The 93,270-nt window shown below is 65.1% G+C and carries 84 protein-coding genes and 1 tRNA gene (1 of these 85 only partly in view); 51 read left to right on the top strand and 34 right to left on the bottom strand.

Annotated features, from left to right (window positions below):
• From QMB55_RS04070 to QMB55_RS04060, 3 genes are all read left to right on the top strand, one after another.
• Positions 1-684 (top strand): Ldh family oxidoreductase (locus tag QMB55_RS04070; protein ID WP_497587390.1); only part of this gene is annotated, 684 nt, incomplete at its 5' end.
• 67 nt (positions 685-751) lie between these two features.
• Positions 752-1,438, top strand: a complete 687-nt coding sequence (locus tag QMB55_RS04065) for a bifunctional 4-hydroxy-2-oxoglutarate aldolase/2-dehydro-3-deoxy-phosphogluconate aldolase (RefSeq protein WP_497587389.1) — start codon at positions 752-754, stop codon at positions 1,436-1,438.
• A 29-nt stretch (positions 1,439-1,467) separates the two neighbouring features.
• Entirely contained in the window at positions 1,468-2,568 is a 1,101-nt protein-coding gene (locus QMB55_RS04060; protein ID WP_497587388.1) for a PfkB family carbohydrate kinase, read from the top strand.
• Between the two features lie 69 nt (positions 2,569-2,637).
• Here the strand turns inward: QMB55_RS04060 and QMB55_RS04055 are convergent, their stop codons facing one another.
• The 3 genes from QMB55_RS04055 to QMB55_RS04045 all read right to left on the bottom strand — a co-directional run bounded on the left by QMB55_RS04055 (position 2,638) and on the right by QMB55_RS04045 (position 6,565).
• Positions 2,638-3,402, bottom strand: coding sequence for a substrate-binding periplasmic protein (locus tag QMB55_RS04055; protein ID WP_497587387.1), 765 nt, complete (start codon positions 3,400-3,402; stop codon positions 2,638-2,640).
• 98 nt (positions 3,403-3,500) lie between these two features.
• The gene (locus QMB55_RS04050) at positions 3,501-5,468 is read right to left on the bottom strand and encodes a fructose-1,6-bisphosphatase (protein ID WP_497587386.1); all 1,968 of its coding nucleotides are present in this window, start codon (positions 5,466-5,468) and stop codon (positions 3,501-3,503) included.
• Between the two features lie 182 nt (positions 5,469-5,650).
• The gene (locus QMB55_RS04045) at positions 5,651-6,565 is read right to left on the bottom strand and encodes a LysR family transcriptional regulator ArgP (RefSeq protein ID WP_497587385.1); all 915 of its coding nucleotides are present in this window, start codon (positions 6,563-6,565) and stop codon (positions 5,651-5,653) included.
• 184 nt (positions 6,566-6,749) lie between these two features.
• Between QMB55_RS04045 and ald the strand changes: the two genes are divergently transcribed.
• From ald to QMB55_RS04000, 9 genes are all read left to right on the top strand, one after another.
• A complete protein-coding gene (gene ald / locus QMB55_RS04040) occupies positions 6,750-7,865 on the top strand; it encodes an alanine dehydrogenase (protein WP_497587384.1) in 1,116 nt (371 codons plus the stop codon).
• A 273-nt stretch (positions 7,866-8,138) separates the two neighbouring features.
• Positions 8,139-8,666, top strand: a complete 528-nt coding sequence (locus tag QMB55_RS04035) for a hypothetical protein (RefSeq protein WP_497587383.1) — start codon at positions 8,139-8,141, stop codon at positions 8,664-8,666.
• Between the two features lie 378 nt (positions 8,667-9,044).
• The gene (locus QMB55_RS04030; protein ID WP_497587382.1) at positions 9,045-10,199 is read left to right on the top strand and encodes an iron-containing alcohol dehydrogenase; all 1,155 of its coding nucleotides are present in this window, start codon (positions 9,045-9,047) and stop codon (positions 10,197-10,199) included.
• Positions 10,200-10,289: 90 nt separating this feature from the next.
• On the top strand, positions 10,290-10,751 hold the full coding sequence (locus tag QMB55_RS04025) for a ribonuclease E inhibitor RraB (RefSeq protein ID WP_497587381.1): 462 nt from the start codon (positions 10,290-10,292) through the stop codon (positions 10,749-10,751).
• A 51-nt stretch (positions 10,752-10,802) separates the two neighbouring features.
• The gene (locus QMB55_RS04020; RefSeq protein ID WP_497587380.1) at positions 10,803-11,291 is read left to right on the top strand and encodes a GNAT family N-acetyltransferase; all 489 of its coding nucleotides are present in this window, start codon (positions 10,803-10,805) and stop codon (positions 11,289-11,291) included.
• A 45-nt stretch (positions 11,292-11,336) separates the two neighbouring features.
• Positions 11,337-11,894 (top strand): GFA family protein, encoded by a 558-nt coding sequence (locus tag QMB55_RS04015; RefSeq protein WP_497587379.1) that lies wholly within the window; start codon positions 11,337-11,339, stop codon positions 11,892-11,894.
• Positions 11,895-12,231: 337 nt separating this feature from the next.
• Complete coding sequence (locus tag QMB55_RS04010; protein ID WP_497587378.1) at positions 12,232-12,567, top strand: hypothetical protein; 336 nt, start codon at positions 12,232-12,234, stop codon at positions 12,565-12,567.
• 229 nt (positions 12,568-12,796) lie between these two features.
• Positions 12,797-13,360 (top strand): MerR family transcriptional regulator, encoded by a 564-nt coding sequence (locus QMB55_RS04005; RefSeq protein WP_497587377.1) that lies wholly within the window; start codon positions 12,797-12,799, stop codon positions 13,358-13,360.
• Complete coding sequence (locus tag QMB55_RS04000; protein WP_497587376.1) at positions 13,353-13,805, top strand: hypothetical protein; 453 nt, start codon at positions 13,353-13,355, stop codon at positions 13,803-13,805. The genes QMB55_RS04005 and QMB55_RS04000 overlap by 8 nt, the downstream gene beginning before the upstream one ends.
• 242 nt (positions 13,806-14,047) lie before the next feature.
• Here QMB55_RS04000 and QMB55_RS03995 read toward each other — a convergent pair whose 3' ends face one another.
• Positions 14,048-14,212 (bottom strand): hypothetical protein, encoded by a 165-nt coding sequence (locus QMB55_RS03995; protein ID WP_497587375.1) that lies wholly within the window; start codon positions 14,210-14,212, stop codon positions 14,048-14,050.
• Positions 14,213-14,298: 86 nt separating this feature from the next.
• Between QMB55_RS03995 and QMB55_RS03990 the strand changes: the two genes are divergently transcribed.
• The 4 genes from QMB55_RS03990 to QMB55_RS03975 all read left to right on the top strand — a co-directional run bounded on the left by QMB55_RS03990 (position 14,299) and on the right by QMB55_RS03975 (position 20,217).
• Positions 14,299-15,849: an acyl-CoA carboxylase subunit beta gene (locus QMB55_RS03990; RefSeq protein WP_497587374.1), complete on the top strand. Its 1,551-nt coding sequence runs from the start codon at positions 14,299-14,301 to the stop codon at positions 15,847-15,849.
• 27 nt (positions 15,850-15,876) lie between these two features.
• The gene (locus tag QMB55_RS03985; RefSeq protein WP_497587373.1) at positions 15,877-16,092 is read left to right on the top strand and encodes a hypothetical protein; all 216 of its coding nucleotides are present in this window, start codon (positions 15,877-15,879) and stop codon (positions 16,090-16,092) included.
• Between the two features lie 87 nt (positions 16,093-16,179).
• Entirely contained in the window at positions 16,180-18,174 is a 1,995-nt protein-coding gene (locus QMB55_RS03980; RefSeq protein ID WP_497587372.1) for a pyruvate carboxylase subunit B, read from the top strand.
• 159 nt (positions 18,175-18,333) lie between these two features.
• Entirely contained in the window at positions 18,334-20,217 is a 1,884-nt protein-coding gene (locus tag QMB55_RS03975; protein ID WP_497587371.1) for a potassium transporter Kup, read from the top strand.
• Positions 20,218-20,423: 206 nt separating this feature from the next.
• Here QMB55_RS03975 and QMB55_RS03970 read toward each other — a convergent pair whose 3' ends face one another.
• Complete coding sequence (locus QMB55_RS03970; protein ID WP_497587370.1) at positions 20,424-20,570, bottom strand: hypothetical protein; 147 nt, start codon at positions 20,568-20,570, stop codon at positions 20,424-20,426.
• Positions 20,571-20,698: 128 nt separating this feature from the next.
• Here QMB55_RS03970 and QMB55_RS03965 point away from each other — a divergent pair, with 128 nt between their 5' ends.
• The 9 genes from QMB55_RS03965 (at position 20,699) to QMB55_RS03925 (ending at position 32,832) form a co-directional block, all read left to right on the top strand.
• Positions 20,699-22,111: an MFS transporter gene (locus tag QMB55_RS03965; protein ID WP_497587368.1), complete on the top strand. Its 1,413-nt coding sequence runs from the start codon at positions 20,699-20,701 to the stop codon at positions 22,109-22,111.
• Between the two features lie 90 nt (positions 22,112-22,201).
• Positions 22,202-23,650 (top strand): pyruvate kinase, encoded by a 1,449-nt coding sequence (gene pyk / locus QMB55_RS03960; protein ID WP_497587367.1) that lies wholly within the window; start codon positions 22,202-22,204, stop codon positions 23,648-23,650.
• Positions 23,651-23,781: 131 nt separating this feature from the next.
• Positions 23,782-25,092, top strand: a complete 1,311-nt coding sequence (locus QMB55_RS03955; protein WP_497587366.1) for an ABC transporter substrate-binding protein — start codon at positions 23,782-23,784, stop codon at positions 25,090-25,092.
• Between the two features lie 11 nt (positions 25,093-25,103).
• Positions 25,104-26,840, top strand: coding sequence for an ABC transporter permease (locus QMB55_RS03950; protein WP_497587365.1), 1,737 nt, complete (start codon positions 25,104-25,106; stop codon positions 26,838-26,840).
• Between the two features lie 8 nt (positions 26,841-26,848).
• Positions 26,849-27,991, top strand: a complete 1,143-nt coding sequence (locus QMB55_RS03945; RefSeq protein WP_497587364.1) for an ABC transporter ATP-binding protein — start codon at positions 26,849-26,851, stop codon at positions 27,989-27,991.
• Between the two features lie 7 nt (positions 27,992-27,998).
• Positions 27,999-28,892, top strand: coding sequence for a LysR family transcriptional regulator (locus tag QMB55_RS03940; protein WP_497587363.1), 894 nt, complete (start codon positions 27,999-28,001; stop codon positions 28,890-28,892).
• A 728-nt stretch (positions 28,893-29,620) separates the two neighbouring features.
• The gene (locus QMB55_RS03935) at positions 29,621-30,628 is read left to right on the top strand and encodes an ABC transporter substrate-binding protein (RefSeq protein ID WP_497587362.1); all 1,008 of its coding nucleotides are present in this window, start codon (positions 29,621-29,623) and stop codon (positions 30,626-30,628) included.
• Between the two features lie 208 nt (positions 30,629-30,836).
• Positions 30,837-31,724 carry an ABC transporter permease gene (locus QMB55_RS03930; protein WP_497587361.1) on the top strand — a complete coding sequence of 296 codons (888 nt, stop codon included), beginning with the start codon at positions 30,837-30,839 and terminating at the stop codon, positions 31,722-31,724.
• Positions 31,717-32,832, top strand: coding sequence for a quaternary amine ABC transporter ATP-binding protein (locus tag QMB55_RS03925; RefSeq protein WP_497587360.1), 1,116 nt, complete (start codon positions 31,717-31,719; stop codon positions 32,830-32,832). Before QMB55_RS03930 ends, QMB55_RS03925 begins: the two co-directional genes overlap by 8 nt.
• A 92-nt stretch (positions 32,833-32,924) precedes the next feature.
• Here QMB55_RS03925 and QMB55_RS03920 read toward each other — a convergent pair whose 3' ends face one another.
• The gene (locus tag QMB55_RS03920; protein ID WP_497587359.1) at positions 32,925-34,145 is read right to left on the bottom strand and encodes an alpha-hydroxy acid oxidase; all 1,221 of its coding nucleotides are present in this window, start codon (positions 34,143-34,145) and stop codon (positions 32,925-32,927) included.
• A gap of 264 nt (positions 34,146-34,409) precedes the next feature.
• Between QMB55_RS03920 and QMB55_RS03915 the strand changes: the two genes are divergently transcribed.
• Entirely contained in the window at positions 34,410-35,306 is an 897-nt protein-coding gene (locus tag QMB55_RS03915; RefSeq protein ID WP_497587357.1) for a LysR family transcriptional regulator, read from the top strand.
• A gap of 73 nt (positions 35,307-35,379) precedes the next feature.
• Here the strand turns inward: QMB55_RS03915 and QMB55_RS03910 are convergent, their stop codons facing one another.
• The 12 genes from QMB55_RS03910 to QMB55_RS03855 all read right to left on the bottom strand — a co-directional run bounded on the left by QMB55_RS03910 (position 35,380) and on the right by QMB55_RS03855 (position 45,743).
• A complete protein-coding gene (locus tag QMB55_RS03910) occupies positions 35,380-36,285 on the bottom strand; it encodes an ankyrin repeat domain-containing protein (RefSeq protein ID WP_497587356.1) in 906 nt (301 codons plus the stop codon).
• Between the two features lie 309 nt (positions 36,286-36,594).
• Positions 36,595-37,218 carry a DUF799 domain-containing protein gene (locus QMB55_RS03905; RefSeq protein WP_497587355.1) on the bottom strand — a complete coding sequence of 208 codons (624 nt, stop codon included), beginning with the start codon at positions 37,216-37,218 and terminating at the stop codon, positions 36,595-36,597.
• Positions 37,215-37,598 carry a DUF4810 domain-containing protein gene (locus QMB55_RS03900; RefSeq protein WP_497587354.1) on the bottom strand — a complete coding sequence of 128 codons (384 nt, stop codon included), beginning with the start codon at positions 37,596-37,598 and terminating at the stop codon, positions 37,215-37,217. The genes QMB55_RS03905 and QMB55_RS03900 overlap by 4 nt, the downstream gene beginning before the upstream one ends.
• Before the next feature lie 9 nt (positions 37,599-37,607).
• Positions 37,608-37,931, bottom strand: a complete 324-nt coding sequence (locus tag QMB55_RS03895; RefSeq protein WP_497587353.1) for a hypothetical protein — start codon at positions 37,929-37,931, stop codon at positions 37,608-37,610.
• Positions 37,928-38,911 carry a CsgG/HfaB family protein gene (locus tag QMB55_RS03890; protein ID WP_497587352.1) on the bottom strand — a complete coding sequence of 328 codons (984 nt, stop codon included), beginning with the start codon at positions 38,909-38,911 and terminating at the stop codon, positions 37,928-37,930. The genes QMB55_RS03895 and QMB55_RS03890 overlap by 4 nt, the downstream gene beginning before the upstream one ends.
• 192 nt (positions 38,912-39,103) lie before the next feature.
• Positions 39,104-40,351, bottom strand: a complete 1,248-nt coding sequence (locus QMB55_RS03885; protein ID WP_497587351.1) for an EAL and HDOD domain-containing protein — start codon at positions 40,349-40,351, stop codon at positions 39,104-39,106.
• Positions 40,352-40,377: 26 nt separating this feature from the next.
• On the bottom strand, positions 40,378-41,655 hold the full coding sequence (locus QMB55_RS03880; RefSeq protein WP_497587350.1) for an EAL and HDOD domain-containing protein: 1,278 nt from the start codon (positions 41,653-41,655) through the stop codon (positions 40,378-40,380).
• Between the two features lie 15 nt (positions 41,656-41,670).
• Positions 41,671-42,933: an EAL and HDOD domain-containing protein gene (locus QMB55_RS03875; RefSeq protein ID WP_497587349.1), complete on the bottom strand. Its 1,263-nt coding sequence runs from the start codon at positions 42,931-42,933 to the stop codon at positions 41,671-41,673.
• A gap of 69 nt (positions 42,934-43,002) precedes the next feature.
• On the bottom strand, positions 43,003-44,019 hold the full coding sequence (locus QMB55_RS03870; protein ID WP_497587348.1) for a hydrolase: 1,017 nt from the start codon (positions 44,017-44,019) through the stop codon (positions 43,003-43,005).
• Between the two features lie 10 nt (positions 44,020-44,029).
• Positions 44,030-44,458, bottom strand: coding sequence for a YybH family protein (locus tag QMB55_RS03865; RefSeq protein ID WP_497587347.1), 429 nt, complete (start codon positions 44,456-44,458; stop codon positions 44,030-44,032).
• Positions 44,455-45,534, bottom strand: coding sequence for a lipopolysaccharide heptosyltransferase II (waaF, locus tag QMB55_RS03860; protein WP_497587346.1), 1,080 nt, complete (start codon positions 45,532-45,534; stop codon positions 44,455-44,457). Before waaF ends, QMB55_RS03865 begins: the two co-directional genes overlap by 4 nt.
• A 23-nt stretch (positions 45,535-45,557) precedes the next feature.
• The gene (locus QMB55_RS03855; protein ID WP_497587345.1) at positions 45,558-45,743 is read right to left on the bottom strand and encodes a zinc-finger domain-containing protein; all 186 of its coding nucleotides are present in this window, start codon (positions 45,741-45,743) and stop codon (positions 45,558-45,560) included.
• A gap of 351 nt (positions 45,744-46,094) precedes the next feature.
• Between QMB55_RS03855 and QMB55_RS03850 the strand changes: the two genes are divergently transcribed.
• The 8 genes from QMB55_RS03850 (at position 46,095) to QMB55_RS03815 (ending at position 53,738) form a co-directional block, all read left to right on the top strand.
• Positions 46,095-46,574, top strand: coding sequence for an NUDIX hydrolase (locus QMB55_RS03850; protein ID WP_497587344.1), 480 nt, complete (start codon positions 46,095-46,097; stop codon positions 46,572-46,574).
• A complete protein-coding gene (locus QMB55_RS03845) occupies positions 46,571-47,239 on the top strand; it encodes a hypothetical protein (protein WP_497587343.1) in 669 nt (222 codons plus the stop codon). The genes QMB55_RS03850 and QMB55_RS03845 overlap by 4 nt, the downstream gene beginning before the upstream one ends.
• On the top strand, positions 47,226-48,332 hold the full coding sequence (mnmA, locus tag QMB55_RS03840; protein WP_497587342.1) for a tRNA 2-thiouridine(34) synthase MnmA: 1,107 nt from the start codon (positions 47,226-47,228) through the stop codon (positions 48,330-48,332). Before QMB55_RS03845 ends, mnmA begins: the two co-directional genes overlap by 14 nt.
• Positions 48,333-48,476: 144 nt before the next feature.
• Positions 48,477-49,415 carry a lysylphosphatidylglycerol synthase transmembrane domain-containing protein gene (locus QMB55_RS03835; RefSeq protein ID WP_497587341.1) on the top strand — a complete coding sequence of 313 codons (939 nt, stop codon included), beginning with the start codon at positions 48,477-48,479 and terminating at the stop codon, positions 49,413-49,415.
• On the top strand, positions 49,412-50,701 hold the full coding sequence (locus tag QMB55_RS03830; RefSeq protein ID WP_497587340.1) for an FAD-binding oxidoreductase: 1,290 nt from the start codon (positions 49,412-49,414) through the stop codon (positions 50,699-50,701). Before QMB55_RS03835 ends, QMB55_RS03830 begins: the two co-directional genes overlap by 4 nt.
• Before the next feature lie 106 nt (positions 50,702-50,807).
• Positions 50,808-51,545 carry an SDR family oxidoreductase gene (locus QMB55_RS03825; RefSeq protein WP_497587339.1) on the top strand — a complete coding sequence of 246 codons (738 nt, stop codon included), beginning with the start codon at positions 50,808-50,810 and terminating at the stop codon, positions 51,543-51,545.
• Positions 51,546-51,579: 34 nt separating this feature from the next.
• A complete protein-coding gene (locus QMB55_RS03820; protein ID WP_497587338.1) occupies positions 51,580-52,818 on the top strand; it encodes an AGE family epimerase/isomerase in 1,239 nt (412 codons plus the stop codon).
• Positions 52,815-53,738 carry a carbohydrate kinase family protein gene (locus QMB55_RS03815; protein WP_497587337.1) on the top strand — a complete coding sequence of 308 codons (924 nt, stop codon included), beginning with the start codon at positions 52,815-52,817 and terminating at the stop codon, positions 53,736-53,738. Before QMB55_RS03820 ends, QMB55_RS03815 begins: the two co-directional genes overlap by 4 nt.
• 84 nt (positions 53,739-53,822) lie before the next feature.
• Here QMB55_RS03815 and QMB55_RS03810 read toward each other — a convergent pair whose 3' ends face one another.
• Entirely contained in the window at positions 53,823-55,124 is a 1,302-nt protein-coding gene (locus QMB55_RS03810; protein WP_497587336.1) for a dicarboxylate/amino acid:cation symporter, read from the bottom strand.
• A gap of 315 nt (positions 55,125-55,439) precedes the next feature.
• The gene (locus QMB55_RS03805) at positions 55,440-56,048 is read right to left on the bottom strand and encodes a glutathione S-transferase (protein WP_497587335.1); all 609 of its coding nucleotides are present in this window, start codon (positions 56,046-56,048) and stop codon (positions 55,440-55,442) included.
• 163 nt (positions 56,049-56,211) lie between these two features.
• Between QMB55_RS03805 and purB the strand changes: the two genes are divergently transcribed.
• The 3 genes from purB to QMB55_RS03790 all read left to right on the top strand — a co-directional run bounded on the left by purB (position 56,212) and on the right by QMB55_RS03790 (position 58,553).
• The gene (gene purB, locus QMB55_RS03800; RefSeq protein WP_497587334.1) at positions 56,212-57,579 is read left to right on the top strand and encodes an adenylosuccinate lyase; all 1,368 of its coding nucleotides are present in this window, start codon (positions 56,212-56,214) and stop codon (positions 57,577-57,579) included.
• Between the two features lie 9 nt (positions 57,580-57,588).
• Positions 57,589-57,909 carry a DUF2322 family protein gene (locus tag QMB55_RS03795; RefSeq protein ID WP_497587333.1) on the top strand — a complete coding sequence of 107 codons (321 nt, stop codon included), beginning with the start codon at positions 57,589-57,591 and terminating at the stop codon, positions 57,907-57,909.
• 188 nt (positions 57,910-58,097) lie between these two features.
• Positions 58,098-58,553, top strand: coding sequence for a c-type cytochrome (locus QMB55_RS03790; protein ID WP_497587332.1), 456 nt, complete (start codon positions 58,098-58,100; stop codon positions 58,551-58,553).
• A 93-nt stretch (positions 58,554-58,646) separates the two neighbouring features.
• On the opposite strand, the gene QMB55_RS03785 is transcribed toward QMB55_RS03790, so the two are convergent.
• From QMB55_RS03785 to queA, 7 genes are all read right to left on the bottom strand, one after another.
• Positions 58,647-59,999, bottom strand: a complete 1,353-nt coding sequence (locus QMB55_RS03785) for an anaerobic C4-dicarboxylate transporter (RefSeq protein ID WP_497587331.1) — start codon at positions 59,997-59,999, stop codon at positions 58,647-58,649.
• A 214-nt stretch (positions 60,000-60,213) separates the two neighbouring features.
• Positions 60,214-60,909 (bottom strand): cytochrome b/b6 domain-containing protein, encoded by a 696-nt coding sequence (locus QMB55_RS03780; RefSeq protein ID WP_497587330.1) that lies wholly within the window; start codon positions 60,907-60,909, stop codon positions 60,214-60,216.
• A gap of 113 nt (positions 60,910-61,022) precedes the next feature.
• Positions 61,023-61,967, bottom strand: a complete 945-nt coding sequence (secF, locus tag QMB55_RS03775) for a protein translocase subunit SecF (protein ID WP_497587329.1) — start codon at positions 61,965-61,967, stop codon at positions 61,023-61,025.
• Between the two features lie 12 nt (positions 61,968-61,979).
• Positions 61,980-63,854 (bottom strand): protein translocase subunit SecD, encoded by a 1,875-nt coding sequence (gene secD / locus QMB55_RS03770; RefSeq protein ID WP_497587328.1) that lies wholly within the window; start codon positions 63,852-63,854, stop codon positions 61,980-61,982.
• Positions 63,855-63,975: 121 nt separating this feature from the next.
• Positions 63,976-64,308, bottom strand: coding sequence for a preprotein translocase subunit YajC (yajC, locus tag QMB55_RS03765; RefSeq protein WP_497587327.1), 333 nt, complete (start codon positions 64,306-64,308; stop codon positions 63,976-63,978).
• Between the two features lie 55 nt (positions 64,309-64,363).
• A complete protein-coding gene (gene tgt / locus QMB55_RS03760) occupies positions 64,364-65,485 on the bottom strand; it encodes a tRNA guanosine(34) transglycosylase Tgt (RefSeq protein WP_497587326.1) in 1,122 nt (373 codons plus the stop codon).
• 139 nt (positions 65,486-65,624) lie between these two features.
• The gene (gene queA, locus QMB55_RS03755) at positions 65,625-66,668 is read right to left on the bottom strand and encodes a tRNA preQ1(34) S-adenosylmethionine ribosyltransferase-isomerase QueA (RefSeq protein WP_497587325.1); all 1,044 of its coding nucleotides are present in this window, start codon (positions 66,666-66,668) and stop codon (positions 65,625-65,627) included.
• Positions 66,669-66,763: 95 nt separating this feature from the next.
• Between queA and QMB55_RS03750 the strand changes: the two genes are divergently transcribed.
• Both QMB55_RS03750 and QMB55_RS03745 read left to right on the top strand, forming a co-directional pair.
• Positions 66,764-66,848: transfer RNA gene (locus tag QMB55_RS03750), tRNA-Leu, on the top strand.
• Between the two features lie 377 nt (positions 66,849-67,225).
• Positions 67,226-70,681: an ATP-binding protein gene (locus QMB55_RS03745; RefSeq protein ID WP_497587324.1), complete on the top strand. Its 3,456-nt coding sequence runs from the start codon at positions 67,226-67,228 to the stop codon at positions 70,679-70,681.
• A gap of 36 nt (positions 70,682-70,717) precedes the next feature.
• Here QMB55_RS03745 and QMB55_RS03740 read toward each other — a convergent pair whose 3' ends face one another.
• Positions 70,718-71,251 (bottom strand): thermonuclease family protein, encoded by a 534-nt coding sequence (locus QMB55_RS03740; RefSeq protein ID WP_497587323.1) that lies wholly within the window; start codon positions 71,249-71,251, stop codon positions 70,718-70,720.
• 289 nt (positions 71,252-71,540) lie between these two features.
• Here QMB55_RS03740 and QMB55_RS03735 point away from each other — a divergent pair, with 289 nt between their 5' ends.
• The 9 genes from QMB55_RS03735 to QMB55_RS03695 all read left to right on the top strand — a co-directional run bounded on the left by QMB55_RS03735 (position 71,541) and on the right by QMB55_RS03695 (position 83,733).
• On the top strand, positions 71,541-72,851 hold the full coding sequence (locus QMB55_RS03735) for an amidohydrolase (protein WP_497587322.1): 1,311 nt from the start codon (positions 71,541-71,543) through the stop codon (positions 72,849-72,851).
• Between the two features lie 418 nt (positions 72,852-73,269).
• Positions 73,270-74,193: a sulfide/dihydroorotate dehydrogenase-like FAD/NAD-binding protein gene (locus tag QMB55_RS03730; protein WP_497587321.1), complete on the top strand. Its 924-nt coding sequence runs from the start codon at positions 73,270-73,272 to the stop codon at positions 74,191-74,193.
• A gap of 43 nt (positions 74,194-74,236) precedes the next feature.
• Positions 74,237-75,730, top strand: a complete 1,494-nt coding sequence (gene gltA / locus QMB55_RS03725) for an NADPH-dependent glutamate synthase (protein WP_497587320.1) — start codon at positions 74,237-74,239, stop codon at positions 75,728-75,730.
• Between the two features lie 51 nt (positions 75,731-75,781).
• Positions 75,782-77,689 carry a 2-oxoacid:acceptor oxidoreductase subunit alpha gene (locus QMB55_RS03720; protein ID WP_497587319.1) on the top strand — a complete coding sequence of 636 codons (1,908 nt, stop codon included), beginning with the start codon at positions 75,782-75,784 and terminating at the stop codon, positions 77,687-77,689.
• A gap of 12 nt (positions 77,690-77,701) precedes the next feature.
• A complete protein-coding gene (locus QMB55_RS03715; RefSeq protein ID WP_497587318.1) occupies positions 77,702-78,655 on the top strand; it encodes a thiamine pyrophosphate-dependent enzyme in 954 nt (317 codons plus the stop codon).
• A gap of 120 nt (positions 78,656-78,775) precedes the next feature.
• Positions 78,776-80,974 (top strand): ferredoxin, encoded by a 2,199-nt coding sequence (locus QMB55_RS03710; protein WP_497587317.1) that lies wholly within the window; start codon positions 78,776-78,778, stop codon positions 80,972-80,974.
• Between the two features lie 171 nt (positions 80,975-81,145).
• The gene (locus tag QMB55_RS03705) at positions 81,146-82,282 is read left to right on the top strand and encodes a hypothetical protein (RefSeq protein WP_497587316.1); all 1,137 of its coding nucleotides are present in this window, start codon (positions 81,146-81,148) and stop codon (positions 82,280-82,282) included.
• 73 nt (positions 82,283-82,355) lie between these two features.
• A complete protein-coding gene (locus tag QMB55_RS03700; RefSeq protein WP_497587315.1) occupies positions 82,356-83,207 on the top strand; it encodes an acid phosphatase in 852 nt (283 codons plus the stop codon).
• A gap of 151 nt (positions 83,208-83,358) precedes the next feature.
• Positions 83,359-83,733, top strand: coding sequence for a YajD family HNH nuclease (locus QMB55_RS03695; protein WP_497587314.1), 375 nt, complete (start codon positions 83,359-83,361; stop codon positions 83,731-83,733).
• A gap of 444 nt (positions 83,734-84,177) precedes the next feature.
• Here the strand turns inward: QMB55_RS03695 and QMB55_RS03690 are convergent, their stop codons facing one another.
• From QMB55_RS03690 to QMB55_RS03665, 6 genes are all read right to left on the bottom strand, one after another.
• The gene (locus QMB55_RS03690; RefSeq protein WP_497587313.1) at positions 84,178-84,369 is read right to left on the bottom strand and encodes a hypothetical protein; all 192 of its coding nucleotides are present in this window, start codon (positions 84,367-84,369) and stop codon (positions 84,178-84,180) included.
• Positions 84,370-84,378: 9 nt separating this feature from the next.
• Complete coding sequence (locus QMB55_RS03685; protein WP_497587312.1) at positions 84,379-85,803, bottom strand: methyl-accepting chemotaxis protein; 1,425 nt, start codon at positions 85,801-85,803, stop codon at positions 84,379-84,381.
• 144 nt (positions 85,804-85,947) lie between these two features.
• Entirely contained in the window at positions 85,948-86,721 is a 774-nt protein-coding gene (locus QMB55_RS03680; protein ID WP_497587311.1) for an EAL domain-containing protein, read from the bottom strand.
• A gap of 247 nt (positions 86,722-86,968) precedes the next feature.
• Positions 86,969-87,652, bottom strand: a complete 684-nt coding sequence (locus QMB55_RS03675; RefSeq protein WP_497587310.1) for an alpha/beta hydrolase — start codon at positions 87,650-87,652, stop codon at positions 86,969-86,971.
• A 301-nt stretch (positions 87,653-87,953) separates the two neighbouring features.
• Positions 87,954-89,483 (bottom strand): amino acid permease, encoded by a 1,530-nt coding sequence (locus QMB55_RS03670; protein ID WP_497587309.1) that lies wholly within the window; start codon positions 89,481-89,483, stop codon positions 87,954-87,956.
• A gap of 332 nt (positions 89,484-89,815) precedes the next feature.
• A complete protein-coding gene (locus QMB55_RS03665; protein ID WP_497587308.1) occupies positions 89,816-91,012 on the bottom strand; it encodes an RtcB family protein in 1,197 nt (398 codons plus the stop codon).
• A gap of 148 nt (positions 91,013-91,160) precedes the next feature.
• Between QMB55_RS03665 and QMB55_RS03660 the strand changes: the two genes are divergently transcribed.
• The 3 genes from QMB55_RS03660 to QMB55_RS03650 all read left to right on the top strand — a co-directional run.
• Positions 91,161-91,502: an HU family DNA-binding protein gene (locus tag QMB55_RS03660; protein ID WP_497587307.1), complete on the top strand. Its 342-nt coding sequence runs from the start codon at positions 91,161-91,163 to the stop codon at positions 91,500-91,502.
• A 184-nt stretch (positions 91,503-91,686) separates the two neighbouring features.
• A complete protein-coding gene (locus tag QMB55_RS03655; RefSeq protein ID WP_497587306.1) occupies positions 91,687-92,382 on the top strand; it encodes a Crp/Fnr family transcriptional regulator in 696 nt (231 codons plus the stop codon).
• A 14-nt stretch (positions 92,383-92,396) separates the two neighbouring features.
• A protein-coding gene (locus tag QMB55_RS03650; protein ID WP_497587305.1) for a tyrosine phenol-lyase crosses the window boundary here: on the top strand, positions 92,397-93,270 show its 5' portion. It continues 551 nt past the right edge of the window; the window shows 874 of its 1,425 coding nt (coding positions 1-874); its start codon is at positions 92,397-92,399; the stop codon falls past the right edge of the window.

Genomic DNA, 93,270 nt, shown 5'->3' with positions numbered 1-93,270 from the left:
GCGCTGGCCAACACCAACCACTGGCTGCGCGGCGGCAGCTACGGCTGGCAGGCGGCGGAGGCCGGCTGCGTCGGCCTGTGCTGGACCAACACCATGCCCAACATGCCCGCCTGGGGCGGGCGCGATCCGCGGCTCGGCAACAATCCGCTGGTCATCGCCGTGCCCAACGGCGCGGCACCGGTGGTCGTTGATGCGGCGCTGGCGCAGTTCTCCTACGGACGCATGGAAACCGCTGCCCTGAATGGCGAGTCCTTGCCGGTGCCGGGCGGTTTCGACGCCGAGGGCCGGTTGTCGACCGACCCGGCGGCGATCACCGCCAGCGGTCGCGTGCTGCCGATCGGCTACTGGAAGGGCTCGGCGCTGTCGCTGGTGCTCGATCTCGTCGCCGCGGTGCTCTCCGGTGGGCTGACGACCAAGGGGGTGGGCGATCTGGGTGACGAATACGGCTTGTCGCAAGTGTTCATCGCCTTCGATGCCAAGAAAATCGCGGGAGAGGCGCTGATCGAACGCGTGGTCGGCGAAATGCTCGCCTATGTCGCCGACTCCAAACCGGTTGATTCGACGCGCCCGGTGCGTTACCCCGGGGCGCGGGTGCTCGAATGCCGTGCCGAGCATCTGGCCAACGGCATTCCGGTTGACGCGACGGTATGGGCGCGCATCCAGACCTTGGAACAGGGACGTTGATTGATTCCGCCGCAGTCCGCGGCGACCGCAATGTATGACATCGAAACAAAAAGGGAGTCTTCAGAAAATGGCTAACCACGACCGCTTGTTCGTACTGCAGGCGATGATCTCGCAGGGCGTTATCCCGGTGTTCTATCATCCGGATGTCGACGTGTGTAAAAACGTCATCCAGGCGTGCGCCAATGCCGGCGCCAAGTGCGTGGAATTCACCAACCGCGGCGATTTCGCGGCGCATGTCTTCCATGACCTCGCCCGCCACTTCGCCAGCGCCGACCGGTCGGTCGTGCTCGGCGTCGGCTCGATCGTCGACGCGCCGACCGCCGCCCTGTACATCGCCAGTGGTGCCCGCTTCGTGGTCGGCCCCTTGCTCAACGCCGAGGTCGGGCGCCTGTGCAACCGTCGCGGCGTTCCCTACAGCCCCGGTTGCGGCTCGGCGACGGAGATCGGCGACGCGCAGGAACTCGGCTGCGAGATCGTCAAAGTCTTCCCCGGCTCGTCGGTCGGTGGCCCGGAATTCGTCAAGAACGTCATGGGCCCCATGCCCTGGACGCGGATCATGCCCACCGGCGGCGTCGAGCCGACCGAGGAGTCGCTGCGCAAATGGTTTGGCGCCGGCATCGTTGCCTGTGGCATCGGTTCGAACATGATCACCAAGCCGCTGCTCGAGGCCCGCGATTACAAGGGCATCGAGAACAACGTGCGTGCGGTGGTCGAACTCGTCAAGAACGTGCGTGCCGAGCTGGCCGCCAAATAAGCCGCTGCCCCTAATGCTGGAGAATCCAAATGTCTGAACTGATCATCAAACCGGCCAGCGAAACCCGCTGGGATTGCGCTTCCTTCGGCGAAGTCATGCTCCGCTTCGACCCCGGCTTCGGCCGCGTGCGCAACGCCCGTTCCTTCCAGGTCTGGGAAGGCGGCGGTGAGTACAACGTCGCGCGTGCCATGCGCAAGTGCTGGGGCAAGCGCGCCGCCGTGGTCACCGCGCTGCCGAAGAACGACCTCGGCTGGCTGGTCGAGGACCTGATCATGCAGGGCGGCGTCGACATGTCGCACGTCATCTGGCGCGACTTCGACGGCCTGGGCAAGAACACCCGCGTTGGCCTCAACTTTACCGAGAAGGGCTTCGGCATCCGTCCGGCGCTCGGTTGCTCCGACCGCGGCCACTCGGCCGCGTCGCAGATCCGCCCGGGCGAAGTGAACTGGGAAAAACTGTTCGGTGAAGAGGGCGTGCGCTGGTTCCACACCGGCGGCATTTTCGCCGCGCTGGCTTCGAACACCGCCGAAGCAGTGATCGAAGCCGTCGAAGTGGCCAAGAAATACGGCACTGTCGTCGCCTATGACCTCAACTACCGCGCCTCGCTGTGGAAGAGCCAGGGCGGCAAGGAGGCGGCGCAGCGCGTGAACCGCGAGATCGCCAAGTACGTCGACGTGATGATCGGCAACGAGGAAGACTTCACCGCCTGCCTGGGCTTCGAGGTCGAGGGCGCCGACGAGCACCTGACCAACATCGAGACCGCCAGCTTCGAGAAGATGATTCGCGCCGCGGTCGCCGAGTTCCCCAACTTCAAGGTCGCGGCGACGACGCTGCGCAAGGCGACGACGGCGACCTTCAACGACTGGTCGGCGCTGCTCTACTACCAGGGCCAGCTCTATCAGTCGATGAAACGCGACAACCTGGAAATCTACGACCGCGTTGGCGGCGGCGACGGCTTTGCTTCCGGCGTTGCCTACGGCTTCCTTGAGGGCAAGGGTCCGCAGGCCGCCGTCGAATACGGCGCGGCGCATGGCGCGCTGGCGATGACCACTCCGGGCGACACCTCGATGGTGCGCGTCGAAGAGGTCGAGGCGGCGATGAAGGGCAAAGGCGCGCGCGTCATCCGCTGAGCGTTCTACGGTTTCATGGCACGGCCGGTCGGCGCGTAAGCGTCGGACGGCCGTTTTTTTTCGCCGCATTCAGTTGCGCAGGTAGTGCTCGACGAGGCGCGTGTAGGTGCCGTCGCGGTGCAGCGCTTCGAGGGCTTGGCGCAGGGCTTCGACCAACTGGTCGCGATCGGGCAGCGTCGCTGCGCGGGAAACGACGAGAAAGGCCGGGCGTGCCTCGGTGAGCCTTTTCGGCAGCACTTCCAGCTCAGCGGCCTGCGGCCATTGCCGCAGCACGTAGCGGGTGCTCACCATGTTGCCGGCGTAGGCGTCGATGCGGCCGGCGAGCAGCTTGCGCAGGTTCTGCTCGATGCTGCCGACTTCCTCGGCGATGACCAGCCGGCTGCGGATGGCGTAGTCGAGCTCATCCTGAATGACGAAGCCGCGGCTGATGCCGATGCGCTTGCCAGCGAGGTCGTCGATGGTGGCGAAGGGAAAGCTGCGGTCGCGGTGCACGAACAAGCCGCTTTGGCTGAGATGTACCGGGCCGGTGAATAGGGCGAAGCGTTCGCGCAGGGGGGTACGGAAGAGCGGCATGGCGAGCGGCAGTTCGCCGCTTTCAATGCGCGCCAGAACGCGCTTCCAGGGCAGGGGGACGATTTCGACCTCGAGTTGCAGGCGCTGGGCGGCGAGGCGCAGCATGTCGACGTCGATGCCCACGGCCTGGCCTTCGCGCACGAAGCTGTAGGGTGGCAGGCTCTCGTCGGTGCCGACCTTGAGCGGCGCGGCCATCGCCCAGGCGGCAAAGAGCCCGGCGGCCAGTGCCCAGGCCAGGCGGAAAAGCGCGGAAGCACGCATCGGCGGCGGTCTCGGGGAGGTCTCTTGCACAGTGTATGCAATGAAAACGAAAACGGCCTCCTGCAGGAGGCCGTCGTCGGTGTTGGCGCGCTTGGCGTTCAGCGCACCGAGTGCTCCTTGATCTCGCCCTCGCGGTAGGCGTGGAGCAGGGCCGTGAGGTCGTCGATCAGTTCCTGGATTTCCTTGCCGCGGTCGGTGTCGCAGACGCGGCGGCGGCTCGGGTAGGTGTGGATGATCTCGGTACGGGTGTCCATGTCGGCTTCCTCAGACACCGCCTTCTGCGTCGACTCGAAGGGCTGGTGTGCCGCGAGCAGCATGCCGCGCGAGTTGGTGATCAGCGTGTAGCCGGCGATCCCCGTCTGCTTCTGGTAGGCGCGCGAGAAGCCGCCGTCGATGACGATCATCTTGCCGCCGGCCTTGATCGGCTTCTCCCCCTTGGCGACCTTGACTGGAACGTGGCCGTTGATGATGCGGCCTTCGTCCGGATCGACGCCGAATTCGGCGAGGATCTTGCGCGCCGTCGTTTCGTCGTCGCGCAGGTCGTAGTAGGGGTTGCGCTTCTCGGCATGAGTGGCCTTGTCGGCGATGAAGTAGCGCTCGAAGGTGGCCATCTTCTCCTTGCCGAACAGCGGCGACTGCGGCGCGCACCACAGGAACCACATGGCGTCCATGCCGTAGCGCTTGTGCTCGGGGTGCTCGGTGTCGAAGTAGCCCTGGCGCGCGATGCGGTCGGCGCGGTCGAGGTAGGCCTTGCCGGCGTACGGCTTGCCGTCGACGTGGAAGGCGCGGAACTCGCCGTCCTCGTTCATGGCGATGCAGCCGTGGTAGAGCAGGTTGTTGTCATGCACGAGGTAGATGCTGCCCTTGGCAAAGAGGAAGCGCACGTGCTGCTGCAGCTTCTTGCTGTTGACGAAGGCGTCGACCAGGCGGTCGACCACCAGCTGCTCCTCGGGGGTGAGTACGTCCGGGTTCTGCGGGTCGATGGTCGGGAAGACCATGTCGAGCATCGGGTAGTCGGTGCCGCCGACGTTGACCGTGCCGCGCGCGTAGTCGATCTTGTCGAGCAGCAGCCGGTCGTCCATCTGGAAGTCCGGGCGGCGCTTGATGATCTGGCTTTCGATCTTGAACTGGATCACCGCCATCGCTTTTTGCATCAGCGCCATCAGGCGGATTTCCTGGGCGGTGAAGTTGTCGTCGGGCGAGACCTTGGGCGTGAACAGTTCGCACGGGTCGTCCTTGTAGGTTTCGAGGACGAAGGTGGCGAGCGGCAGGAGGCTGATGCCGTAGCCGTTCTCGATGGTCTCCATGTTGCCGTAGCGCACGGCGGTGCGGATGACGTTGGCGATGCAGGCCTCGCTGCCGGCGGCGGCACCCATCCACAGGATGTCGTGGTTGCCCCACTGGATGTCGACCTGATGGTGTTCCATCAGCTGGTCGAGGATGATGTGCGCGCCCGGGCCGCGGTCGTAGATGTCGCCGATGATGTGCAGGCGCTCGACGGCGAGGCGCTGGATCAGTTCGGCGAGGGTGACGATGAAGGTCTGCGCGCTGCCGGTCGACACGATGGTGTCGATCTGGCTCTGGTAGTACGCCGCCTTGTGCTCGACGCCTTCCTGGTCGTAGAGCAGCTCCTCGATGGTCTCGGCGACGCTCGCCGGTAAGAGGCGGCGCACCGTGTCGCGCCGGTACTTGGCGCTCAGGCGGCGGGTGAACTTGACGAGGCGCACCAGCGTCAGGCGGCTCCATTCGTCCTTGTCCGGCACCGACTGGAGCATCAGCGGCACTTTCAATTCCGGGTAGTAGATCAGCGTCGCCAGCTTGCGCCGCTCGCCCTTGGACATCGAGTTGCCGAACATCTCGTCGATCTTGCGCACGATCGAGCCGGCACCGTTGCGCACCACGTGGGCGAAGGCTTCATGTTCGCCGTGCACGTCGGAGAGAAAGTGCTCGGTGCCCTTGGGCAATTGAATCTGGGCGGAGAGGTTGATGATCGCCGTCGAAGCCGACTGAATGGTGGGGTATTTCTCGGAAAGCAGTTGGAGGTACTTGAGCGAGTGTTTTTGCATGATGGTCTGGAGGCACCGGTGAGGATGGATTCGGAGGGGAAGACCGCGGGTCGAAACGCTCGAAAGACTTGTATACAAAGCGCTTGGTTCCGAATCGAGCGGGGGCAAGTATCGCTTTCGGACTACTAAAGGTCAAATTGCTGAATATGCACAGCTTTTTTTGACGAAAAAGGGCCGGGAAATCAAGTGCGGCGCAGCGCCGTGTCGGCGGCGGCGATCACCGCGCGCGTCAGGCGGTCGAGCAAGGGTGAGTCGAGGTTCCAGCAGTGCCAGTAGAGCGCGACCGGGAGGCGCGTTTCGGGCGCAAGGTCGATCAATTGGCCGCTCTCCAGCCACGGGCGCACCAACTGCTCGGGCAGCACGCTGGCGCCCCAGTCGGCGAGCAGGGCGCGCAACTGGCCCTGCGGGCTGGGAACGAAACACTGCTGCAAGGCCACCTGGCGCAAATTCAGGGCTTTGCAGACGAACTCGCCCTGCAGGTCGTCCTTGCGGTTGAAGGCGACGAAGGGCAGGTCGCGCAGGTGGCGCGGGCTGTAGCCCTGCGGGCAGAGGCGGGCAACGGCGGCCGGGCTGGCCGCGGCGACGTAATCCATGCTCCCGAGCGCCACCACCTTGCAGCCGCGCAAGGGCTTGCCGAGCGTGGTCACGCAGCCGAGCACCTGGCCTTCGCGAAGCCAGTCCTGGGTGAAGTCCTGGTCGTCGGCGATGATTTCGAGCTGCAGCCCGTCGCGCACCGCTGCGTCGAACGCCGGCAAGGCCCAGGTGGCAATGCTGTCGGCATTGACGGCGATGGCCGCGCGTTCGTCCTCGAAACGTTGGCCGGCGGTTGCCGGGCCGAGGCGCTGCAGTTCCTGGCCGAGGTCGGCGCGCAGCAGGCGCAGTTGCAGCGCGTGCTTGAACAGGAGGCGCCCCGCGGGGGTGGCGCGCAACGGTCGGTCGCGGGCGATCAGCACCGTGCCGGCCAGGCCTTCGAGCGTACGCAGGCGCTGCGACACCGCCGACTGGGTGATCGACAGGCGCCGTGCGGCGCGCTCGAAACCGCCTTCCTCGACCAGCGCGGTCAGGCATTCGAGCAGTTCGGGGGCGAAGAGCTTCATGGTCGTCCGGGGCTGGGATGGCGCGTGGAAAAAGGGGGCTGAAGGGTGTGTGAAAAATATTAGCAAAACTTATCAATTCTGAAAGGAATTGATAAGACTGTATTTCGACCGGCTTCTCGCGGAGACTGTCAGCAGAACAAGAACATGACGTCCGCTGTCGTTTTATCCATCCAAGAGGCCAGGAATGAAAATCGGTGTCCCGAAAGAAATCAAAAACCATGAATATCGCGTCGGTTTGACGCCCGCCAGCGTGCGCGAACTGACGCTCCGTGGTCACAAAGTGCTGGTCCAGACCAGCGCCGGCGCGGGCATCGGCCTTTCCGACGAGGAATACCTCGCCGCAGGCGCCGAACTCGCCCCCGACGCAGCGAGCGTTTTCGCCGCCTGCGACATGATCGTCAAGGTCAAGGAACCGCAGCCGCAGGAATGCGCGATGCTGCGTCCAGGCCAGATCCTCTACACCTACCTTCATCTCGCGCCCGATCCCGAGCAAACGGCGGCGCTGATCAAGTCCGGCGCCATCTGCATCGCCTACGAAACCATCACCGGCGCGGGCGGCGGTCTGCCGCTGCTGGCACCGATGAGCGAAGTCGCCGGGCGCATGGCCGTGCAGGCCGGCGCCGCGCACCTGGAAAAATCCAAGGGCGGTCGCGGCGTCCTGCTCGGCGGCGTGCCGGGCGTGCCCGCCGCGCACGTGGTCATCATCGGCGCCGGCATGGTCGGCACCAACGCGCTGCAAATGGCCGTCGGTCTGGGCGCCCGCGTCACCGTCATCGACAAGTCGGTCGACCGCCTGCGCCAGCTCGACCTCATTTTCGGCAACCGCATCAGCACCGTCTATTCGACCGCGCACAACATCGAGGAAGCCGTGCTCGACGCCGATCTCGTCATCGGTGGCGTGCTCATCCCTGGTGCGGCTGCGCCCAAGCTCGTCACGGCCAGCATGGTTTCGCGCATGAAGAAGGGCGCCGTCGTCGTCGACGTCGCCATCGACCAAGGCGGCTGCTGCGAGACCTCGCACCCGACCACCCACGCCGAGCCGACCTACGTGGTCGACGGCGTCGTCCACTACTGTGTCGCCAACATGCCCGGCGCCGTGGCCCGCACCTCGACCTTCGCCCTCAACAACGCCACCATCGGCCACGCCGTTGCCCTCGCCGACAAGGGCTGGAAGCAGGCGCTGCGCGACGACGCGCACCTGCGCATGGGCCTCAACGTCGCCGAAGGCAAGGTCACCTACGAAGCGGTGGCGCGCGACCTCGGCTACGACTACGTACGCCCGGAGACGCTCATCCAGTAAGTTCCAAAGCCTCCCCCGGCTTTCTTGCGGCGACAGGGAATGCAGGGCCCTGGCGCCGTTTTTTTGTCTACGCGAGGCGTCTCAGTGATGTCGTGGCCCCGAGCGAGGGAGGCGGTGGACAGCGGCTAGTTCAGTCCGTAATCTTTAATGCTGAATGCGTATGTCGTGGCGCATGTGACAATTAACTCCACGGAGTCTCGGCCCTATGCAGCCAAAGGTGCGCGTCCTGGATACCGACTGGGTAGATTCCTATCTTCAAACGGGCCTCTACAAATGAATAAGTTGAAATTGCAGCTCATGCATCGGGAAGCGTTGCGGCGACTCGCTGATGCCGAGATACTGTCCAAAGCGATGCCGCCCGAAGAGAACTCGGATTCCGCTTATTTACTTAAGCTGTTGGGCTTGGAGCTTTTGCTCAAAATCGTATTTGAGGCTGAACTCAACAAGCCTGGTGGAGGGCACGCGTATGAGAAGTTGTTCGGAGAACTGCCACCAAGTCTTCAAACAAAATTGCTTGCCTTGGCGGGAGAGCGAGTTGGGCCTTCCGCTTTAGTCGAGAATCATGAGTTGGTTCTTCAAAAATGGGGAAAGAACTTCGTTGATTTGCGCTACCCATGGGAGAGTTACGAAGGGTTGTCCGAAGAACAATATTTAACCCTTGGCGAGAAATGGATGAGCAAAGATGCTCCGTTAGAAGAGGCTAAATTTCGGTATTACCCACAGGAGCTGCTTGGATTTTTATCAGCATTGCGTCTTGTTGCTTCTGAGATCGTTAACTCCTCGGACAACGCGATCACCTAGCGACAACCTCTAATCGGATGAAGAGCACTCTTCTTTCCCCGCCCTAAAGGAGAGCCGGCCATCCTGCAACGCAGAGCGTCCTCGCCGGCTTATCAAAGACCACCTCATTCGCTGACGGAAAGATGATGTTCGGAAATGTGGTTTGTCAGGCGAATGGCATGGGCGAATAATCGGCTTGAGGCGCGGTGACGCGCCACCGCATTCGAGATGCGTCGGATTGGCTCTGCCACGGCGCGCCCTGAGGGCAAGGCGCCGAACCGCCAGATGCGAACGCTCGCCGACGGCCTGGCCACTCCGCACGACATTTCAGACCGCGCAGTTCAGCCGCGCGCTTCAACCGAATTCGTCTTGTTCTTAATGTCATCGTCAGGAGGCTCCATGAGTTACTCGAATTTCTCCGTCCCCAGGCACATCGTCTACGGCGAGAACGCGCTGGAGAAACTGGGCACCTTGGTCGGCAAACGCGCGGCCATCGTCACCGGCGGCAGCTCGATGAAGAAGCACGGATTCCTCGATCGCGCCGCCGCACTCTTGCAGCAGGCCGGGATGCAGACCATCGTCATCGACGGCGTCGAGCCCAATCCATCGGTCGCCACCGTCCAGCGTGGCGCGCAGGAGATGCTGGCCTTCGGCCCCGACTGGATTGTGGCCATCGGCGGCGGCTCGGCGCTCGACGCGGCCAAGGTGATGTGGTGCTTCTACGAGCATCCGCAGCTCAGCTTCGAGGACATCATTCCCGTCGGGGCGATGCCGCCGCTGCGCAGCAAGGCGCGCTTCGTGGCCATTCCGTCGACCAGCGGCACGGCCTCCGAGATCACCGCGTTCTCGGTGATCACCGACACCGAGAAGCACATCAAGTACCCGATCGTCGCGCTCGACATGGTGCCCGACCTCGCCATCCTCGACCCGGCGCTACCGGCGAAGATGCCGCCGAACGTGACGGCCAACACCGGCATGGACGTGATGGCCCACGCCGTCGAAGCCGTGGCCTCGATCGCCGCCACGTCCTTCACCGATCCCTACGCCATCGAGGCGATCCGGCTCGTCTTCGAGCACCTCACCACCGCCTACGAAAAGCCCGACGACAAGGCCGCGCGCGCCCACATGCACAACGCTTCGGCGCTGGCCGGAATGGCCTTCACCAACGCTTCGCTGGGCCTCGTGCATTCGCTGGCGCACAAGATCGGCGGCGAGTTCGGCGTCACCCACGGCCTCGCCAACGCCATCCTGCTGCCCTACATCATCGACTTCAACCGGCGTTCGAGCGACAAATACGCCTTGGTCGAAAAGCTGCTGGGCATCGCCGATCTGGCGCAAGCGGTCCGCGACCTCAACCGCCGCCTGGGCATCCCGGCAACCTTCAAGGCCTGCGACGAAGTCGACTTCAACGAAGCGAAGTTCAAGGCCGTGCTCGAACGCATGAGCGCCAACGCCCACGCCGACCCCTGCACGCTGACCAACCCCGGCCAGCCGACGGTGGCCGACGTGCAGCGCATCTACGTCGCCGCCTACTACGGCGAGTCCTTGAAGTAAGCCTGTCGCGCATCGCCCGAGCCCCCGCCATGCGGGGGCTTTTTTGTGTTTGCTTGGCCCGTGCGCGGCGACTCTTGCTAGGATGGCGACATGAAGCCGGAACCTTCCTTGGCCGCGCGGCTCGAGGGCAGGCGTGGCGCTCGTGTAGGGCGTTCCGGCTCAATCCCTTGCCCTGTATTGAAGCTCAGCGTGAATATGCCAACGTCCCCTGATGTGATTGCCGCCTTGGAAGGCAGCGCCGACCCGGATGCCAAAGTATTGATCCAGATGGCAAGCCTTGGCGCCGATCTAGGCAAGCCGCACGAACCCGAGTTTGTTTTTGAGGCCGACACCCTGGCCTGCGCCATGACCATCGGTGATCGCGTGCGTGCGCTCGGTTTCGAGGTTGAGCTTTACGCCCCGAACGATGAAAATCCCGATCATCTGGTCGTGGCCAAGCGTTGCATGCTGCTTGAGCTGGATACCTTGGTCCGGCTCAGCGCCCGGTTCGAGGCGCTCGCTGACGCGCATGGCGCACGCTACGATGGCTGGGGCGCCGAGGTCGTGGAGTAAACTTGGGCTCTGCCGGTTGCCCTGCGTCGTCCATCCCATTGTCGAGCGTCCATGTCTTTTCCATCTCCTTCTCCCGAGGCTTGGCCGCGTTTTCGCCTGGCCGTTGCCGATGATCTCGAGGCCATCGTGCGCATGCTGGCCGACGACCCGCTCGGTGCGACGCGCGAACGCGCCGAGTCTCCGCTGCCCACGGCGTACCGGCAGGCGTTCGAAGCCATCGATCGCGATCCGAACCACGAGTTGATCGTCGCCGAGGACGAAAACGGGGCCGCCATCGCCGTCCTCCAGCTCATCTTCACGCCGCACCTCACGCATCAGGGCGGTTGGCGTGCCACGGTCGAAGGCGTGCGCGTCGAGGCCCGCCATCGCGGCACGGGCCTCGGGCGCCGGCTCTTCGCCTGGGCCATCGAGCGCGCCAAGGCGCGGGGCTGCCACCAGTTTCAGTTGACCACCGACAAGCAGCGCCCGGAGGCGAAGCGCTTTTACGAGCAGCTCGGTTTCGTCGCCACGCACGAGGGCATGAAGCTCAAGCTCGGCTGACGGAGGCTGCGCGATGGCGTTTTTGTGAGTTCTGAAAGGAAATTTTTGGATACGAACGATGGGTTGGCTGCGACGCCACACTGCTTCCACGGCGCCTGCCTGTGTGGCGCCGTGCGTTTTGAATTCGACGGGCCCTTGCCGAAGTTCTACCGTTGCCATTGCTCGCTGTGCCGACGGCAGAGCGGGACGGCGGGCAACGCCGCGACGCTGATCGCGGCCGAGCGTTTCCGCTGGTTGTCCGGGCGACGCGAGATCGGCTCGTGGACGAAGGCGAGCGGCTTTCGGTCCGATTTCTGCCGCGCCTGCGGCTCGCCGGTGCCCAACCCCCTGCGCGGGCAGCCCTACCTGTGGGTGCCGGCCGGGCTGCTCGACGGCGAGGCGGCGCTCGAGGCGCTCGAGTTTGTCGTCGACCTGCATCTGGCCTCGAAAGCCGGTTGGGAAGAAACGCCCAAAGGGCGCGCGCATTTCGCGGCCATGCCGCCGCTGGATGATCTCCTCGCTCGCCTGCACGCCAGCCCGCCGACCGCACAACGCGATCCGTCTTCCGCGTGGGGCGCGGCGTTCAGCGCTCGCCTCGGCGAGGCAGCCGTCCCGGAAGACTGATCCCGGCTGCCCTGGCGCCGGGCTGCAGACCGCGTTCAGCGGTCGTTTCAGGGGCATGCCCGTGCTGGTGCGCCGTTAGGACGCGCGTCCTGATTGCGACGGTGTCCCCACGACTTCGGGAGGCGCTGGACGGTGTTTGCCTGCGCAATGAGGGTGATGCCTGTGCATGATGTGCTGGGCCGGTCGAACACCGGAGCGGCAAGGTTTGCCGCTGTCTCGTGTGGGGCTGCCGTGGGTGGGTGGCTGTTATCGATTGGTGAATCGATTCTGTATAGTAGAATCGACTTGCGGGCCAGGACCGGCGCGCAGATCGGATAACAGACCGGAGGAGATGCACATGAGCCATACCAAGAACGCCCGTGCGTTGGGCCTTGCCGTGTTGGGAACCGTGCTGCTGGCGGGGTGCGCCGGAATCGCCGAAAAGACCAATACCCTGAGCGACGAAAAGGTGCTGTCGCAATCGGCCGGTGCGCTCGGCTACGCGCCGAACGAGCTGAAGCTTGTCAGCCGACGCACCGAGGGCACGAACACCTATGCGCAACTCGTCGGAATCAAGGACAAGAAGGAGTACACCTGCATCATCAACGGCGGGAATGCCTTGAGTTTCGGGATGACCAATCCGCCGACCTGCGGGCGCAAGGGCGAGCCTGTGAACAACCGGCCGTTCCGTTAAGCCTGCAGAACGACCGCCCGGAGCCTTGCGTGCTCCGGGCGATGGCTGTGGATGGATCCTCCGGGCCGCCATCCTGGAAGGCAGACCCTTTCTGCCCTGGCGCCGGGCTGCAGGCCGCATCCGGCAGTCGTTTCAGGGCGCGGTTGTCGATGGCATGGGCGGGCAGGTAGGATGGGCGCGGGCCGGCGGGCGAGGGCGCGCGCAGGGGCCGCGTTAGTCTTTGTCGATCATGGCCATGTACACCGTCGGACGGCTTGCCAAGAGGTTCGGGCTTTGCCGCAGCACCCTCCTGTATTACAACGCGATCGGGCTCCTCAAGCCTTCGGCGAGGAGTTCGGCCAACTACCGCCTGTATTCCGAAGCCGATGCGCGCCTGCTGGAGCGGATCAAGGTCTACCGCGAAGCCGGCTTGCCGCTCGAGGCCATCGGCGCCTTGCTGCAGGACGAGGGCGGCGCGGGGAACGATGCGATCCCGGCGCTGCTCGAACGGCAACTGCACACCTTGAGCCGGGAGATCGCCCGCCTGCGCGAGCAGCAGCGTTGCCTCGGGGCCTTGCTGCAGGACGAAGGCGGCGCGCAGGCTGTGCGCGGCAGCCGGGCGCTGGGCAAGGCGCAGTGGGTGGCGCTGCTGGCGTCTTCGGGCATGAGCGATGCCGACATGGATGCCTGGCATGCGGCCTTCGAAGGGCGTTTCCCCGAGGCGCATCAGGATTTTCTCGAATCGCTGGGGATTACGCCGCAGGAGATCGCGGCGATCCGCAAACGCTCCGCATGCGGAGGAAAGGATGTTTGAGTTGCAGTCAGGTGTTGTTGTTTTGCGTCGGCGTTCGCCCCGTCGGGCCGGGATCGTCGCGGCCTTCTTGGCTTTGCTTACAGCCGCGCCGGTCGCGGCGGCGGAGCTTGAAGCCGCCGAGATGGAGCGCCTCGGGCGCCTTTCCGGCGAAGTCTTGCTTCACGCCTCAGTGCTCAAGCGGCTTGAGCTGAACTGTCCGGGCGAAGGCGGGAGCAAGCGCGCCCAGGACCCGGGTGCGGAGCTCGAGCGCGACGTGCAGAAAATGCCCGAGGATTTTCAGGCAGCGTTTTCCCTGCAGCTCGGGGCGACGCACAAGCTCGGCGATTTCATCGTCCGCGACCTGCTCAAGAAATCCGGCGGCTGTGCCACCGATGCCGTGCGGCAGGCGCGGACCCAGGCCGAGGACGGGCTCGTCAAGGCGCTGCGCAACTGGCGCGCACGCTGAGCCGCGTGCCTCTGCCCCCGTGATTCAGCCTTGCCGCGCGCTTTGCGCGGCCGGCGCTGCGCCTCTGTGCGATGACGGCGCGGTAAAGGCTGGCGTTACGGCGCGGGTTCGGGGCGGGGCTTGGCCTGCAGGTGACTGGCGTTTCCGGAATGCGGGACGCGCTTCCATTGTTTATTCCGAAAACGAATCAACTTGTGCGAAACAATTGCTTGTTGGGGTATTCATCACGAATAAGAATGCAATCAATCGAGTTGTGCGAATGTGTAGTCGGCTGACGAAGTGATGGGGCGGATCAGAAAAAGCAATTGGCGCGGCGTGTGCAGGCGCGGCACGCTGGCAGACGAAGCTGCCGCCCGCAGGCGTTGCGCGAGCAGGCCCAGGATGTAGCCGGATAGAGTCGCAGGCAATCTACCTGACCTGAAGCTCGCATCAACGCCGTCGGTCCTCCGACAGCCGGTGCGGTTTTCAGGTTTTTTATTGTCAGGTAGATACCATGGAAACAGAGAAGCAACTGGAGTTGTTGATGCAGCGGCGGGCTGAAGCCCGCCTCGGTGGCGGGCAGGAGCGGATCGACAAACAGCATGCGGCGGGGCGGTTGACCGCGCGCGAGCGCATCGACCTCTTGCTCGATCCGGACTCGTTCGAAGAGTTCGACATGTTCAAGACCCACCGCTGCCATGAGTTCGGGATGCAGGACACGGTCTATCCGGGCGACGGCGTGGTCACCGGCCACGGGACGATCGACGGGCGTACCGTCTATGTCTTCGCGCAGGACTTCACCGTGCTCGGCGGCTCGCTGTCCGAAACCTTCGCCGAGAAGATCTGCAAGATCATGGATCTGGCGATGAAGAACGGCGCCCCGGTGATCGGCCTCAACGATTCGGGCGGCGCCCGCATCCAGGAAGGCATCGAAAGCCTGGCCGGGTATTCCGACATTTTTCTGCGCAACGTGATGGCCTCGGGCGTGGTGCCGCAGATCTCGGCGATCTTCGGGCCCTGCGCCGGCGGCGCGGTGTATTCGCCAGCGCTGACCGACTTCGTGGTCATGGAACGGCACAATTCCTATATGTTCCTCACCGGGCCGAAGGTCGTGAAGTCGGTGACCCACGAGGACGTGACGGTTGAGCAGCTCGGCGGTGCCGACATGCATTCGTCGCAAAGCGGGATCTGCGACTACGCTTCGAGCTCGACGGCCGATGCGATCCACTACATCAAGCGCCTGCTGTCCTTTGTGCCGCAGAACAACTTCGAGGCGGCGCCGGCGATTCCCTGCGCCGACCCGGCCAACCGGGCTTCGGACGTGCTCGCCAAGATCATCCCGAACAACCCGAATGCCGCCTACGACATGAAGGACGTGATCCTCGAGACGGTGGATAACGGCGAGTTCCTGGAAGTGAAGGAGCAGTTCGCGCCCAACCTGATCGTCGGCTTCGCGCGCTACAACGGCGTCAGCGTCGGCATCGTCGCCAACCAGCCGGCCTACCTCTCGGGCGTGCTGGACATCGACTCGTCGATCAAGGGCGCGCGTTTCGTGCGCTTCTGCGACTGCTTCAACATCCCCATCGTCACCTTCGTCGACGTCCCGGGCTTCTTGCCGGGGACGGCGCAGGAGTACGGCGGTGTCATCCGCAATGGCGCCAAGATGCTCTATGCCTATGCCGAGGCGACCGTGCCCAAGGTCACGGTGATCACCCGCAAGGCCTACGGCGGCGCGTACTGCGTGATGTCCTCGAAGCACCTGCGCGGCGACATCAACTACGCCTGGCCGACCGCCGAGATCGCGGTGATGGGCGCCAAGGGCGCGGCCGAAGTGCTCTACGGCCGGCAGGCGCGTGAGTCGGACAACCCCGCGGCCTTCCTCAACCAGAAGGAAGAGGAGTACCACGACACCGTGGCCAACCCGTACGTGGCGGCACAGCGCGGCTACATCGACGACATCATCGTGCCGTCGCTGACCCGCTCGCGCATCATCCGGGCGCTCGGCTTGCTGCAGAACAAGCGCGATACCAACCCGATGAAGAAACACGGGAACATCCCGCTGTGAGCGGCCACGCGACGAACGAGGATGACCATGTCTAGCCAAGAGAAAAAGCTCGCTGCGGCGCTGGCCGCCGTGCGGCTCTACCTGCAGCAGGATGAGGACGCGGCCGCCGCCGCGGCGGCCCAGGACGCTGCCGTGTCGGTGGCACCCGTCGTGCCGCCGGCCGAGCCCGGGCAGTGGGCCGTTTCGGGACGGGTGGAGATGATGGCGGGGCGGCGCATGATGCAACTGCGCGCCTTCCGCTGATCCCGCCGACCCGGCCCGAGGACCGAATCGACCCGAATTTGAACATTTGCAATCAATCTAGCCTTAGCCTTTGTGGAGCTGAAGAAAATGAGTAAATCGCAAGCCAAGACGGCGCTCAACTACGCCAGCGACCGCCCCAAAGCCAGCAATCCCGTGAAGGTCATGGACCTGTCGCTGCGCGACGGGCACCAGTCGATCTTCGCCACCCGCGGGCGCACCGAGGACATGATCCCGGTCGCCGAGATGCTCGACGAGGTCGGTTTCTGGGCGCTCGAAACCTGGGGCGGCGCGACCTTCGACACCATGCACCGCTTCCTCAACGAAGACCCGTGGGAGCGCCTGCGCACGCTCAAGCGCTACGCCAAGAAAACGCCGTTCTCGATGCTCTTGCGCGCGCAGAACCTCGTCGGCTACCGCAACTACGCCGACGACGTGGCCACCGCCTTCGTCGACCGCGCGGCGGAAAACGGCGTCGATGTTTTCCGCACCTTCGACGCGCTCAACGACTACCGCAACTTCGAGACGGTGGTGCGCCAGATCAAGAAGAGCGGCAAGCACTTCCAGGGCTGCATGTGCTACACCCTGACCGAGCCGCGCCTCGGCGGCGACGTGTACAACCTCGAGTATTACGTCGCCAAGGCCAAGGAACTCGTGGCCATGGGCGCCGATTCCATCTGCATCAAGGACATGGCCGGCCTGATCGCGCCCTACGACGCCTATGATCTCGTCAAGGCGCTCAAGGCGGCCGTGACGATCCCCATCCACCTGCACAGCCACTTCACTTCGGGCATGGCCTCGATGAGCCACCTCAAGGCTATCGAAGCGGGCGTCGATATCGTCGATACTTGCATGACGCCCTATGCCTACCGGACTTCGCACCCGGCCATCGAGCCGCTGGTGATGACCCTGATCGGCACCGACCGCGACACCGGCTTCGACATCCTCAAGCTGGCGGAAATCAACGACGTCCTCGAAAAGCAGGTGATGCCGAAGTACAAGCACCTGCTCGACGACTCCAAGGTCTCGATCATCGACATCAACGTTCTGCTACACCAGACCCCGGGCGGCATGCTCTCCAACCTCGTCAGCCAACTGCGCGAGATGGACGCGCTGGACAAGATCGACGAGGTTTACAAGGAGCTGCCGCGCGTGCGCAAGGAGCTCGGCCAGATCCCGCTCGTCACCCCGACCAGCCAGATCGTCGGCGTGCAGACGGTCAACAACGTGTTGCACGACACGCCGGACGAGCGCTACAAGATGATCACCGGGCAGGTGAAGGACCTCTGCTACGGCCTCTACGGCAAGACCGCCGTGCCGATCGATCCGGACGTGCAGAAGAAGGCGCTCAAGGGCTATCCGCGCGGCGAAGATCCGATCACCTGCCGTCCGGCCGTGGTGCTGGAACCGGAACTGGAGAAGGCCAAGGCCGAGATCGGCGACCTCGCGGTCGACATGGATGATCTCTTGATCTACGCGCAGTTCCCGGTCACCGGCAAGAAATTCCTCGAATGGAAGTACGGCCGCGCCGAAGTGCCGGAAAGCGTCAAGCCGATCACCCTCGAGCAAGTGAAGAAGCAGGACGAGATCGTCAAGAAAGCCAAGGCCGGCCAGCTCGTCGAGAAGAAGACCGGCGCGCCCGAGAAGTCGGGTAACGTGCGCAGCTTCAACGTCTTCGTCGATAACGAATTCTTCAACGTCGAAGTCGACCCGACCGGCGACTACGTGCCGGTGGCCGTCCCCGTGGCGGCTCCGGTGGCCGCGGCTCCCGTCGCGCGGCCGGCCGCGGCCGCCGCCAAGCCCGCGGCTGTGGCGCCGGCGCAACAGGCCAAGCCGGCCGCACCGGCCGCCAGCGAAGCCGCAGACGGCAGCGGAACGCCGCTCAAGGCACCGATGCCCGGCCTGATCATCCGTTACCTGAAGCAGGTCGGCGATGCGGTCAAGAAGGGCGAAGGCGTCGTCGTGCTCGAGGCGATGAAGATGGAAAACGCCTTGGTGGCGCCGTGCGACGGCGTGGTCAAGGCGGTCAAGTTCGCCAGCGGCGACAACGTTGCCAAGGGGGCCACGCTGGTTCTGATCGAATAAATCTCCGTTGTATGTACTGAGCCCGGCCCGGGTTTTATTCCGGGAGTTGCGGCCCTGGGGTGTGGAGAGGTATGCTCCGCACCCCTTTTTTTGTTGCGCGTGATGGAGTACGGTCGCGCAATCCGCGCCTCGCGCTTCTTCACCCTCTTGAGTTCCCGCATGCATTCGACCGAAACCCGCAGCCTGCCCCAGCAGGCCGCACTGGCGCTGGCTGCGCTGGGCGTCGTCTATGGCGACATCGGCACCAGTCCGTTGTACACGATGAAGGAAGTCTTCGCCGGCAACCATCCGATTCCGCTCACTCCGGAGAATGTGCTCGGCATCCTGTCGCTGATCGTGTGGTCGCTGATCGTCGTGGTCTCGATCAAGTACGTGGTCTTCGTGATGCGCGCGGACAACCGCGGCGAAGGCGGGATCATGGCCTTGATCGCGCTGGCCCTGCACGATGCGCGCGGCAATCCGCGCCGCGAACGCGCCATCCTGATCGCCGGTCTGCTCGGCGCCGGCATGTTCTACGGCGACGGCATGGTGACGCCGGCGATCTCGGTGCTCTCCGCGCTCGAAGGGCTTGACGTGGCGACGCCGGCCTTCCGTCCCTTCATCATTCCGTTGACGCTGATCGTCCTCTTCGTCCTGTTCTTTTTCCAGAAGCGCGGCACGGCCAAGGTCGGCGCGCTCTTCGGGCCGGTGATGCTGCTCTGGTTCGGCACCCTGGCGTGTCTCGGTCTGTTCAGCATTGCCGGCAATCCGGCGGTGTTTGAGGCGCTCAACCCGTTCTACGGGCTCAACTTCCTGATCGAGAACCGGACCATCGCCATCGTCGCCATGGGCGCCGTCGTGCTCTCGGTCACCGGCGCCGAGGCACTCTACGCCGACATGGGACACTTCGGCAGCCGCCCGATCCGTCAGGCCTGGTTCAGCTTCGTCCTGCCCGCGCTGATCCTCAACTATTTCGGTCAGGGCGCGCTGCTGCTCGCGGACCCGGCCGCGGCGGCCAACCCCTTCTACCACCTGGCGCCCGACTGGCTGCTCTATCCGCTCGTCGCACTGTCGACGCTGGCCACCGTGATTGCCTCGCAGGCCGTGATTTCGGGCGCCTTCTCGGTGTCGCGCCAGGCCATGCAGCTCGGTTTCGTGCCGCGCTTCACGGTGCAATACACCTCGGAGAAAGCGCAGGGACAGGTCTACCTGCCGGGCGTCAACTGGGGGCTGTTCATCGCCGTGGTCATCCTCGTGCTCGGTTTCCGCTCGACCAACAACCTGGCCGGCGCCTACGGCATCGCGGTGACCGGCGACATGGTCATCACCTCGATCCTCGCCATCTTCGTCGCCACGATGCGCTGGGGTTGGGGGCTCGGCAAGGCGCTGGCGCTGTTCTCGCTTTTCCTGGTGGTCGAACTGACCTTCCTGTACGCCAACCTGCTGAAGATTCCCGATGGCGGCTGGTTCCCGCTCGCTGCGGGCAGCCTGATCTTCCTCCTGATGAGCACCTGGAAGCAGGGGCGGCGTCTGCTCACCGAGCGCACCAGCGGCGATTCGATCGACCTCAAGGCCTTCATCGATGCGCTGCTCGTCTCGATGCCGGCGCGGGTGCATGGCACCGCGGTGTTCATGACTTCGCGCAACGACCGCGTGCCCAACGCCATGCTGCACAACCTGATGCACAACAAGGTGCTGCACGAGCAGGTGCTGATCGTTTCGGTCTCGGTCTTCGACGTGCCCTTCGTGCCCGAGATCGACCGTGTCGAAGTGGAGAAGCTGCCCGGCGGCTTCTTCCGGGTGACGGTGCAGTACGGCTTCAAGGACGAACCCGATTTGCCGCAGGCGCTGGCCCAGTGCGCCAACTTCGGCGTTCACCTCGAGCCCCTGGAAACCTCGTTCTTCCTCGGGCGCGCGACCCTGGTGCCGCGCGTGGGCTCGGCCATGGCCTTCTGGCGCGAGAAGCTGTTCATCTTCATGTACCGCAACTCGGGCAGCGCCACGAGCTTCTACAAGATTCCGACCAACCGCGTCGTCGAGCTCGGAACGCAGATCGTCCTGTAAGCCCGGCCTGCGTCCGCGTTCGCGCGGGCGCTGCCGACGGCCTGCGGGCCCAACGCCGTGTCGCCTTGCGCGCACGGCGTTTTTTTGCCTTTTTTGCGGCCTCAGGCGGCGGCAAGCCATCGCCAAGACGTCATTGCTATGACGAAGGGCATAGTCGCCATCGCCCTTGTAGCCGGCGTTTGCGCCATTTAAAGCCTATGTTCTTGTCATTGTGCGTCGACGTGCCCGGCGCCGGAGGGGTGAAAGCGGGCTTTGCTTTTTTCCGCCGAAAATGCATTTGATTGCGCGAAACCCTTGCCGGGCAAAGGTTTCTGCCGACCAAAATCGACGTTATCGGCGGCATCAAAAATCATGATTTGCCCGCCTTATTGGCCCTCCCTAGAGTCGCGCCAAGTCTTTCGCGGCGACCTAAAAAAGAGGGCGCTTCAACGCCAAGCCCCAACCCGCGGAAGGATTTTTCTTGATCTAGAGGAGTGTTCAAATGCTGGGTTTCCTTCTTTCCAAGCCGGGTGCCAAGACGGTGCCTGAGGGCGAAGTCGAATCGCGCTACTACGCGATGCGGATGCAGGCGCTGTTCGGCGTGTTCATCGGCTACGTCGGTTATTACCTCGTCCGTTCCAACTTCACGCTGTCGACGCCTTACCTGATGAAGGCGCTGCAACTGACCAAGACCGACATCGGTCTCCTGTCGAGCGCCATGCTGATCACCTACGGCATCAGCAAGGGCCTGATGAGCAGCCTCGCCGACAAGTGCAACCCCAAGTACTACATGGCCTTCGGTCTGCTGCTCTCGAGCATCGTCAACTTCATGCTCGGCTTCAGCACCGCCTACTGGATGTTCGTTGCCCTGGTGGTCGTCAACGGCCTGGTGCAGGGCATGGGCGTCGGCCCGTCGTTCATCACCATCGCCAACTGGTTCCCGCGCATGCAGCGCGGCCGTACCGGCGCGATCTGGAACATCTCGCACAACATCGGTGGCGGCCTGGTGGCCCCGATCGCCACGGGCGCCTTCGCCATGTTCGGCGCCGAGCACTGGCAGATCGCCAGCTACACCGTTCCGGCCGTCCTGGCGCTGATCATCGCCGCCATCGTGGTCTTCGGCGGTCTGGGCACGCCCTACAACGAAGGCATGCCGCCGCTGGAAAAGATCCTCAAGGACGAGCAGAAGAACGCCCTGGTGTCGACCAAGGCCGATCACGCTCCGGACAACATGACCCCGTTCCAGATCTTTGTGCAGTACGCGCTGAAGAGCAAGCACGTGTGGTACGTCTCGATGTTCGACGCCTTCGTCTATCTCGTCCGCTTCGGCGTCATCACCTGGCTGCCGATCTACCTGCTGCAGGTCAAGGGCTTCACCAAGGGCCAGATGGGCATGGCCTTCGCCATCTTCGAATGGGCCGCGATTCCCGCCACCCTGGTCGCTGGCGTCCTCACCGACAAGTACCTGAAGGGTCGTCGCATGCCGGTCGCCATCGGCTGCCTGATGGTCATCCTCGGCGCCCTGTTCTTCTACTGGAGCAGCAACGACCTGATCGTCGTCACGGCCGCCGCCGGTGCCATCGGTGCCTTCATCTACGTGCCGCAGTTCCTGGCCTCGGTGGTGACCATGGAAGTCGTTCCTTCCTTCGCCGTCGGTTCGGCCGTCGGTCTGCGCGGCTTCATGAGCTACATCGTCGGCACGACCATGGGCACCGCCCTGATCGGCAAGCTGGTTGACCTCTACGGCTGGTCGGCGGGCTTCTACACCCTGCTCACCGGCGCCGTGCTGGCCATCGTCTTCGGTGTCCTGTCGCACCTCGGCTCGCTCGAACTCGAAGCCAAGAAGCAGGCCGATCTGGCCAAGGCCGACACGCTGGACGCTGGCGACGTTGCCACCGCTGGGGCGCGCGCCTAAAAGTTGCCTCCTGTAGCCCGGCGTGTTGGCAGGTCATGCGCCCTTGCCGGTACGCCGGGCTCTTTTTTTACCGAATTCGATAGAGCTTCCATGATGCGTCATACCAAAATCGTTGCCACCCTCGGCCCGTCGTCCTCCGATCCCCTTGTCCTCGAGCGCATGCTGCTCGCCGGGGTTGACGTCGTGCGCCTGAACTTCTCGCACGGTAAGCCCGAAGATCACCTGGCCCGTGCCCAGGCCGTGCGCGAAGCTGCGCTGAAAGTCGGCCGTCCGGTCGGCATCCTGGCCGACCTGCAGGGGCCGAAAATCCGCGTCGGCAAGTTCGCCCGCGGCCGCATCGAGCTTGCTCCCGGGGCCCCCTTCATCCTCGACGCCAACTGCGACATTGGCGACGAGACGCGCGTCGGCCTTGACTACAAGGAACTGCCGCGTGACGTCGAGGCAGGGGCCGTGCTTCTGCTCGACGATGGCCGCATCATCCTCGACGTCGAGTGCGTCGACGGCGAAGAGATCCACACCATCGTCCGTCACGGCGGCGAACTCTCGAACAACAAGGGCATCAACCGGCAGGGCGGTGGCCTCTCGGCCCCGGCGCTGACCGCCAAGGACATGGCCGACATCCGCACCGCGGTGAGCCTGCAGGCCGATTACATCGCCGTCTCTTTCCCCAAGGGCGCCGAAGACATGTACATGGCCCGTCAGCTGATCCGCGCCATCGGTGGTCACGCGCTGACCATCGCCAAGATTGAGCGCGTCGAAGCCGTGGCTGCGCTGGAAGAGATCGTCGAAGCCTCGGACGGCCTGATGGTGGCGCGCGGCGACCTCGCCGTCGAAGTCGGCGATGCTGCTGTGCCGGCGCTGCAAAAGCGCATGATCGCCCTGGCGCGCGAAAAGAACCGCCTGGTGATCACCGCCACGCAGATGATGGAATCGATGATCAACTCGCCGGTGCCGACCCGCGCCGAAGTCTCCGACGTTGCCAACGCGGTGCTCGACGGCAGCGATGCGGTGATGCTCTCGGCCGAGAGCGCCGCCGGCAAGTACCCGGTCGAAACCGTCGAGGCGATGGCCCGCATCTGTCTGGCCGCCGAGGAGTCGGCCGAAGTGACGCTCGACCGCGACGTGCTCAATCGCGTTTTCTCGCGCATCGACGAATCGGTGGCCATGGCCGCGGTGTGGACCGCGCACCACATGCAGGGGCGTGCAGTGACCGCGTACACCGAGTCGGGTTCGATCCCGCTGTGGATGAGCCGCCTCAACTGCGGCCTGCCGATCTACGCGCTGACCACCGCGACCGAAGTCATGACCAAGATGTGCCTGTACCGTGGCGTGCATCCGCTGCTGATCCCGGAAGTGCCGAGCGACCTCGATAACCTGCTCAGCGCGGGCGAAGAGGTGATGCTCTCGGCCGGCGTCGTCGCCAAGGGCGACATCGTCGTGCTTACCGCCGGCGAGCAGGTGAACATGCCGGGGGCCACCAACACCCTGAAGATCGTGCGGGTCGGCGAGCGTAACGCGCAACCCGCGCTGCGCCACTAAGCCGCAGCCTCCGGTCCGGCCCCGCCTTCGCGCACTCACGTAGTAGCGTAGAATTCAGGGCTGGGCTGGAGCTGCGGAGCAATGGAACAAGGAACGACGATGAACGAAGTTGGCGTGCGCGGGGCGGTGCGATGAGCCTGGCGCTGCGCGTGCTGGCGACCCTCGCAGCCTTGCTGTGGGCGGCCGTCGTGCGCAGCGAGGTGATCACCGTGGCCTCGCCGTTTCCGAAAGAATTGCTGATGGTCTACAAACGGGCCATCGAAGAACAGTACCCTGGCCTGCGCGTGCAATACGTGCATTTTCCTGCCACCAACGCCGTCTCCTTCCTCCAGGACCGGGCGCCCGGCACCCGCCCCGACGTGTTCTGGGGCTCGGCCCCCGATACCTTCCTCTCGCTGCGCCGCAACGGCCTGCTCGAACAGCTCGGCGACCTCGGCGACCGTGGAATTCCCGAGCGCATCGGTCGTCTGCAGGTCAACGACAGCGAGGGCTATTTCAAGGGGCAGGCGTTGTCGGGCTACGGCATCATGTGGAACACCCGCTACCTCGCGGCGCGCGGCATCGCCGCGCCGCGCGACTGGCGCGACCTCACCCGCCCCGAATACTTCGGTCATGTGGTGATGTCCTCGCCGTCGCGCTCAAGCACCAACCACCTGATGATCGAAGCCATTCTCCAGGGCGAGGGCTGGCGCGAGGGCTGGGCGCAGATTCTGCGCATCGCCGGCAACTGCGGGTTGATCGCTGACCGCAGTTCGGGGGTGCCCAACAACGTGACCAGCGGCCGCTTCGGCGCCGGGCTGGTGGTCGATTTTCTCGGCCTTACGGCGCGTTACGGCGGCCTGCCGGTGGACTTCACCTATGCCCGGCCGAGCGTCGTTTCGGTGGCCAACATCGCGCTTGTCCGTGGCGCGCGCAATCCCGCCGGCGGCAAGCGCTTCATCGAGTTCGCCCTGTCCGCGGCCGGGCAGGAGCTGCTCCTGCGGCCCGAGATCAGCCGCCTGCCGGTGCTGGCCTCGGTGTACGGCGGGCCGCAACTGCCGAAGAACTACCCGCGCATCAAGGACGTCGTCGAGCGCAGCGTCGGCGACTACGACCCCGACCTCTCCGAAATGCGCTATCAGGTCGTCGGCGCCATTTTCGACCAGCTCGTCACCTACCGCCACGACAACCTCGTCGAGGTCAGCCGCCTGCTGCATGCCGCCGAGAAGCTGCTCGCCAGCCGTCCCGACCGCAAGGCGTCGGCCTTGCTCGAAGAGGCGCGCGAACTTGCCTTCCGTCCGCCGGTCGGTGAACAGGAGGCGCTGCTCGCACACCGGAACGGCAATGCCCGTGCCGACATTGCCCAACTGGCCGCGTACGAGGCCGCCTGGGGCCAGCAGGCCGAAGCCAATTACGCCAAGGCGCGCCGGCTGGCCGAGCAGGCGCTGGCGAGAGTCCGCTGAAGGAGGCGAGCATGGAGCGGGCCAGGCGCATCTTCACCCTCCTGACGCCGGGCAAGTCCTGGGAGCGCGGCTTGATTGCCGCGTTGGCGCTTCTGCTCCTGACGTATCTGCTGCTCTTTCTCTTCCTGCCGGTTGCCTCCTTGCTGGTACAGGGGTTACGCGGCAGCGAAGGCGGCCTCGGGCTCGAATTTGTCGGGCTTTTCCTTGCCAACCCGCTGTACGCCGAAGGGCTGCTCAACAGCCTGCTCGCCGGCGCCGGCGCGGCGCTGCTTGCCGGTGCGCTGGCGTTGCCGATCGCCGGGGTGCTCTGGCGCTGCAACGTGCGTCCGTCGCCCTTCCTTGAGTTGTGCGGCTTCCTGCCGCTGTTCGTGCCGCCTTTCGTCCTCGCCGCCTCGCTGCAGGCCGTGCTCGGGCGCGGCGGTGGCCTCGGCTTCCTGCTCAAGGACGTGCTCGACATGGACCCGGCGCAGGCGGGGCTGCTCAGCCTGATCGTCGTCGAAGCCCTGCATTACTTCCCCTTCGTGCTCATGGCGCTGATGCTCACCACCGGAGATTCGAGCCGCCAGGCGCGCGAAGCGGCCGAGCTCGGTACCCGCTGGGGGCGGCTCGTGCGCCGTGTCTTCTTGCCGCTGGCTATGCCCGGACTGGCCTTCGGCATGGCGCTGACCTTCCTCAAGGTGCTCGACGACCTGGCGACGCCGCTCGCCCTCGGCATCACCAACATGCTGGCGCCGCAGGCCTATTACCGCGTCGCTTCCTACGGTGCGCAGGACCCGCTGGCCTCGCTGATCGCCATCCTCCTGTTTGCCGTCTCGGCGCTGTGCTGGTTCGCCGCGCTGGGCCTCGTGCGGCAGCACGCCACCTTCTTCAACTCCGGCCGGGCGCGGCCGTCGCACGGGGACGCAGGCACCGCGCGCCTCGGCAAGCTCATTCTCGGCGGGCTCTTCGTGCTCTACGCCGCGTGCTACGCCGGTTTGCTGTTGTCCTCGCTGGCTGGCCTGTGGAGCCACAGCGCGCTGCCCGAGCAGTACGTTCTGACGCATTACCAGAAAGTGCTCCGCGACGAGCTGGGCAGCTTCTACAACACCCTCGTGTATTGCGGCATCGCGGCGCTGATCGACCTCGTCGTCGGCCTGGTGCTGGCCTCGGCCATCGCCCGTGCCAGCCCGGTCTGGAAGCGCCGTCTGACCTGGCTGGTGGCCGGCCTGCTGAGCGTGCCCGGGGTTGCGTTGGCGATCGCTTACCTGCAGTTCTTCCGCGACGTGCATGTGCCCTTCATGAACCAGCCGCTCGACGCTACCGGCTTCCTGTTGACCATGGCCTTTTCGGTGCGCGGCTTGCCCTTTGCTTTGCGTGCCTGCGAGATTGCCCGGCAAAGCGTCCCGGTCAGCCACGTCGAAGCGGCACGCACGCTCGGTGCAAGCTGGCGCGGGGTGCTGCTGCGCGTGGTTCTGCCGATGATGGCCTTCGGCCTGACCGTCGCCTTCATCCTCTGCTTCGGCATTTCGGCCGTCGACCTGTCCTCGGTGATGCTGCTCGTGCCGAGCGAGAACAGCGCGCCGCTGGCGTATAACATTTACCTGCACCTCCTGTCGCGCACCGGGCTCGGCACCGGAGCGGCGCTGGCCATCCTCGCCTTCGGCCTGGCGGCACTGGCGCTCTTCGTCCTGGCGGTGGTGGCGCGGCGCCGCGCGGACGGCGGGGCGGGCGTTCGCCGCATCCTGTTTACGGGCAGTGCCCAGACCTGAGTATGAGCATGGACAGAGTCACCATCGAAGCGGTCAACCTCGAATTCGCCTACGAGCTCAAACCCGTCTTGCGTGATGTGAGCCTGCGCGTCGAGCCGGGCGAGTTGTACACCGTCCTTGGTCCCTCCGGCTCGGGCAAGAGCACCTTGCTGCGCCTGCTTGCCGGGCTCGAGCGGCCTTCGCGCGGCAACCTGCGCATCAACGACGTTGAAGTGCGCGACAACCCGCCGGCCGGGCGTGCCGTCGGCATGGTCTTCCAGAATTTCGCGCTGTGGCCGCACATGAGCGTCTTCGACAACGTCGCTTTTGCGCTCGACGAGCGGAGGATGCCGGAAGATGACGTGCGGCAACGCGTCGAGGCCATGCTCGAACTGCTTGAGATCGCACACAAACGCGACGCGCGTCCCGAACAGCTCTCGCTCGGCCAGCAGCAACGCGTGGCGCTGGCGCGGGCGCTGGTCACCGAGCCGCGCATGCTGCTGCTCGACGACCCGTTCTCCAACCTCGAGTCCGAGCTGCGCATCCAGATGCGCCGCGACCTGCGCCGCCTGCAGCGCCGGCTGGGCATCACCACCATCCTGGTCACCCACGACCAGGATGATGCGCTGGCGATTTCCGACCGCGTCGCGCTGCTGGCCGACGGCATCATCCAGCAGGTCGGCACGCCGGCGGCGATCTACGATTTTCCGGCGACGATCGCCGTGGCGCGCTTCGTCGGCGTCACCAACTTCCTTGCCGGTTATTTGCGGCGCCTCGACGAGAGCACCATCGAGTTCGACTCGCCCTTCATCGGCCGCCATGTCTGGCCGGCGACCCGCCAGGCCAAGGCCGACGGGCCGGCGGTGCTGTCTGTGCGCCCGCACGCGCTGCGCATCATGCCGATCGACAGCTTCCGCGACGGGCGTTACGCCTGGCTCGAAGGGCGCCTCCTGGCGAGCGAATTCCTCGGCGAAAGTGTGCGCTACCAGGTCGAGGTCGGCGGTATCCAGCTGAGCGTCAACCAGCCGCACTTCACCGGCGCGCCGGTTTCGCCCTACGGCACGCCGGTGATCGTCGGTTTCGAGCCGGCGCAGGCGCGGCTCTTCGCCGACCCCGGCGCCGACCTGTTGCCGGTCGAGTTTGCTCCGGTGAGTTCCGTGACTTCGGCCTGAGCCCGCCATGGACATCCTCAAGCTGCGTTCCTTCGTCATGGTTGCCCGCCTCGGGCACCTGACCCGCGCGGCTGAGAAGCTGTTCCTCACCCAGCCGGCGGTGACCGCGCACATCAAGGCCATTGAGCAGGAGATCGGCCTGGCGCTCTTCGACCGGGCGCCGGGCAAGATCACCCTGACCCGCTCCGGCGAGATCCTGCTGGCGGAGGCCGAGCACGTCCTCACCGTGTTCGAGGGATTTTCCAGCAAGGCGCGTCAGATCAAGGGCGAGATCGCCGGCAACCTGCTCATCGCCAGCATCGATGATGCCGATTTTACCCGCCTGGGCAGTCTGCTCGCCAGCCTGCGCGACGCCTTGCCGCTGCTCCAGGCCAAGACCCGGCTGGTGCTCGCCGACGACGTTCTCGACGGCTTGGTGAATGGCACCTTCGACGCCGGTTTCTACATCGGCACCGTCGAGCATCCCGAACTGGCCGCCTTGCGCCTGCGCACGTTGACCTACTGTACCGTCGCTCCGGTCGCCTTTGCAGGCCGCATCGCCGGTGCCGGCTGGCGCGACGTGGCGGCCTTGCCGTGGATCGCCGCGCCGCGCCGTTCTCACGTCGCGCGCCTGTTGCGCGAGTTGTTCGCCCAGCAGGGCGTGGTTCCCAACGAGGCCGTCGAGTGCGAGCAGTTGCCGTCGATGCTCGACCTCGTCCGTTCCGGTTTGGGCCTGGGGCTGGTGCGCGAGGAGCTGGCGCTCGACGCTGCCGAGCGCGGCGAAGTCGTCATCTGGCCGCACGGCCGGATCGACGCCAGCCTGTCTTTTGTCCATCGTCTCTCGCGCGAGAACGACCCGGCCGTCGTCGGCATGCTCTCGGTCGTCCAGGAGCACTGGCAGCTCGTCCGTCGCGGCGGCTGAGCGTCTGGGTTTCGGAGCTTCGGTCCGCACGCGACCGATGCGGGACTGTAAAACGCTTTGCCGTGCCGTTCTCGGTGTGGCTTGAGTGTCGTTTCGCTGCAGCGGCATGCGCCGCCTTTTCCTCCTGTGTGTGATTCCGCGTCGGCGCCTGTGCGGAGGCTTGGCTTTTCAGCGGCCGGAAGCGTTGCGTGCTGGGCGCGGACGGTGTGGCGCAGCATTGCAGCTTGGGCCTCAGGGTGGACAAATGTCCTGCTTTAAAGTACATTTAATACAAATGTAAATAATTTGGGGTTTTGCGGTCTAGGAGGTCTTGGTTCTAAGACTCTCCGATAAGCGCTTTATTTCAAGATTGCCTCTGTCATTATTTATGGGTTTGACAGGGTTTGTGCGGCGATCTTGGCCCACGGCAGGTTTTGCCTGGGCTGGTTTATGGCGTCGGCAAAATATTTAGAATAAATGTAGATTTGCCGTCGTAACCTGCGCGGTCAGGCACTGGCCCGCACGTGTCCACGCGGAATGCCGCTGGCGCGATTGTGTTCCAAGGGGGGTGGCGCGTCGGGCGATTCCGTCTGTGTGCCGTCTCTTCCGGAACGTCGCTCCGCTACGCGGCCTTCCTTGCGGTGCGGTTGTCGGGCTTGGCGCGGCATCCGTTTTTTAGCGCGAAACGATTCCAGGGGGATTCCTCCTGCGTGTTTCGCGATCTCGAAAATTGGAAAGGAGAGTGCCGAATGACCTGCAAACAAAACCGAATTGGCATGACGCTGGGCGTGCTCGCGCTGAGTCTGGCAGCAACCCAAGCGGCGGCAGCCGAGTGTGGGCGGGTGAGCATCGCCAACATGAACTGGCAGTCGGCCGAAGTGCTGGCCGAGGTCGACAAGATCATCCTCGAGAAGGGCTACGGCTGCGAAGTCGAGTTGGTGCCCGGCGATACGATGCCGACCATGTCTTCGATGACCGAAAAAGGCCAGCCGGACGTGGCGCCCGAACTTTGGCCCCTGGCGGTCTATGTGCCGCTGACGGCGGCGATCAACGAAGGGAAACTCCACTACGGTGCTGATTCGCTGATCGACGGGGGAATCGATGGTTGGTGGATCCCGAAGTATGTGGCCGATGCCAACCCGGAAATCAAGACGATCGACGATGCACTGGCGCGTCCCGACCTCTTTCCCTTTGCCGATGACAAGTCGAAGGGGGCCGTTCATACCTGTCCGTCGGGGTGGAACTGCCAGATCTCGACGAATAACGCCTTCAAGGCCTGGGGGGCGGCGCAGAAAAACTTCGCGCTGGTCGAGACCGGCTCGGCGGCCGGCCTCGACGGCTCGATCGCCAAGGCCTATGAGCGCCGCCAGGGCTGGCTCGGGTACTACTGGGCGCCGACGGCCATCCTCGGCAAGTATGAGATGGTGAAGCTCGAGACCGGCGTGCCCTACGATGCCGAGGCGTGGATGAATTGCAACACCCGTGCGGATTGCGAAAATCCGAAGAAGAATGACTGGCCGCGCTCCATCGTCAAGACCGTGGTGACCGATCGCTTCAAGCGCGCCGAGCCGGAGGCCTTTGCCTACCTGAGCGTGCGCGGTTGGAACAACGAGACCGTCAGTGCGCTCCTCGCCTGGATGCAGGACAACCAGGCCACCGGTGAGGACGGTGCGCATCACTTCCTGAAGACATCGCCCGAAGTCTGGACGTCCTGGGTTAGCCCGGAAATCGCCGAGCGCGTCAAAGCCGGCCTCTAAGCTCCGGCGGCCCGTTCCTGGGCCGCATTCCCTGCATCCGCCGCACGCCGTTTCCGACGCTTCGCGCGGAGGCCTTTTCGCCTTCGGCGTTCGAGGCGGTGGGCGAGTGCGTCGGTGACGGATTTTCCGAACGCTCTGGCGCGGTCCGCCCGCACTGGCGGCATGGGTCGCGGGGGCGACCGTCCAGAGCCTTGAAAGGAGACATTCGATGTCTTTATGGAACGATTTTCCGGCCATGGAGGCCGAAACCCTGCGTCAGCTCAAACGCGCCGTCGATTCAGGCTTCCGCGAGTTCACGCGGGATTCCGGCGCGGGGATCGAACAGTTCTTCGCGCCCTTGGGGGATTTCCTCCTCTTCTGCGAACGCCTGTTGACCCAGTCGCCGTGGCCTGTGGTCATGGCGGCGGTACTCGCGCTGATCTGGCTGTCGTCGCGCTCGCGGCGCATCGTCTGCGGCGCGTTGGTGACGCTGCTGCTGATCGGCTATCTCGGCATGTGGCAGGACACCATGCGCACCTTGTCGATGATCTTCGTCAGCACCTTGCTGGCTGTCCTGCTGGGGTTGCCGGTGGGCATCGCGATGAGCCGTTCCGACCGCCTGCAGCGCTGGATCAGCCCGGCGCTCGACGTGATGCAGACGATGCCGAGCTTCGTGTACCTGATTCCGGTGGTGATGCTGCTGGGCATCGGCCGCGTGCCGGGGATGATCGCGGTGGTGATCTACGCCATTCCGCCGGTGATCCGCTTCACCAACCTCGGCATCCGGCTGGTCGACAAGGACCTGCTCGAAGCCGCCGACGCCTTCGGCGCCAACCCGCTGCAAAGGCTGTTGCAGGTGCAGCTGCCCTTGGCCTTGCCGACCATCATGGGTGGCATCAACCAGACCATCATGATGGCGCTGTCGATGGTCGTCATCGCCTCGATGATCGGCGTTCCCGGTCTCGGTCAGCCGGTGCTCAAGGCCATTGCCAATCAGTACTTCACCATGGGCATGCTCAACGGTCTGGCCATCGTCGGCATCGCCATCGTCTTCGACCGCGCTTCGCAAGCCTACGGCCGGCGCAAGCAACGTCATCTGGAGGTGCAACATGGATAAGCACAGCGAAAATCAGGTCGGGATCACCATCCGCAAGCTTTACAAAATCTTCGGCCCGACGCCCGAGCGCCATCTCGATGCGGTCATGAACGGTATGGATAAAGCAACCCTGCGCGATACGCAGGGGCACGTTCTGGGCTTGCGCGACATCAACCTCGAGATCCGTCCGGGTGAGATTCAGGTCGTCATGGGGCTCTCGGGCTCAGGCAAGAGCACGCTGATCCGGCACATCAACCGGCTGATCGAACCGACTGCGGGCGAGATCCTGATCGGCGGCAAGAACGTCCTCGAGATGGGCGCGCGCGAACTGCGCCGCTTCCGCAGCCATTCGACGGCCATGGTGTTCCAGAAATTCGCCCTCTTTCCGCACTACACCGTGCTCGAGAACGCCGAGTACGGCCTGCGCGTGCAGGGCGTTTCGGGCAAGAAGCGGCACCAGGCGGCGCGCCAGTGGATCGAGCGGGTGGGGCTTGCCGGCTACGAGCAGAGTTACCCCAACCAGCTTTCCGGCGGCATGCAGCAGCGCGTCGGCCTCGCCCGCGCGCTGGCCAACGATGCGCCGATCCTGCTCATGGACGAGGCCTTCTCGGCGCTCGATCCGATGATCCGCACCGACATGCAGTCGGTGCTGCTCGACCTGCAGCAGGAGCTGGCCAAGACCATCGTCTTCATCACCCACGACCTCGACGAAGCGCTGCGCCTCGGTGACCGCATCGCCATCCTGCGCGACGGCGAGATCATCCAGCAGGGGACGGGGCAGGAGATCGTCCTCAAGCCCGCCGACGAGTACATCTCGAGCTTCGTGCGCAACGTCAATCGCGGTCGGGTGATCCGTTGCCGCGCGCTGGTGGCGCCGGGCAGCATCGGGGTTCCGGTCGAAGGGCCATCGCTCGATGCCAACACGGTGCTGGAGGATGCGGCGCGCGTCCTCAGCACGGAAAACCTGGAGCAGGCCAACCTCGTCAGCCGGCGCGGGCGCCATCTGGGCACCGTTTCGCTCTCCGCCATCATTGCCGCGATGGTGCCGCAGCAGCAGGAAGGCGAAGCGGCGTCCGCGCCAACGCCCGTGGTCGCGGACGCATCGCCGCGTCTGCCCGATGCGGCGTGACGGCCCCCTTGGACAGCGGGTGGAAAATTGCGCCGCCACTGCCCGGGCGCGACGCCGACGGCGCGCTTGAAATGGTGGCGCAGGCCTAGGCGTTACTGTCCGCTGAGCAGTCGGTCGCGTGTCATTTCGGCGCAGGTGTTCACGCCGAGCATCGCCAGGTTGCGGTCGATCTCGTCCTTGAGCAGCTCGATGCCGTGCGCGACGCCGGCCTCGCCGGCGATCGACGCGGCGTAGCTGAACGGGCGGCCGACCAGCACGGCCTTGGCGCCGAGGGCCAGCGCTTTGAGCACGTCGGTGCCGCGGCGCACGCCGCCGTCGAGCAGCAGCGGCAGCTCCGGCACCGCGGCGGCGATCGCCGGTAGCGCGTGCAGCGGCGCGATCGCGCCATCGAGTTGGCGCCCGCCGTGGTTGGAGACGACGAGGCCGTCGGCGCCGCAGTCGCGGGCGAGGATTGCGTCGGCCGGGTCGAGGATGCCCTTGACGACGAGCGGCCCTTTCCACTGCGCGCGGATGCGTTCGAGGTGCGTCCAGTTGAGGTGGTCGCGGGCAGAAAAATCGCGGAGCACCGACGGAGAGATGATCGGTGCCCCGCGCTCGAAAAAGGAATTCTCGAAATGCGGGATGCCATGCGCGAGCAGGGTGCGGGCGAAAGTGCCGAGCAGCCAGCGCGGACGGGTGAGGCCGTCCCAGGCCAGGCGCAGGCTCGGGCGCAGGGGGGTGGAGAAACCATTGCGCACGTTGTTCTCGCGGTTGCCGGCCACCGCGAGATCGACGGTCACCACCAGCACCCGGTAGCCGGCGTCGGCGACGCGCCCGATGAGCGCGTCGATGCGCTTCGGAGCGCCCGGCACGTAGGCCTGGAACCAGCTGCGCGGCGCGGCCTGGGCAACGTCCTCCATGCGGATCAGCGACGAGCCGGCGAGAACCATCGGGATGTTGGCGGCCTGTGCGGCGCGCGCCAGGACGAGGTCGCCGCGGTAGGCGGTGAGTGCGCACAGCCCCATCGGCGCGATGGCAAAGGGGGCGTCCCAGGTTTCGCCGAAGAGTTCGACCGCCTGCGTGCGCTTGGAGACGTCGACCAGCACGCGCGGGCGGAAGGCGTAGTCGGCAAAGGCATCGCGGTTGGCCGCGAGCGAGGCGTTGCGTTCGGCGGCGCCGGCCACGTAGCCGAACAGCGGACGGGGCAGGAAGGCGCGGGCGGCGGGCTCGAAATCGTCGAGTGACAGGATGCCCGCCAGCCGGCGTGGCCCCTGGTGGGCGCCCGGATTGAGGTAGCTGCCGGCTTTGGCGAAGGTGCTGTCTTGCGCAGTCATGAAAGGCTCCGTGCAAACCGTTGATGCGCCTACTCTAAGCACCAATTAACTGCGAAGAAAGCGAAAAATTTTGTAGTAAGACAATACGAAAAAAGAGAATATGTTGACGGCAAGCTGAGCAAGTACGGCGCTTCTGCAAGTCTGCGCCCATCACCCGGAGCGATTTTCTCCGTGTGCTTGGTGTTCTCAGTGCTTAAAGCTTTTCGCCTTGTTTTTTGCCTTGCCTGCCGTGTCCGCCGCGCTTAAATGTCCTGACTGCCAAGCATGACCCTCAAACAGCTCGAAGCCTTTTACTGGGCCGCAACCTGCCGCAACTTCGCGGTGGCTGCGCAGCGCGTCAATCTCTCGCTCTCATCGCTCTCCAAGCGCATCGCCGAACTGGAAGCTTCGCTCGGGCAGGCGCTCTTCGACCGCGCCGGGCATCGCGCGGTATTGACCGAAGCCGGGCAGCGGCTGGTGCCGCAGGCGCATAGCCTGCTTGCCGCGGCCGAGGCACTGCGCGCCGGCATGGCGCCGGCGCCCGCTGAACTTCGCGGGCGCTGCCGCTTCGGCGTCGGCGAACTGAGCGCGCTGACCTGGCTGCCGCGTTTCGTCAAGACGCTCGGCACGCGCCACCCGGGCCTCGTCGTCGAGCCGGTGGTCAGTGTCGGCGCCGCGCTGGAGCGTCAATTGGCGCAGGGCGACCTCGACGTCGCCGTGATCGCCGGGCGCTCCTCGCACAGCGGCATCGCCTCGCAGCCGGTGGCCGAAGCCGCCTTCGTCTGGTGCGCCGCGCCCGAGGTGCTGCCCGCCGGCGCGCGGCTCGACGCCGCCGTGTTCGCGCGCTGGCCGCTGGTCAGCCAGCCGGCGGGCGCCGGCACCACCCGCCTGATCGACGATTGGTTACGCGCCCAGCGCGTGCCGGAGGTGCGGCGCATCGACTGCAATGCCTGGGGCGCCGTCGCCGGCATGCTGGTCGAGGGGCTGGGCGTTGGCATCCTGCCCGAGCCGTGGGCACGCGCGCTCGCCGCCGAGGGGCGCCTCGTCCTGCCCGCCGCTCGACCCGCACTCGCCGGCCTGCCTTACGCCCTGCACTGGCGGCGCGACGACACCCGCCCGCTGATCGCCGCGCTGCAGGCCGACGTGGCGACCGCGGTGGATTTTGCGGCGGCACGGTATTGAGGTTTTGCCTGTCGCGCAGCGGCGATGGGGGGTAGGGGCGCTGAGTGCGAGTCGCTTGAAGCGTTGGCCGGCCTCAGGGCTTCTTCCGCTCCGGAAAGTCTTCAACGCTCTTGCGCCCCATGATGAGGTCTTCGATGCCTTCCGGCGGAACGATGCGGTCGCGCTCGATGGCGGCGCGCAAGCGCTCGGTGGCCGGAAAGACGAGGCCGCGCTCGCGCAGCATGCTGATCAGCGTTTCCTTCCAGCGCTGCTGTTTACCCTCACGCGGCACATAACGAACCTCCGCACCACGTGCGAGTCCTGCCAAATCATGGTTATAGCCGTGCTCGAGCAGCCAGACGGCAATGTCGAAGCGACCTCTTCCGCCGATTGCATAATGTGGCGCTGAACCGCCGCGATCATGGGTGTTGATGTCGGCGCCGGCGGCAATCAGCGCCTTGATGTTATCCAACAAGCCCGCTTCGGCGGCCTTAAGCAGGGGGCGGTTGGGCTCCCGCTCACCCTTGCTGGCATTCACGTCGCCGCCGTGGCGGAGGGCCAGGCGCAGGAAATCCGGGCGCCCGCTGCCGGCGGCCATCACCGTTGCTGACCAGCCGCGCTCAATGATTGAGCCGTGCTCCTTGCGTCCATCGCCGTTGGCATCCCCGCGCCCCGACCCCTTCCCGCCCAGATTCGGGTCGGCGCCGGCCTTGAGCAGCGCTTCGAAGCCCTCCACGCTATCGGCGCAGATGGCCCACAACAGCGGCGGCACGGCGCCGTCTTCAAGCCAGTTGGCCAAGGCCGGGGTGTGCGCGATCAGGGACGCAACGGCGGTGGCGTCGCCGCGCGCGGCCGCGCGGACCACCGCCACGGCCTGCGGGTTCTGGTAGGCCTCGCCCAGCTTACGCCCGGCGCATTGAGTGGTGAACAGGCCGGCTTCGGCCGTAGACGTCTGTACGCTCAGGAGGACGGCGACGGCAAGAAGGGCGGAGAGGCGCATCGGGCAGTGTCCAGGTAGAGGCAAGGAAATCGGAACCTGCCGCAGGGTATTGTTGCTCTCTTTTTCTTGCCTGCTTCCCGTTCCGAGTCGGCGCCATCGTACGCCTTGTCATTGGCATCGATAATCGGCCGGAGGCCGTGTTGCGGTAGTTGTGGTTGTGACCTGGAAGGGGCATCGGGATGTGCCTTTCAGGGGGCAATTTATACCGTGTCGCAGTTAGCTATCGAGCAGTACGTCGATCTGGGCAATTATGAAGGCCGATTTCTATTTGCCGGAAATTAAAACCCCCTGACAGAGCAGGGGGGCAGTTTATTTCTTTGCAGTTGCTTTGTATGGCCCATCCGGGATTGCCCCATGGCCATAGAACGCTTGTCCGTTCGCTTGCCGGGTCAGCGGCATATAGTTGGGTGCAGCCCGGGCGATGGCGGCATTGACCATGGCTCCGATCAGGCCGCCTTGCGAATTATTTGGGCTATAGACCAAGCGCTGTCTATCCGTCCAAAGGGTTGCGCCATCCCGTCCAACAATCCGGTAATCGAACTCAACTGTGACCGTGGTCGACAGAACGACATATTGGGCATCCCAGCGGTTGATCGTGACATACAACACCGCGTCAGCGTCAAACAGCTTGGCCAGTTCCTGCGGCGACATTTGATGAACCCGCTCGGGTTCGTAGTAGCCTTCCTGTTCAAGGACGAATTTGCTGGTGTTGATGGGGAAAACGTAATAGCCCTTTTCTGCGACTGGGACCGGGAGTGTCGTAAGTACGTAGTTCTGGGCGTCAACGTCGAGCGATTTGTTGACGACGGGAACGACCAGAACCGATCTTGGCGCAGCGCTGGTGAAGGCGCTCAGGTCTTTCTTGGGCGGGGTGACGCATCCGGAGAGCCATACGCAGGAGGCGACCAGGAGAGTCCAGTAGCGGGTTCTCATTTCACGCCTCCTTCCTGCACATTTGCAGCCGTCTGGGGTTTGTTTCGCTGACGCTCGATGGACTGAATCAGTGCCGCCATCAACCCTTGGCTTTCGGGCCAGGCGGATCGCTCCTTTTCATAAAGTGCGCGGGCGTCGTCGAGTTTTCCAGATTGGTAGTAAAGCGTGCCCAACTCGGCATAAATTCCCGGCGGAACTTTCTGCTTGGAGGCTTCGAGTTCGCTGATCAAGGACTGCAAACCTTCCATCAGGCGCTCCGAGCGAGCCGGATCTTTGTAGGCGGCATAGAGGTCGTTTTCATACGAGCCCCATTGGTATTGCCGCGTCGTTACACAGCCCGAAAGCAATGCAACACAGAGCAGTGTCAGTAGTGTCCGCATTATTTCTCCCTAGCGGATGATCAGCGCGCGGACGACGCCGTCGGCGAGATAGAGGCGTTCGTCGAGCCATACCGTGCTGCCGGAAATCACCTGAACCCGGTGCGTCCCAGGAAAAATACGCAATACGGCCTTGCCTTCGAGGTAGGCTTCGACCTGCCCCATATCGAGTCCATCGACGTTCACTCGAGCTGTATTTGCAGCCGGGTTTTCAATCCGGAACGTGAGTGCCGGGCGCAGATCGACGACATTTGATTTTTCGGTCGGCATTTGGGTGCATGCCGTGGTCAGGAGAAATCCCACCAACACAAGAAGCAGATTGAGTAAGCGTTTCACTGCTTGCCTCCTTCAAAACGCACCACCAGTTGATCGCTCTTGTGTCCGTTTAGGCTGCCGGAAACCAGACTGGCTTGCGCGCCTTCGTTGAGTTCGCTGTCGCCAAAGGTTGCATCGATTCGGATCTGTGCTACTTCGCGTCCGGGTAGAGCGATGAGCGCGCCAGTTTGCGGCGACTTAATGCGTTCCCCCTGCGTTTGGACCGAAAAAATCATCCCAGGCTGGATGCCTTGGCTTTTTCCGCCGCCGATGAATACTTGACGTCCGTCAGCTTTGAGAATGTAGGTTTGCCATGGGCGACGAGCCATCTCGGTGGTCAAGCGATTCACCGCTTCAGAAACGGCTTGTCGGATCGCTGAGTCGTTCAGTGTTCCGTCGTAACCGGCACGAGAGCCAAAGCCGAATGTTGAAGCAGTTTCAGTGGAGGATTCTCCTGCGCCCGAAGTGGCGAAAAAGGCCTGTCCGGTTTTTACGTCAACCACCCGGATGTCTACCTTGGCAAAGGCGACTTGTTTCTTGCTGTCTGAAACAAAACCCGTCGCACCAACAACCTTACGTCCGAATTCCGTCAGAGAGCCGATAATTAGAGCATCAACCCCGATCAAATCCTGTTTGACGCCCGTGAGAGCCCCTTCAGCCTGAATGCGTGAGATGTCTGGACGCTCAAGAACGATGTAGGCATTGGTTTCAGTTAATGCCTTGCTCATCAAGTCGGTGACTTGCTTGCCGAGGGGATCACCATGGCTGTCACGAAGCAAGGAGCGGCCGTAGTTCGTTTCGTTTGTGATGCGGCCGAGGGCAATTTTGTGTTTGAGCGTTGGTGCTGCAGGGGGTTGTGCCTGCAAAGCTTGTTGCGCCTGCCGCTGTACTGTGGCGCTTTGTGGAGCATTTTGTTGTGTGATGTGTGGCGCTTGGGTTGCACAGCCGCTGAGCGCAAGAATTGAAAAAATGCTGAATAATTTATGTTTTGTATATGCCATGGTCCTCTCCAAAAAACCAATTGCATTTTACATATTCATGGCGTGTTGTGGAGAGAGTAATTGGATACCTTGCTCTCCCGTGCTATGACTACGAAGTGATCAGCACAAGATGCGGTTGAAGTTTTTGTGTGAAGAGCGGTAGATGGGGTAGTGACGGTTTTCTGTGTGGGCGGAATGATTTGCCCAGATAATTCAATTAGCCTCGCCGTTCACCCAGCGCAGTGCGTCCGCCAGGCTGGCGTTGAGCAGACCCAGTGTCAGTTGGGCGGCGGGGTGGGCGGCGAGGAGGGTGGCGCAGGCGTGTGCGTCTTCGGCGTCGTAGGCCTCGATCAGGGCGAGCAGGTGGCCGAGCGGGCCGGCGCGGGTGTCGAGGGCGGCGACGATTTCGGCTTCGAGGTCGATCTGGGCGATGATTTCGGGCATCGGCAGGCCGAGCGCGGCGGGCATCATCGACATCAAGCCGGCGATGAAGGCCTGGTCGGCGAGCGGGCGCTGACGCGGGTGGCTGCGTTCGGCGAGGATTTCCATCATCCGCCCGCGCAGGGCGGCGACTTGCAGCAGCGGTTGGCGTTGGGCGTCGGGCGCCTGGCCGGCCGGGGTCATGAGCAGCAGTTGCAGCCAGCGCATGAGCTGGCGCCGGCCGAGCAGGGTGATGGCCTGGCGCAGCGAGGTGATGCGCCGGCCGAGCCCGAAGCCGACCGAGTTGACGATGCGCAGCAGGTTCACGGCGAGCGCCGGCTCGTGCTTGATGCGCTCTTCGAGGCGCGCGGTGTCGACGTCGCGCGCGGCGAGGTTGATGACCTGGATCAGCCCGGCTTGGGTGGGGGAGAGACGGCGACCGCTGACGGTTTCGGCTTGCGCGAAGTGATTGCCCTGGAAGAGGTGAAAACCAAGGGCGCGGCAGCGGGAAAAATCGGCCGGGGTGTCGACGCCGACGGCTTGCAGCTTGAGTGGCAGGTGCAGGAGTGGGCCGGCGAGTTGTTGCAGCGCGTCGCCGTCGCGGCCGCGAATGTCGATCTGGATGATGTCGACCAGGGCCAGCAGCGGCCGGCTGCGCTCGTCGAGGCCGCGGTAGTCGGCCAGCGCCAGCGCGTAATGGCGTTCGCGCAGGGCGCGGCAGCGTTCGAGCGTGGGCGCGTCGGGGGCGAGGTCGGGGTCGAGGACGAGTTCGAGCACCACGCCGTCGGGCGGGAGCGCTTCGATGACGTCGTCGTGAATGAAGCCGGGGTCGGCGTGCAGGTAGGCGAGCTTTTGGCCGAGGGCGCTGCGGATGCCGAGCTCGGCGTAGGCAGCGCAGACCAGGGCTGCGACGCGGGTGTTTTCGGGCAGCGCTGGCGGGCTCCCTTCGGCGAGGGCGAGGCTGTAGCCGACGAGTTCACTCTTGGCGTCGAGGATGGCCTGGCGGCGCAGGAGAACGTGGTCGAGGGCGGAGACGCTCATGGTGGCGGCGCGGGCGAAGCTCCGGGTCAGTCCTTGGTCCGGTCGAGGTTGTTGGCCCAGGCCAGCGCGTGCTCGAGGCACAGGCTCACGGTGCGCTCGCCCAGTTCGGGATGGGCGCGGCGGGCAGCGAGGAGGGCGTCGCTCGGCGGCGCGTCGGCGACGTTTTCGCTGGCCGTGGCCAGTTCAAGCAGCGCGCCGAAGGGGCCTTGCCGGTCGACCAGCGCTTCGCGCACGCGCGCAGTCACCGGCAACTGGCCGAGGATGTCGTCCATGCTCACTCCGAGCAGCGCCGGGATCAGCGACATGATGCCGACCATGAAGGCTTGCTCGGCAAAGTCGCGTTGTCCGGGGCGGGCCCGTTCGGCGAGCAGTTCCATCATCCGGCCGCGCGTCGCGGCCAGGGCGAAGAGCGGGTTGCCGCTGCCGTTGCTGTCGCCGCGCTGCGGGCTGGTGTAGATGAGCAGTTGCAGCCAGCGCATGAGCTGGCGTCGGCCGAGCAAGGTGATGGCGTGGCGCAGCGAGGTGATGTGCGTCGACAGGCCTGAGCTGACGGAGTTGGTGAGCCGCAGCAGGTTCACCGTGAGCCCCGGTTCGAGCTTGAAGGCCTGTTCGATCGCTGAGGTGTCGGCGTCTTCCATGACCAGCGAGAGCAGGCGCAGCAGGACGGTTTGCGCGGGCGTGAGCTTTTTTCCGACGATCAGCGTCGGACGGGCGAAGTAGTAGCCCTGGAAGAGGTCGAAGCCGAGTTCGCGGCAGAGCGCGAGCTCTTCCGCGGTCTCGACCTTTTCGGCCAGCAGCTTCTTGCCCAGTGGTCGGAGTTGGGCGACCAGCGCGCGCAGCGCGGCGGTGTCGAGGCCGGCGATGTCGATCTTGATGATGTCGGCCTGGGCGAAGAGCGGGCGGTGCGCGGCGTCGGCCTGGACGACGTCGTCCATCGCCAGGGTGAAGCCGGCCGCCTTGAGCGCGGCGCAGCGGTCGATGACGTCCGGCGTCGGTGGTACGGTTTCGAGAATCTCCAGCACCACGAGTTGTGGCGGCAGGACTTCGAGCAGGTCGCTGAAGAGCAGCGCCTGATCGACGTTGATGAAGCCGCGATAAGGCCCGAGCGCGTGGTTGGCGGAAAATTCGGCGAAGGTGTTGGCGATCACCGTCGCGGTGGCCTGTGCGCCGTCGAGCACCTCGGCGCGATTGGCGGTGGCGATGGCGCCGTCGCGGAAGAGCAGTTCGTAGGCGAGCAGTTGCTGTTCACGCCCGAGGATGGGCTGGCGGCCGAGAAGGATGGCGCGGTCTTGGCTTTCGGACATGGGTGCGGTTTTCGTTTATTGGGCCTCGCGCGCGAGGTTGTTGGCCCAGCCCAGCGCCCGGCTCAGGCAGGCGTTGGCGAAGGGCGCATCGATCTCGGGACGCCGGGCGCAGGCCGCGGCGAGGGCTTCGGTGTCGTCGCGTTCGAGCGCTTCGACCAGCCTCAGCAGGTCGCCGAGTACGCCGGCATGCGCGTCGAGCGCGCCCTGTACGGCGGGGGCGACGGGCAGTTCGGCGAGGACGAGGGCCAACGGGCAGCCGAGCAGCGCAGGCATCAGCGAGAGAATGCCGGTCAGGTAGGCCTGGTCGATCAGCTCGCGCCCGCCGGTCGGCGCTTCCGGGCAGCGGTCGACGAGCAGCTCCATCAGTCGGCCGCGGGTGGCGGCGAGCTGGAGCAGCGGGCTGACGCCGTGTTCGTCGCCCGGCGTCGCGCTGTAGAGCAGGAGTTGCAACCAGCGCATCAGTTGGCGCCGGCCGAGCAGGGTGATGGCGTGGCCGAGCGAGGTGATGCGCGTGGTCATGCCGCTGCCGGCCGAGTTGGTCAGGCGCAGCAGGTTGAGGGTGAGCGCCGGCTCCTGTTTGAGCGCCTTTTCCACCGCGCTGTTGTCGGCGTCGCGGCTGAGCAGGGCGAGCAGGCGCAGGAGGGCGAGCTCGGAGGGCTGCAGCCGGCGCCCCTGGATGATCAGCGGGCGTGCGAAGTAGTAGCCCTGGAAGAGTTCGAAGCCCAGGGTGCGGCAGGTTTCCATCTGCTCCACGCTTTCGACCTTCTCGGCCAGCAGGGTGCGGCCGTAGGGGCGTAGCTCGGCGGCGAGCGCGGACAGGCGTTCAGGGGCGACGCGGCTCAGGTCGACCTTGATCACTTCGGCCAGTTCGAGCAGCGGCCGGCTTTGCGCCGGTGACTCGGGGCGCACCCGCACCGCCAGGGCGAAACCAGCGGCGCGCAGCGCAGCGCAGCGGGCCAGGATGGTCGGGCTGGGAATCACGGTTTCGAGGATTTCGAGGACGACGACATGCGCTGGAAGGGCCTCGATCAGGTCGCTGGTGAGCAGGCCCTGGTCGATCTTGATGAAGCCCTGGTAGGGGCCGAGGGCGTTGGCCATCGACAGTTCGCTGAAGGCGTTGGCGATGACCCGGGCGCTGGCCAGGTTGCCGTCGGCGAAGGCGGCATAATTGTCGCGGCCGCCTTCACGGAACAGGAGTTCGTAGGCGAAGAGGCGCTGTGCCCGATCGAGAATGGGTTGGCGGCCGAGAAAGCCGTCGCTGTGGGCCAAGTCTGTCATTACGGAAGCTCGCAGTCGGTCGGGTGAGCAGGGCATCTTAGCATCGCGTTCAGGCTCGAGGCGCGTCGCTCAAGGTGCATGGCGTAAAAAGTGCATCAGGCGGCGCGGCAGCCAGTCGAGGTGACCAGGCCAGTCGCCGCTGACGAAGCCGACGTGGCCGCCTTCGGCGGAAAAATCGAGGCGGACGGCCGGCGCCACCTCGTCCGCACCGGGCAGCGCTTGCGCCGGCAGGAAGGGGTCGTTGCGCGCATTGACGAGCAGGGTCGGCACCTCGATCGTGCGCAGCCAGGGTTTGCTCGAGGCACGCTGCCAGTAATCGTCGGCATTGGCAAAACCGTGCAGCGGAGCGGTGACGGCGTTGTCGAAGTCGTGCAAGGTCGTCGCGCGTTGCAGGCGCCGTTCGTCGAACAGTCCGGGAAAGCGCCGCAGCTTGGCCAGCGAGCGCGGCTTGAGGGTGGCCAGGAAGTGCCGGGTGTACAGGCGGTTGAGGCCGCGCGCCAGCTGATGGCCGCTGGCTGTGAGGTCGAAGGGCACGCTGACCGCGGCGGCGGCACGCACCAGCGTGCGTGCTTCGGCGCCGCGTTCCCCCAGCCATTTGAGCAGGACGTTACCGCCGAGCGAAACGCCGACGGCATACAGGGGGCGGTCGGGGTGGGCGGCGCGCACCCGACGCAGCACCCAGTCGATCTCGGCGCTGTCGCCGGAGTGATAGGCGCGCGGCAGGCGGTTGGCTTCGCCCGAACAGCCGCGAAAGTGCACCACGCCGCCGCCCCAGCCGGCAGCGGTCAGGGCGTGCATCAAGGCGCGCGCATAGGGGCTGCCGGAGCTGCCTTCGAGGCCATGGAAGAGGATCAGCAGCGGGTTGCGTAGCGGCGTGGGCCCTGTAGTCGGGTCTGCGCCCGGTTCTGCCGGCGGCGGGACGTGGGCATTCCAGTCGAGGTCGATGAAGTCGCCGTCCGGCGTTTCCCAGCGCTCGCGTCGGTAAGGATGGTCGTCGGGTTCGATGAGCAGGGGATAGACCGTCTGCAGGTGGCCGCCCGGCAACCAGGCCGGGGCACGGTAGGGCTGCGGATCGTCCAGGTCCACTGTGCGGCCTTTAGTGCAGCGTGCGCGGCTGCGCGTCGTCGGGAGCCGCTTCGCCGTCGCCGGCCGTCGACGTGTGGTGAGCGATCAGGCGCCAGCCGTCGGCGCCGCGCTGGAAGACGTTGGTCGACAGCATCGGCCCGTGCGGCGTCGGTTCGTCACCGAGGTAGAGCGTCTCGATGACGCTGTGCACGGCGAGCAGGCCGCCCTTCCACTGCACGCTGCGGCGCAGATGGACCGTCAGCCGCTGATTGCCGGAGAAGATCGCGCGCCAGCTCTCGCGGATTGCGCGCGCGCCGGTGAGGCGTTGGCCGGTGGGGTGGATGCAGACGATTTCCTCGTCCTCCGCCCAGACGTTCATCAGGGCGTCGAGGTCGGCGCGGCTGATGGCGTCGTAGAAGGCGTCTTCGGCGTCTTCGGGGGTGGTGTACAGGGTGCTCATCGGGGCGTCTCCGGCGGTGCTGAGGCGGCTGCCGGGCGGTCGTCCAGACAGTCTTCAAGGACGCGTTGCGGGCTGATGCCGTTCAAGCAGTCAAGGTGGCCAAGCGGGCAGGTGCGCTTGAAGCACGGGCTGCAGGGCAGGTTCAGGCTGACGATGCGGGCGCGCGGCGAGAGCGGCGGGGTGAAGCCCGGTGAGGACGAGCCGTAGACGGCAATCAGCGGCCGGTCGAGCGCGGCGGCGACGTGCATCAAGCCGGAATCGTTGCAGACCACGAATTCGGCCTGGGCGATGAGGTCGATGGCCTGGTCGAGCGAGGTCGTGCCGCAGAAATTGACGATCGGCATGCCGGGCGCGGCGAGGCCGATGATGTCGTCGCCGATCGCCCGGTCCTTGCCCGAGCCGAGCAGCCAGACGGTATAGCCGCGCGTGGCGAGATCTTCGGCGAGGGCCGCGAAATGCCGCGCCGGCCAGCGTTTGGCCGGGCCGTATTCGGCTCCGGGGCAGAAGATCGCAACTCGCGTTGGCCGGTCGATGCCGAGCGTGGCGTTGGTTGCCGCTTGCTGCGCCGGCGTCGAGGTGAGGCGCGGCAGGGGCAGCGGGCGCGGCAGCGGCATGCCGGGTGCCTCGGCGAGTTGCGCGAAGCGCTCGGCCATCTGCGGCAAGGCCGCCTTGTCGAGCACGTGCCGGCGGTTGAGCAGGCCGTAGCGCGCCTCGCCGACGAAACCGATGCGTTCAGGAATGCCGGCAAACCAGGGGACGAGCGCCGATTTGAGCGAATTGGGCAGGACGTAGACGCGGTCGTAGCCGCGCGCACGCAGGCTGCGCGCGAGGCGCAGACGGGCGCCGAGCGCGAGTTCGCCGTGCCCGAAGGGGCTGTCGACGACCTCGGCGATTTCCGGCATGCGCTGGAGAACGGGCGCCACCCAGCGCGGGGCGAGTGCGTCGAGCGTGAGGCCTGGGGTCGCCGCGTGCAGGCGTTGGAACAGGACCTGGGCCATGACGGCGTCGCCGATCCAGGCCGGAGCGACGATCAGGGCACGGGTTGCGGAGAGCGGATGCGAAGCGATTTCTGGCAAAACGGGAGATTCCTTACGACGGCTCAATGGCCCTTGGGCGCTTCACCGGAGAACACGTAGCGGGTGCCGCAGTACGGGCACTTCACCTCGCCGGTGTGCAGCACGTCGAGAAAAACGCGCGGGTGCTGCGACCAAAGCGGGGCGTTGGGCTGCGGGCAGTGCAGCGGCAGGTCGTGGGCGGTGACGGGGAGGGGACGTTGTTCGGCCATGATGGGTCCTGTAGGGGGCGGTCGGCGGAAGGTGGCAAAGGCAGTGGTTCAGGCCGGGAAGGTCTCGGCCGGGGTGAGATGCGGACAACTGCGGACGCCCGGGGAGGCGCACTGTGAGCGGGGCGCGAGACGGGGTGTCGCCTCGCGCCTGAGGAGGGGGGCGCCGTCGTCACCGATGCGGCCGTCACGATCAGCCATGGACACGGGAGAACCTCCGTCGGGCGTTTCGGGAAACGGAAATTCTAGCCGATTTTGTCGGTCGCTTGGCTGTAAAATGGTGGCTTTGGCCGCTGGCGGCGGGCCTTGGGTCCCGCGCGTCCGCGATGTTTCGTCCACCTGTTCTGAGTCCTCATGGTCTGGATGCCCCATGTGACCGTTGCTGCGGTCGTCGAACGCGAAGGCCGTTTCCTGCTCGTCGAGGAGGAGACGGACGACGGCGTGCGCTTCAATCAGCCGGCCGGCCACCTCGAGGCCGACGAATCCTTGCTCGAGGCGGTGGCGCGCGAAGTGCTCGAGGAGACGGCGTATGCGTTCGTCCCCGAGTATCTGGTCGGCATCTACCGCTGGCCGCATCCGACGCGCGACCTCACCTACCTGCGTTTCGCTTTCGGTGGCCGCCTCGGTGAACACGATGCCGGGCGCGCGCTCGATGCCGGAATCATCGCTCCACGCTGGTTGTCGATGGACGAAATTCTGGCCCGCCAGCAATCCGAAGCGCTGCGCAGTCCGCTGGTGTTGCGGTGCTGCGAGGATTTGCTGGCTGGTCGGCGTTATCCGCTTGACCTGCTGACGCATTTTTCAGGCGCAGCGGGGAGGGGGGCGGGCGCATGATCCTTGGGCGGCTGGCGAGCGCTGTGCTGGCCTGCGGGCTGGCGGTCTCGGCATGGGCGCAGGTGTCCACGGTGCCGGCCAGCGAAGGAGCGACGCTCAAGGTGTGTTTCAACTACGGCTGCCTGGCCGAGGCTGAGGTCAGTTTTTCCCCGGCTCAACTGGATGAAATCACGGTTTTGCTGCGCGCGGGCGATGCGGCCGGCGAGCGAGCCCGGCTGGGCGAAGCCATTGGCCGGCTCTACGCCTGGGCCGGGGCGCAATCGCCGATCGCTGCCGACAAGGGCGGCAATTTTGCCGACGACGCGGTTTATGGGCGCATGGACTGCATCGACCATTCGCTGACCACGACGCGCTTCCTGCGCCTTCTGGAAGCGCGGGGGATGTTGCGCTATCACACGGTGGAAGAGCGCGTGCTGCGCAGCCGCTTCCTGCTCTTTCAGCATTACGCGGCCCAGATCGTCGAGCGTGATTCCGCGCCGCGCGCGCAGCTTGAAGTGGCAGAAGTGCCGGGGGTGGTGAGCGATAGCCGCGACGCAAAGGTGGCGGCTATCCCGATGGCGGCGCGATTTGCCGTCGATAGTTGGTTTTATGATAATGGCCTGCCGGCGGCGATTCTGCCGCTGGCCGACTGGAATGCAGGAGAGGGTCCCGATGTCGGGTTCTGAAGGAAAAGGAAAGACGGTCGTCGTCGGCCTGTCGGGCGGCGTCGATTCCTCGGTGGCGGCGCTGCTGCTCAAGCGCCAAGGGTGGAACGTGGTCGGCCTGTTCATGAAGAACTGGGAGGACGACGACACCGACGAGTATTGCTCGTCGCGCCAGGACCTGATTGACGTGATGAGCGTGGCCGACACCATCGGCATCGACGTCGAAGTGGTCAATTTTGCCAAGGAATACAAGGAACGGGTGTTCGCCGAATTCCTGCGCGAGTATCAGGCCGGGCGCACGCCCAACCCCGACGTGCTGTGCAACTCGGAGATCAAGTTCCGCGCCTTCCTCGAGCACGCCCTGCAGATGGGCGCCGACAAGATCGCCACCGGCCACTACGCCGGGGTGCGCGAATTTGACGGGGCGTTCCAGCTGCTCAAGGCCGAGGACGGGACCAAGGACCAGAGCTACTTCCTGCATCGCCTCAATCAGGCGCAGCTGTCCAAGACGCTGTTCCCGCTTGCCGACACCTACAAGCGCGAGGTGCGCCGCATCGCCGAGGAGGCCGGGCTGCACGTGGCGGTGAAAAAGGATTCGACGGGGATCTGCTTCATCGGCGAGCGGCCGTTCAAGGAATTCCTGATGCGCTACCTGGCGCCGAAGAAGGGCGAAATCCGCTGCCTCGACGACGAGCGCGTGCTCGGCGAGCACGACGGCCTGACCTACCACACCATCGGCCAGCGTAAAGGGCTGCACATCGGCGGCACCAAGAACTACGCCCAGGGCGGCGAGCATGCGGCGTGGTTCGTGGCAAAAAAAGACATGGCGCGCAACATCCTCTACGTGGTGCAGGGGCACGACCACCCGGCGCTGCTTTCCGAAGCGCTCGACGCTGAGCAGTTGTCCTGGGTCGCCGGCCAGCCGCCGCGCGAGCATTGGGTCTATGCCGCCAAGACGCGTTACCGCCAGCCTGACGCACCGTGCAGCATCGAACGACTGACGGACGAGACCTGTCGCGTCGCCTTCGCCGAAAAACAGTGGGCGGTGACTCCGGGGCAGTCGCTGGTCGTCTATGAGAGCCGGGTCTGTCTCGGCGGCGGGGTGATCGTTTGACGCCGCTTTTCTGCGCACGATCGTTGGACCACGGAGCGTACGATCCCTGTGTTCGAGACGAGGCAGCGGGACCGGCGGGCGGGCGCCTGAACCGGCATCAACGCTGTTTTTTCTTCGCGTCCTTCGTGGTCGGATAGGTTTTCAATGCTTTTTTCCTCCTCGCAGCGCCTGCCGCTGCGCGCCGTGTTCTGGAGCGTGGCCCTGGCCGCGCTCGGCTACCTCGGCCTGTCGCTGTGGGCCGGCTGGCGCGATGTGGTGGCCGCCGTGGTGCAGGTCGGGCCGTGGGTGCTTGCCGGCCTGCTCGTCCTCTCGCTCGTCAATTACCTGCTGCGCTTTCTGCGCTGGGCGCGTTACCTCGCGCTGCTTGACGCGCCGGTGCCGTGGCGGATCAACCTCGACGCCTATTTCGCGGGTTTTGCGCTGACCACCAGCCCGGGCAAGGTCGGCGAGATGCTGCGTTCGGTGTTGCTCAAGCCGCACGGCGTGCCGCCCGCGGCGAGCGTCGCGGCGTTCTTTGCGGAACGGGTCAGCGACCTGCTGGCCATCCTGGTGCTCGCCGCCGTTGGCCTGTGGGCCTATGCGCCGGCGCGGCCGATTGTCGGGCTGGCACTGGCTGCCGTCGTCGTTGCCCTGCTTCTGGTGCAGTGGACGGCGCTGATCGCCGCCATCGACCGTTGGGCGCAGGCCCGGCCGCAGAAGTGGGCGCGCCTGGTGGTCAAACTGTGCGAGGTGGTGCTGCATTTTCGCCGCTGCTTCAGCCTGCCGGCGATGGGCATGGGGCTCGCGCTCGGGGTCGTCGCCTGGTTCGCTGAAGGGCTCGGTTTCTGGTGGCTGTTGCTGGCCCTCGATCATCCTCTGCCGCTCTCCACGGCGGTTTTCATCTACGCCTTCGCGATGCTCGTCGGTGCCCTCTCCTTCCTGCCTGGCGGCCTTGGCGGCAGCGAAGCAGCAATGGTGGCGCTGCTGTCGCTCAACGGCTTTCCCGAAGCTTCGGCGGTGAGCGCGACGCTGATCTGCCGCCTGGCGACACTGTGGTTCGCGGTCGGTCTTGGGGCGCTTTTCCTTGGGAGGCGGCGCGCATGAGCCTGACCGCCTGGGGGCAACTGCCAGCCATGCTGGCGCAGCGCGAACTGTGGTGGCATGACCGTCACGCGGCGTTGCCGGATGACACGGCGAGCCTGCTCGCCTACGGCAACGGGCGGAGCTACGGCGACGTGGGCCTCAACAGCACCGGCACCCTGCTGCACACGCGCGGCCTTGATCGTTTCATCGCCTTTGACGAAGCCACCGGGCGCCTCGTTTGCGAGGCCGGGGTGCTGCTTTCGGAGATTCTCGCCGTTTTCGTGCCGCGCGGCTGGTTCCTGCCGGTGACGCCCGGCACGCGCTACGTCACCGTCGGCGGCGCGATCGCCAACGACGTGCATAGCAAGAACCATCACGGCGCCGGCACTTTCGGCTGCCATGTGCATCGCTTCGAGTTGCTGCGTTCGGATGGCAGCCGGCGCGTCTGTTCGCGCCATGAACATGCCGAATGGTTCGCGGCGACGGTCGGCGGCCTGGGGCTGACCGGCCTGATTACCTGGGCCGAGATCGAATTACGGCGGATTCCGGGCGTGCACATCGACGTCGTGAACCGGCGTTTCGTCGGCCTCGACGAGTTCTTCGCCCACAACGCCGAACTCGAAGCGCGGCACGAATACACGGTGGCCTGGATCGATTGCCTCGCGGACAAGCCGCGCGGCATCTTCATGGCCGGCGACCACGCCGAGACGCCCGGTTTTACGGGCGCGCCGGCCCGCGGCGACGGCGGCCCGGCGGTGCCCTTCAAGCCGCCGATCTCGCTGATCAACAGCCTGTCGCTGCACGCCTTCAACTTCGCCTATTACCACCGGCCTGTGCCGGCGCAGGGGCGGGTGCATTACGCGCCCTTCTTCTACCCGCTCGACGGGGTGCGCCACTGGAACCGTCTCTACGGCCGGCGCGGCTTCTTTCAGTATCAGTTCGTCGTGCCGCAAACCGAACGTGCCGCGCTCGACGAAATCTTCGCCACCATCGCCGCGAGCGGACAGGGCTCCTTCCTGGCAGTGCTCAAGACCTTCGGCGAGCTGCCGAGCCCCGGAATGCTGTCCTTCCCCAAAGCCGGGGTGACGCTGGCGCTCGATTTTCCGAACCACGGTGAGGCGACGCTGGCCTTGTTCGCGCGCCTCGACGCCATCGTCGAAGCGGCCGGCGGCCGGCTCTACGCGGCCAAGGATGCGCGCATGGCCGGCGACTTCTTCCAGCGCAGCTATCCGCGCCTGGGCGAGTTTGCGGCCTACCTCGATCCGCGTTTCGCTTCGGATTTCTCACGCCGGGTGGGGATCGTGTGAGCGATGAAGCGGTGCTTGGTGGTCGTGTGGATTCCGTAGTTTCCGCGATGCACATTGTCGCGCGTCTGTTCTATCTTGATTTCAATCGTTTTGGATAATCGGAGACATGCAGAAAATACTGATCATCGGCGCCACCTCGGCGATTGCTGAAGCCGCAGCCCGCCTCTGGGCGCCGCGCGGCGCGGCGTTCTACCTCGTCGGGCGTAATGCCGAACGGCTCGTGAGCATCGCCGACGATCTTAAGGTACGCGGTGCGGCGCGGGTCGAAACGCAGGTCATGGACGCCTGCGAGCGCAGTCAGCATGAGGCGATGTTGACGGCCGCCGACAATTTTCTGTGCGGCATCGACGTGGCGCTGATCGCGCACGGGTCCTTGCCCGATCAGCGCGCCTGTGAACTTTCGGTCGACTTGACGCTGGCCGAGATCGAGACCAATGCGCTGTCGGTGATCGCGCTGTCGACGCTGATCGCCAACCGTCTTGCCTGGCAGGAAAAGGGGACGCTGGCGGTGATTTCCTCGGTGGCCGGCGACCGTGGCCGCCAGAGCAATTACGTCTATGGTGCGGCCAAGGGCATGGTGAGCCTGTTCCTGCAGGGGCTGCGCAACCGCATGTTCAAGCACGGGGTCCAAGTGCTGACGGTCAAGCCGGGTTTCGTCGATACGCCGATGACGTCCGGTTTCGACAAGGGGCCTTTGTGGGCAAGCGCCGACCAGGTCGCGCGCGGCATCGTGCGCGCCATCGACACGCGGCGCGACGTTGTCTACCTGCCGGGGTTCTGGTGGCCGATCATGTGGATCATCCGCCATCTCCCCGAAGGCTATTTCAAGAAGCTCAAACTGTAGGCGCTGCGGCGTTTTTCTCGGAAGGCCATTGGCGATGAACATTCCTCCATCCCCCGATTTCCGTTCCTCGGATTTCCTGCGCCGGCACATGCATTGGGTCATGGATTTCTACAACCGGCGCTCGTTTGATCCGAGCGGCGGGATGTACCACTTCTACCTCGACGACGGCACGGTGTACGACGTGCACACGCGGCACCTGGTGAGTGCGACGCGCTTCGTGGTCACCAACGCCATGCTCTACCGCGAAAGCGGCGAGGCGCCCTACCTCTCGAACGCCCGGCATGCCGTCGATTTCGTGCGCGATGCCTTCCGCGATCCGCAGACCGGCGGTTATGCCTGGCTGATCGACTGGCGCAACGGACGTTCGACGGTGCTCGACAGCACGCGTCATTGCTATGGCATGGCCTTCGTCATGCTCGCCTACGCGCATGCGGCGATGTGCGGCATCGACGAGGCGCGCGGCTGGCTGGCGGAGACCTTCGAGGTTGCCGAAAAACGCTTCTGGGAGTCGCTCGTCGGCCTGTATGCCGACGAAGCGACGGTCGACTGGGTGCTCTCGCCCTACCGTGGCCAGAACGCCAACATGCATGCCTGCGAGGCCATGCTGGCGGCCTTCGCGGCGACCGGCGAAGCCCGCTACATCGAGCGCGCGGAGACCCTCGCCGAGGCGATCACCCGCCGCCAGGCGGCGCTTGCCGACGACCTCGTCTGGGAGCATTACAACGCCGACTGGACTGTCGACTGGGACTACAACCGCCACGACAAGAGCAACATCTTCCGCCCCTGGGGCTACCAGCCCGGCCACCTCACCGAATGGGCCAAGCTGCTCGTCCAGCTCGATGCCCTGCACCCGGCGGCCTGGCACCTGCCGCGGGCCGAAGCGCTGTTTTTGGCCGCGGTTGAGCGCGCCTGGGATCACGAGCACGGGGGCATGTTCTACGGTTTTGCGCCTGACGGTACGATCTGCGACAGCGACAAGTACCACTGGGTGCAGGCCGAAACGCTCGCCGCCGCCGCGCTGCTTGCCCTGCGCACCGGCAACCGCGACTACTGGGCGTGGTACGACCGCCTCTGGGACTACTGCTGGAAGCATTTCGTCGATCACCGCGGGGGCGCCTGGTTCCGCATCCTCGATGCGGCGAACCGCAACCACACCCGCGAAAAGAGCCCGGCCGGCAAGGTCGATTATCACGACATCGGTGCTTGTTTCGACGTCCAGGCTGCGTTGCGCCAGCGGGCCAGCGGCGAACGGCTGACCGTGCTCCGGGCATGAGCGCCGCCCCGCGCTTTGCCGCCTTCGGCGAGGCCCTGACCGACTTCGTGCGTCAGGGCGATGATGTCTGGCGCAGCGTTCCGGGCGGCGCGCCGTGGAACGTGGCGCGCGCGATGGCGGCCTTTGGCGTAGCGAGCGCCTTTGGCGGGGCGATCAGCCGCGACTGCTTTGGCGATGCCCTCTGGCAGGCGAGCCTCGAAGCGCGGCTGGATACGCGCGGCGTGCAGCGTGTCGACAAATCGCCGCTGCTGGCGATGGTGCACGCCACGCATCCGCCGCAGTATTTCTTCGTCGGCGACGACAGTGCCGACCTTCATTTCGACGTCGACGCCTTGCCCGACGAATGGCTCGCCGGCTTGCGCTGGGCGCTGTTCGGTGGCATTAGCCTCGCGCGCGAGCCGCTTTCCGGGCGCCTGCTGGCCTTGGCCGAGCGGCTCAAGCGGGGCGGGACGAAGATCGCCTACGACCCCAATTTCCGCGTCCTGATGGACGAGCGCTACGACCCGACGCTGGCGCGCATGCTGGTGCTGGCCGACCTCGTCAAGCTTTCCGCCGACGACGTGCGTGGCCTGCTGCGATGCTCCGACGTCGAGGCCGGGCTTGCCGCCTTACGTGCCCGCAATCCGCAGGCCGCGTTCTTCTTCACCGACGGCGCCGCCCCGGCGCGTTGGTGCACCGCTGCGGGCGTCTGGGAAGGCGTGCCTCCGGCAATCGATGTGGTCGACACCGTGGGGGCCGGCGATTGCAGTCTGGCCGGCCTGCTTGCCAGTCTGCTCGACGGCGCCGAGATGTCGGGTGGTGAACCTTTGCGCGCGGCCCTGGCCGCCGGTGCGGGGGCCTGCCTCGCTGCCGGCGCGGTGCCGCCTTCGCCCGCGCAACGCGCGCAACTGGCGGCGCGGGTGACATTGCGCCGTCTTTAACCGCGAAGCTTCCCGACGGCCCGCGCGCCTCCAAAACGAAAAAGCCCCGCCGAAGCGGGGCTTTTTCTTGGTGCTGAACCGGGATTAGGCGGCTTGCTCGGCTTCGTCCTGGATCGAGTCGATGTCCTTCTGCTCGACCGAGGAGGTGATCAGGCGGGCAATCACCAGGTCGCCGGCGACGTTGAGCGTCGTGCGGCACATGTCGAGGAAGCGGTCGACCCCGAGGATCAGGCCGATGCCTTCGGCCGGGATGCCGACCTGGACCATCAACACCACGATCAGCGGCAGCGAGCCGCCCGGGACGCCGGCCGTGCCGACGCCGGCGAGAACCGACATCAGGACGACGAGGACCTGCTGACCGAAGGAGAGGTCGATGCCGAAGACCTGTGCCAGGAAGATCACCGTCACGCCTTCGAACAGCGCGGTGCCGTTCTGGTTGGCCGAAGCGCCGACCGTCAGCACGAAGCGCGAGATCTTGGGCGGCAGCTTGAGCACGTGTTCGGCAGTTTCCAGCGCGACCGGCAGGGTGGCGTTGGACGAGGCCGTCGAGAAGGCGTACAGATAGACTTGCTTACACTGGCTGAAGAAGTGGAAGGGCGAAACCTTGCCGACGATCTTCAAGGTGAGGCCATAGACCACGAAGAACTGGAAGAGCAGACCCAGCACCACGACCAGCGCGTAGTAGGCGACGTTGCCGAGGAAGCCGGCGCCCATGCGGTAGGCGGTGTTGAAGACGATGCCGAAGATCGCGTACGGCGCGAGCTTCATCGCCAGTTCGATGATCTTCATACAGGCCTGGAAGATCGCGTCGAGCACCTGCGAGAGCGGATGCTGCTCGCTCTTGATGACCGTCGACAGCGCCCAGCCGAAGAACAGTGCGAACACCATCAGGGCGACGATTTCACCCTGGAAGGCGCGAGCAGCGGCATCGATCGGGTTCTGCGGCAGCAGATCCACGAAGTACTGGAACCACGGCTTGTTCTGCGTCGCGGCCACGTTCTTCTGGATCGCCAGCACGCCCTGGTTAGCGGCCAGTGCAGCCTTGTCGAACTCGAGGCCGACACCCGGCTTGAGCAGGTTGGTCGAGAAGACGGCGACGAGCACCGCGCAGCCGCTGAGCAGGATGGTGTAGAGCAGCGAGAAACCACCGACCCGGCCGAGGCCGGCGCCGCGTCCGAGTTCCATGGCGCCGAGCATCAGCGCCGAGAGGATCAGCGGCACGACGACCATGAAGATCATGCGCAGGAAGGTCGCACCGACGAAGGTGAAGAGTTCGGTGACCCGACCCATGGCGGCGAATTCCTTCGCCGGGAAGTTGTAATACCCGATCAGGCCCAGAATGACGCCCAGGGCAAAGCCCAACAACAACTTGTTGTGCTGCTTCATTGTGATTCCCCCCATGTTTGCAAGATAACAACTGCGAAATTTCGGGCCGCCGGTCAGCCGGTTCTGGCCTAAGCCCTTCGGAATATGTACCGAGCCGTTGGTTTGTTGTTCTGGTTTCGCACTATACGCGCGCGAACGCTTTTTGTTCAATCAAAAAACTTTTTTTTTGGAGGGCTGTGCAATGGGTGTGCACCGAGAGAGACAGTGCATTACGGCGCGCCGGCGGGCGGGAGAGAGGGGCGTCGAGCGACGCAGTGGCCGGGGCTGCAGGGCGCGGCGCCGTTTATACGGCGACCGCGCGAATATGTCAATACCTTATGCTTTAGGCATTGTCTCGGCGAAGGCCGGACGGTGGGAGAGTTTTTCGTAGAGGCGGGCGAGGTTGGGGTGTTTGGCGTTCCAGTCGATCTCCGGGAAGCGGAAGGCCAGGTAGCCGAGGGCGCACCCGGCGGCAATGTCGGCGAGCGAAAAATGCGTGCCCATGCACCAGTTGCTGTCGCCCAGCTCGGCCGCCATGTAGTCGAGGCCGGCGATGATCTTGTTCTGCTGGCGAACGATCCACTCGCTGCTTTGTTGTTCGGCAGGGCGCTTCTTTTCCAGGAAGATCAGCGCTGCGGCGTCGCAGATGCCGTCGGCCAAGGCTTCCCAGCGTTTTACCTCGGTGCGCTCGCGGTTGGTCGAGGGCATCAGCTTGTTGTTCGGGGCAACATTGTCGAGGTATTCGCTGATGACGCGCGAGTCGAAGAGCGAGGTGTCGTCGTCGAGCGCCAGGACGGGGATCTTGCCCAGCGGGTTGAGGTTGGCGACGCCCGACTCGGGCGACCACGGGGAGTCGATGACGAATTCGTAGTCGATCTTTTTCTCTGCGAGAACGATGCGCACCTTGCGCACGAAGGGGCTGGTCAGCGATCCGATAAGCTTCATTGGTGGCCTGTGGAGGGTTTCAGGTTCTGCGCGGGGCAGGGATGCGCCGATTATAGCATTCGGAGTCCTGACCCTCGTTGCGCCGGCGTGTGCGAAAGGCCGGATTTGCTGGAGTTTTTGCGGGGAAGTTACAATGGCGGCCCCTCAGTGAAGGATTCCATCCATGTCTTGCAATAACCTGACGATGCTCTCGCCGCTCGACGGTCGTTACGCGACCAAGGTCGATGCTCTGCGCGAGCACTTTTCCGAGTTCGGCCTGATCCGCCGCCGCCTGCAGGTCGAGGTCGAATGGCTCAAGGCGCTGGCCGCCGAGCCGCATTTCGCCGAGATCCCGTCCTTCTCGCCAGCGACCGTCGCCGAGCTCGATCGCCTGGTTGCCGAATTCGGGCCGGAGCAGGCCGCCGAGGTGAAAGCCATCGAGGCGACCACCAATCACGACGTCAAGGCGCTCGAATACTGGATCAAGGATCAGCTCGCCGCCAACGCTGAGGTGATGCGGGTCAAGGAATTCATCCACTTTGCTTGCACCTCCGAGGACATCAACAACCTCTCGCACGCGCTGATGCTCAAGGGAGCGCGCGACGCGGTGCTCGTTCCGGCGCTGGACAAGGTGATCGCCCGCCTGCGCGAACTGGCGCACCAGCTCGCCGAACTGCCGATGATGTCGCGTACGCACGGTCAGCCCGCGACGCCGACGACCATGGGCAAGGAGTTGGCCAACGTCGTCTATCGCCTCGATCGGGCGCGCAAGGCCATCGTCGGGGTCTGCCTCTTGGGCAAGATCAACGGCGCGGTCGGTAACTACAATGCCCACCTCGCGGCTTACCCGGCGTACGACTGGGAAAGTTTCGCGCGCCGCTTTGTCGAGGGTCTGGGGTTGGAATTCAACCCCTATACCATTCAGATCGAGCCGCATGACGCGATGGCCGAGCTTTTCGACGCCTTCGCCCGCGCCAACACCATCTTGGTCGACCTCGACCGCGACGTTTGGGGCTACATCTCGCTTGGCTTCTTCCGCCAGAAGCTCAAGGCCGGCGAGATCGGCTCGTCGACGATGCCGCACAAGGTCAATCCGATCGACTTCGAGAATTCCGAAGGCAACCTCGGTCTGGCCAATGCTGTTCTGCGCCACCTTTCGGAGAAGCTGCCGATTTCGCGCTGGCAGCGTGACCTGACCGACTCGACCGTGCTGCGCAACATGGGCGTTGCTCTCGGTTATGCGCTGCTTGGCTACGATTCCTTGCTGCGCGGTCTGGGCAAACTCGAGGCCAATGCCGACGTGCTGTGCACCGACCTCGACGCGAATTGGGAGCTCCTGGCCGAACCGATCCAGACGGTGATGCGCCGTTACGGGATCGAGAATCCCTACGAGAAGCTCAAGGACCTGACCCGCGGCAACCGTGTCTCGCGCGACGGCATGCAGGAATTCGTCAAGTCGCTCGACATTCCGCAGGCGGCCAAGGACGAACTGCTCAAGTTGACGCCCTGGGACTACACCGGCAAGGCCGCCGAACTGGCGCGCCGGATCTGAGGCGCGGCCATGTCGGAATTTGCCGCCAACCTCAAGAAGCTCCCGGGGATCTCGCACCTGGCCGCGATCAATCTGCTCGATGCCGAAGGCAACGTGATCGATACGATCGAGAACAAGACCGGCAGCCAGGGCTCGCTCGCGGTTTATAACCATCTTGCGCAGACCTACGGAGCGATCACCCCCGAGGCCGCGCGCAAGGGGCTGGAGCTGTACGCCGAGCACACCGAGGATGCGCGAACGCATCCCGGCAAGCATGCCAACATCGATCGTCTGCTGGCCCTGGTCGCCGAAGGGCGCACGCTGCGCGTCAAGCACGTGTTCGCGCTCTGACCTTCCGCTTCGCCAGAGGCGAAAACGGATTTGACAGCCGGTGCCAAGGATTTAGATTGAAGGCACGACGGGCCGGAGGCAGCGCCGCCTCCGGCCCGTTTTTTTGTCGCCTGATCGCACTTTTTGCGTTCGGGCGTGTCTTGCACCGTGCCGTTCCGTTTTCTGATCATCCCCTGATGGAGAGAACCATGAAAAAAACTGTCGTCGCGCTCGTTCTTGCTGGCCTGGCGTCCGCCGTTTTTGCCCAGCAGCCGCTCAAACCCGAAGAAATGATCAAGTTCCGCAAGTCAGGTTACAGCTTCATGTCCTGGAACATGGGCAAGATCAAGGCCAATCTCGACGGTAACTTCAACAAGGAGCAGGTGATCGCCGCTGCCAACGTCGTCGCGGCAACCGCGAATTCGGGCATGGGGGCGCTGTTCGGCCCGGGCACCGAAAAAGACGCCGGGAACGAGAAGACGCGGGTCAAGCCTGAATTCTTCCAGCAACCCGAAAAAGTGCGCGAACTGGCGATGGCTTTCAATAAGGAGGCCAACGAACTGGCCAAGGTGGCCGCGGGTGGCGATCCGGCCGCGATCAAGGCGCAGTTCGGCAAGACCGGTGGCACGTGCAAGGCCTGCCACGACGCCTTCCGCAAGGATTGAGGGCAAGGGACGCCCGTTCCCTGAGCCTCCGGCCGGACACGGTCAAAGAAAAAGCCTCCCGCGGGAGGCTTTTTCGTCCCCGGGCGGGGGCGGTCAGAAGAACATCTTGACGATGATCCAGCCGACGGCACAGCCGGTCCCGACGCCCAAGAGGCCTGGGATGATGAAGCTGTGGTTGATGACGAACTTGCCGATGCGCGTCGTCCCCGAGCGGTCAAAGCCGAGGCAGGCGAGGTCGCTGGCGTAGGTTGGCAGAATGAAGTAGCCGTAGCACGCGGGCATGAAGGCGAGCATCACCTTCGGGTCGACGCCGAGGCTGACGCCCAGCGGTGCGATCGCGGCAATGGCCGCGGCTTGGCTATTGACCAGCTTGGAGACGATGAACAGCACGAGGGCGTAGGTCCAGGGCTGGGCGGCGACGATGCCGGCGAGGGCATTCTTGAGCAGCGTGAAGTGCGCCTCGAAGAAGGTGTCGGCCATCCAGGCAACGCCGAAGACCGAGACGATGGCCACCATGCCGGCCTTGAACACCGTGCCGTTGGGGATTTCCTGCGGCTTGACCTTGCACAGCACCAGGATCAGCGAGCCGGCGGTGAGCATCATCATCTGGATGGCGAGGTTCATCGACAGGGGCTTGGCCTTCCCGATCGGGCCGACGGCCGGGCGAAGCTCGGGGAAGGCGCCGAGCAGGACGACCGCAGCGATGGCGCCGAAGAAGATCCAGGTGGCCCAGTAGGCTTCCTTGGGGAAGACCTTGTCGAGCAGGGTGGTGTTTTCGCCGTAGATGTAGTCGCGTTGCTCCGGGTCCTTGATCTTGGCCTGGAATTCCGGGTCGTTCTCCAGATCCTTGCCGCGCTTGAGGCTCCACAGGGCGGCGACGATGACGCCGCAGAGCGTTGCCGGCATGCCGACCGAGAGGATCTCGATCAGGCTGATCGGGTGGCCGAAGGCATCGGTCTTGCCCAAGATGGCGACCATCGAGACGACAGCGACCGAGACCGGCGACGCACAGATGCCGATCTGCGAGGCAATCGAGGCCACGGCCATCGGGCGCTCGGGGCGGATGCCCTTCTTGATCGCGATGTCGTAGATGATCGGGAACATCGTGTAAACGACGTGCCCGGTGCCGCACATGACGGTCAGTGTCCAGGTGGTGATCGGCGCGAGGATGGTGATTTTATCGGGATGCTTGCGCAGCAGCTTTTCGGCGAAGCGCATCATCACGTTGAGGCCGCCGGCGGACTGGAGCACCGAGGCGCAGCCAATCACGGCGAGGATGGTGAGCAGGACATCGACGGGCGGTTTGCCCGGCGCAAGGTGAAAAACGAAAGCAAAAATCAAAACCCCGATGCCGCCGAAGAGGCCCAGACCGTAGCCCCCGTAACGGGTGCCGGCGACGAGGCAGAACAAGATGATGAGAAACTGCACAGTGATGGCGATATCCATCGAACAACTCCCCTCTTTTTTACGATGATTTTATGCTCGGCGTGCCGTTGGCAAGCGCTCGCCCGCGCAGCGATTTTGTCGTTCGCCGCACGTGCAAGTCAAGCCGAAAAAAGCGTTTTCTACGTAAAAAAGGCGAAAATTGCGCGCTGCGAACGCGCCATTCGGCGCGCCTTGCAGGCGGGCTGCAAGGCGCGTCCGGCGGTGCTTCCGGGGCTTACCAGGCGGGGGCTTGCTGCGCGGGTGCGGGCGGTGGCGCCGGCAACCAGTGGCCCGAAGCGGTGTAAACCGCAGCCAGCGCCAGCGCCAACGCCAGGACGAAGGCGCGCGGGCCGCCGCCGCGCGTCGGCGCGGCGAGGGGGGCGGGAACGTCTTTCCAGCCGGTGAGCATCGGGCGCACTAGGTTCTCGCGCTTGAGGCGGCTGTAATAGGCGATGGCCAGCAGGTGCAGGACGAGCAGCAGGATCAGGACGCTGGTCAGCTTGCGGTGCCAGCCGATCAGGCGGTCGCTTGAGTCCTTGCCGGCCAGTTCGAAGAGCGGTCCGCGGAAGGCGATGTCGTCGTTGCCGGCGATGCCGGTGGCGAGCAGTGCGGCGAGGATGGCGAGCATGGCAAAGATCGACAGCGCGCCGAGCGGGTTGTGACCAATGCCCTGCCAATGGCCGCCGAGGTAGGCGAAGACCCGCCTGGGGGTCGGCAGGAACTGGGCGAAACGCGCATAAGTCGGGCCGTTGAGCCCCCAGACCAAGCGAAAGGTGATGAGGCCGACAATGACGAGGCCGATCCGGCCGTGCCAGACCATGGCATTGCCGCCCAGCTTGCCGGTGATGATCGCGGCCAGGACGCAGAGCACGAGCGACCAGTGGAAGATGCGGGTGGGCAGATCCCAGAGGCGGATGCGTTCGGACTTCATCGCGGGCTCCATGAGGGCGGATGAACGGATGGTAGAACGACGGAGCCTGATGTGCCAAGGGCGCCTTGCGGCGCCCTTGCACGGGGTGTTGCGGAGTGTGGCGGCTGGGTGACTCAGACCACCGCGCCCTCGTCGTTGGCACCCTCGATTTGCTTCTTGGGCTTGACGAAGTGTTCGCGCGAGACACCGAGCCACATCGCCAGCGGCGCGGCGACGAGCACCGACGAGTAGATGCCGAAGCAGATGCCGATGGTCAGCGCGAGGGCGAAGTAATGCAGGGTTTCGCCGCCGAAGACGAGCATCGAGAGCACCATCAGCTGCGTGCTGCCGTGGGTGATGATGGTGCGCGAGATGGTGCTGGTGATGGCGTGGTCGAGCACCTGCGGCGTGGTCAGGCCGCGCACTTTCTTGAAGGTTTCGCGCACCCGGTCGAAGACCACGACCGACTCGTTGACCGAGTAGCCGAGCACGGCGAGAACCGCAGCCAGGACCGAGAGCGAGAACTCCCACTGGAAGAAGGCGAAGAAGCCGAGAATGATGACTACGTCGTGCAGGTTGGCGATGATCGCCGAGACCGAGAAGCGCCACTCGAAGCGGACCGCGAGGTAGAGGACGATCCCCAGGATGACCAGCAGCAAGGCCAGCGCACCGTTCTCGGCAAGCTCCTTGCCGACCTGCGGACCGACGAACTCGACGCGGCTCAGGGCGGCGCCGGGGGCTTCGGCTTCCAGCGCGGCCATCACCGCTTCACCGATCTTGGCCGAGTTCTGCTCGGCCTTGAGCGGCAGGCGGATCATCACGTCGCGGCTCGAACCGAAGTTCTGCACCGCGATGTCGGTGTAACCGGCCTTGGAGAGGCCGCCGCGGATCTTTTCGAGGTCGGCCGCCTGCGAGTAGGTGACTTCGATCAGCGTCCCGCCCGTGAACTCGACCGACAGGTGCAGGCCGCGCGAGAACAGGAAGAACACCGCGAGCAGGAAGGTGATGAGTGAAATGACATTGAACGTCAGCGCATGGCGCATGAACGGAATGTCTTTGTGGATGCGGAAAAATTCCATGTTCGTGCGTCCTTATTTGGCCTTGCCGGCGGCGGTGTCGGGTTTCCAGATCTGCCCGATCGACAGCGACTCGAGCTTGCGCTTGCGGCCATAGATCAGGTTGACCAGGGCGCGCGAGACGAACACCGACGAGAAGAGCGAGGTCAGGATGCCGAGGCAATGCACCACGGCGAAGCCGCGCACCGGGCCGGAGCCGAAGACGAGCAGGGCGATGCCGGCGATCAGGGTGGTGACGTTCGAGTCGAGAATCGTGTCGAAGGCGTGGTCATAACCGTTATGGATGGCCATCGCCGGCGAATGCCCGAGGCGTAACTCCTCTCGGATGCGTTCGTTGATCAGCACGTTGGCGTCGATGGCCATGCCCAGGGTGAGCGCGATGGCCGCGATCCCCGGCAGGGTCAGCGTCGCCTGCAGCAGCGAGAGCAGGGCGATCAGGAAGAGCACGTTGGAGGCCAGCGCGACGACCGAAATGAAGCCGAAGAGCACGTAGTAGGCGACCATGAACACGGCGATCGCGGCAAAGCCCCACAGCGTCGAATGGAAGCCCTTCTTGATGTTCTCGGCGCCGAGGCTCGGGCCGATGGTGCGTTCCTCGATGATCTCCATCGGCGCGGCGAGCGAGCCGGCACGCAGCAGCAGCGCGGTGTCGTTGGCTTCGACGGTGGTCATGCTGCCCGAGATCTGGACGCGACCGCCGCCGATTTCGGTGCGGATCACCGGGGCGGTGACGACTTCGCCCTTGCCTTTCTCGATCAGCAGGATGGCCATGCGCTTGCCGACGTTTTCGCGCGTGATGTCCTTGAAGATGCGCGAACCGGCCGAGTCGAGCGTGAGGTGCACCGCCGGCTCCTGGCTCTGGTTGTCGAAGCCGGCCTGAGCGTCGGTGAGGCGGTCGCCGGTCAGCACGACCTGCTTCTTGACCAGCAGCGGCCGGCCGCCGCGCTCGACGTACAGCTCGGTGCCGAAAGGAACCTGGCCGGAGAGCGCGCCTTCGAGCGCGCCCGGCGTGTCGTCGACCATGCGGATTTCAAGCGTCGCGGTGCGGCCGAGGATGTCCTTGGCCTTGGCCGTGTCCTGCACGCCGGGCAGTTGCACGACGATGCGGTCGAGGCCCTGCTGGGCGATCACCGGCTCGGCGACGCCGAGTTCGTTGATCCGGTTGTGCAGGGTGCCCATGTTCTGTTTCACCGCCAGTTCCTGGATGCGCTTCAGGGCGAGCGGCTTGAGGCTGGCGATGATGCGCAGGTCGCTGCCGTCGCCCTGGTCGAGGAGGGCCAGATCGGGCTGGTTGTCGTCGAGGACGTTGCGCGCCTTGGTGCGCGTTTCAGCGTCGCGGAAGCGGATCACGATGCGTTCGCCGTCGCGGGCGATGCCGCCGTGGCGGATGTTCTTGTCGCGCATCAGGCTGCGCAGGTCGGCCGCGGTGGCGTCGAGGCGCTTGGTCAGCGCGCCCTTCATGTCCACCTGGAGCAGGAAGTGCACCCCGCCGCGCAGGTCGAGGCCGAGGTACATCGGCAGCGCGTGCATCTTGGTCAGCCACTGCGGCGAGCTGGAGAGCAGGTTGAGCGCAATGACGTACTGCGGGTCGGTCGGATCGGGATTGAAATGCTTCTCGAGGACGTCCTTGGCCTTGAGCTGGGTGTCGGTGTCCTTGAGGCGGACCTTGACGCCGTTGGCGTCGAGGAAAATTCCCTTGTTCTCGATGTTCGCGCCGCCGATGGCGGTTTCGACGCGATCGAGGGTCTTGGTGTCGATCTTCAGCGTGGCTTTGGCGCTCGAGACCTGGACGGCCGGCGATTCGCCAAAGAAGTTCGGCAGCGTGTAGACGAGGCCGAGCGCCAGCGCAAAGGCGACGATGAGGTATTTCCAGAGCGGATAACGATTCATGGAAGGCTGGACGATGTTGAGGTTGGGCTGCGGGATCGCCGGACGGCCCTCGGCGCATGGGGCGCCGATGCGAAACGGAGCGGTCGTTCGCCGCTCCGTCTCTGGGGACTCATGGGGCCGGTTACAGGCTCTTCAGCGTGCCCTTGGGCAGAACCATCGCCACGGCGGGCTTTTGCAGCTGGATTTCGACGTTGTCGGCAATCTCGACGCCGACGTAGGTGTCGCCGACCTTGGTGATCTTGCCGGCGATGCCGCCCGAGGTCACGACTTCGTCGCCCTTGGAGAGCGCGTCGATCATGGCCTTGTGCTCCTTGGCCTTCTTCATCTGCGGACGGATCATCAGGAAGTAGAGCACGACGAACATCAGGATGATCGGCATGAACTGCATGATGGTTTCCACCGGGCCGCCGGCACCTCCGGCAGCGGCCTGGGCGTAAGCGTTACTGATCAACACATTGTTCTCCTTGGAATAAAAGCGAAACGACGCCGGGGCGTCAAAAACAAGCGGGTCATTGTATCACTCTGGCTTCGCTGCGGCGGTCGGCATGGAAGCGTGTCACGACCTCGGCGAGGCGGCCGTCGGCGATCCCTTCGCGCAGCTCGCGCATCAGTACCTGGTAGTAATGCAGGTTGTGGATGGTGTTGAGCTGCGAACCGAGAATTTCGCCGACACGGTGCAGGTGGTGCAGGTAGGCGCGCGAGAAGTTGCGGCAGGTGTAGCACTCACAGGTGGCGTCGAGCGGGCGCGGGTCGTTCTTGTGGCAGGCGTTCTTGATCTTGATGTCGCCATAACGGGTGAACAGGTGGCCGTTGCGGGCGTTGCGCGTGGGCATGACGCAGTCGAACATGTCGACGCCCTGCTGCACGCCATGCACCAGATCCTCGGGCGTGCCGACCCCCATCAGGTAGCGCGGCCGGCCGGTGGGCAGGCGCGGCGTGGTGTGGGCGAGGATGCGCGCCATGTCGGCCTTCGGCTCGCCGACCGACAAGCCGCCGATGGCGTAGCCGTTAAAGCCGATGTCGACGAGGCCGGCGAGCGACTCCTCGCGCAGGTCTTCGTACATCCCGCCCTGAACGATGCCGAACAGCGCATTGGTATTGCCCAGGCGGTCGTGCTCGTCGCGCGAGCGGCGCGCCCAGCGCATGCTCATGCGCATCGACTTGGCCGCCTCGGCGTGGCTGGCCGGGTAGGGCGTACATTCGTCGAAGATCATCACGATGTCGGAGTTGAGCGTGTGCTGGATGCGCATCGACTCTTCCGGCGTGAGGAAGAGTTTGGCGCCGTCGACCGGCGAGGAAAACTTGACCCCCTCTTCGGTGATCTTGCGCAGCGCGCCGAGCGAGAACACCTGGAACCCGCCCGAATCGGTAAGGATGGGCTTCTTCCAGCCCATCAGCCCGTGCAGGCCGCCGTGCGCGGCGACGACTTCGAGGCCGGGGCGCAGCCAGAGGTGGAAGGTGTTGCCGAGGCAGATCTGGGCGCCGATTTCCTCGAGGTCGCGGGGCGTCATCGCCTTGACCGTGCCGTAGGTGCCGACCGGCATGAAGACCGGCGTTTCGACGACGCCGTGCGCCAGCGTCAGACGGCCGCGCCGGGCGAGGCCGTCGGTGGTGAGGAGTTCAAAGTGCATTTTGGTCTTTAGTGAAAAGTGCTTAACCACAAAGGGTGTGAAGAATGCGAAGCGGACCCGACGCGTGCAGCCTTAAATGCGGCATCGAGGTTCGATCATACGGGCTTCGTTTCGTGTTCTCCCGGGGGAATGCATTCAGTTAATTTTTCGGTTCCAACAGCATCGCATCGCCGTAGCTGAAGAAACGGTAGCGTTGTTCGACCGCGTGGCGGTAGGCAGCGCGCATTTCGTCCAGTCCGGCGAAGGCCGAGACCAGCATCAACAGCGTCGACTTGGGCAGGTGGAAATTGGTGATCAAGCGGTCGACGGTGCGGAAGCGGTAGCCGGGGGTGATGAAGATGTCGGTTTCGGCCGCGCCCGCGTTGAGTGTTCCGCATTGCGAGGCGGCTTCGAGCGCGCGCAGGCTGGTCGTGCCGACGGCGATCACCCGGCCGCCGCGCGCCTTGGCGCGTGCGATTGCGGCCACCGTGGCGGGCGGGATGTCGAAGCGCTCGGCGTGCATGCGGTGTTCGGCGACATGATGCACGCGCACCGGCTGGAAGGTGCCGGCACCGACGTGCAGCGTCAGCCAGGCGAGGTCGACGCCGATCTCGGCCAGGTGGTCGAGCAGCATCTGGTCGAAGTGCAGCCCCGCGGTGGGCGCGGCGACGGCTCCCTGGTGGCGGGCATAGACCGTCTGGTAGCGCGTCTCGTCTTCGCATTCGGCGTGGTGCGCGATGTAAGGCGGCAGGGGCAGGCGGCCATGCGCTTCGAGCCGGGCGTAGAAATCGCCTTCCGCGTCGTCCCCGATGAGTTTAAGGGCGAAGAATTCATTGTTTTCGCCGACGCGCCCGCCGACCTCGACCTCGAATGCGTCTTCGACGACGATCCGGTTGCCCGGCTTGGGCGACTTGCTGGCACGGATCTGGGCCACCGCGTGCCGGGCATCGACGACCCGCTCGATCATGATCTCGACCTTGCCGCCGCTTGCCTTCTGCCCGAACAAGCGCGCCTTGATCACGCGCGTGTCGTTGAACACCAGCACGTCGCCCGGAGCGACGAGTTGCGGCAGGTCGGCGAAGGCGCGGTCGTGGTGCGTGTTTCCGGCGACGTGCAGCAGACGGCTCGCGCTGCGGGCCGCGGCCGGGTGTTGGGCGATCAGTTCGGGCGGGAGGTGGAAGTCGAAATCGTCGAGGGTGAGCATGCGGAAAACGTAAAGTATCGTAAGGTGGCTTGTCGCTGACGGGTGAATCGGGGATAATCCGGCCTCCTGCGGTTCGCGCAAGGCGAACCGGATGGGCCGAGATGGCGGAATCGGTAGACGCAGCGGATTCAAAATCCGCCGCCGCAAGGTGTGAGGGTTCGAGTCCCTCTCTCGGCACCACGGGCATTCTGGCCCCGTCTTTACTGGCGGTGGCCGGCCAGATCCAAGCAAACTCAAGCCATCCCACCCGGTCCGTATCGAGCGCCGAGAGCGGCCAGTATACCATGCGTGCGTCGGGCCCGACCGGCCCGACGCCCCTGGCGCTAGGCTGCGGAAAGGTTCCTTGCGACCGTTTTCGTGCGCGCCCCCGCGTCCTTTTCGGGCAAATACCCATTTCAGTTGTGGTGCTATCTTCGGCCTCTCATCTCGCCGGGGTGGCGCTTTGCGCGCATTTGGCATATACCTTTCTTACTGCGCCGGGAGTGTCGGAGAGCCCCGGTCGAGCGATGCCCGGCCGGTGACGGCTGTTCTCTCCTCAAGCTGTGGTTGGACCCGTTATGCGATTGAAATTGCAAAGCCGCCACCTCAGCTTGCGCACCAAGCTGATCTGGCTGTTCGTGGTGATCAAGGTGCTGCCCTTGCTGCTGCTGGCGGTGCTCGCCTGGGAAGGCTTTCGCCTGCTCGGCGACCGCGTGCAGCGCCAGACCGAGCAGTTGACCGGCGACGTCCGCCTGACCGTCGGCGGCATGGCCGAGACGCTCTCCCGCCAGGCGCAGGAAGCGCTCAACGCCCGGGCCCGCGAGGAACTCGAGCGGTTGACCACCGACACTGCGCGTCGGGTGGCCGAATTCCTCTATTCCCGCGACGTCGATATCCAGCAAGCCGCTCGCTTGGCCCCGAGCCCGGCGATGTATTCGCTGTTCATGGCCGGGCGCACGCGTCATTTGGTCGATGGCGGGCGCTGGCAGCTTTCCGCCGACGCCACCCATTGGGTGCCGGAGGAGAAGAACGGCGAGGCCGTGGTGCTGCCGGTGAGGAGTTCCTCGAGCAATACCGAGAACGACAACGCCTTCCACTACCGTCCGCCCGAGCCGGTGCGCCCGAACCTGCCGGCGCCGCTTTACCATGAGATGACCTTCGTCGGCCTCGACGGGTGGGAGAAGATCAAGATCGCCGCCAGCGGCGAACTGCCGCGCGCGTTGCGCGACGTGAGCCGACCGGAGAACACCTGGAGCAAGGCCGAGACCTATTTCGCCGAACTCAAGAAGCTCAAGCCTGGAGAGATTTACGTTTCCGAGGTCATCGGGCCCTACGTCGGTTCGCGGGTGATCGGCCAGTACACGCCGGCTGCGGCGCAGCTTCGGGGCATCGATTTCGCACCCGAGGAGGACGCCTACGCCGGGCGGGAAAATCCCCTCGGCAAGCGTTTTCGCGGTCTGGTGCGCTGGGCGACGCCGGTCGTTGAGAACGGGCGGATCAGCGGGTACGTCACGCTGGCCCTCAACCATGACCACCTCATGGCGATCACCGAGAACCTGCTGCCGACCTCCGAGCGCTACGCGCGGATCGCCGACGCGAGCAGCGGCAACTATGCCTTCATGTGGGATCACAAGGACCGCGCGATCGCCCACCCGCGGCATCATTCGCTCGTCGGCTTCGATCCCGCCACCGGGCGGCGGGTGATGCCGTGGCTGGAGGAGTCGATCTATGAGCGCTGGCAGGCGAGCGGGCAGCCCCTCGAGCGTTTTTTGGAGCAGGTGCAGCCTTTCGAGGCGCAGACGCGGACCAAACGGCCGGCGCCGGCTTTGACTGCGGCCGGGACGGTGGGGCTCGATTGCCGCTACCTCAATTTCGCTCCGCAGTGCGTCGGCTGGCACGACCTGACCCGTAGCGGCGGTTCCGGCTCCTTCCTGATTCTCTGGAGCGGGGTCTGGAAAATCACCACCGCTGCGGCGATCCCGTATTTCACCGGCCAGTACGGGCAGACACCGCGCGGCTTCGGCTTCGTCACCATCGGCGCCAACATCGAGGATTTCCAGCTTCCGGCGGTGCGCATGGGCGAGCAACTCGAGCAGCGGGTCGGTCGCCTGGAGCGCGACATCGAAACGCAGCAGCAGGCCATCCGTGCATCGATCAGTGAATCGGTGCGCAGCCTGGGCATCGATCTGGTCTGGTCGACGCTGATCATGATCGGCGTGGTGATCGGCGTGGCCTTCTGGCTGGCCTGGCTGATCGCGCGCCGGATCGGCGAGCTGATCCTCGGCCTACGCAAGGTCGAGGCCGGCGACTACGCCTATCGTTTCGAGAAACATTCCGAGGACGAGCTCGGCAAGCTGACCGATTCGCTCAACCGCATGGCGCACCACGTCGAAAGTGCCTACGAGGACCTCAAGGACGCCAAGCGCAGTGAAGAAGTGCGCCTTGCGGCGATGGTCGAGCAGCGCACCGAAGAGCTGCGCCACGCCCGTTTCGCGGCCGAAAAGGCCAGCTCGGCCAAGAGCCTGTTCCTTGCCAACATGTCGCACGAAATCCGCACGCCGCTCAACGGCGTGCTCGGCCTGGCACAGATCGGCCTGCGCGAGCGCGGCGTTCAGCCCAAGGCCCGCGAGACGTTCCGGCGCATCGTCGATTCCGGTCGCTTGCTGCTCCGGATCATCAACGACATTCTCGATTTCTCCAAAATCGAGGCCGGCAAGCTGGAGGTCGAGCGCGTGCCCTTCAGCCCCGCCGCGGTGATCGCCGAAGCGTTGCGCGCCATGCGCCCGGAGGCCGACGCCAAATCGTTGTCGCTCGTCAGCGAGGTCGACACGCTGCCGCCGGTCTGCCTCGGCGACCCGGCGCGCTTGCAGCAGATCCTGCTCAACCTGCTTTCCAACGCGGTCAAGTTCACTGCACACGGCGGCATCCGCCTTTCGGTCGCCCGCGATGGCGAGGATCTCGTGTTCCGGGTCATCGATTCGGGCATCGGCATCGACACCGACGACCTGCGCCGGCTGTTCGAACCCTTCGAGCAGGCCGACAGCAGCACCACCCGCAAGTACGGCGGTACGGGCCTCGGACTGACCATCAGCGCCCGTCTGGCGGCGTTGATGGGGGGGCGGCTGACGGCCGAAAGCCGGGTCGGCGAAGGCAGCGTTTTCATCCTGCGCCTGCCTTTGCCGGAAAGCGATGCACCGTTGCCGGAGCCGGCGCACAGCGAAATCGGCCGTGGCGAGCGGCGCCTGCACGGCGTGCGCCTCCTGGTGGCGGAGGACAACGAAGTCAATCGCCTGGTCATCGAAGCCATGCTGCAAGGCGAAGGCGCCGAGGTGGTGATGGCCGACGACGGGGCGCAGGCGGTGCAGACGCTGGCCGACGGACTGCGTGTCGACGCTGTGCTGATGGACGTGCAGATGCCGGAGATGGACGGGCTGGAGGCGACCCGCCGCATCCGCGCCCGGCATCCGCAGTTGCCGGTGATCGGTCAGACCGCGCATGCGCTCAAGGACGAGCACGCGCGCTGCCTGGCGGCGGGAATGGTGGCGACGGTGAATAAGCCGATCGAGATCGAAGCCTTGGTCGAAATGATCCTCAGCCAGCTCGGTCACTTGCCCGCGCCATCGCCCGTGCCTGCGGCGGAGCGTGAAATGACGCCGTCGGCGGACGAAACCGCGTCATCAGAGGGCGAAGCGCCCCTGCCGGTGGTTGATTGGGCTGCGCTGGAGGCCCGTTACAGCGGGCGGCGCGAGTTCATCGAGCGCTTGCTGGCGTTGGCGTTCGAGCAGCACGTCGAAGACGCGGAACGCCTGAAGGCGTTGGCGCGCGAGGCGCGCTACGAGGAGGTCGCGACGCTCGCGCACCGGCTCAAGGGCATGGCTGGCAACCTCTGTGCCCACGAGTTCGAGGTGCAGGCACAGCGTTACCTGCAGGCCGTGCGCGGTGGCGCAGCGCCGTCGGCGGCGATGATCGATGCCCTGATTGCGGCGAGCGAGCGCCTTCTGGGCGAACTCAAGGGCGGGCGTCCCGACGCCTGAGCGGGCGCGCCCGGGACGCCGGGGCAGCCTGACCGTTCAGCTGCGTTCGCGCTTTTTTTTCCGGTACTGCCAGGGTGCTTCGGCGTGGGGATCGGCCCACAGGCCGATGCGCCGCTGGCGCGCCTCGACTTCGGCTTCGGCGTAGGTTTCCCGGTCGGCGGGCAGTTGCTCACGCTGGTAGTCGGCGTAATGCCAGGCCATGCCGCGTTGGACTTGGCGGAGGTTGAGGTCATCGCCGCGGCGGTTGTGCAAGGTGCCGACGATGCGTCCGTAGCGGTCGCGCTTGCGCCATTTGACGGTGACCGTCTGGCCGTAGGCCAGTTCGCTCAGAGAGTGCTTGGCGCGGGTGCCGAAAGCCTGCGCTTTTTCCGGCGCGTCGATGCCGAGCAGGCGGATGGTGTGCGTGGTGTTGGTGTCGTCGAGTACCTTGACCGTGTCGCCATCGGCGACGCCGATGACCTTGCCGTGCAGTGCCTGCGGGGTGCGTTGTGCGGCGTGCAGGGCGGAAGCGAACAACAGGAACAGCGCCGCGGCGAAGGCGGCCGCGGTGGAATTGCGAAGTGTGAGCATGCAGGCGGGCCGTGCCCCGGGCACGGCAAAAAAGCGCCGCAGTCTAGCCGAGATGCAGGCGCTACGAAAGCCGCGGCGGTGCCCAAAAAAGCGGCAGTGCCAAGATTGTCCATCGCGTCAATCGCTTGCCTGGACTGCCCAGGGCTTATCCACAAGCTTGTCCAGCCGGATTGGGGATGCGTTTCGCCTTGCCCGAGGGAATGACGATGGGTTTCTTCCGGGCCGGCGCTGGCGTATCGTGAACGCGGCCGTTCGCGTTTTACCCATTACCACTCCAGGGAGTCATGCCATGGTTGAAAAAGTTTTCAGCGGGCGTGTTTTGGCCCGTCGTTTGGTTCGCGTATCCGTTTTGCTCTCCGCCTTGTGGGGCGGTTTTGCCGGCGCCGACGAGGCGCAGCTCCTGGCAGCGATCGATGCCCGTGCCGAGGCCGTCAAGGCGGTGTCGCAGCAGATTTTCGAGTTCCGCGAGCTGGGGCAGCAGGAATTCAAGAGTTCGCAACTCTTGATGGACGAGCTGCGCAAGCTCGGTTTTTCGGTGCAGGGCGACCTCAAGGTGCCCGAGGACCTCGTCAAGGGCGGCATTGCCAAGACCGCGTTCCGCGCCGAACTCAAGGGCAAAGGGCCCGGGCCGACGGTGACCGTGATGCTCGAGTACGACGCCCTGCCCAACGGGCATACCTGCGGCCACAACCTGATCTCCGGCTCCGGGCTGCTCGCCGCCGCCGGGCTGGCGCAGGTGATGAAGGACTTGCCGGGCCGGCTGGTGGTGATCGGCACCCCCGACGAAGAGCGTGGCTCGCTCGGCGGCGGCAAGATCGCGCTGCTCGAAGGCAAGCATTTCGAGGGCAGCGATGTCGTGCTGATCACCCACCCCGGCGATTCCTGGATGGTGGACAAGCCCTTGCTGGCGATGAAGCGTGCCACTTTCGTCTTCAAGGGCAAGGCCGCGCATGCGGCGGCGGCGCCGGAGATGGGCATCAACGCGCTCGATGCCGCGATTCAGACCTTCAACGGCATCAACGCCTTGCGCCAGCATCTGCGCCAGGATGTACGCATCCACGGCATCATCAAAAAAGGCGGCGAGGTGGTCAACGTGGTGCCGGCGCTGGCCGAAGTCGAGTTTGCCGCACGCGCGCTCGATACCCCGACCATGCTCGATGCCTACGCCAAGCTGCTCAAGAGCGCCGAAGCGGCGGCGCTGGCGAGCGGCGCAACGCTCGAGTACAAGCCGCCCCGGACGGCCCTGCTGGCGCCGGTGCTGGTGCCCGAGTACCTTGATCTGGTGCGTGCCAGCATTGCTCGGGCCGGCGTTGCCGAAAGCGAGATCGCGCGCGAAGGCGCGCCCCTCGGATCGTCCGACCTCGGCAACGTCGGGCACGCCTACCCGACGGTAAACATCATGTTCAAGGTGGCGCCCAGAAGCGTGGCCCTGCACGAAGACGCGATGCTCAAATACACCGTACCCGACGCCGGCTGGGCGGTGAGCGTGCAGGCCGCCAAGGCCGTGGCGCTGTCGGCGCATGCCCTGTTGAGCGACCCGGCGCGGGTGCGTTCGATCAAGACGTCGTTCCAGAAGTTGAAGGCGGGCGAAACCCCTTAAGGCCTCTTTTCGTGGTCATCGCGCGGCGTCGGAACAGGCGTCGCGCCCCACTTTTTGCGTCCTTCCTGTCCGGAACCAAGCTGTCGCAGTGGCGTCCGAACGGCGCGGCCGGGCCTGGGATGGCGTTTGCGGATGGCATTTCGGTGTCGATGCCTGCCTGCATTTTCCTTGAAAAATAAGCGATTGAATGGTGTCGTTCCGAGCGGGAATCAACATATACCAACACAGCAATTGTGGATACGGCGGGGGCGGGGAAGAATAGGCCCGCGGCGCAGATCAAAAGAACAAGAGCGCCTTGCTGTACAGGTACAGAAACTGTTGTTTGATTCCGCTCGTGCATCGGATCAGACCGCCAGGCCGGCCGCTTTCCGACACGGGCTTTGTCCAACGATGAAGCTGCGCGTAAGGGAAATGCATCATGGCCAATTTTGAAATCGTGACGCGCGAGGATTTTTCCGACGTCACGTATCTCCTGGAAGTTCACCACCCGCAGATGGCCAAGGCGGCCAAGCCGGGTCAGTTCGTCATCGTCATGCTGCACGAGCATGGCGAACGCATTCCGCTGACCATCGCCGACTACGACGTCGACAAGGGCACCATCACCCTGGTCATCCAGGCCGTGGGCAAGACCACGCGCGAGATGCAGGAGGCTTGCCAGGTCGGCACCTCGCTCTACGCGCTGGTCGGGCCGATGGGCGTGCCGAGCGAGCTCGGGCATGCCAAAAAGGTGGTCTGCGTCGGCGGCGGCCTCGGTGTCGCCCCGGTCTACCCGCAGGCCCGCGCCTACAAGGACGCCGGTGCTTATGTCATCGGCGTGGTCGGCTTCCGCAACAAGGACCTCGTGTTCTGGGACGACAAGTTCCGCGCCTGCTGCGATGAATTCATCATCTGCACCGACGACGGTTCGGTCGGCATCCAGGGCCGCGTCACTGCCGGTCTGGAACAGGCCATCGCCAAGCATCCCGACATCGGCGAGGTGATCGCCATCGGCCCGATGATCATGATGAAGGGCTGTGCCGAGGTGACCCGCCCGCACAAGATCAAGACCATGGTCAGCCTCAATCCGCTGATGGTCGACGGCACCGGCATGTGCGGCGGCTGCCGCGTCAAGATCGGCGACAAGGTGAAGTTCGCCTGCGTCGACGGGCCGGACTTCGACGGCCACGACGTCGACTTCGACGACATGATGAATCGCCTGCGCCGCTACACCAAGGAAGAACGCCAGGCGATGGAGCACTGGGAAGACGGGCACGACAAGGGCTGCCGGTTGCAGAAGGCGGTCGACAAGAAGGCCGGAAAAGTAAAAACCGTAAAACCCGCCAAGGCGGCTACGGGCGCCTGAACCTTCGACATCCGACGAACCCCATCTTTGACGGCAGAACACCATGGCGAAGAAAAAAACCATCCGCACCATCCCGCAGGAACGTACGCCGATGCCCGAGCAGCCGGCGGCGATCCGGGCCAAGAACTTTGAAGAAGTCGCTTGCGGCTACCACCCGGACGACGCGCTGCGCGAATCCGAGCGTTGCCTGATGTGCCCCGACCAGCCCTGCGTCTCGGGCTGTCCGGTCGGGATCAACATCCCGGGCTTCATCCAGAAGATCAACGAAAAGGATTTCCGCGCGGCGTACGAGATCATCGCCGAGACCAGTCTTTTGCCGGCCATCTGCGGTCGCGTCTGCCCGCAGGAGAACCAGTGCGAAGGGCAGTGTACGGTCGGCGAGTCGCTCGAAGCGGTGGCCATCGGCCGCCTGGAGCGCTTCGTCGGCGACCTGGCGATCCGCGAAGGCTGGGCCACCGTGCCCTATGTCCAGAAGACCGGCTACAAGGTCGCCATCGTCGGCTCCGGTCCGGCGGGCATCGCCTGCGCCGCCGACATGGCCAAGGCCGGCTGCGACGTGACGGTCTATGAGGCCTTCCACCAGGCCGGCGGCGTGCTCAAATACGGCATCCCAGACTTCCGCCTGCCCAACCCGGTGATCGACGCCGAAATCGACAAGCTGCACCAGCTTGGCGTCAAGTTCGAGTGCAACACCTTGGTCGGCCGCTTGTTCACCATCGAGCAGATGATCAGCGAGATGGGCTTTGACGCCGTCTTCGTCGGCGTCGGCGCCGGCTACCCGACGACCCTCGGCATCCCCGGCGACTCGCTCAACGGCGTGCTGTCGGCCAACGAACTGCTGACCCGCTGCAACCTGATGCGCGCGCGCGATTTCCCCAACTTCGACACGCCGCAGCCGATCGGCCGCCGCGTCGCGGTGGTCGGCGCCGGCAACACCGCGATGGACGCCACGCGCGTCTCCCTGCGCCTGGGGGCTGAAAAGGTCTACTGCGTCTATCGCCGTTCGCACAAGGAAGCGCCGGCGCGCGCCGAGGAACTGCATCACGCCGAGGAAGAGGGCGTCGAGTTCCACTGGTTGACTGCCCCGGTTGCCGTGCTCGGCGACGAGGCCGGCAACGTGCGCGCCATGCGTTGTGTGCGCATGGAGCTCGGCGAGCCGGACGAGTCGGGCCGCCGTCGCCCGGTGCCGGTGCCCGGCAGCGAGTTCGACTTCGAGGTCGACATGATCGTCTATGCGATCGGCACCAACGCCAACCCGATCATGGGCCAGACCTGCGGCTTGAAGCTCAACAAGTGGGGCTACATCGCCGCCGACGACAGCCTGGCCACTTCGATCGCCGGCGTCTTCGCGGGTGGTGACATCGTCACCGGCGCGGCGACGGTGATCCAGGCCATGGGCGCTGGCCGCCGCGCCGCCGCGAGCATGAAGGCCTACCTCGGCATCCGCGACGCGTCGCAGCCCTTTGTCAGCGGCGGCGACGCCCCGTTCGGCATTGCCGCCGAGGAGAAGAACTTCGTCCGGGTGCGCACCGCATAAGGCCCCGCGTCCTTCTTCGTGACCCTTTTTCGTGATTATGGATACCCCGATATGAGTGCACAGAAATCCAGTAAGACTGCCGGCAAGGCGCCCGGCAAGGCCGCGGGCGCCTCGTCCGTGCCCGTCATGCAGCTCAAGGAACACATCGTCGAGATCATCAGCGACTCCGGCGAAGGCGCCCAGCGCTGCGGCCAGTCGCTCGGCTCGATCGCCGCGCGCATGGGCAACGGCATCTGGACCACCGAGATCATCCCCGCCGAAATCCGTCCGCCGGCCCGCAGCGTGGCCGGCGCCAGCGGCAACCGCATCCGCATCGGCGCGCAATACATCACCAACGGCGGCGACCAGACCGACCTCGTCGTCGCCTTCAACGAGCAGGTGCTGCTCGGCCGGGTGCGGGCACGTGAACTCAAGCCCAACTGCATCATTCTGCTTGAGAGCATGTGGCGCAAGCACAGCGACGTGAACGTCGCCATGGCCTACGCCGAGACGCACAAGCGCCTCGTCGAGTCGGGCTACACGGTGCGCGAAATTCCGATGGAGCAGGAGTGCCTGAAGCACACCCAGGACGCCAAGAAGGGCAAGAACATGTTCGCCCTCGGCATGCTCTGCTTCCTCTACAGCTTCGACCTGCAGGCCGCGCGCGAGCAGATCGCGCTGACCTTCGGCAAGAAGTCGCAGGCCATCATCGACGCCAACGTCGTGCTCCTCGAAGCCGGTTACGCCTGGGCCACCGAGAACCTCGACTTCCGCTTCGCGATTCCGGCCAAGCCGAGCGCCGACGCGCAGATCGCCACCAACGGCAACACCGCCCTGGCTCTGGGCGTGATGGCTTCGGGCATGGACCTCTGCTCGATGTACCCGATCACCCCGGCGACCTCGGCCTCGCACTACCTCTCCGACGTCTTCGAGAGCGTCGGCGGCCTGGTGCACCAGGCCGAGGACGAAATCGCCGCCTGCGCCTTCGCCATCGGCGCCTCCTACGCCGGCAAGTGCCCGGTGACCATCACCTCCGGCCCCGGCTACTCGCTCAAGCAGGAAGCCATCGGCCTCGCGGTGATGGCCGAGATTCCGCTGGTGGTGGTGAACGTCCAGCGCGGCGGCCCGAGCACCGGCCAGCCGACCAAGGCCGAGCAGGGCGACCTGATGACCACCATCTACGGCAGCCACGGCGACGCGCCGAAGATCGTCATGGCCCCGGCGACGATCGAGGAGTGCTTCTACTCGATGATCACTGCGCGCAAGCTGGCCGAGACCTTCAACACCGTCGTCGTCGTGCTGACCGACGCCACGCTTGCCACCTCGCAGCAGCCGTACAAGCGGCCCGAATTCAACGAAGCCTGGATGGCCCCGCCCATCGATCAGAGCGCGGTGCCGGCCGGCGCCAAGCCCTACGACTGGGACGCCACCACGGGCCTCGCGCGCCGCTTCATCCCCGGCCAGCCGGGCGGCATGCACACCGTCACCGGCCTGGCGCACGACCGCAACAGCCACGTCGCCTACGACCCGGACATCAACCAGGAAGGCTTGCGCGCGCGCAGCCTGAAGATCGCCGCGCTGCAGAAGACGTTGCTACCGCCGGAAGTCGTCGGGCCGGCCGAAGGCGACCTGCTCGTCCTTGGCTGGGGCAGCAGCAAGGGGGCCATCGAGGAAGCCGCCGCGGCGCTGCGCGCCGAGGGCAAGAAGGTCTCCTCCGCGCACCTGCACTACCTGCAGCCGATGCAGCCGGGCATCAAGGAGATCATGCAGCGCTTCAAGAAGGTCATGACCATCGAGACCAACTACAGCGACAACCCGAGCGACGCGATCATCGACGAGAACAACCGCCGTTACGCCGCACTGGCCACGCTCCTGCGTTCGCGCTACCTGGTCGATGTTGACTGCTGGACGGAAGTCCGCGGCCAGCCGATCAAGCCGAGCACCATCCGCCGCGTGCTCCAAGAACAGTTGCAACACTGAGGAATCGACGCCATGAAATTTTCATCCACCGAATGCCTGCTCGATCTGTACGAAGAAAAGAAGCAACTGGAGGACTACCAGAGCGGCGTGCCGCGCTGGTGCACGGGCTGCGGCGACAACGCCATCCTGACCGCCGTGCAGCGCCTGTGCCGTGACGAAGGCCTGCGCCCGGAAAAAACCGTGTTCGTCTCCGGCATCGGCTGTTCGAGCCGCTTTCCGCACTACATGAAGACCTACGGCATCCACAGCATCCACGGGCGCGCGCTGCCGATCGCCGAAGGCATCCGCCTGGCGCGGCCCGACCTCAAGGTGTTCGTGAACACCGGTGACGGCGACTGCTGCAGCATTGGCGCGGCACACTGGATCCACGCCATCCGCTACAACATGAACCTCACGGTCTTCCTGCACGATAACCAGATCTACGGGCTGACCAAGAAGCAGGCCTCGCCGACCTCGCCGATCGGCACCAAGAGCAACACCACGCCGCGCGGCAGCTACCTCGACGGCCTGAACCCGCTGACCGTGACCCTCGGCGTCGCCAACGTCTCCTTCGTCGCCCAGGCGGTGGACTGGATTCCCGAGAGCCTGTACCAGATCGTCAAGGCGGCCTACCACCACAAGGGCCTCTCGTTCGTGCGCATCCTGCAGCGCTGCCCGGAATGGCTGCCGGCGCTGCACGAGCAGGACATGCAGAACCCCGAGCACATCCAGCTCCTGCACCACGAGAACGCGCTGGAAATCAGCCCGACGCTGGCCAAGGTCTACCGCAACCAGTTGCACCATGACCCGCTGGACATCCACCGGGCGCGCGAGATCGCCTCGATTACCGACAAAGTCCCGGTCGGCATCCTCTACCAGAACCCCGCCGTGCCCTGCTACGAGGACACCCGTCAGACCGGCGTCATGCATACCGCGGAGTCGGTGCGCAAGGGCCTGGACTACGAGTTCGACAAGTACTCGGTGTAACCGACTCGCGGACCTGCGCCCAATGATGCACATGGACACCCGCCGCGCCGCGGCGGGCTCATTGATCAACGGCTCGGCGCGCCAGATCAGCGCGCGGGCCATCATGATGGCTGGATAACCATGGAAGCTGACCTTCAATCCTTCGTTGCCTTTTACCTGACGGGCAAAAAGCAGCCGACCCGGCTCGATGACATCGCCGCGCTGAAGCTGCGCCCGGCGCTCTTTTCCACCTACCGCGACCTCACCGCGTTGCGCTACGACTACCCGCTGGTGCTGCTCGAGCAAAAGGGCGGGGCGTTCGCCGAACCGCTCTCGCGCCTCGTCGACCAGATCCTCGCCAAAGTGGCGCAGGGCAGCGACGCCGACCGCGTGCGCAAGCACGTGCTGGCCCTCGAACGCGAAATTCGCGTCCTCGTCGCCGGCGGCGCGAGCGGCCTCTTCTCCGAACTGTGGGACAAGGCGGCCAAGGCACTCGCCAAGAAAGACAAGGCGCTCGCCGAGAGCCTGGCGCGTGCCCGCGCCAATCTGGTCGCCGACGGTGAAGTTCTCGACTGCGATCGCGCCTTGCCGGCGCGTCTGGTCGGCCATGCCTGGGGGCTGACTCAGCTGCGCCGCGCCGAGCGTTTCAACGCCGACCTGAAGCGCCTGATCCTCAAGCTCTCGGACATCATCCGCGCCGACTACGTCAATTCCGACGCCGGCAAGAGCGCCGCCAACCTGCGCGAAGCGCTGGGCGTCGGCGCACTCAACCGCTTCAACCACGAAGCGATGTCCGGCATCCTCAAGAAGGTCAGCGTGCGCGACACGCTCTCCGATCGCCGTCGCGAACGCATCCTCGGCCTCATCGCCGTCCTCCAGGCGCAGAAGTTCTTCCCCGTGCATGGCGCGCCGCAAGGGGCCGTGAGCACGCCGTACTCCTTCGCCTTCGACAGTTGCGCCGCCGCGCTCAAGGCCTTCCACGACCGCCAGCCCAAGCTCGTCGAGCTGGCGCGGGCGCTGGCCGTGGCCGAACTCGAAGCGCGTGGCGAATACAACGAGGCGCGCCACGATCCGCTCTTCGCCGCCTTCGGCGAGAACGGGCTCGACGCCGAAACGTTGGCGCTCTTCCCGGATTACCTGGTGCGCCTCGACGCCGCCGACCTTGCCGGCGCCGAACAGGCCACACTCAACGAAATCCTCGCCGCCGACCTGCCGATCAAGGTGCTGGTGCAGAGCCACGACCTGTTGGAGAAATCCCCGGTCGAGCACGGTCCGCTCGCCTTCTCGCTGCGCAGCCCGCTTCTCGGGCGCATGGCCCTCGGCATGGGCGTCTTCGTCCTCCAGGCTGCTGCCGCCGCGCTGCCGCAGCTGCGCGGCGCGCTGCAACGCGGCCTCGACCACGGCGGCGCCGCGCTCTTCTCGGTGTACTCGGGTGCCGGCACGCACACCGCCAGCTTGCCGGCCTACCTCGTCGGTGCCGCTGCCAGCGAGGCGCGGCTCTTCCCGGCCTTCTGCCACGATCCCTCGGCCGGCAACGACTGGGCCGCGCGCTTTTCGCTCGCCGGCAACGCCCAGCCCGAGGCCGCGTGGCCGGTGCATACGCTGACCTACCAGGACGACGCGCTGCAGACCCAACGCGAGACGCTGGCCTTCACCCTGGCCGACTTCGTCGCCCTCGACGCCCGCTACGGCCGCCACTACGCGCGCATCGGCAAGCTGGCCTGGAACCAGGCCATGGAGCCGGTGGCCGAGACGGTGGCCGGCGAGCGCCGTGCCACGGTCGAAACCGTGCCTTACGTGCTGATGGTCGATGACGGCAACGTGCTGCAGCGCGTGCTGGTCGACGAAAAGCTGGTGCGCGAAGCGCGGCGCTGCCAGACGCAATGGCGCAGCCTGCAGGAACTGGCCGGCATCCACAACTCGCACGCCGAGCGGGCGCTCGCCGTCGCGCGCGCCGAGTGGGAGGCCAAAGAAGCCCAGCGCGCCGCCGAGTGCGCCGCCGTTACGGCTCCGACCCCGGCGGCGGTTGCCGTGACGGAAGCCCCCGCAGTGGCCGCCGCGCCCGTGGTTGAAACCGAACCCGAACGCTCGGCCGACGAGGCCTACATCGAGACGCCGCGTTGCGCCACCTGCAACGAGTGCATCCAGATCAACGGCAAGATGTTCGCCTACGACGGTAACCAGCAGGCCTCCATCGTCGACATCAACGCCGGCACCTACGCCCAACTCGTCGAAGCGGCGGAAAACTGCCAGGTCGCGATCATCCACCCCGGCAAGCCGCGCAATCCCAACGAACCGGGCCTCGAAGACCTGATCAAGCGTGCCGAAGCTTTCCTCTAGGCCGTACTGGCCGGCTCGCCCGGCCCGCATCGCTCACGGCCGACCTCGCGTCGGCCGTTTTCTTTGCCGCCTAAAAAATGAGCGCAGGGAGAAAATCCCTTGTGCGCCAAGCCATTGGCACGCTTACTCAGCGCTTGTCCACAAGCTTGCCCACGCGGGCTGGGGATGGTGATGCCCGGGATGGCGCACCATTGTTTGATCCTGGCGGCGCAGGCCTGCGAGCGCCTGTGGGTGCGGGTTGCAGAGGAGAGGCGCGGGCGTGTCTTTCTCTGCCTGCTGGTGCGTTGTCTTCGTCGTGCCGCTGTGTTAAAAACGATGACGACATCGTCATTCGCGTTGGGTGTTTTGGGCGTGCTTATGACCTGCGGCGTCAAAGAACCTCGGTGCTTCGCACCGCGCCGTTTTTTCGTGCCTCCGTGGCCTGGATTTGGCTTTGAGGCTATCGTCGGCTCGGTGAGCGGACTCCATTTTCAAAGGATTTTCATGCGGACCGGCAAAGCAAAACGAGCCCATTTCTACTTGTGTTCCGGGCTTGCGCTTCCTCTTTTTCTTGCTGGCGCACAGGCGCACGCTCAGGACAAAGCGAGTGCCGACGAGTTGGCGAAGCAGCTCTCCAATCCGGTGGCCGCGCTGATCAGCGTTCCCTTCCAGTTCAACTACGACGACGGTTTCGCGAACAACGGCCAGCGGACGACATTGAACATCCAGCCGGTGATTCCGATGAGCATCAGCGAGGACTGGAACCTCATCTCGCGCACGATTTTGCCGGTGACCACGCAGAACAATGTGGTCGGAGACGAGCGCCAGAGCGGTCTTGGCGATACCGTCCAGAGCTTCTTTTTCTCGCCCAAGGCCCCCACCGCAAGCGGCTGGATCTGGGGCGTCGGCCCGGTGTTGTTGCTGCCCACGGCGAGCAAGAAAGAACTGGGGAGCGAGAAATGGGGCCTCGGCCCGACGGCGGTCGCCCTCAAGCAGACCAGCGACGGCTGGACCTACGGTATGCTGGGGAATCATCTGTGGTCCGTCGCGGGCGACGACGACCGCAGTGACGTCAGCGCGACCTTCCTGCAACCCTTCATCGCCAAGAGCATCGGCCAGGGGCGCACGATTGCCGTCAACCTCGAAAGCACCTACGACTGGAAGCGCGAGCAATGGACCGTGCCGATGAACGTCCAGTACTCCAAGGTCATGAAATGGGGCGAGCAGATGCTCAGCCTGCAGGGCGGGCTGCGCTATTACATCGAGCGCCCCGAGGGCGGGCCGAACTGGGGGCTGCGCTTCAATGTGACCTTTCTGTTCCCCAAGTAGACCGTTGCGCGTTGGAAGGCTGCGGCCGGCGCCGACCAGTTCATCCGGGTAAACCACGTTTTTGGAGGTCGTCATGCACCCATCCCAAGCTTTTTCGCCCCGCGGCGCTGCCCTCGTGTGTTCGCTGTCGCTGTCGCTGCTGCTGCTCTCCGCGTGCGCTACGGCGCCGGTGCCGCCCAGCTCGGCGGCGGCCGTGCCCGAGGTGCAGAAGGGCTCGGGCTACCTGATCGGCTATCTGGCGCCCGAGGCGTTGCCGCGCAGCGAGGCCTTCCTGCCCGAGGCGCCCAAGGGGGTTGCGCCCGGGTCGAGCGACGATCTTGCCGCGCGGGCGGCGTTTTCCGGGCGCGGGCAGGCGCGCTGGACTCAGGCGCGGGCCGACGCCGAACTCAAGTTCCCCGCCGCCGCGCGCGCGTTTGCCTGTGCGCTCGGCTTCGAGCCCAGCGAGGCCGAGACGCCGCACCTCGTCATGCTCCTGCGTCGGACGATGGCCGATGCCGGGCTCTCGACGTCCACGGCCAAAAAGCGTTACAGCCGGGAACGCCCGTTCATGCTGATGCGCGAGTCATCCTGCACGCCGGAGGAGGAGGCTCACCTCTCGCACGACGGTTCGTATCCGTCGGGGCATTCGGCGATCGGCTGGGCGTGGGCGCTCGTTTTGTCCGAAGCGGCGCCCATGCGGCGTGAGGCGGTCTTGCGCCGCGGCGTGGCCTTCGGTCAAAGCCGGGTGGCGTGCGGCGTCCATTGGCAGTCGGACGTGGATGCCGGGCGTGTCGTCGGCTCGGCGGCGGTGTCGGCTCTGCGCGGCAACGCCGTCTTCGAGGCGCAGATGGCGCAGGCGCAAAAGGAAGTTGCGGCGCGCCTGGCTGTCTCGCCAGCGCAGCCCGCGCATTGCGCTGCGGAAGCCGCTGCGTTGAAGAATTTCTGAGCGCGCGCAGGGGCATTGACCTTCGGCGGACCTCCGTCGGCCAGGATTCAAGACCGCCGCCCGGGGCGCGTAGCGCGCCTCGGGCGGTGCTGTTTCTGGCTTCGCCGATGAGGCAGAATGCAGTTTTCAACCGGCAGGGAGCAGGCAGGGCATGGCGCAGATGGATTCTTCGAGGTTGGACCGCGTGGTCGCCGAGGCACGCGCGGCGGCGGACGAGCGGGCCAAGGGTTACCGCGAGCGGGCGCTGAAGATTTACCCGTGGATTTGCGGACGTTGTGCGCGCGAGTTCACCCACACCAACCTGCGCGAACTGACGGTGCATCACCGCGACCACAACCACAACAACAATCCGCCCGACGGCAGCAACTGGGAGCTCCTGTGCCTCTACTGCCACGACAACGAGCACCAGAAGCAGCTCGAGCTGGAAGCCGGCGGCGGCAGTTCAGGCAAGCAGAGCGCGGCGGCGACGCATTCTCCGTTTGCTAACCTCCAGGCGCTGCTGGCCGGCGGTAAAAAGAAGGATTAGCGCCGCGCCTCGTTGCGATGACGTAGGCATTCCGTTGTGCGTGCCGCCGACGTTCCGTCACGGCCGGTCCTGTACCGGCCGTTTTCATTGGTGCTCAAAATTTGAGCGCCGCCAAAAACGCCTTTTGCGCCAAGGTGCTGGCGCGTTTACCCAGCGCTTGTCCACAAGCTTGCCCACGCTGATTGGGGATTGCCGCGTTCGGCGATGCTCTGGAAGGCGCATGGACATTAGCCTGCAGCCCGGCAGCAGGGCGCATTGAGCGGCGTTTTGCGGGAGCGGGTGCCGATTCTGCCGTGATGCTCAAAATTTGAGCGTTGGCAAAAATGTCTTTTGCGACAATGCGCTGGCGGTTTTCTCCAGCGCTTGTCCACAGCCTTGCCCACGCGGATTGGGGATTGGGGATTCCACGTCGAGCGTGGGCGCGGTTGCGCCGGCGTCGCTGACTCAGAGCCGGTAGGCGCCGACGATCTGCTGCACTTCGGCAGCCAGGGTGTCGAGGTCCTTGGCGATCTGGGCGCTGTTGCCAGCGGCGGCGCTGCTTTCTTCGGACATCTGCGCGATGCGCTCGACCTGTTGGGCGATGCTGGTCATCGCCGAGGCCTGCTCGTGAATGGCGGAGGTGATTTCGTTGACCATCTCGAGGGATTACCTGCTCCCTGTGCCGATCTTGCGAATCGCGTCGCTGGCTTCGCGCGCGGATTCGACGCCGCGTTTGACTTCGGAGACGACACTCTCCATTCCGGAGGTGGCGGCGCAGGCCGTGCTCCGCATGGTCTCGATGGTGGATGCGATTTCCTGGGTCGAGGTGGCGGTGCGCTCGGCGAGCTTGCGCACTTCGTCGGCCACCACCGCGAAGCCTCGGCCCTGTTCGCCCGCACGCGCGGCTTCGATGGCTGCGTTGAGCGCCAGCAAGTTGGTCTGGTCGGCGACTTCCTTGATCACCGCCACGACATTGGCGATTTCCTGACTATGACGTTCGAGATTCCGGATGCTTTCGGCGGCGGAGTTGACTGTGCTCGCAATGAGGTTGATGTCATCGACCGTGCGTCCAATGATGGCTTCGCCCGATTGGGCGAGTTTCTCGGATTCGCTTGAGAGCCTGTCCGCTTCTTGCGCACGGTCGCCGACGTGGTTGATGCTCACCGTCAATTCCTCGACCGTCGCCGCCATGTGCGAGGCGGCTTCGCTCTGCTGGTGCGCGGCGGTCGCCACCTGGCCGGAGGTGGTGGACATTGCAGTGGCCGAGTGCGCTACGGTCAAGGCGCGGGTTTGGATATTCTGAAGATTGTCCTGCATCCGATTGATCAGTCGATTGAGCGTCTGTGCTGTAACACCAATTTCGTCCTGGCGCTGGATCGGAATGCGCAAGGTGAAGTCGAGGTCGTGCTCGGTCCGACTGACATTTTCTTGAATTTGAATAAGTGATTTCTTGATTCCTGCGAGCATGAAATAACCCATCATCCCAATTCCGAGCGTGGCTACGCCGATGGTGATGAGTGCGATCGTGATGGCGCGCTCGACCGCGGTGGTCGCTTCGGCAGCATATATTTCTGCATTGCTGTCGTTGAACACAATGTGCTTGTTGAGTGTTTCTTCGGCGCGCAGAGCGATCGGGCGCATCTCCTTCATCAGAATCGCAAGAGCGGCGCTGGTTTCGTTTTTGCGCGATAAAGGCAAAACGCGTGTGTGCAAAACTTCTATATATTGATTTGTCGTCTGCAGGTCGGCGGCGAGAAGCGCCTTGTCATGGTTGTTTGTTATGACATTTTCATAGCTTGAGAAAATCGTACGCAAATCGTTCTCGGTCTGTTGGATCATGTGCTCGATGTCACGCATGTTCGCCGAATCGGTGCTGGCGACATGCGCGAAGCTATTGACCCGAAGTCGTTGAAATGAGCTGCGAGCGTCGCCGATGAGCTTGATGCTCATGAGAGAGTCTTGATGCATCAATTTGAGGCTGGCATTGGCATCACGCGCGGCTTTAAGTCCGACAAAGCCAACGGTGAGGAGCGCGGTCAGGGCGCAGGCGATGAGAAGGTGAAGACGTTTTGCGATTGAAAGGTGTTGCATTGATGTGTTTTTCAGGGTCAAAAGAGCGCGAAAGTATACTTGTATACAAGGCAATTTCTCGTCTTTTTGATCCTTGTTTGTGAAATCATTCTTCGTTTTTTGTTTTCATTAAGAAATATTATTGTTTTATTCGGGCGATCTGTTTCAGGTTAAAGTGGACTGATCGGTAGTCGCTGCTGTGCGGCGGTGGGCATGCCCGCGACGGATGAAGCGGTCGGCGTAGAGAAAACCTTGCACGAGGTCGAAGCCCATCTGCCGCGCCAGGACGAGGTGGGCCTCGGTTTCCACGCCTTCGAGGACGGTGGTGAGGCCGAGGTCTTCGGCCTGCGAGAGCGCCCAGGTGAGGATGGTGCGCTGGCGGGCGTTGAGTTCGCGCGCCAGCCAGGCGCGGTCGAACTTGACGAAGCTGGCGTTCATCAGCGAGGCGTAGGAGATCAGGCCGCGCGAGGAGGAGAGGTCGTCGATGGCGATGCGCAGCTTGGCGGCTTCGAGCGCCTCGACCATCTGCGCCGAGCGGTGCACGTCTTGCAGGTGCAGGTTTTCAATCAGCTCGATGACCAGCCGGCTGCGCTGCTCGGCAAAGAGCGGCAGGAAGAGGTTGCCACCGTCTTCGGTGGCGCCGGCAGCAAAGCTATCGGGGTCAAGGTTGACGAAGAGCAGTCCGTTGGGCGGCGCCTCGGCAAGCTGCAGGCGTTTCATTTCGAGCTCGGCGTGCAAAAGGAGCAGCGGGTTGTCGTGCAGGGCTTCGAAGACGCAGTCGGGCGCGATCGGGGTGTTCTGCGCGTCGAAGAAGCGGGCCAGCGCTTCGTAGCAGACGATTTCCCCGCTGGCGGTGCTGATGAAGGGTTGGTATTCGACGCCGAAACGGCGGCTGATCAGGCATTCGAGAATGACGTGGGGATGAACGGCGGCGGGCATGGCGACAGGGTGCAGAGGCTGTGGAAGTGACCCGCCATTCTATTGAAGATGACAACAATTCTCAATTGCAGGGTTTGTTTTTGGCCTGGCCGTGTTCCGGCAGTGTGGGAGTGGGGCGTGCCTCATCCACGGCGGCGTTCAAGACGCCCACGCAATGCGGAGGGGCGCTAAAGCGTTGCGCGAGTGCGCGTCGGCGGCGCGGGCCGCGTACTTTCGAAGCGTTTTGTGGCGCGGCCCGGCGGCGGTTTTAATCGAGCAGCTGCTGCGCGATCCAGGCGCCGAGGTCGCGCAGTAGTTCGCGGTCGACCGCGTGCGGCAGGTTGCGGTAGAGCCGCCAGTCCGCGAGGTGGCCGGCTTCGGCCAACTGGTCGTAGGCCGCGCGGCCGAGTTGGGGCGGGACGACGTCGTCCTGCGCGCCGTGGGCGATGAAGAGCGGCAGGTTGGCGTTGGCGGCGGTGAATTCCGACGCCAGGCGTTCGGGGATGGGGAGGTAGGTCGACAGCGCGATCAGGCCACCCAGCGGTTCGGAGTGGGTGAGCGCGGTGGCGTAGGCGAGCGCGCCGCCTTGCGAGAAACCGGCGATCAAGATGCGTCGGGCGGGGATGCCGCGTGCCTGCTCGCGCGCGATCAGCGCGCGCAGGGCAGCGCGGTTCTCGAACAGGCCGTCGGCATCGAGGCGCCGGCCGCTGGCGTCGAGGGCGAGGATGTCGTACCAGGCGCGCATCCGGTAGCCGCCGTTGCAGGTCACTGGAATGACTGGAGCATGCGGGAAGACGAAGCGCAGCGCGGCGGAGGCGGGCAGGCCGAGTTCGGGAACGGCGTCAATGAAGTCGCTGCCGTGCGCGCCGAGGCCGTGCAGCCAGATGACGGTGGCGTCGGGGTCGGGGCGGGTTTCGAGTTCGAGGGCGTCGAGCTGGATGGCGTCGGTCATGGTGAGGCGGGCGTGAAGGGCGCAGGCTGTGATCTTGTCGGGCTTCGAGGACGTCGTCGGCGCGCTGCCTAAAAAGTACGCAGCCCTGAAATTTCCTTGTCCGCCAAGGGGCTGGCGGCCTTGTCCAGCGCTTGTCCACAGCCTTGCCCACGCCGATTGGGGATTGTGAATGAAGGGTGCCCTGGAGGCCGCATGGGGATCGGCGTGCGGCAGGGCAGGTGCTGGAAGGCGCATCTGGATGCGCCTTCCGGGGCAGGACGAAAACGGATGTCCTGCCCGCGGACGTCCCGCCCGTGGGCGTTTAGGTCAGGGCCTTGCCCAGCTCGGTCGATACCGGGCGGGCGCCGTGCAGGGCGGGGCTGGTGTCGCGGTCGGTGTCGAGGTCGATCTCCTCGTACTTGAGCAGGCGGGTGCCGTTCTTCCAGCGGTAGCCGAGCCAGATCGCGAGGAACAGCGGGATGCCGATGTAGGTGGCGGCAATGCTGGTCCAGTCGAGCGTGTCGGCCATGAAGGACTGGTAGTTCTGCCCGAGCGCGATCACGAGGCAGAGGCCGAAGGCGAGCAGCGGCCCGAAGGGGAAGAACAGCGCGCGGTAGGGCAGCGCGGCGAGGTCGCGGCCTTGCGCCACGTAGGCCTTACGGAAGCGGTAGTGGCAGATGGCGATGCCCAGCCAGGCGATGAAGCCGGTCATGCCCGAGGTGTTGAGCAGCCAGAGGTAGACCGTCTTGTCGCCGAAGATCGAGGTGAAGAAGCACAGCGCGCCGACCAGGGTGGTGGCGTAGAGCGCGTTGAGCGGAACGCCGTTGGCGGTGAGCTTGGCGAACATCTTGGGCGCCTTGCCGGAGACGGCGAGGGCGTAGAGCATGCGCGTCGAGGCGTACATGCCGGAGGTGCCGGCCGAGAGCACCGAGGTGAGGATGACGGCGTTCATCACGCTGGCGGCAAAAGCGATGCCGGCGTTCTTGAAGATGAGGGTGAAGGGGCTGACGCCGATGTCGGTGACTTCGCTCTTGAGCAGGTTCGGGTCGGTGTAGGGGATCAGCAGGCCGATCACCAGAATGGCCAGCACATAGAACAGCAGGATGCGCCAGAACACCTGTTTGACGGCCTTGGGGATGTTCTGCGCCGGGTTCTCCGATTCACCGGCGGCGATGCCGATCAGCTCGGTGCCCTGGAAGGAGAAGCCGGCGATCATGGCCACGCCGATGACGGCCGCGAGGCCGCCGACGAAGGGGCCGTCGCCTGAGGTGAAGTTGTCGAGGCCGACGGGCGTCTGGCCGTTCATCACGCCGAAGATCATGGTCAGGCCGGTGATGATGAAGATGATGACCGTGATCACCTTGATCAGCGCGAACCAGTATTCGCTCTCGCCGAAGCCGCGCACCGAGATCGCGTTGAGGGCAAACATCAGGAAGAGGAAGAGGCCGCTCCAGAGGACGCCGGGCACCTCGGGAAACCAGTACTGCATGACGAGGTTGGCCGCGACGAGTTCGACGGCGATGGTCACCGCCCAGTTGTACCAGTAGTTCCAGCCGATGGCGAAGCCGAAGGCCGGGTCGACGAAGCGCGCGGCGTAGGTCGAGAACGAGCCGGCGACGGGCATGTAGGCGGCCATTTCGCCCAGGCTGGTCATCAGGAAGTAAACCATCAGGCCGATCAGCGCGTAAGCGGCGAGCGCACCGCCCGGGCCCGCCTGTGCGATCGAAGTGCCGGAGGCCACGAAGAGGCCGGTGCCGATCGAGCCGCCGATGGCGATCATTGTCAGGTGGCGGGTCTTGAGTTTGCGCCGCAGGTGGTCGGCGGCGGTTTGCGGGTGGTGGGCTTCGTCCATGATTGAAAGGGGAAAGGTTGGGATGCGGAATGAGGGGCGGCTGAGCGCGCTGGGGCGCAATTATAAAGCCTGCCCTCCAAGCACGGGCGGATTGAGCGCTTGGGCCGTGATCCGGCGCGCTGTGGGTGTTGGGTTAACGCTGCGGAGGGGTTTGCCTAAAAAATGGGCGCCGAGAAAAAGTCCTTGTTCGCCAAGGCGATGGAGCGTTTGCCCCCGAGTTTTCCACACGCTTGCCCACGCCGAATGGGGATGAAGTTCGGGCGAATCTCGCCACGGGCTGCGAGGGGTTTCTATGCTTTGGGCATGCCATAAGCCTCGCCGGGGGCTGAGTCCTAACCCTTCACGCAGAGCACCTGTTTCAAGGTATGCACCACCTCGACGAGGTCGCTCTGGTGGGCCATGACGGTGTCGATGTCCTTGTAGGCGGCGGGAATTTCGTCGAGCACGCCAGCGTCCTTGCGACAGAGGATGCCCTCGGTCTGGCGCACGAGGTCGACGGCGGAAAACGCGCGCTGTGCGGCGCTGCGGCTCATGCGCCGGCCGGCGCCGTGGGCGCAGGAGTCGAAGCTCTCGGGATTGCCCTTGCCGCGCACGATGTAGCTGCGCGCGCCCATGCTGCCAGGGATGATGCCGAGGTCATCACGACGGGCGCGGATCGCGCCCTTGCGCGTGACCCAGACGCGGGCGCCGTAATGCGTCTCCTGCGCGACGTAGTTGTGGTGGCAATCGACCGTTTCACCGCTCAGTGCGAAGCTCGGCAGGTGGCGGGTCAGCGCGGCGAGGACGAGGTCTTTCATCGCCGCGCGGTTGGCCTGCGCGTAATCCTGCGCCCAGGCGACGGCGGCGACGTAGTCGGCAAAATGCGCGTCGCCTTCGGCCAGCCAGGCGAGGTCGCGGTCGGGCAGATCGAGCTGCTGGCGCGCCGCCTCGCGCCGGGCGAGCGCGATGAAGTGCTCGGCCATCGCCTTGCCGATGCCGCGGCTGCCGGAGTGGAGCAGCAGCCAGACGCGCTGTGCTTCGTCGAGGCACAGCTCGATGAAGTGGTTGCCTGAACCGAGGGTGCCGAGCTGGTTGGGCCATTTCGATTGCTTGCCGAGCGTCTTGAGCAGCTCGGGGTGGCGTTCGAGCAGCGGCTTCAAGCGCGGCGTGAAGGGGCGGGCGACGTCTTTCAGGACGTCGGCATCGGCGTGCTGGGCGCGGCCGACCGGCACGCTGCGAACGATGTCGTCGAACAGGCGGCGCAGGCGTTTTTCATCCACATCGTCGGCGGAAAGCGTCAGGCGGCAGGCGAGCATGCCGCAGCCGATGTCGACGCCAACGGCAGCGGGGACGATGGCCGCGCGCGTGGCGATCACCGCGCCGATGGTGGCGCCGATGCCCAGATGCACGTCGGGCATGGCGGCGACATGCCGATGCACGATGGGCAGGCGGGCGACATTGATCAGCTGGGCGCGCGAAGCGTCGTCGAGGTCGTCGGTCCACACCTTGACGGGGACGTTGGGCGTGGGGATTTCGAGCCGGATGGGCATGGGAAAAAAGCGGGCAGCGGGCGGTAGCGCGGGGGACTCATGATAGGGCAAAAGCCTGCCGGAGCGGGCCGAAGCCGGGTCGGCAGGGGGCGAAAACGGACCGGCGGTCCATCGCCTGCGGGTTGCGTTGTCGGGAAAAATCCCTAGAATGGCGCCCCTTCGGCGTTCGGGCTTGCCCGGTGCCCTGTTCAAAACCACTGTAAAGGGGAAGACCATGACCAAGACTGAACTGATCGACGCGATCGCCGCTCACGCCGGCCTGACCAAGACCGATGCCGCCAAGGCCCTCGACGCCTTCGTTGACACCGTGGTGGAAACCGTTGCCGCCGGCGACAGCGTTTCGCTGATCGGCTTCGGCACCTTCAAGGCCGCCGACCGCGCCGAGCGCGAAGGCAAGAACCCGAAGACCGGCGAGAAGCTGACCATCGCCGCGACCACCGTGCCGAAGTTCTCGGCCGGCGCCGGCTTCAAGGCCGCCGTCGCCAAGTAAGGCGACCCTTGCCCGCGGTGACCGGTGGCAAGCCGGTCACTGACGCGGCGCGCAGGGCTGTAGCCCGCGCTACAGCTTTTCCTTGCCGCATGCAGTAGGCTGTTCGCCGTCGCATCCTTGCATCGTCGATTGCAAAAACGTAGGGCGTCGTCATGACGACGCCGGTCGTGACGAAAGCGCGCACGTGAACAGCAAATCCAGCATCCCCAGCACCGAGGTGCCCTGGCTGTTTTTCGAGGACCAGTCGCCTTGGGCTTCGGTCCTCTCGCTCGGCCGCGAGGTGGCCTGGCCGCGCAAGCACATCGTCCGCCATCCGGGCGATCCGGCCGACAGCATCTTCCTGATCCGTTCCGGCACGCTCAAGGTCGCCGCCGGCAGTTACGACGGCCTGCAACGCACGCTGTGGTTCATGGGCGCCGGCAGCCTGCTCGGCGAAGCCGCACTGTTCAGCGGCAAGCCCTATCAGCATTACGTCACCGCCGTCGAAGACAGCACTGCGGTCGAATTTCCGGCCGCCGTCGTGCACGAGCACATCCTCGGCCGCCATCCCGAGTTGTGCCGCCTGCTGCTCGTCAATCTCGCGGCCAAGTCCTACATCGCTTCGACCCAGATCGAAGACGTCGCCTTCCTCACCGCGCCGCAGCGCATCGGCCGCTTCCTGTGCGGGCTCGCGCAGGCGCGCGATTCGCTGCACCTGCCGCTCACCCACACCACCATCGCCGAGCTGCTCGGCATCCACCGCGTCACCGTCAGCAATGCGCTCGGGCTGTTCCGCCGCGCCGGGCTGATCGACGAGACGGATCACGGCCTCACCCTCACGGACGCCGAGGCGCTCAGCGCTTTCGTCGCCGATCCACAGCTTCTCAATCCGCAGCTTTGACCCGGGAGTTCAGCATGCAAAAGACGTATGTGGCCGAGCCGTACAAGATCAAGGTCGTCGAGCCGATCGCCGTGACCACGCGCGAAGCGCGCCAGCGCTTCATGGAGGAAGCCGGCTACAACACCTTCCTCCTGCGTTCGGACCAGTGCTACATCGACTTGCTGACCGACAGCGGCACGACGGCGATGAGCGACAACCAGTGGGCCGGGATGATGCTCGGCGACGAGGCCTACGCCGGCAGTCGCAACTTCATCCACCTGCAGGAGGTCGTGCGCGAGTACTACGGTTTCCGCCACGTGGTGCCGACCCACCAGGGGCGCGGCGCCGAGAACCTGCTCTCGCAGCTGTGCATCAAGCCGGGCGACTACGTGCCGGGCAACATGTACTTCACGACCACCCGCGCGCACCAGGAGCTCAACGGTGCAAAGTTCGTTGATGTGATCGTCGACGAGGCGCACGATTCGCAGCTCGAATTGCCGTTCAAGGGCAACGTCGATCTGGAGAAACTGCAGCGTCTGATCGACCAGGTCGGCGCCGCGCGCATTCCCTACATCTGCCTCGCGGTAACGGTGAACCTCGCCGGCGGCCAGCCGGTGAGCATGGCCAACATGCGCGCGGTCAAGGCGCTGTGCGCGAGGCACGGGATCAAGGTGATGTACGACGCGACGCGCTGCATCGAGAACGCCTACTTCATCAAGGAGCGCGAAGAGGGCTACGCCGAGGTCAGCATCGCCGCCATTCTCAAGGAGATGATGAGCTACGCCGACGGCTGCACGATGAGCGGCAAGAAGGATTGCCTGGTCAACATCGGCGGCTTCCTGTGCATGAACGACGACGAGCTTTACCAGCGCGCCTGCGAGCTGGTGGTGCTGTACGAAGGCATGCCGA

The organism is Propionivibrio sp. (assembly GCF_041441355.1).
Taxonomy (GTDB): domain Bacteria; phylum Pseudomonadota; class Gammaproteobacteria; order Burkholderiales; family Rhodocyclaceae; genus Propionivibrio.
This window is presented reverse-complemented; position numbering and strand designations above follow the sequence as displayed.

Coding starts and splice junctions, on each gene's coding strand:
- purB (WP_497587334.1), top strand. CDS start 56,212: ATGTCTTGCAATAACCTGACGATGCTCTCGCCGCTCGACGGTCGTTAC.
- QMB55_RS03705 (WP_497587316.1), top strand. CDS start 81,146: ATGCCCGGGATGGCGCACCATTGTTTGATCCTGGCGGCGCAGGCCTGC.
- QMB55_RS03850 (WP_497587344.1), top strand. CDS start 46,095: ATGGTCTGGATGCCCCATGTGACCGTTGCTGCGGTCGTCGAACGCGAA.
- QMB55_RS03830 (WP_497587340.1), top strand. CDS start 49,412: ATGAGCCTGACCGCCTGGGGGCAACTGCCAGCCATGCTGGCGCAGCGC.
- QMB55_RS03685 (WP_497587312.1), bottom strand. CDS start 85,803: ATGCAACACCTTTCAATCGCAAAACGTCTTCACCTTCTCATCGCCTGC.
- QMB55_RS03930 (WP_497587361.1), top strand. CDS start 30,837: ATGTCTTTATGGAACGATTTTCCGGCCATGGAGGCCGAAACCCTGCGT.
- QMB55_RS03865 (WP_497587347.1), bottom strand. CDS start 44,458: ATGAGCACCCTGTACACCACCCCCGAAGACGCCGAAGACGCCTTCTAC.
- QMB55_RS03820 (WP_497587338.1), top strand. CDS start 51,580: ATGAACATTCCTCCATCCCCCGATTTCCGTTCCTCGGATTTCCTGCGC.
- QMB55_RS04045 (WP_497587385.1), bottom strand. CDS start 6,565: ATGAAGCTCTTCGCCCCCGAACTGCTCGAATGCCTGACCGCGCTGGTC.
- pyk (WP_497587367.1), top strand. CDS start 22,202: ATGATGCGTCATACCAAAATCGTTGCCACCCTCGGCCCGTCGTCCTCC.
- ald (WP_497587384.1), top strand. CDS start 6,750: ATGAAAATCGGTGTCCCGAAAGAAATCAAAAACCATGAATATCGCGTC.
- QMB55_RS03740 (WP_497587323.1), bottom strand. CDS start 71,251: ATGCTCACACTTCGCAATTCCACCGCGGCCGCCTTCGCCGCGGCGCTG.
- QMB55_RS03855 (WP_497587345.1), bottom strand. CDS start 45,743: ATGGCCGAACAACGTCCCCTCCCCGTCACCGCCCACGACCTGCCGCTG.
- QMB55_RS03845 (WP_497587343.1), top strand. CDS start 46,571: ATGATCCTTGGGCGGCTGGCGAGCGCTGTGCTGGCCTGCGGGCTGGCG.
- QMB55_RS03970 (WP_497587370.1), bottom strand. CDS start 20,570: ATGATTTTTGATGCCGCCGATAACGTCGATTTTGGTCGGCAGAAACCT.
- QMB55_RS03980 (WP_497587372.1), top strand. CDS start 16,180: ATGAGTAAATCGCAAGCCAAGACGGCGCTCAACTACGCCAGCGACCGC.
- gltA (WP_497587320.1), top strand. CDS start 74,237: ATGGCGAAGAAAAAAACCATCCGCACCATCCCGCAGGAACGTACGCCG.
- QMB55_RS03890 (WP_497587352.1), bottom strand. CDS start 38,911: ATGGCATATACAAAACATAAATTATTCAGCATTTTTTCAATTCTTGCG.
- QMB55_RS03690 (WP_497587313.1), bottom strand. CDS start 84,369: ATGGTCAACGAAATCACCTCCGCCATTCACGAGCAGGCCTCGGCGATG.
- QMB55_RS03810 (WP_497587336.1), bottom strand. CDS start 55,124: ATGAAGCAGCACAACAAGTTGTTGTTGGGCTTTGCCCTGGGCGTCATT.
- QMB55_RS04010 (WP_497587378.1), top strand. CDS start 12,232: ATGAGCCATACCAAGAACGCCCGTGCGTTGGGCCTTGCCGTGTTGGGA.
- secF (WP_497587329.1), bottom strand. CDS start 61,967: ATGGAATTTTTCCGCATCCACAAAGACATTCCGTTCATGCGCCATGCG.
- QMB55_RS03950 (WP_497587365.1), top strand. CDS start 25,104: ATGGAGCGGGCCAGGCGCATCTTCACCCTCCTGACGCCGGGCAAGTCC.
- QMB55_RS03985 (WP_497587373.1), top strand. CDS start 15,877: ATGTCTAGCCAAGAGAAAAAGCTCGCTGCGGCGCTGGCCGCCGTGCGG.
- QMB55_RS03935 (WP_497587362.1), top strand. CDS start 29,621: ATGACCTGCAAACAAAACCGAATTGGCATGACGCTGGGCGTGCTCGCG.
- tgt (WP_497587326.1), bottom strand. CDS start 65,485: ATGCACTTTGAACTCCTCACCACCGACGGCCTCGCCCGGCGCGGCCGT.
- QMB55_RS03905 (WP_497587355.1), bottom strand. CDS start 37,218: ATGAGAACCCGCTACTGGACTCTCCTGGTCGCCTCCTGCGTATGGCTC.
- QMB55_RS03710 (WP_497587317.1), top strand. CDS start 78,776: ATGGAAGCTGACCTTCAATCCTTCGTTGCCTTTTACCTGACGGGCAAA.
- secD (WP_497587328.1), bottom strand. CDS start 63,854: ATGAATCGTTATCCGCTCTGGAAATACCTCATCGTCGCCTTTGCGCTG.
- QMB55_RS03675 (WP_497587310.1), bottom strand. CDS start 87,652: ATGACCGACGCCATCCAGCTCGACGCCCTCGAACTCGAAACCCGCCCC.
- QMB55_RS03795 (WP_497587333.1), top strand. CDS start 57,589: ATGTCGGAATTTGCCGCCAACCTCAAGAAGCTCCCGGGGATCTCGCAC.
- QMB55_RS03965 (WP_497587368.1), top strand. CDS start 20,699: ATGCTGGGTTTCCTTCTTTCCAAGCCGGGTGCCAAGACGGTGCCTGAG.
- queA (WP_497587325.1), bottom strand. CDS start 66,668: ATGCTCACCCTCGACGATTTCGACTTCCACCTCCCGCCCGAACTGATC.
- QMB55_RS04050 (WP_497587386.1), bottom strand. CDS start 5,468: ATGCAAAAACACTCGCTCAAGTACCTCCAACTGCTTTCCGAGAAATAC.
- QMB55_RS03885 (WP_497587351.1), bottom strand. CDS start 40,351: ATGAGCGTCTCCGCCCTCGACCACGTTCTCCTGCGCCGCCAGGCCATC.
- QMB55_RS03730 (WP_497587321.1), top strand. CDS start 73,270: ATGGCCAATTTTGAAATCGTGACGCGCGAGGATTTTTCCGACGTCACG.
- QMB55_RS03670 (WP_497587309.1), bottom strand. CDS start 89,483: ATGGACGAAGCCCACCACCCGCAAACCGCCGCCGACCACCTGCGGCGC.
- QMB55_RS03715 (WP_497587318.1), top strand. CDS start 77,702: ATGAAATTTTCATCCACCGAATGCCTGCTCGATCTGTACGAAGAAAAG.
- QMB55_RS03660 (WP_497587307.1), top strand. CDS start 91,161: ATGGCGCCCCTTCGGCGTTCGGGCTTGCCCGGTGCCCTGTTCAAAACC.
- QMB55_RS03735 (WP_497587322.1), top strand. CDS start 71,541: ATGGTTGAAAAAGTTTTCAGCGGGCGTGTTTTGGCCCGTCGTTTGGTT.
- QMB55_RS03785 (WP_497587331.1), bottom strand. CDS start 59,999: ATGGATATCGCCATCACTGTGCAGTTTCTCATCATCTTGTTCTGCCTC.
- QMB55_RS03880 (WP_497587350.1), bottom strand. CDS start 41,655: ATGTCCGAAAGCCAAGACCGCGCCATCCTTCTCGGCCGCCAGCCCATC.
- QMB55_RS03920 (WP_497587359.1), bottom strand. CDS start 34,145: ATGACTGCGCAAGACAGCACCTTCGCCAAAGCCGGCAGCTACCTCAAT.
- QMB55_RS03825 (WP_497587339.1), top strand. CDS start 50,808: ATGCAGAAAATACTGATCATCGGCGCCACCTCGGCGATTGCTGAAGCC.
- QMB55_RS03990 (WP_497587374.1), top strand. CDS start 14,299: ATGGAAACAGAGAAGCAACTGGAGTTGTTGATGCAGCGGCGGGCTGAA.
- QMB55_RS03815 (WP_497587337.1), top strand. CDS start 52,815: ATGAGCGCCGCCCCGCGCTTTGCCGCCTTCGGCGAGGCCCTGACCGAC.
- QMB55_RS03945 (WP_497587364.1), top strand. CDS start 26,849: ATGGACAGAGTCACCATCGAAGCGGTCAACCTCGAATTCGCCTACGAG.
- QMB55_RS03780 (WP_497587330.1), bottom strand. CDS start 60,909: ATGAAGTCCGAACGCATCCGCCTCTGGGATCTGCCCACCCGCATCTTC.
- QMB55_RS04020 (WP_497587380.1), top strand. CDS start 10,803: ATGTCTTTTCCATCTCCTTCTCCCGAGGCTTGGCCGCGTTTTCGCCTG.
- QMB55_RS03745 (WP_497587324.1), top strand. CDS start 67,226: ATGCGATTGAAATTGCAAAGCCGCCACCTCAGCTTGCGCACCAAGCTG.
- QMB55_RS04030 (WP_497587382.1), top strand. CDS start 9,045: ATGAGTTACTCGAATTTCTCCGTCCCCAGGCACATCGTCTACGGCGAG.
- QMB55_RS03680 (WP_497587311.1), bottom strand. CDS start 86,721: ATGCCCGCCGCCGTTCATCCCCACGTCATTCTCGAATGCCTGATCAGC.
- QMB55_RS03790 (WP_497587332.1), top strand. CDS start 58,098: ATGAAAAAAACTGTCGTCGCGCTCGTTCTTGCTGGCCTGGCGTCCGCC.
- QMB55_RS03720 (WP_497587319.1), top strand. CDS start 75,782: ATGAGTGCACAGAAATCCAGTAAGACTGCCGGCAAGGCGCCCGGCAAG.
- QMB55_RS04000 (WP_497587376.1), top strand. CDS start 13,353: ATGTTTGAGTTGCAGTCAGGTGTTGTTGTTTTGCGTCGGCGTTCGCCC.
- QMB55_RS03835 (WP_497587341.1), top strand. CDS start 48,477: ATGCTTTTTTCCTCCTCGCAGCGCCTGCCGCTGCGCGCCGTGTTCTGG.
- QMB55_RS04005 (WP_497587377.1), top strand. CDS start 12,797: ATGGCCATGTACACCGTCGGACGGCTTGCCAAGAGGTTCGGGCTTTGC.
- QMB55_RS03955 (WP_497587366.1), top strand. CDS start 23,782: ATGAGCCTGGCGCTGCGCGTGCTGGCGACCCTCGCAGCCTTGCTGTGG.
- mnmA (WP_497587342.1), top strand. CDS start 47,226: ATGTCGGGTTCTGAAGGAAAAGGAAAGACGGTCGTCGTCGGCCTGTCG.
- QMB55_RS03925 (WP_497587360.1), top strand. CDS start 31,717: ATGGATAAGCACAGCGAAAATCAGGTCGGGATCACCATCCGCAAGCTT.
- QMB55_RS04035 (WP_497587383.1), top strand. CDS start 8,139: ATGAATAAGTTGAAATTGCAGCTCATGCATCGGGAAGCGTTGCGGCGA.
- QMB55_RS03915 (WP_497587357.1), top strand. CDS start 34,410: ATGACCCTCAAACAGCTCGAAGCCTTTTACTGGGCCGCAACCTGCCGC.
- QMB55_RS03805 (WP_497587335.1), bottom strand. CDS start 56,048: ATGAAGCTTATCGGATCGCTGACCAGCCCCTTCGTGCGCAAGGTGCGC.
- QMB55_RS04025 (WP_497587381.1), top strand. CDS start 10,290: ATGAAGCCGGAACCTTCCTTGGCCGCGCGGCTCGAGGGCAGGCGTGGC.
- QMB55_RS03695 (WP_497587314.1), top strand. CDS start 83,359: ATGGCGCAGATGGATTCTTCGAGGTTGGACCGCGTGGTCGCCGAGGCA.
- QMB55_RS03700 (WP_497587315.1), top strand. CDS start 82,356: ATGCACCCATCCCAAGCTTTTTCGCCCCGCGGCGCTGCCCTCGTGTGT.
- QMB55_RS03940 (WP_497587363.1), top strand. CDS start 27,999: ATGGACATCCTCAAGCTGCGTTCCTTCGTCATGGTTGCCCGCCTCGGG.
- QMB55_RS03665 (WP_497587308.1), bottom strand. CDS start 91,012: ATGCCCATCCGGCTCGAAATCCCCACGCCCAACGTCCCCGTCAAGGTG.
- QMB55_RS04065 (WP_497587389.1), top strand. CDS start 752: ATGGCTAACCACGACCGCTTGTTCGTACTGCAGGCGATGATCTCGCAG.
- QMB55_RS03910 (WP_497587356.1), bottom strand. CDS start 36,285: ATGCGCCTCTCCGCCCTTCTTGCCGTCGCCGTCCTCCTGAGCGTACAG.
- QMB55_RS03900 (WP_497587354.1), bottom strand. CDS start 37,598: ATGCGGACACTACTGACACTGCTCTGTGTTGCATTGCTTTCGGGCTGT.
- QMB55_RS03875 (WP_497587349.1), bottom strand. CDS start 42,933: ATGACAGACTTGGCCCACAGCGACGGCTTTCTCGGCCGCCAACCCATT.
- QMB55_RS03975 (WP_497587371.1), top strand. CDS start 18,334: ATGCATTCGACCGAAACCCGCAGCCTGCCCCAGCAGGCCGCACTGGCG.
- QMB55_RS04055 (WP_497587387.1), bottom strand. CDS start 3,402: ATGCGTGCTTCCGCGCTTTTCCGCCTGGCCTGGGCACTGGCCGCCGGG.
- QMB55_RS04060 (WP_497587388.1), top strand. CDS start 1,468: ATGTCTGAACTGATCATCAAACCGGCCAGCGAAACCCGCTGGGATTGC.